Here is a 115,343-nt window from a genome sequence, read left to right as displayed (position 1 = left end):
AATCTGCGCAAACTGTTTTCTACATAATTGGTAACGGATTCTTCTGAGTATGTTGCAGGGTCATGAATATCTCCAGCACGACAAAATTTGGTTGCGATATAAATCTTATCTTCTTTTCCTTTCGTTGCTTTCGCAAGTAACTCCTCACTATGACCATCACCATATACATCAGCAGTATCAAAGAAGTTTACCCCGGCATCCATTGCTCTTGCCAATCCATTTAATGCTTCTTCATCATTTGTTTGGCCCCATGCACCACCTATTGCCCAAGTGCCAAAGCTCAACTCACTTATTTTCATATCAGTTTTGCCAAATTGACGATATTGCATAAAGTATCTCTCCTCTTATTGATTGTTTGCTTTTACATAATCACGCCAGTTATGAACAGGCTGCCAACCTAACACTTCTTTTGCTTTTTTATTACTTAGTAAAGTTTCATATCCCTCTAATGGCTCACGAAAATCGGCTACATTAGGAAAGGACTTCTCCATTAGCTCTTTGCTTGTGATATCCATACTGGAGTTGTCAGCGGCAAGGTTAAGTGTTACTGTTCCTAGCCCATCCTTTTCAACTGCTAATCGATAGGCTGCTCCAGCATCTCGCGCATCAATATAACTCCATAAAATCGGCTTACGTTCTTCAGGTTTATGTATAAACGCTGGGAAATTCTCATACATATGTGGAGCAATAACATTACCTACCCGCATCGATACAACTTGCATACCTGTACGCTGATGTATCATGTCAGCTGTTTTTTCGTTAACAATTTTAGATAGACCATAACTATCCTCTGGCTTTTGCGGATGTTCCTCATCAACAGGTACATATAAAGGTTGTAGGTCTTGTTTACTAAAGACAAGCCCATAGGATGATTCACTAGAAGTAATCACTGCTTTTTGGATTCCCAGTGTACCTGCTGCTTCTAAAATATTATAAGTTGACATCACGTTATTTTGAAATGTCACTTCATTTGGATGAGAATACGCTACCGGTATTGCTGCTAAGTGAACGACAGCATCAGCACCTTCAAGCACTCCGTACACTTCACCAAGATTAGTTAAGTCTGTAATAATTGTTTTACATTTAGGATTTTCTAGGTGTTTTTGATCGACATTAACTACCTCATAATCATGATCCAAAAATTCTTGAATAACAGAAGGTCCTAATAAACCACTCCCACCTGTAATCACTACCTTTGACATACCGGTGCCACCTTTCCCTTCTTTGTTTGCGTTTTCACAGATTATTATACGTGCTTTTTCCAAAGAATAAAAAGAATCCGCTCAACCTTGCATTTTTATCTAATTCGTCGTAGATACAAACTGCGAAGTAATGTAGTAATTAGATGTGCGGTCACCTAAGAGATAATTTTGAAATATATCATGATGATAACTACCACTCCGGCTGCCCACTTCCCTTTCCGTGAGGTTTGCCCTTCAACTAACTTTTTCGAGCAAAAACCGCTCGAAAAAGTGGATCTTCAGGTCAAACAATTCCCACAGGAGTGAAAGTGGGCGGCCTTCGTTAAGAAATGCTCCACAACACTAATCCGAAATCAACCAATCAATTACTCCACCATATGCAGCAAAATTACAGCCGATTAGAACTATAGTAAAACAAAAAAGTTTAGTTCCATAAGTTCACTTCTTTTTATAATCAGAGAACAAAAATAGCGTAGGCAGAATACGGAGACTCCTGTGGGACAGCGAAAGCTGAAGATCCACTTTGCTAAGTGGTTTCCTTTGCAAAGTTAGCTGAAGCCGAGCCCACGGAAAGCGCAGTATTCTGCCGTAGCGAATGACAACACTTCTCAAAATAACAGATCGGAAGAGAGCAAATACATGTCCAAGTTATTTCACAGTATATAAATTATACACATCACTTCTAAAGGTAAAGTTAGCTTTCTTTCTGTTTCGGTTATCGATCAATGTTTTATTGTCTGATATGATAGAAAATATAATCGTTAACTAAGTGGGTAAGATATGATCAAATCCTTACAAAAGGAGGACTCTGGCATTAATGAAAGAATTTTATAAAGTTCTGATTGTCGATGATGAAATGCTAATAAGACAAGGAATTATAAATTATATTGAATGGGAAAGTGAAGGATACAAAATTATTGGTGAAGCTTCAAATGGTGAAGAAGCGCTACATTTGATGGAATTATACCACCCCCATATTATGATTACCGATATCGTCATGCCAGGAATGGATGGCATTGAATTAGTAAAGAACGTAAAAGAAAACTACCCTGAAACAGAAGTTATTGTATTAAGCAGCTTTGAGGATTTTGATTACGTAAGACAAACGTTTCAAAGCGGAGTAGCTGATTATATTCTGAAACCAAAATTAAATACAAAAGAGTTATTAGATACCTTAAATCGTGTCACTCAAAAGCAAAAAAAGGCTGCGAATGTAAGCAATAGCCAATCATCAATGGGGGAAATATGTAAAAAGATCATAGAGGGCTATCAATCCATACGTGAAATGGATTTTGCACGACAACAATTTACTTATGATACGTTCACTCTAATCGAGGCATTTTGGAATAAAAAAGAAACTAGTACATTATCTATAACTACTATAAAAAAGCAACTAGAGAAGCAGCTCTCAAAGGTAGAAGCGCACCAAATTCCATTACAGGAGCATAGTAGCTTATTTTTAGTGAATTTCAATTCTGCTGAATTGCCACAAATAAAAGATGCTATTTATGCATGTGAGAAAGATGTTGATTCCACGAAGCTAAAATGGATTATCAGCACACCTTTTAAGACTATCGATACACTAAAAAACACGTATGAGACAAATCATTTAACCATAAAGCAATATCATTTTTATTTACCGGATCGCACGTTCCTTTTTTACGATGACTTGCCTGAAGCAGCAGAAACAAAAGCAGTGTTTGACTTGAATCATCTGATATATTTATTTAAACATAAGCAATTCCAGGAAGCTTTTATCTATCTGAATGAACATATAGGATTACTTTCCAATCAATATGAAACAGATGTTTTTGAATTTAAATCATGGCTGGAAAACATTATGTTTAATATTATCGTTCTACTCGGAAACATGAAGTATGATATCGAAGAGCTCGAGGCAGAAAAATATCACTATTTCTTAGAAATCAATGAAGCCTTCCATGTACGAAAAGCGATATCGATATTTGATACATTTTTAGCCAAAGTAGAGAGAAAAGTACGGCCAACAAGTACAGAGACAACTTCCAACATCCAGCTGTTATTAGATTATATTGAGGAGCATTATGACAGCCATTTAACATTGAGTACGTTAGCAGATCATTTTCATTTTAATCCTTCCTATTTATCGAGCTATTTTAGTAAACATCATCGCGAAGGGTTTAGTGAATACTTGAATCATGTTCGTATCAAGAATGCGAGGAAATTGTTGAAGGAAACGAATAAGCCTATATCTGTGATTAGTGAAGCAGTGGGTTATTCTGATCACAGTTATTTCACAAAAGTATTTAAAAAGCTGACGGCTAAATCGCCAAGTACTTACCGCAAAGAAAACAAACAGACGAATTGAGGCTGTTTCTAATGAGGAAGTTAATCCGAATTATACAAGCAAATAATCTATTTATGAAGATTTTCTTAGTCATGGTAATCAGTATCATCGCCGTATCGTTATCGATCACCTATAGCAGCATTCGTATGTCAAGTAACTTATTTATCGATACATTCAGCATCACCAATTCAAAAATTATGAATCAAATCACCGAAAGATTTAATTCTTTTACGGATTCGATTGTGTCAGCCTCACTGGAGGTCGATACAAACGGAACCATCAAACAATTGCTTCAGGAAGAGCAGGAAAATGCTATTGACAAATCCATCTTCTATTATCATATGACAAGGGAAATGGATCGAATTTATGCGGAAGTAGATCCTAATGATGCCAATATGATTATTATGAGCAACAATCAGGACATTTTTAATATGAAATACGTTAAATGGCAAGTTGATGGAGAGAAATTAGCTAATCATGAAATGATAGATCGTGTAGAAGCTAGTCCTAATGACATCGTGTATCAATTTGAGGAATCAGAGGTTACCAATGGTGTTCCGATGATCATTGCTTCCAAAGCCTTAAAATTACGATCAGACTATATATATGGTTATTTATTTTTTTCACTGACGGAAAGAGACTTGAAGAAATTTTATGAAAGTTATACAGGTGCCGGAAATAACGTAATGTTAGTATCTCCAAGTGGCCAAATTATCTCTAGTAACCAAGAAAAAATGATCGGGGAATCATCTCCCGAATTGTTAGACTATGCGAAGAGTTTTGAAGATAAAAATTTAGAATACCGAAGAGTAGATATTTTTGGTCAGAACTACATTCTCCTTTCCGAGTATATACCTAGCCTTGATATTTATCTTGTCAATTTGATTGATCAGGAAATCATTGCTGAAAATGTCATCGATACTAGTGAAATTGTCTTGATTAGCATTGTTATTGTCAGTTTGGCAGTTCTTGTTGCCTTCTTAATATTGCGTAAGATGACCGTATCCATTAGTCAACTTGTTCACCAAATTTCAGACATGGCCAGGTATCAATTTAATAAACCATTAAAGGAAACAGGCGGATATGAAACAAGAAAAATAGCAAAGGCTTTCAATTATATGTTAAATGAACTGCAGGATTATGTTCAAATTTTGATGAATACACAAGAGAAACAAAGAAAAGCAGAATTAGAAACTTTGCAACACCAAATTAATCCGCATTTTATCTATAATACATTAGCCTCCATTAAATTTATGATTCGACAAGAGAAAAAAGAAAAAGCAGCTGACACCATTGATTCCTTTATTGCATTAATTCAAAACTCTTTAAGCAATATCGAGGAAACGATAACAGTTGAACAGGAATTAGCGAACCTCAAAAATTATGTACAAATTAATCAAGCAAGATATGGTGATCGAATACAGGTCAATTATTTGGTAGCACCTGACTGTTTGCATCTTTATTTACCTAAGCTAGTTATTCAACCGTTTATCGAGAATGCTTTCTTTCATGCGTTTACAAAGAAAAAAACTGGTTTCATTCAAATATTAGTTGCGCAAAAAGAAAATTCGCTTATCTGTGAAATTATTGATAATGGCGATGGCATGATACCAGAGCGGTTAGACAACAAAACCATCAAATCAAAAGAGAAAAGACAACTGTTCAGTGGCATTGGAGTAAAAAATGTGCATGAACGAATTCAATTATTGTATGGAAAAGATTACGGCGTAGAAATAGAAAGTGAGCCAGCAAAGGGAACAAAAGTAAAAATCAAGCTACCAGTTAGAGAATTATAATCCAAAAACCATCTACCTAAAAAAATTACAAATTCTAAAATAAATTACAATAAAATTCGTGGAAATGGTTCATTCTAAAAATAGTTTCATTTTTTGCTAAAGATCTTTCAAGAGGTCTTTAGTCTTTTTTTGTTACACTTACATTACATCGTTGGAAGCGATTTCACGATTACAAAAATCTTGAGGGGGTTTTTAAAATGAGAGAAAAATTATCTGCAAAGTTTTGGCTGTTAATCGTGGCAATTTTAACAGCTATGGTGTTAGCAGCATGCTCTGGTGGTGATGAAGATGGCGGCGATGAAACAACAGAAGGAAATGCTGAAGGCATCACTGCATGGGCATGGGATGTAAATTTTAATATTGCGGCTTTAGAACTTGCTTTGGAACATTATGATAATGAAGATTTCGATATGGAGATTATCGAAAATGCACAAGATGATATTGTACAACGACTTAATACTGGCTTAAGTTCCGGAACGATGAATGGTATGCCAAACATCGTATTAATCGAAGACCAACGGGCACAAAGCTTTTTGCAATCTTATCCAGATGCGTTCTATCCGATAGGTGATTATTTTAATACAGATGATTTTGCTGACTACAAATTAGCTCCAACAAGCTTTGATGGCGAACAATATGGGCTTCCATTTGATACAGGCGTAACTGGTTTCTTCTATCGTACCGATTATCTTGAAGAAGCAGGATATACACATGATGATTTAGTAGATATCACTTGGAATGAATATGTGGAAATTGCTAAAGATGTAAAAGACAAAACTGGGCAAGCAATGCTTTCTCTTGACCCTAATGATTTAGGTATTCTACGTGTGATGATGCAAACAACAGGCACATGGTACACAACAGAAGATGGCACCATTCAACTGGAAGATAATGAACCATTACAAATGGCTTTAAAAAACTATAAAGAATTAATGGATAATGATGTTGTTAAATTAAACTCTGACTGGAGTCAATACTTAGCGGCATTTAACAGTGGTGATGTAGCATCTGTTCCTGCTGGTAACTGGATTGCACCTAGTGTTGAAGCTGAAGAATCACAATCAGGACTATGGCGAGTAGCACCTACACCCCGTTTAGACATGGAAGGTGCAGTAAATGCATCAAACCAAGGTGGTAGTTCATTCTATGTATTAAATATCGATGGAAAAGAAGAAGCTGCTGAATTCTTAGGTGAAACGTTTGGTTCTGACGTTGAATTTTATCAAGACTTAGTCCAAGAAATTGGAGCAATTGGTACATTCATTCCGGCTTCTGAAGGGGATGCATACCAATTCGAAAATGAATTCTTTAATAATCAACAAGTAGTATATGATTTCTCTCAATGGATGGAAGAAATTCCACAAGTTGATTACGGGATGAACACGTACGGTATTGAAGATATCTTATCAGCAGAAATTCAACAATACTTGGATGGTAAAAGTCTAGAAGACGTATTATCAGATGCACAAGCACAAGCTGAAAACCAATTTAAATAAGTAGAATAAAGCCTTGGGAATCAGCTTATCCCTTATAACCCAAGGCTTTCTTTTTCCTTATGAATAGTAGTATAAAAGACTCGTTATGAGGAGGGGGATAATCATGAGTCAAGCTTCTAGTCCAACACATCAAAGAACATTTACTCAGCGATTGAGAAAAAATTATATCGGTTGGCTTTTTATCATTTTATCTGTATTAGGAATTTCTCTTTTCTATTTTTACCCAATGGTTCAAGCATTTTTGTTGTCCTTACAATCAGGTATGGGCTCGACCTTGGAATACGTTGGTTTCGATAACTATGTAAGATTATTTAATGACCCGACTTTTATTACTGCTTTAACTAATACCATATTATACTTGTTGGTACAAGTCCCTTTAATGATTGTTTTAGCTTTAGTATTTTCCGTGTTATTAAATGACCCTACATTGAAATTCAAAGGCTTTTTTCGTACTGCGATCTTTCTACCAGCTGTTACTTCCCTTGTAGCATATGCGGTTATTTTTAAATATTTATTCGGTAATGATGGATTAGTGAACGATTTCCTCTTAAGTATGAATATAATTTCGTCTCCAATCGCATGGTTGTCTGATCCGTTTTGGGCGAAAATAACCATCATCTTAGCCATCACATGGAGATGGACTGGTTACAATATGATTTTCTATCTATCTGCACTGCAGAATGTAGATAAATCCATGTATGAAGCAGCCAAAATTGATGGTGCGTCTGCTATGCAACAGTTTTTCTTTATAACAATACCTCTATTAAAACCAATCATTTTATTTACTTCTATCGTATCAACCATTGGGACTTTACAATTGTTTGATGAGGTAATGAATATAACAAGTGGTGGACCTGGTAACTCCACTATGACGATTTCCATGTATATTTATAACTTATCTTTTGAATATACTCCAGACTTTGGGTATGCAGCTACTGTTTCATACGTCGTTTTGATCTTAGTTGTCATCCTATCCTTTATTCAATTTAGAGTGGCAGGTGATCGAGATTGAAAAAGTTAAAACGAGTTTTCACTTATCTATTTTTAAGTGTTGCAGCAATTGTGTCTATCTTCCCTTTCTTATGGATGTTAGTAAGTATGACGAACAAGTCAGTTGATGTAACAGCTGGGCGGTTAATTCCTGGTACTCATTTTATTGAGAACTTAAAAAACCTCCTTGATCAGACACAAATTGGTATAGCCTTATGGAATTCATTTGTGATCGCCATTATTACAACGGTTTTAACACTATTGATCGGCTCATTAGCTGGTTATGGTTTTGAAATTTATCGATCAAAAGGTAAAGACATCGTTTTTAATATTTTGGTTTTATCGATGATGATTCCCTTTGCTGCGATTATGATTCCATTGTACCGTTTATTTGGAAGAATTTCTGCTGATGCACCGCTGATCGGTTTAGATACGTTAGCAGCAGCTTTCCTACCGACGATTATTACAGCCTTTTTCATTTTCTTCTTTAGACAGAATACGAAAATGTTTGCGAGAGAGTTGGTAGAGGCAGGAAGAATTGATGGTTTGAGTGAATGGGGTATCTTTTTCCGAATTTATATGCCGACAATGAAAACTACGTATGCGGCGGCAGCGATTATCGCATTTATGAATAGCTGGAATAACTATCTTTGGCCATTAGTTGTGCTTCAATCTCCGAATAAGCAAACTATACCATTGTTAATCTCCAACCTTGGATCAGGGTACACACCTGACTATGGAGTAATCATGACAGCGATCGTTATTGCAACACTCCCTACGGCACTTGTATTCTTCCTTATGCAGAGACACTTTGTTGCTGGTATGATGGGGTCTGTGAAAGGATAAAAATAAATTCTAAGTTTGATAAAACCCTGTATTAATGGACTAATATAGGGTTTTTCTTTTAGCCTCTAAACCTCAGTTGTATCGTTCAAATCTTGATTAAAGAGGAAAAGCTATGAAGCAATCGAGAAGAAATCTCTAAGAAACATACGTGATAAAATTTGGCCAATAGGGGGTTTGAGCTATGAAAATCCATAGAATAGATCATGTGGGTATAATTGTAAATGATCTTCCTGCCACTAAAGCCTTTTTTCTTGACCTTGGACTTGAAGTACTAGGGGAAACAGAAGTCAATGGCGAGTGGGTGGAACGAATAATTGGGCTTAATGGCGTTAAAGAGACGGTTGTAATGTTAGGGATGCCAGAAGGACAAGCAACGGTGGAACTCGTCAAATTCCATACACCGACAGATGAAAAAGGAATTCAACAATCTTCTGCAAACACCTTGGGGATACGGCATATTGCATTTGCTGTTGAAGATATTGAAGCTGTTGTTGCCAAATTAAAAAAGAATGGTGCGGAACTTGTTGGTGAAATACAAAACTACAATAACGCTTATAAATTATGCTACGTTCGTGGGCCGGAGGGAATTATTTTAGAGTTAGCGGAACAACTCAAATAAATTTTCAAGAGCACTTTGTAAAACAAACAAGTGCAATTATGGAAAATTACAAGGGTTCAATGCAATAATATGCAGCCAGTATTGGCTGCATATTTATTTTCATTGATTATTGATCTATGCTACAACCGGTAGGATTTCAAGTTTCTGAGCCTTTCACTACATCTATTAATTCAAATTTCGTAACATCAACTAGTCCACGATTGGAGATTCTGACTTCCGGAATTACTGGTAAAGCAATCAGTGAAAAGGTCATGAATGGAGCATTGATAGTACAACCTAATTGTTGCCATGCTTTTTCTAATGCTCTCACTTGTTCGACTACGGTTTCTATTGGCTGATCAGACATCAAGCCTGCGATTGGCATTGGAACATGTGCCAGTACTTCGCCATTTTCCACAACAATCATGCCACCACCAGATTCAGCTAGTTTGTTGGCTGCGAAAGCCATATCTTCCTGATTGACTCCCATTACCAATAAATTATGGCTATCATGTGCTACTGTGGAGGCAACAGCACCAGATTTCAAGCCAAAACCTTGAGTAAAGCCTAATGAAATTTGCCCAGTCCCTTTATGACGTTCAATACATGCTAACTGTATAATATCCTGTTCTAGGTCGATTTTGACTACACCATCATCTACAGGCAAAGTTGCGGTCATTTTTTCCGTCCTTGCACTATTTTCAATTATTCGGATACCATTGACTTCTACATCCCCTTGTTGGTCTGTAGGGATCATAAAGTCTCCAGGCTGTAATACTCTGTTTAATTTTACCGTATCTTTGGCATGAGCAGGATATTCATACCCTGGGATTTTTTTGACAAGCTCTCGGTCGGAAACTATTACTTCACCATTAGTAATTACTGTAGACGATTCAACATTTGTTAGATCTTCCAACAAAATGATATCAGCTATTTTGCCTGGGGATATACTGCCATACTGCTTATCGATTTGAAAATACCGAGCAACATTGATCGTAGCCATTTGAATTGCCTCGACAGGATCAACACCTTCTTCGATTGCACGGCGAACAACATGATTCAACTGTCCTTTTTCTACTAATGTTTCTGGATAAATATCATCTGTTACTAACGAAACATTAGAAGAATCGATTCTGTCTTCTGTTATGATTTTGATTACTTCTTTCACATCTTGCCAAGCAGAACCTTCGCGGATCATAATATGCATGCCTAATCTTGCTTTCTCTAATGCCTGATCTTTTGCAACCGTTTCATGGCAGGAATCGACACCAGAGGCAATATAAGCTTGCAGCATACCACCAGTTCCATCGGGAAAGTGGCCAGTAACTGTTTTGCCTGCAGCAATCGTTGCTTCTATTTCATTAATCATTTTAGGGTCATTATAAACGACACCGGGAAAGTTCATTACTTCACCTAAACCGATAACACTATCCCATTTTAACCCATCTTCAATATCCTTTTCATTTAAATTTGCACCGGCATCTTCGAGATCATTAGTGGCAGGAACACAGGAAGGAAACGTAGTAAATACCTTTAACGGAAGTGTTTGCCCTTCTTCATGCATCAGTTTTACACCTTCTGTACCTAATACATTAGCGATTTCATGCGGATCCATAAATATTGCTGTTGTTCCTTTCTTCAAGGCAGCCTTCGCAAATTCAGTAACAGAAAGCATCGTACTTTCAACATGCATATGTCCGTCCATAAACCCTGGTGATACGTATTTGCCTGTAGCATCCACTACTTTTGTTTCCGGTCCAATTAAATGGTCCGCCTTCCCAATCGATGCAATACGTTTAGCTTTTATCGCGATATCTACATTTTGCTGTAACTCTCTTGTCATGACATTAACTAATGTCCCATTTTGAATAACTAGGTCTGCAGCTGTTTCACCTAATGCTACCTTTCTCAGTAATTCTCTACTCATCATTAATTCTCCTCTCGATATTTTTACATGCTATATGGAGGAGTTACCTCACACATAGTTTAGCGATTTACGGTCGCTAAGTAGAAACGCTTATGCCATATTCCTAAGCTTATACATGTTTTCACTATATTACGTCTGAAACCGTTTTACAGTCAATGTTTTTCTTTGCTGAACAGTATGGTAAAATATAAAGTAAGACTATGATGCTAGGGGAATAAGTATGCGCAACTCACTATTTGCAGCAACAGAATGGATCACCAGATTTGCTTATGTTAATATTTTATGGATGGCTTTTACACTAGTTGGGCTGATTATTTTTGGTATCTTTCCCGCAACTGTTGCAATGTTTACTTTAATAAGGCAATGGATCATGGGAAACACGGACAGTCCAGTTTTTAAAACTTTTTGGAATACATATAAAAAGGAATTTTTGAGAAGTAACCTGTTTGGATTAGTTTTTTATCTGATTAGCCTGTTATTCTATATAAACCTCCAATTCATGGAAATCAATCAGGGTGGTTTTTATGACATTGTAAAAATACCTTTATACATCTTTATGTTAGCGATCTCTTTAACATTGATATATGTTATCCCAACTTATGTTCACTTTGAATTACGATTTATTGATGTTTGGAAGAATGCGTTTCTAGTGATGCTAATCCATCCATTGCATAATATATCGATGGTAGTGGGATCTGCCGCTGTCTTATACGTCATGTGGACGTTTCCCGGTTCTTTATTTTTCTTTGGTGGAAGTTTAGTGGGCTACATTATGATGGGTACATGTTATCATGCCTTTAAAAGAGTTGCAGCAAAAAAAGAGAAATTAGCAGAAAACAATTGACCATTTTATCGTCAATTGTTTTTTTATAGAAATGTTTATCATGATACAGATAATCCATAAACTGCGAAGTAAAGTTTCTCTCTTCCATTCTTCCCTTGTAGAGTGCTGACAAACCGCTCCGGCAGAATACTGCGCTTTCCGTGGGCACGGCCTCAGCTAACTTGGTAAAGAAAAGCACTTTACCAAGTGGATCTTCGGCTCGCGCTGATCCCACAGGAGTCTCCGTATTCTGCCTACGCTATTTTTGTTCTCTGATTATAGAAAGAAATGAACTCATGGCTTTTAGTGCTAATCGGTTGTAAATGGCTCTTTAGCATAGTCATACCCTCTATGCTACAAATGGAGGAGAAATCGACGGTTGTTTTCACATTAGTGTTGCGGAGCATATCTTAACGAAGGCCGCCCACTTTCACTCCTGTGGGAATCGTTTGACCTGAAGATCCACTTTTTCGAGCGGTTTTTGCTCGAAAAAGTTAGCTGAAGGGCAAACCCCACGGAAAGGGAAGTGGGCAGCCGGAGTGGTAGTTATCATCACTATATATTTCATAATTATCTCTTAGGTGACCGCACATCTAACTACCACATTACTTCACAGTATTGTATCAAGTACGAATAAGACCGGTCGATTATGACCGGTCTTTAGTACGATTATTGTAATTCTGTGTGCTCTGAAATGTCTTCGAGGGCTTGTCCTGCTGCCTCGTCTGACATTTCATCTAATGATAAGTCTCCCAGTGATATAATTCCTGTTAATTGACCATTTGTTACGACAGGGAGACGTCGAATTTGATGCTCAGCCATTGTTTGGCTTGCTTCCTGAAGGCTAACATCAGGAGATATATAATACAAATGTTCACTCATTACTTCCTGTACGCTCGCTGAACCATCTTTGTTATCAGCATAGCCTCTAATAACTAAATCACGGTCTGTTACCATTCCTAATAATTCCTTATTATCACCGCAAACAGGAATAGCACCCACATTTCGTTGTTTCATCAATTCTGCCGCTTGCGCTAATGAATCATCCGCTTTACAGAATGATACATTCTGCTCCATAATGTCTCTTACTGTTTTCAATCAGAAAACCTCCTTTGTAATAAGTCATCATGGAGTAGTATTACCATCTTTTTAAAATAATTGCACAAAAAGTGTTGTAAAGTACTATACTTTATCCTTTAACAGATCCTGCAGCAATACCTTCGACAATACGATTACTTAAGATTAAGAAAGCAATCAATATTGGGATGATACTAATCATTAACGTTGCACCAATCGCACCCCAGTCTGTCAAGTATTGACCGATGAAGTTTTGGATACCAACTGTCAATGTTTTAAACTTATCAGAACTAATGAACGTGTTGACAAAAATAAATTCATTCCAGTTGTAAATCATATTAATAATAGCGGTGGTTGCCAGAACTGGTGTTGTCATCGGTAATGTAATCTGGAAAAAGATACGGTGAATCGAACAACCGTCCACTACCGCTGCTTCTTCAATTTCACGTGGTAATGTGTAATAGAAGCCTAATAAAATCATGATTGTTAACGGTAAGTTAAATGCTGTATAAGATAAAATAATCGATAACGGATGATCAATTAAGTTCAAATCTAAGAAAAAGGCGAACAACGGTATAATCGCTGAATGGATCGGTACCATTAACCCTACCATAAAAAGACCTAATACCAGCTTATTCAATTTCCAGTTCATTCTTGTGATCGCAAAGGTGACAAAGCTTGCTAATAAAATAGTTAGTAGGACCGATGCAACTGTAATCCATACACTATTAAAGAAATATAAATTGATATTACCGTCTGTCCACACTCTGACATAGTTTTCCCACTTAGGTTCCTGTGGTAAAGCGAACGGTGACATGCCAAATACTTCTGCATTACTTTTCAATGAAAACTGAAATAACCAAATGAGTGGATATATTTGAAATACAGCGACAATGATTAAACAGATATATAGAACACCCATACCAACTTTGGTTAGGATACTGTTATCTTTGTCTGCTGTGTTTTGAGTCTGAGCCATCTCTGTTCCTTCCCTCCATTAATATTGAATTTCATCTTCAGATGCTGTTAATTTACGTGTTATCCATGTAACTACAAGCGTGATTAATAGTAGGAAAAAGGCAATAGCACTACCATAGCCAAAATCGAAAGTATCAAACGCTTTCTTGTACATATAAGATGCGATAACTTCACTGGCACCGTTCGGACCTCCGCCAGTCATTACATAAATAAGGTCAAAGTATTTTAATGAACCAACAATTGCTAGTACAACTGTTACTTTAATGACACCTGAAATAAGTGGCACCTTAATTTTATAAGCAATTTGGATAGGATTAGCCCCATCAATTTTAGCTGCCTCCACTAAGGATTCCGGGATTCCTTTCAAAGCAGCATAGTAAATAATGATATAAAAACCTGCATACTGCCAAAGTATCGCTACAAAAATTGCATACAAAACTAAATTGGTGTCTGCTAGCCATGCAGGTGGATTTTCAACCCCCACCATCGTTAAAAAGCTGTTCAGCATCCCATTATTCGGGTCATAGATCTTCACCCATAGTTGCGCAATCGCAACGGAAGATAAAAGCATGGGAATTAAATATATTTTTCTTAACAAATCAGACCCTTTAATTTTTCCTGCTAATATTAAGGAAATAGCTAAATATGGCACTAAACTTAATGTCGAGAAAAAGGCTAATAAAAATGAGTGTTTAGCACTTTGCCAAAATTGCCCATCTTGAATTAATTGCGTGTAATTCTCCAAACCGACAAATGTCATTGCACCGATACCATCCCAGTCCATCAATCCATAATAACCGGTTATCAGAATCGGACCATAAATTAATGCCACGATCAATATGAACGCTGGTAATACATATAAAGCAATGACTGCTTTGTTGGACATCACTTTGTTCATGGTTATTGCTCCTTTATGTCTAAGATAAAAACATGAAATCTATCCATGTTTTCTTCTGGCTATTAGTTCGTAGTTATGAAAGTTAGAAAAAAGGACATATTTCAACTTTAAATATGCCCTTTTTCCGTTTTGTTGTTTATTCTTCAGCGGCTAACGCGTCTTCTTGCTGTTTCGCAAATTCTTCTGGTGTGATTGCTTCACCGAATAGCGCCTGAATACTGTCTAAGTGTACATCAGCTACACCCGCACTCATTTGAACGTCTGCATACAACGTTAAGTTTGACGCTTCATTTAAGTCGTTTAAGATATCAATATACATTTGTGGTAAATCTAAACCTTCTGTATCTACTACTGTTGCCGGAATTACACCAGCGTCAGTAACAGAGCGTTCTCCCCATTTCTCTACAAAGAACGTTACAAATTCTTTTGCTTCTTCTTTAACATCTGAATTCTCTGCTACGAATAAACCAACACCAGGTCCACCTACATAGCTGTTAATATCTCCTTCTCCACCTTCAACAGTTGGGAATTTTGTATATTCAACAGAACCTCTAAATTCTTGTGGATTGTCTTCGTTTGTTGTCCATTCTGGCAGATCCCATGTAGCCATTAAATACATTGCTGCTTGTTCGTTAATGAAGTAACCTTTCGCTTCATCATTACCTAATCCGTTAAAGCCATTGATAAATGCTCCCATATCAACAAGCTCTTGAATTTCTTCAGCAGCTTTAATTAGTGCTGGATCTTCAAAACTTCCTGTTCTGTCAATGGCATTGTTTAATGCTTCTGGCCCACCAATACGGTCTGCTAAATACATGTACCACATAGAACCTGTCCAGCGATCTTTGTTACCTAATGCAACGGGTGTAACACCATTATCAGCTAATGTTTGGATCGCTTCCTTTAATTCTTCAAATGTTTCGGGTACTTCTACACCATTTTCATCAAAAATTCTTTGATTATAGTAGAGTGGTGTAATGTTTAACTCTAAAGGTAAACCATATGTTACATCGTCAATTGCGTACGCTTCTGCTGTACCAGCAACAAATTTGTCTTTAAGTGGCCCTTCTATAATATCGTCAAGCGGCGCAAACATATTACCGCTTACATATGGATCCAAGAATCCTGCTGCCCATGTCATTCCTACGTCAGGTAACTCATTAGAAGTAGATAATACTTTTAATTTTTCCTTATATTGTTCGTTACCAAGAATCTCAACATCTACTGTTACGTCTGGATGATCTGATTCGAATTCGTCGATAATACTATTAACAATTTCATGGTGTTGTTTTGAGCTTCCTTCAGGCCATAAGTGCATAAACTCAATCGTCTTATCTGAATCGCTTTCATTTTCACCCGAAGCTGCGTTCTCTTCTGACTCTTCTTCATTTCCACCGCATGCTGCAAGCGCAAACATTAAAACTAAAGCAAATGAAAATAATACTTTATGCCACGCATTTTTCATTTGTGAAACCCCCTATATATATAAGTTTTTTTAGTACAGTTATAGTGTAGCACCGTGGGGCTTCGTCCGTAAGGTAACAGTGATTAGGTAAAATACCACTTATTTTAGGAATCGTTTTCATTTTGTTTTCTGAATGTATTTGGCGTCATATTCTCAAATTGCTTAAAGAGCTTGATAAAATACTTTGATGTCTGGTAACCACTCTTTTCAGCTATTTCTGCTATCGTCAAATCTGTCGATAGTAGCAGCTTTTTAGCCTCCTGGATTCGTTTTCTCGTAACATATTCACTAAATGTCACCTGCAATTCTTCCTTGAATAAAGCACTCAGATAGCTTGCATTTAAATGGACTTGTTTTGCGACTTCTTTCAGTGTCAGTTCCTCGTCATAATGCTGATCTATGTAATCCATCGCTCCTTTCACGGCCCGATTATACTTACTTAACTGTTGCATCTCTAATAATTTATCATCGACTATTTTATTGAACATACCTGTTTTTTCTCTTTGTTTTTCGATTTCAATTGCTTTTTCAATTGCTTCCATTAGTTTTTCTTTAGCAATTGGCTTAAGCAAATAATTCACAACACCTAACTCCAGTGCTTCATGTGCATATTCAAATTCCGAATAAGCAGAAATAACAATGACGACAGGGTCTTTTGCCTTTTCCTTCAGCTTTTTTAGTAATTCTAATCCCGAAACTTCAGGCATCCTAATATCAGTAATGAGAACATGAATCTTTTCATGATCAATCCGTTCTATCGCTTCTTCTGCATTTGCCGCCGTGATCACTTCATATTGTTGAGACCCTCTTTCAATTGTCTTTTTGATCCCTTGGCGACTCCTCGGTTCGTCATCAACAACAAGAATCACCTTGTTTTCCATATTACTAACCTCCCTATACTGGAATTTCAAAACTTACCATCGTTCCTTTACCTTCTTCACTTAGAATGATAATATCCCGACTCTCACCGGCTTCATAAAACATACGTAAGCGTTGCTGTACATTTTGCAGTGCCATACTTTGTTGTTTTTGTTGTCTAATGCCACCATCCATTTGTTTCTTTACTTGCGCTACTTTTTCTTTACTCATACCTGGTCCATTATCACTTACTGCGATTCGTATTCGTTGTTTATCTGGTACTTTTTCTATACGAACAGTAATTTGACTTTTCCCCACTACGTTTCCAGCACCATGTAATATTGCATTTTCTACTAATGGTTGTATCATTAACTTCGGAATTTTGACATCTAACCAATTAAATTCAACATCTTTTTCCCAGTTCAATCGTTCGCCAAATCGCATACGCATAATCTTCATATAACGTTCAATATGATCCAATTCTTCTTTAACCGTTACCCATTCATCCTCGTTTTCCTTCGTAATCGTATAACGGAATAACTCTGACATCGCGAGCACAACATTCGCCAGATCCTCTTCTTCCTTTTCATCCAACGACCAATACAGTGCATCCAAAGTGTTAAACAGAAAGTGTGGATGAATTTGGGCTTGTAATGCTTTTAATTCGGTTCTGTTTTTAATGATTTCTTTTTCATACACCATTTGAACTAAATAGTTAGTTTCCTCTGCCAGCTGGTTATATGTTTGATTTAACTCATTAATTTCGTTGGTAGAGTTCATCACAGGGTTTTGAGCTAATACTCCCTCACCAGCTTGTCTCATTGTCTTTGTCAGCCTTGTAATAGGCCGGGTAATAAAAGTTGATAAAAAGAATGAGAAAATAAAGAAAATGAATAACCCAATGAATCCAGCAATCAAAATTCCTGCTTGTACCGTGGAAATTCCTGCCGTCAATTGATTAACAGGTGTCAATATATGCATCGACCATCCTGTTACATCTGATGTATCCTTCACTAACATATATTCTTGATCATCAATTATGATCGTTTCGTCTTCCGTCTCCATAATTTCATCTAAAGCGGTTCCATCGTAATTCGTCACAATAGGATTATTTTGGTTATCAACTAAAATCGAATAGTCATTCGATTCACCTTCTTGCTGATTAGCATTTAGTTGAAAATAGTTTCGGTTCACTCTTGCTATGATATAGCCACCATTGTCAAAATCGTCATCCATTAAATTAATTTTTCTACCTACTAAGAAATAATTATAATCTAATGGATCTTCCCCCATCCATATTAATTTGCCACCCGCTTCATTGGCTCGAATAATCCCTTGAGGATCAATACGGTCTAGTAATAAAGTTGAATCAATCGGGATAATACGTTGAAAATCGTTATTATATATTTCAATCGAGTAAATACCATCTGCGTTTGCTTGAATTAAATTGATTGTGCTCATTAAAGATTGCCTGTCATTAAAAGAAGTGATATCGCCTTCAGACTCCTGTAACAAAATTCCCTGCAGCTCTTCATTGGTTAACACCTGTTTGGTTACCATATTTAATTGTTCAAACAATGAGTCATATCTACCAGATGATTCCATGGCAGTTTGTCTTATTTGCTCTTCTGCATTACTTTGCAATAAACCTTCCACTAATACATACGTAATCGTACTTACAATAAATAGCACAATAAACATCACAACCAAATAAACTACCAATAACTGATTGCGCAGCGTATTCCACTTCTTTAAATAACTCCACATACTATCCACTCCATCAAAAAATCACTAGACTTTGTTTAACCATTATACTATGAAACGGTACTTAGGGACAGGATAAATGTCCTATTTCCTATAATATTTATGTTGTATATATTTGTCATTCTGCAAATATAAAAGCACTTCGTTAATCATACCATTAACGAAGTGCTTTTATAACTTCTAAGCCAATTTCCTGTAGACTATCTATATTCTGATCTGAAGAATTACTATCTGTAATTATCCGCTCTACCTTTGTTAAAGGAGAAACGTGTGCAAACGCCTGAAAATGAAATTTATGATGATCAGCCAAAATATATGTAGTGTCTGCTATTTCAATCATTTTTTGCTTGACTCGCGCTTGTTGTTCATTTGATTCGCTAATTCCTCTTTCGAAGTGAATTCCTTTACAGGATAAAAATGCTTTATTAACATGATATAAATCAAGTGAACGTTCTGCTAAAGGACCAACATAAGAAAGGGACCTGGCAAGTAACGTGCCTCCAGTTGAAATTACCGTAACCTTACTTTTTTTACTTAATTCCAACACAACATTAACAGAATTCGTTAGAACAGTAACCGGTATATTGGGTAAGTTTTTCGCAACATACCAGGCTGTCGTACTGGCATCTAGCAGGATTTTATCGGTTTCAACAATATGTTTTACCGCTTCCTGAGCAATCTCTTTTTTCTCTTCTACATACATTACTTCTCGTTCTTGAAAAGGTATTTCCGGTCCATCCTGAGAAGCTGCAATGCTGACTGCTCCTCCGTGACTCCGGGCTAATTTCTTTTCTTTTTCTAATTTTTCTAAGTCTCGACGAATCGTTTCATCCGTCACGGAAAAAAGATTGGCGAGTTCAGAAACTCTAATACTCTTCTTCTGATTAACGACTTCTACGATTCGCTGATGTCTTTCTGCAACTAACATCTAATTCTCCTACCTTCTCGTTCTTCAAACATGTCTATTATTGACTATAGGGAAATCTTGCTTGAAATTCAACTGATTAGTCAAGATGGAAGACTTCTTGATCAATTAAATACATTTTAGGATCCCCTTTTTCATCCATTGCCAATATATCGCTCATAAATGCTTGCCATTTTCGATTGGCTGGATTGGTTTCCAACTCTTTCATTGCACGGTGGTAATCATCCACTTCCATGTAAGCATACAACTTCGTACCATCCATGAATATACTATAATTGCTAATGCCTACTTCTTTCAATGCTTCCAATAATTCTGGGTGTACAGCTTGATGTCTTTTCTTATATTCCTCTTGTGAACCTTCCTTACACTCCATGATAAACATATAACGTGCCATTCATATCCTCCTTTAGTGTAACCGTATTCAATTATTGTTTATTTTTACTTGTATTTGTTTACCATTTTATCACAGAACAAAACAAATACAAACAAAAAATAAGAGACTTCTAGTCTTATGCAGTTATTAATACGAATTTATTGAGCGGACATTGAATCCCTTATTTGGCTCATTTCGGCCCTATTAGCACTATTTTCGATGAATAGCGGAACAAATGTCCGCACCCAACCCATATTTACTTGGAAGCACACGTTTTTGCAATGAAAAACACAAGCTGATTATAGCTTGTGTTGGAAGTAGTCTTTTAAAAAGTAATAAACGCCTTCTTTATCGTTTGTAAACTCTGTGATTTCCTTTACTAACGATTTAATTTGATCGGTCGCATTGAACATGGCCACCGGATAACCTACATATTTCATCATTGGGATATCGTTATTACTATCCCCGATAGCCATGGCATCTTCCGGGCTGAGCTGATAATGTTCCAACAATGCTTCAATTCCGGTTGCTTTGTTTACCCCTTCTACCATTACTTCTACGTTATGATGAGAAGAGGATGAAGTGGTAAAATTCGTTTCACTTTTCATCTTCTTCAGCTCTTCAATCCATACTTTCATTTTTTCATGGTCTTTTGTAAAGCAGTACATTTTCGCATACTTCTGTTCTGGTAAATGGTCATGCCAATGAATATCCTGCTCGATTGCGGCTTCTCTTTCCAGCCATTCATTGATTCCTACTTCATCAGGCTTGTCTCCGCTGATCATGGACTCCATATATCCTCGATCCGCTTTTAAGGAAAGTCGCTCCCCGTCATTGGGATGTACCTCATAATAAATACGGTGAGTTCTTGCAGATTCTATAACTTTATCCACAAGTTCTGTGGATAAGCTATGTTCTAACAGTTTTTCTCCAGCAACATATGTAATCATACCATTTGCTGTAACAAAGCCGTCCAATTCTAAGTCAGATGGTGCAGAGTCAAACACTTCATTATAAGAACGACCTGTCACGATAAACACTCGTATTCCTGTTTTTCTTATCTTTTGAATAATGTCGAGTGTGTTTTCCGTTAATTGATTGTAATTATTCAGCAATGTGCCATCCATATCTAAACAAATTGCTTTTGGTGAAAATGTCATGTTACGGTCCCCCTTTAAACTAGCCGATAACTAGTATAGCACATGAGCTATAAGCTCACCATCGACTAATACCGATGAATGAGCTTAGACTCACTTATCTATTTTTGTTTCTAAAGGAAGAAGATTGGCTTCGATTTCGTCGCGCTTATCTTCCAGAAATGGTGGCAGGGCAATGCTTTCCCCTAGGTGTTCAACTTTTTCATCTGTATCAAATCCTGGCCCATCTGTCGCTAGTTCAATCAATATACCATTAGGTTCACGAAAATATAACGATTGAAAATAATATCGATCGACAAGCCCTGAGTTTGGCAATCGTTCCTTAGTAATTCTCTTATGCCAGTGTTCAAGTTCTTGATAATCGGCTACACGAAATGCGACATGATGTACACTCCCCCTTCCAGGACGCTCCTTTTGTAATTCCGGGCGAACTTCGATATGCACTTCTGCACCTGTACCACCTTCGCCTGTTTCAAACACTTGTATGTTTGCTTGGTCATCAGAACTAGTGTAGGACCCTGCATCACGGAATCCAAGTACCCCTGATAAAATTCTTTTAGTTGGTGCTAAATCTGGGACAGTAAATCGAACAGGTCCCAATCCCGTAATACCATATTCCTTTGGTACTGAACTTTTATCCCATGGTTTACCTGCTGCTACCCCTTTGTTATTTTCGTCAGATACGAGAACAAGACGCTGTCCTTCATGATCTTGAAAAGGTAATATTTTACGCCCGAATTTTTCTCCAATTCCGTCGTGGACAACATCATTATCGTCCAAGCGATCTTCCCAGTAATGTAACGCCTCATCACTAGTAACCCTTAAAGAAGTATAAGATATACTATTATTACCTGGATACGTATGACCCGCATTCGTTATTTCAAAAAAGGTTAAATCTGTTCCAGGTCGTCCGATTTCATCTGCGTAAAATAAATGATACATACTTGGATCATCCTGATTTACTGTTTTTTTAACTAAGCGCAATCCTAAAACATCTGTATAAAAATGATAATTGTCTTTAGCACTAGCTGTAATAGCTGACACATGGTGAATTCCTTTAAGTTCCATAAGATGCCTCCTTCATTATTGTTAAAATCATTATAAACCTTTTACTATCTCGATTTCAAAGTAATGACATCTTGACAATTAGCTTTTTTTTGCTACAATCTTGGTAATTACATAAGTGTTATCACTACTAGGGGTGCTTGTTTTGTACAAGCTGAGAAAAAAGCATTTACAGCTTTTTAACTCTAAGAACCTGATCTGGTTTATACCAGCGGAGGGAAGTAGCTAAACTATTTGCATGGTATAGCCAGGTTCTGATTAGGAATCTGGTTTTTTTACTTAGTGATGCACTTTCTATTTTTATAGGAGGATTTGCATGAATCGTACGTTATTATTAACCACTATGGCTGTTTTTATTGCGATCGGTACATTAGGTTCCCAATTTTTATGGTTTCCAACCGGAATTGCCAAAGCATATCCTGTACAACATGCCGTTAATGTGATGGCAGCTGTAACTCTTGGTCCTGTTCCCGCTGTTATCATAGCTGTTACTATCGGGCTTTTACGTAATTTATTAGGAATAGGAACTTTGCTTGCATTTCCAGGTGGTATGATTGGAGCATTACTTGCTGGTTATTTATATCGATGGACGAGAAAAAGAGTCATGGCAGGATTAGGAGAAATAATCGGTACTGGTGTGATAGGTGCTTTACTATCTGTTCCATTTGCCAAATTATTGATGGGAAGTTCAGTTGGCGCTCTAGCATTTTTACCAGGATTCCTTGTTAGCAGTGTAACAGGAGCTATTATCGGTCTCTTGATTTTATCTAAAATAAAACATACTACTTTGATGCAACAACCCGTTTCGAGTAAGTAAGCAAAAGTGAAAATGGTTAACCGAGCTTTAAGATTCGTTACTTATAAGGTCGATCCATTAGAAAAAAGAAAGCGACCACTTCCAAAATGGTCGCTTTCTTTAATCTTTTGCAAAAAAGGCTTCTGCTTTTTCTAAATATAATTCTTGATCTGGAGTAAGATCATACTCCTCTTCAATTGCATCTACCGGACATACTGCTTTACATGCTCCACAATCGATACAAATATCTGGATCTATATAAAATTGATCTGGTCCTTCAACAATACAGTCTACCGGACACACTGTTGTACATTCGCCAGATTTTTCTGTTTCACATGGTTCTGTTATTACAAATGCCATCTTGCATCCTCCTAGATGTTTATCTATCTGTTATTTACGATACATCATGTTCGACTAAAATTGCAAGTGTCCGATAAGAAAAGCGCAAAGCGTCCGCTTAAAACAAGAGTGAATCTAACAATTAGAATAAGAGGTTTTCCGCGTAAGAAGTTAGCCTGTGATAGTCCCGTACCTCTTTTAAAGAGATAGCTTTTTTATTATGCAGTTGTTTATTGCGAAATGGGACTTGTTTATTGCGAAACATTGCTTCTTTATTGCGAAACACTGCTTCTTTATAATCAAAAAACGTTGATCAACCATTGCATTTTAAAAAATAGAAGAGTAAGTTCTCTCGTCCTCATTAAACAAGAACCCACTTCATTTAGAAACGGGTTCTTATTTTAAAAATTATCGCTTATTAAATTCGTCCGGGTCTGGACCGACACGCTCTTCTTTATTCATATCTTGAATTAATTTCATTTCCTCTTCTGTTAATTCAAAATCAAATACATCTGCATTATCTTGAATACGATGTTGTTTTACTGATTTCGGAATAGTCACAACCTCTTGTTGTAGATCCCACCGCAAAATAACTTGAGCTGTTGATTTACCATGACGTTTCGCAATATCTGTTAATGTTGGATCATCTAATATTTTCCCTTGTTTCAGTGGAGACCACGCCTCTAGCTGAATATTATGTTGTTTACAGAATTCATGTAAACTACGTTGTTGTAAATGTGGATGATATTCAACTTGGTTTACCATTGGTGCTACTTGAGCTTCACTGATCAAATCTTCTAAATGGTGCTCCTTAAAGTTACTTACACCGATCGCGCGGATTTTTCCATCGTTATATAATTTCTCCATCGCCTTCCAGGACTCTTTATATTTATTTAGTTCTGGAACTGGCCAATGAATTAAATATAAATCTAAATATTCCAGTCCCAATTTATTTAAACTTGTTTCGAAAGCTTGAAGAGTTTCTTCGTAACCTTGATCTCCATTCCAAAGCTTAGAAGTAATAAATAATTCTTCACGAGGAATACCAGAATCTTTGATTGCTTTTCCTACACCTTCTTCATTACCATAAACGGCTGCCGTATCAATACTTTTATAGCCGTGTTCTAGTGCCCACTTAACAGAATTATAAACTTCTTCTCCTTCTTCCACTAAGAAAACACCTAGACCAAACCATGGCATCTTTACACCATTATGTAGTGTAGTAGTTGCTTGCAAACTATTTACCATCTCAAATTCCTCCTTTGTTCATTGTCTATAATATCTTGCCACAATCTACAAAAAATGAAAAATGTTGTGCTCATAAGAAAAACCGGCAAATCCCGCCGGACCATTATTACTAAGGTAGTAATGATGAAATATTTGGACAGCTTGACCACCACTCCGGCTGCCCACTTCCCTTTCCGTGGGGTTTGCCCTTCAGCTAACTTTTTTGAGCAAAGCCCGCTCAAAAAAGTGGATCTTCAGGCCAAACAATTCCCACTGGAGTGAAAGCGGGCGGCCTTCGTTAAGTGCTGCTCTTCAAAACTAGCATGAAGTAACACAACTACTTTTATACTCACGGATAGCGATTTTCACTTTGTCCATTGTAAAAAAGTCAACCTATTACTTATCACAATAGTTGTTGCATCTCTCATAGCTGAGACTAATTACGGTGACTCCTGTGGGAATAGCTCGAGCCGAAAATCCACTTTGGAAAGTGATTTTTTTGCAAAGTTAGTTGAGGCCGTGCCCACGGAAAACAAAGTAATTAGTCGGAGCTTTGCAAATATACATCAAACATTTCAAAATAACTGCTTCGTTTAACACAGTTATTACACTTATTTTATACTTTCTTTACTTACAAGAATAGAACAGGGTGAATTTCTCGTGGTTCACCCTGTCCCTTTGTCCCAAATTTGATGGACTTTATAATGGCGATATTTCTGTTTAGGGATATTTTCGATAAAGTGAGTGGGCTTGCCGATTGTAAATAAAGCTAGTTGGTGCATCGCTCGCGTACAAGCTGTATAAAATAAGTTTCGTTCTAATTCATCATAAAAATTGTTATTAGATGCATCGGCAATGATAACCGCATCGAATTCAATTCCTTTAGCCAAGTAGGCAGGAATGACGACAATACCTTTTTCAAAAATGTGTGCTTCCTGTGTCATTAAATGAAGGTCGATACGATTTTTTAATCGCTCATATATGTCCACACATTCTTGCATCGTTTTTCCGATTAATGCAATGGTTTCATGGCCTTCTTGTTCATATTCGTTTATTTGATCGAGCACTTTCTCAATTAAAACATCACGTTGCTCCAATTCCATCACGACCGGTGTCTCTCCATCACGTTCAAACGGTTCAATTAGATCACCATTTGGCATAAATGATTTAGTGAATTCAACAATCGGTGCTGTCGAACGATAGCTTCTCGTCAATACGATTCTTTCATGTTTTTCCTGCCATTTCTCGGATAACAAAGTCTCTTCTCTTAATGCATGCGCATAAATCGCTTGATTTATATCACCTAACAAAGTCATGCGACTAACCGGGAACATCTTCTTCATCAATGCAAACTGAAACGGTGTATAGTCCTGCGCTTCATCGATAAACAAGTGTTGAATCGCACGCTGCGCATCAAATCCTAACAAGCTTTTTTCAAAATAAATATAAGCAGGTGCATCTTCCCATGTTAAATATCTGTGTTTTAAATAGTCTTCCGTAATTCTACATATTTCCTGCCACTGATTTGGAAGTGTAACTTCTTTATCTGCAATTCGCCCTTTGCTTGTAAACAACTGACGAAACGATTTAAGCGGATCAACAAACGCAAGTTGCTTTACTTTTTTTCGTAGTGGACGTAATCGCCAAGCAACTACTCGTTTGCGTAACATTTCCTCTTCACGGTCATAATCATCAAATGTATCTTCTGAAAATCGGTTTTCTTCTTGTAATGTTTGATGAACATCGACATAATCAGCCTTTTCCAATAGTTCACTTTCCTCTAATACCCAATCTTTTTCTCGTTCAATCTTCTCCAGCTTTTTCAATTGGTACAGAATCCAATTGGCTACTTTTTCTAAACGTTCTGGTATGGCTAAAGAACTTTCTGTTTGATAAAAGTATTTTTCAACCATTTGTTTTGGAATGACGGTTTGCCCTCTAAATGTGATATTACGAAAAACAAGTCCTTGATTAGCCAATCGGTCTAAAAAGCGATCAATTAGCTCTTTATAGTCTAAACTTGCTTTGTAATGCATAGCTTCAACTCTTGCCTCGTAATTTTCTGCTCTTTTTTGCAGATAATATTCCATTTGTTCGAAAGGTGTTTCCAATTGAAAGCTATCATCTAATTGACGGTGTAAATATTGATAAAAGGTCATCTGCTGCATATTATCTTCACCAAGCTCCGGCAGTACGGTTGCTACATAGCTGTTGAATAATGGATTTGGTGAAAATAGTACAATTTGCTCTGACGTTAATGTTTCGCGATAACGATACAATAAATAGGCTACACGCTGTAATGCTGCTGACGTTTTACCACTACCAGCAACACCTTGCACAATTAGCACTCTTGCTTTTTCATTCCGGATAATTTGGTTCTGTTCTTTTTGAATGGTTGAGACAATACTTTTCATTTTTGTGCTTGCCTGATTTCCTAGTACAGATTGTAGTAAATGATCACCAATTGTCAGCCCCGTGTCGAACATTCCCTGTAGTTCGCCATTACGAATCATATATTGTCGTTTTATCGTTATTTCCCCGGAAATATTTCCTTGAACGGTGTCATAACTTGCCGGACCTGGTGGATAATCATAGTACATGCTCGAAATAGGTGCTCTCCAGTCATATACTAGAAAATTCTCTTCCGCTTCATCCATCACAGAAGCCAAACCTATATAAATGGACTGTTCGTCGGTTTGCCCATCTTCTTGAAAGTCAATCCGTCCAAAATAAGGTTTATCCTTTAATCGGTGCAGGATGTCTAAACGTTCACTTACCTGTCCATGGCTTCTTTCACGTTCTGAGAGAAATTCAGCTTGCTGCTTAATACTCGCTTCTGTTTCAATTTTATCGTCCATTTCTTCTATATTAACTGTTACGTCTTCCCAAAAATCACGTCTGATATCAATGACATCTTCTTTTAAACCTTTGACTCTCGATTGTAAGGTTGTGATTTTCTTATCAATTTCTTCCACTACATCTGTTACTCTTTGCTTTTCCTGTTGCCATTCTTGATCTTCTCGCTCGTCTGCTGCCACTGATTCCACCTCCGTGACGTTGATTTTGTCATCTTTTTTATCGCGTCCGTAAGACACCTCACTTCATGCTTTTATGGACGCTAACACCCTGATAAGTTTCGCTATCCATCAGTGGGTTAAAACCACCCACTGATGGAAGTCTCACTTTATTATATTCCAACTAAACTTGTATCAATCATAAACAGTTTGTGTTGTGACTAGATTAGCATAAAAACCTTTTTCTTTCATTAATGATGAATGGGTACCTTTTTCAATTATTTTTCCTTCCTTTAGAACAAGTATCATATCAGCCTTCTCGATCGTATTCAAGCGATGCGCAATCACAAAACTAGTTTTCCCTTCCATTAATGTTTCTAATGCATCTGTTATTTTTAATTCGGTTATCGTATCAATGCTACTTGTCGCCTCATCTAAAATTAAAATCGACGGGTTAGCCAATATTGCTCTTGCAATTACAATTAGTTGCCGTTGACCCTGGCTTATTCCTTGTCCATTGCCTTCAAGCACCGTATCATATTGCTTTGGCAATTGTTCAATAAAAGTATGAGCATTTGCCATTTTCGCAGCTTCTTCCACTTCCTGATCCGTAGCATTTAACTTTCCGTACCTAATATTTTCTCTAATCGTCGTATCAAATAAATAAGAATCCTGTAACACCATACCTAATTGACTTCGAATACTTTTATTGGTTAGATTCTTCATCGAATAACCATCTAATAAAATATCTCCCGCTTGTTCTTCAAAAAATCTGGCCAACAAGGAAATGATCGTTGTTTTTCCCGCTCCTGTGGGGCCAACTAATGCTACCGTTTGACCTGGCTTTACATGAAAGGAAATATCGTGCAGAACATGTTCATCTGTATGGTAAGAAAATGAAACATCACGAAAGACCACATCTCCTTTTACCCTGTCAATATCTTGCTTTTTTTGGTTTGTTTCTTCCTGCTCCTGATCGATTACTTCAAATGCTCGCTCGGCACCTGCAACTGCAGACAGAATCGTATTAAATTGATTGGCTAAATCATTCAACGGACGAGTAAATTGGCGTGCATATGTCGTAAATGTTACGATAATCCCAATTGTAATAGCAGTGGAATTGGTAGCAAGGACTATCCAGCCACCAACTCCGACGATAATGGCAAAAGCAAAATTATTTAAGCCATTCATTAACTTCGGAATGAATCCAGAATAGACTTGAGCCCAATACCCTACTTTTCTTAATTGTTCATTATGTTTTCGATACTGCTCAATTACACGGTGCTCTTGGTGAAATAGTTTTACCATCGAATGACCTGAAAAAGTTTCTTCTAAAAAACCAGTCATTTCACCAAGTTCACGCTGTTGTTCCTTAAAATAATAACCCGTTCTATTCGTAATCCATTTCATCCCAAGATACATCAATGGAACGATCGTTACGGTCATCAATGTCAGTAAGGGACTAAGTAAAAGCATTACAATTAATGTACCAACAAGTGTTAATAGGCTTGTCGTCACTTGGATAACAGCTGTATTTAGTGTTCTGCTGACATTTTCAATATCATTTGTCAGCCGACTCATCAAATCCCCACTTTGGGACTCTTGAAATTGCATGATTGGCAAACGTAGTACATGCTCAAAAAGATCTTTCCGCATTGCAAAAACGGTATTTTGTGAAATGTCAATCATCCAATAATTTTGTAATGCCAATGCTACAGATTGCAAAACAAATATTAGTGCTAGCAGAATAAGCAGCATTTCAAATGACAGAACGAATGCTGCACCTGTCATTACATCTACTGCCACTCCAATCAAATATGGACCTAGCAAGGACAATACAGCGCCTAAAAACACCATTACTAAAACAAGCCAAAACAGCAGCTTATCCACTTTCATATAGCTCCAAATTCGTGACAAAGTTGCACGCAAGTTTTTTACTTTTGGTTTTTTTCCTACCATTGGGTGATGCCTTGAGGGGGGCTGAACTTCTATCTTTTTGTTAGCCATCCAATGTCACCCCTTCCCTTCGCTGCGTACGCCACATAGTTTGATACAAAGCATTCGTTTGTAGTAATTGCTGATGTGTTCCTAGTCCGGCAATACTTCCTTTTTCTAACAAAATAATCTGATCAGCATCTTTTACAGAGCTGATTTTTTGCGAAACGATAAACGTAGTACATCGTCTCTTTCTAATCGCCTCTAAAACACGTGATTCTGTTGTGGCATCTAGTGCACTTGTACTATCATCAAGCAGTAATACACGTGGGGTATCTGCTAGTGCCCTAGCAATCGATAACCTTTGTTTTTGACCTCCTGACAGATTTACACCTCGTTGACCAATCAGTGTCTGATAAGTATTAGGCAAAGTCATGATAAAGTCATGAAGTTGGGCTTCTTTCGCTACTTTTTCGGCTTGTTCTTGCGTGAGGTGTTCATTTCCCCATGTGATATTATCGAGAATCGTCCCTGAAAATAGAAACCCTTCCTGAGGAACCAATGTTATATCGTATCTTACTTGATTGCCTAATTGTTCGATCGGTTGACCATCCAGATAAATGGTCCCTGCTGAAGGATGATACAGATATGGAACTAGATGTAATAATGTTGTCTTTCCTGATCCAGTTTCACCTAAAATACCTACCTTCTCTCCTGACTTAACATGAAAATGAATATTCCGTAGTATTTCCTGACTTGTATTGGGATAGGTAAAGGAAACATGTTCAAAGCTAATTTCCCCTTTAATACGAGCTCTTTCTTGCTGTTCGGTAACCTCATCATCTGCAGTCTGTCCAAGAATATCATCAATGCGTTTTGCGGAAGCTCGACCTCTTGACAGGTTCATAAGTAAAAAGGAGAATACACCAAAGGAAGCCAGCATTCTTGTGGCATAGTTAATTACCCCTACTACTTCACCAGCTCTAGCAGACCCGGTTTCAAGTTGTATAAAACCAAACCATAACAAGCCGATTATTGCGATATTCATAATGAGCATGACAATCGGCATGACAACTTCCATTACCCATAACGCTTGTCTATTTTTATCCTTCAGACTTTTATTCACTTTTGAGAATCGATTATTTTCAAATGTCAGACGATGAAAAGCTTTCACTAGTTTGATTGCCAACAAGTTTTCCCGGATTACATTATTAATTTGATCAATTCGTTCCTGAACATGTCGAAACAACCGCATTCCTTTTATCATCAACCAAAACATAACTACAAATAAGACCGGAATTGTAGCTAGTAAAATCAAAGCTAAAGGTATGTTTAGTGTAAAGGACATCACAATTCCAAAGATGATAAACAAAGGTGCGCGCAACATAATCCGCATAAAGGCGAATAATAAATTTTGGACTTGTATCACGTCATTCGTCATTCTAGTCAATAAAGTTGATGTGGCGAATTGCTGTATCTTCATCGCAGAAAACATTTGAATATTACGAAACATATCATTCCGCATATCATGTCCTACACCTTGACTCACTTCTGCCGCAAAGAAAGAGCTTGTAATACCGGCTGCAAATGCTAATAAGGTCATTGCCAATAGAATAGCTCCATAAAAATAAATAATAGACATATCTTCAGCAATAATGCCTTCATCAATTATTTTTGCCATAATAATCGGCTGCACAAGTTCTACGATTAACTCTACGACCATTAGGAATAGTGCTAGAATCATTGCTTTTCTATATGTATCAGCATATTTGAAAATAATTTTCATCGTTTTCCTCCATTATCTCTCTATTTCTATATTATAACGAAGATAAAGCGCTTCCTCCATTGATACTGATTAAGAAAGTGTAAATTTTGTAAAGCCATCAATAAAATTGTTATATTTCGGTAAATCATATAGATTTTTTACAGCTTTCGATAGATAATGACATTGCAAGAAATACTATGGAATACAAAGATACTGTCAGTTTTTTTACCACTATATTAGATTTTATTGGTTAATCCATAGACAATATTCTTGTAATACTAAGATTTTTAAGGGGGAATTAGAGATGAAAAAATGGCTTTTATTGTTAGTTGCATTGTTAACAATGTTTGTCATCTCTGCTTGTGGGTCTAGTGATGATACAAGTGGAAGCAGCGATGAAGACAGTGAGAACACAGAAGAGAATTCGAACGAGGATGCAGAAGAAACGGAAGGAAATGAAGCAGAAGCTAGTGAAGAAGGTGACACTCCAGATGAGCTTATTATGGGGTTTGTGCCATCTCAAGATTCTGACACTATTGCAGATACCGTTGCACCTTTAGCGGACAGGCTTTCTGAAGAACTAGGCATTCCTGTCGAAGGAAAAGTTATGACAAACTATACTGCTTTAGTAGAAGCAATGGGAACAAATGAAGTTCAAATCGGATTTATTCCTGCCTTTGCTTATGTATTAGCGAATGAAAAACATGGTGTGGAAGTTCTCTTAAAATCTGAACGTTATGGCAGCGGAACATATGTAGCACAATATCTTGTCAGCGCTGACTCTGATTACGAAGAATTAGCTGATTTAGAAGGTGCCGTTTGGGCTTATGGTGACCCAACATCTACGAGTGGATACTTATTCCCAGCAGCACAAATTATGGATGAGTTTGGTGTAGATGATCCACAAACAGAATTTTTCGCTGAAGCATATCAAACTGGTGGACACGACAACTCAGCGATTGAAGTTTACCAAGGAAATGCAGATGTAGCAACAACATTCGATGATGTTCGTACCAATTTAGAAGAAGAATATCCGGATATCATGGAAAAAACAAGAGTACTTGGGTACACAGACGAAATTCCTAACGATACTATTTCCGTAACGAAAGAATTAAGTGATGAGCTTGTACAAACGATTAAAGATTCTTTTCTTTCATTTAACGAAGATGAGGATATGATTCAAATCATGAATGAAGTGTACAGCTGGGATGCAATCATTGAAGCAGAAGACAGCGAATATGATGTTGTCCGCAGTACTTACGAGAAATTCGGTGACGATATTAGCTTAGATGAATAAGACAAGTTGAACAGGAGAGAGCTTGCTCTCTCCTGTTTCGATATGAAGGAAAGGGGCTAGACCATGATTGAGTTTAATGGTGTCTCACTTGTCTATCCAAATGGGACAGAAGGATTAAAAAATATAAATGTAAAAATCAATGAAGGAGAATTTGTTGTTATTGTCGGTCTTTCCGGTGCAGGTAAATCTACTTTTATCCGTAGTATTAACCGACTTGTAACACCTACTAGTGGTTCTTTAATAGTAGATGATGAGGATATATTAAAAGCAAAAGGCAAAGGTTTACGAAAACTCCGTACTAAAATCGGGATGATTTTCCAAAGCTATAACCTTGTTAAGCGATCGACCGTTATCAAAAATGTTATTTCAGGTCGCTTAGGTTATACAGGTACATTTAAAAGTATTATGAACCTTTTTTCTAAAGAAGATAAATTATTAGCTTATGAAAATTTGAAACGTGTCAACATAGAAGATAAATTATATAACCGTGCTGATGAATTAAGTGGCGGACAGCAACAACGTGTTAGTATCGCTCGTGTACTGACACAACAACCGAAGTTAATTTTAGCAGATGAACCGGTAGCAAGCCTTGACCCGCCAACTTCTCATCAGGTAATGAAATATTTAAAACAGATTAATCGCGAAGATAAAATCACTACGATTGTAAATCTTCACTTCATTGATATGGCAATGGAATATGCCGACCGAATTATTGGTATGCGCGCTGGTGAGGTGGTTTTTGATGGACCAGCGAGTGAAGTAACGGAACAAACATTTGAAGAAATCTATGGTCGTTCGATTCGAGATGAAGACCGTCGAGGAGGGGTGGAGGATGAGTAAAGAATCTTCCTTCGTTCCAAGAGGGTTATATCCTTTTAAAACCAAGTTGATCATTACGATCTCTTTAATCGTTGTCCTTGGCTTTTATTTACTTAGCTCGATCAAAACGGAATCATTTATTGTCCACTTTTTTGTAAAGATACCGAATGTTTTCGGGTTAATTAGTGACTTCTTTCCTCCTGATTGGGGCTATGTCAACCAAGTTTGGCCGAAACTGTTTGAAACGATACATATAGCTATTATTGCAACTACTGTTGCAGTTATTATCAGTATACCTTTCTCATTATTAACTGCTAATAATGTGACAACCAATTCCTGGATCTATCAAGGAATGCGCTTGATCTTAAACATCATCCGTACCATTCCAGATATTATTTTAGCGGTTGTGTTTGTCGGATTGTTTGGTATCGGTGCTTTTTCCGGGATTATTGCCTTAATTATTTTCGCAGTCGGGATTCTAGTAAAGCTGATGAGTGAAGTCATTGAAACAATTGATATGAACCCAACTGAGGCAATTCGGGCATCGGGTGGGAATGGGTTACAGACGATTAGTTTTGCGATTGTGCCACAAGTAATGCCACAATTCATTTCATTCAGTCTATATGTTTTTGAAATTAACATCCGTGCCTCACTCGTATTAGGATTGGTTGGTGCCGGTGGTATCGGGCAATTGTTAAACACACAGATCAATTTTATGAATTATCCGGCTGTTAGTACCATTATTATTATTGTATTTGCCGTAGTAGTTGTGATTGATATGATTAGTGGTAAGTTAAGGGAGGGACTCGTATAATGGCAGAACAGTTGACCCTTCCAGAAAAACCTAAAAGTAAGCTTACATTAGTTAAACGGATTTTCATTTTTATCATCATTGCGCTGATTTATATTTGGACATTTACAAGTATTGAAATACGATGGGATAATATATTCAGTGAACGAACAATAGACAACTTTGACAGGATCATACCTAAGTTCTTCCAACCAGCAGTTGAAGAAACCGGCAATATAATGGAGATGATGTTCGAAACATTGTTTATCGCCTATACCGGTTCCTTAGCTGCAGCCATCATTGCCATACCACTTGCGTTTTTATGTGCGTCGAATATGGTGCGCAACAAATTTCTTAATAATATCGGCATGTGGATTTTAGGTGGTGTCCGTGCCTTTCCTGAAATTGTGCTTGCGATTATTTTTGTGGCAGCTGTTGGACCGAATCCTTTTGCAGGTGTATTGGCGATTGCCATTGGCTCAACCGGGATGCTAGGAAAATTATATTCCGAAGTTATTGAATCGATTGATATGAATGTTATTGAAGCTTTGGAAGCTAGTGGTGCAAATAAATTTCAAATTTTATTTTACGGGATCTTTCCACAAGTATTACCTGAATTTATGTCTTACGCGATCTATCGATTCGAAATCGATGTTCGTGCTTCATCCGTCTTAGGGATTGTAGGTGCCGGTGGTATTGGTACATTGATTACCTTTGCCTATATGAATCGAAATTGGGAAGAAGTAGGGATGATTCTGTTAGTGATTATTATTACGGTTACCATTATTGATCAAATATCAGGATTTATTCGTAAGCGATTGGTTTAGAGTTTCTAACTTTGGTTTATTAGAGTGAGCTCAGTGGGCTCACTCTTTTTGAATTTATCAAACATTAAAAATGCGCAGTAAATACCTTCTTTCCATACGAACTAAACCGCCATCGTAATAAACAATGACGGTTTAGTTTTTATTGATCTTCACTAAATTTAATTGAATAGGCCTCTGATCGAGTCGAGAAGGTTTTGGAAGAAGTCCTTGACTGACTGCCAAAATCCTTCCGTATCGCCTCCAGTAACTTCATCTAACTTACCTTTCAAATCACCAACAATTGATTCCAGTTGGTCGGTAACTTTTCCAAAATCGATATTCAAGTCACGCATTTTCTCGAAAAGATTGGTTAGCATCTCTCTGTCTTCAGGACTCAATTCAATGTTTAATTGATCCAGTTGCTCACTGACAATACGTTCGACATCTTCTTTTGTTGCTGGGTTTTGTTCCGAAATTTCTCGTTTTATTTCACTTAAAAGCTCACTTACTTTTTCTTTATCAATGCCTGCATCTTCTGCTAAATCTGTAGCAACATCTAATTCTTCATTTGCTACTTCCATTCGGTCTTGATCTAGTGATTCACCATCGACATTAAAAGCCTTATAGATACCAGTTAAAGCTGAATGGCCTGTAACCTTTAGTGGTGACGCTACTTCAATCACTGCATTTTCCACGCCCGCTGTTAATAGGGCATTAGCGTACATTTCATTCGTTACTTCTGTAATGTTTTCCGGATTAACAACATTAACAACTACTCCGCCATCATCTTTTCGAGTAATTTTGGCAGAGGAGTACATATTAGAACTTGGATCTCCACCGATAAAATTGACAAGATCCTCAGCCGTAACAGTGTATTCATCTACTTGATCAGGATTTGTTGCATTCAATAAATTTCTGACTGTATCTTGTTGTGAATCTGACAGAGCCTCACCAAGCACTAATTTCGGTTTACCATATTTCTCATCAATGACATTATCATCGCCATCACTTGCTAAAGCAAAAGGCGCGATAGCTAGTCCAATGAAGGTCACTACAATAAGCATCCATGTTATTCTTTTCATAGATTTACCCCTTTTCACCAAAGTACTTACTCTTATATTATGATAGATTTTTATAATTATGGAAAGAAATTTATGCCTTTTTCTATACTTTTTCCTAAAACGAAAGCGGTTAAACCTATAAAGTGTGTTTTCCCTCTGTAGGGGTTAGCTAAACAATTTCTTTGTAGTTAGGGATTACAGAAGATTTAGCAACGTGTTATAAGAATAACTGAGCAAAAACCACTCGGAAAAGTGGATCTTCAGGTTAAACAATTTCCACAGGAGTTGAAGTGGGCGGCCTACGCTAAAATCTACTCGACAACATATGCCAGACCTAGCAGCTTGGGTTATTATCCAGTGGCGCTTATCATCACTTCACAATACCTTGGTATCACGGTTTCTTTCACTGGAAATAAAAAACTCCCAGCCTAATAGGAGCACTGGAAGTTTATTTCGCTTATTTTTTTGCAATAACATCCATTTCGACACCGACACCTTTAGGTAACTTGCTAACCTCTACAGTAGCTCTTGCGGGATATGGTTCCTCTAAAAATTTCGCATATGCTTCATTTATAGTAGCGAAGTCATCCATATTCGTAATATAAATCGTAAACTTTACAACATTGGCAAACGTTAAGCCTGCTTCTGTTAAAATTGCCGCTAAATTTTTCATTACTTGATTGGTCTGAGTGGCAATATCCCCCTCTACTACTTCCATTGTTTCCGGATTAAGTGGGATTTGTCCTGAAACGAAGACTAAGTCTCCCGCATCAATCGCTTGTGAATAAGGGCCAATCGCTTGTGGTGCTTTATTTGTATGTATTGCTTTAACCATTTTTACTACATCCTTTCCATACTTGTATTTACAGAAAATTTTAACATATAATTAATTTTTAGTAGAATATTTATAACACAATATTTTTTAGGAAGGATGATGATAATGGAAAAGACGTTTTCTTTAAAAACGAGTCACCATGATCAAATGGTTGATATTACATCAGAGGTTGCCCAATACCTTCGTGAGCAAAATGTTTCAGATGGTATTGTAATTGTTTCATCCTTGCATACAACAGCAGGAATTACCGTAAATGAAAATGCTGATCCAGACGTAAAAACGGACTTTTTGCGTAGGTTACGTGAAGTTTATCCATGGGAACACCCGGAGGATTTACATATGGAGGGAAATACCGCTGCACATTTGAAGGTGAGCACTGTTGGTCATAATCAAACAATGGTTGTTTCCAATGGACGGCTTGTCTTGGGAACATGGCAAGGAATTTATTTCTGTGAATTCGATGGACCGCGTCATCGGAAATTCCACGTCAAAGTGATGAAAGGATAAAGTGAAACTCCCTTAGGGTTTTTATCCCGCTAAGTTGTTCGAAAAAGTGCGAACTTGCTATCAACAAATTGTTTACATATCTGTAATTCTCGGTGGAATCCTATGGGAAAGGGAGGGTTGAAAATGTCCTTAAACATGACTGAAAATGAAATCTCATTGGCAATTATTCAAGAAATAAAAGATGGCAAGAAAGCAGTATTCCAAGAATTGATCGATGAACTACAGCCATATGATATGGCACAACAATATCACAACCTTCCGATAAAACATCGAAATAAGTTTCTTCTCTATTTGTCGATCGAACAATTAACAGACCTTTTACAGGAGCTGGATAAAGAAGAGCAGTTAGAAGTTATCTATAAATTAGGGATCGAAAAATCCTCCAAAGTATTAGACCTGATGCAAAATGATGACTTAGCCTCTCTTCTTACCGATTTAGAACCGGAAAAGATAGAAGAATTGTTATCGGAAATGCAAGAGGAAGAATCAAAAATTGTCCAAGGTCTGATGAATTATCCGCCTGAAACAGCTGGTAGACTCATGAACAACCGCTATGTGTGGATTCCGCAGCATTACACCATTCGTGAGGCCGTTGATAAATTAAAACACTTTGCAGAGTTAGCTGAATATTTGAACTATCTCTACGTCATTGATGAAGATAAAAAGCTAGTCGGTGTCGTTTCGTATAAAGATCTACTTTTAGCTGATTTACAAGATAAAGTAAAAGAGGTCATGTATCGCAGAGTGGTAAAGGCGGATGTACATACAGATCAGGAAGAGGTTGCCAAACTGATTAGCCGCTATGATTTCGTATCCTTGCCTATTGTTGAAAGTGATAATACATTAGTTGGTGTGGTTACTGTTGATGACGTCATCGATGTTGTTTTGCAGGAAGCGAATGAAGACATTGAAAAATTATCAGCTTCCGGTAAAGCGATCGGTTTCAACACAAAACCTTTTGTCGCAGCTTATAAAAGGCTTCCTTGGTTAATCTTATTACTGTTTATTGGACTTATATCAGGCAGTATTATTAGTAGTTTTGAAGAAACATTAGAGTCAGTTGTAGCCTTAGCATTTTTTATGCCTCTCATTGCCGGCATGACGGGAAATACCGGGACACAATCATTAGCAGTGGTTGTTCGTGGATTAGTATCGGAAGACTTGACTTTCAAACAAGTACTGAAGCTGATTCTCCGTGAATTATGGGTTGGCATTATTATCGGGGTAACATGTGGCCTTATGATCGCGGTGATCGCTTATTTATGGAGAGGAAATATGACGCTAGGATTAGTCGTAGGCAGCTCCTTATTGATTACCTTAATTATTGGGACATTGGCTGGTACGATCATTCCATTAATTTTATATAAATTGAAGGTAGACCCTGCAGTTGCCTCTGGTCCGCTCATTACAACCATTAACGATATTTTTTCATTATTGATTTACTTCGGCATTGCAACAGCATTTATTACAAGACTAATGTGATGTGCAGAGCTGTTGATGGGATGCTCGTTGATCCTGCCGTCTAATAAGACATATTTAATCATAAGAAAAACTTAGTGCGCCCGATTAGAAATGTAGCGAGCTGAATTTTTACGGGAAAAACTGCTAAATAAAATGTAAGGTTTCCTTGTAAAGTTAGATTAACAAGGAAATCTTACAATGAAAGTGAACAGTTTTCCCCGTAAACATATAATTACCGGGAAATCCATCAAATAGAATGAGCTGTTTCCCGCATACGATGTTAGTCTATGATTGCCCCGCTAATTAACGCTCCATTTTAAAAGTCAAAGTATTCTTTTGCGTTGTAATAGGAAATGTTTTGTACAATCTCCGCTAGTGTTTCTTCATCATTTGGATATTCACCATTTTCTACCCACTCGCCGACCAGGTTACACATAATACGGCGGAAGTATTCATGACGTGTGTAGGATAAAAAGCTACGTGAATCCGTAAGCATACCAATAAAGCGACTAAACACACCAATATCAGCGAGTGTCTCCATTTGATTGATCATGCCTAGCTTCGTATCATTAAACCACCAAGCTGTACCGAATTGCATTTTTCCTGGTATGCCTCCACCTTGGAAGCTACCAATAATTGTTGCGATTGTCACATTGTCTCTTGGATTTAATGAATACAAAATCGTTTTCGGTAAAGCATCTGCTTTATCTAATGAATCCAGTAATTTTACCAATGGTTGCGCTAATAAACTATCATTCATCGAGTCAAAACCAGTATCTGGACCAAGCTCATTAAACATGCGAGCGTTATTGTTACGGTGAGCGTTAATATGATATTGCATCGCCCAGCCTTTTTTATGATATTCTTTCCCTAAAAAGGTAAGTGTAAATGACTTATATTTTTTCTCTTCTTCTAAAGATACTTTCTCTCCTTTTAATGCTTTAGCAAAAATAGCACTAACTTCCTCTTCTGATGCTTCCTCGTACATCATTTCGTCTAATGCATGATCAGAAACTCTACCACCAATTTCATGGAAGAAGTCAATCCGTTTTTGTAGCGCTTGCAAGAAAGCATCATAAGATTCAATTGCAACACCTGAAACATCCGCTAGTTTTTCTACCCAGCTTGTAAAACCGTCGCGGTTAATCTCCAACCCTTTATCTGGACGGTAGCTTGGCAATACTTTTACATTAAAAGCAGACTCCGCTTTAATTTTTTCATGATATTCTAAAGAGTCAGTTGGATCATCTGTTGTGCAAATAACTTCTACTCCAGATTTCACGATGAAATCTCTAACATTCCATTCTCCGTTGTTAAGCAACTTATTAACTTTTTCCCAAATAGCAGGTGCTGTATTTTCATTGAGTGTTTCTTCAACACCGAAATAGCGTTTTAATTCTAAATGTGTCCAATGATAAAGTGGATTTCCGATCAGCTGAGGTACTGTTTTTGCCCATGCTAAGAATTTATCGTAATCACTCGCATCGCCTGTCACATATTTTTCTTCTATACCGTTTGCTCTCATTGCCCGCCATTTATAGTGATCTCCGTATAACCATACTTTGGTAATGTTTTCAAATTGCGTATTCTCATAAATTTCTTGCGGACTTAAATGACAGTGGTAATCGATAATAGGTAAATCTTTAGCATACTTGTGATACAATGTTTCAGCAGTCTTATTCGCCAATACAAAATTATCATCCATAAAGGACTTCATCATATCCCCACTTTCCTTAAATTTTCAGGTGCTATTATCATATTATCATAGCTTCAGAGTTTACAGATATTATAAACCTAGTAAATCCAAGTGCCTTCCGATATGTTTTACTAATCCTTGTCGATACGCGTCTTCATTCTTCATTAATGTTTCGAAGAATTCTGCTCTAAACAAATCATCACCTGCGTCATCTTTAGCAGTCAAAAGAATTCCATATGTAACATGGAATAATTGACGGGACGCGTCATGATCCATATATGTTGGAAGATCCGCATCTTTTGTTTCATTTAATGGTGCTACACTTTCTAAGTCTGGTGTAACGTGATAATACTTTAATGTCTCTTCAAAATGCTCCTCCGCATAGACATGCATACGACGATAAAGGTCTGGGTTTACCTGTGCAATGACACGGACTGCTTCTAGCCAGTTCGTACCTGCTGTTTTAATATGCAATAATCCTTCTGTATACTTTCCAATAATCGGGAAGACACTGAATTTATCACTACCAGAGTGGATACTTAACTTGTAACCAAAGTATTTAGCGATGTCCGCATGCTCCTGCAATTCTTTCTCAAATTGTGTAAGGTCACCGATGTAATCAATTCCTTTTTGGAACTCACCACAGAATCTTGGAGCTAAACTTTGAACTGTAACACCTCTTCTGCGGAGTTCTTCTGCTACGAAAAAGTGAGCTTCCGGAGCCGTAACGGTTTCTGTTTCATCAATGGAGATTTCAAAATCGATCGCTTTCTCAGCTTTGGAAATATACTCGTTATACACATGCTCCATAAAATCAATCGCTTCACCATAAACAAGTACATTCTTATGAAGACTCGCTTCATCAAATGATATATCCAACCCTTGTACGGTAAATGTTTTGTTTAGATAATGGCTATTAAAATATTCTTTACGATCTACAGGTAAACCAGCGTATTCTTTATTAATATCACCTTCTACCATACCTTCGACATCATTGCGAATCTGTTCGGAACAGTCCAATGTAATGAAAGAGAAACCTAAATCTAACGCATACTCAATATCCTTTTCTAATTTAATATGATCTGCATCCGCACCATACCCATCTTTATAGCCTTCTTGGAAAACAGCAAAAGTTGCCGCATCTAAAATATCTGTCATGGTTCGGTTTAGTAGGGTTAATTCACGAACACTTTGCTGCGCGAGAATTGGCTTTACTTTTCTCCCTTTGACTGTTTCAATATGTCCAGGTGAAGCTATACCTAAACGATCACCAAGTCCCATTGTCGCAATTTCTGTACCAAAAGCTTGTGGTTTCGTATAGTCGAAGAACTGGTTCAGTACTTTACTATTGGCGTGTGTTAAGGAACACACTTTTCCGTTTGCTACTACGTCCCCTTGTAAAGCATCATATAAAGGACCTTCCCCTGCTGCTATCAAGTATTTCGTTGTATCCGCCTTTACCATCACAACAGAAGTATTTTCATTCTTTTCAAATGACTGGTCATATACTTGTATTGCTTCCGATGACTTCGGTAATTCCCCCGCCTGCAATGCTTCCACTACTGATTGAAATTGTTCCATTATCTCCACTCCTTTTTTGTTAACGGTTCCATTGTTTAATAAAATTAATAACAACGTTGTTATTTTTATGATATACTATTTAAAAATAGAACACAACTATAAATGATAAATTTTTCAGAAAGTTAAAGGTGATTATGATGAATGTGACTATTAAAGATATTGCAAAAGAAGCGAATGTTAGCTATTCCACTGTATCCAAAGCATTAAATAACAGTCCGCTTGTGAAAGAAGTGACGAAACAAAAAATACTGCGTGTCGCAAAAGAAATGGGCTATGAACCAAATTTAGCCGCCAAACAATTAGTCCGAAAAAAGACCGAAGTGGTCGGCTTAATTTGGCCTACCATTGAAAGAATTGTACTCGCAACATTAGTAACCAATATTAGTAAAGCATTTGAATCCACTCGCTATTCGATGATTTTATCTGTCGACTCCACGGATACAGCGATGGAAACCTTTAAAAAATTCCAAGTGGATGGCATGATTGTTTTCGCCGAATCAGAGCAGATGATTCCTGAGGAAAATATTCCGCTTGTTGCCTATGGTGTATCAGGAAAACGTGAGGTAACGTATCCAATCATTGATGCCAATCATGAACAGGCAATGGAAAAAGCAGTACAATACTTATATGATTTAGGACACCGAAATATTGCTTATGTTGGGTTAATGAATACAGATGATGCCTTACAAAATGAGAAAGTAGAAGGATATCAAAAAGCCATGAAAAAAATAGGGCTTACGGAGCAAAGTATTGCAACAAATGGATTAGATTGGTTTGACGGTTACCTAGCAGTAGATGATGTATTACAATTCGAAAAGCGACCAACAGCTATCATCGGTAGCAGTTATGATATTAGTGGTGGTATATTACGATCCTTACAAGAAAAAGGGTTAGGTGTACCAGAGGACATCTCTTTAATCAGCTATGATAATATTCCGCAAATGGAAACAACAGAAATTCCGATGACATGTATCGGGGTACCAGTTGATGAGCTTGCAGAAGAAATTGTCCAGGCGGTTATTCAACGAATTGAGTCAGAAGAACAACCTGTGGTAAGGAAGTTAAATCCATCCTTAACAGAACGGCAAAGTACTGGACCAGTACTGGAAGGTTGACTTCTTGTTTTTCAAGAAAGGTCTGGTGCAAAACTAAATAGAATAAAGGAGAATCCGAACAATTTAAACTAGCGGAGGCAAAATACGCAGACTCCTGCGGGAAAAACACGAGCTGAAGATCCACTGTGTGAAGTGGTTTTCTTCACACAGTTAGCTGAAGCCGTGCCGCGGAAAGCGAAGTATTTTGACGGAGCGTTAAGTCAGCTCATGTTTAAATGTTCGGCTTTTTCCTATCTCGTTACTCTTTTGTTCCGGGCCTCAATTGCTTGGTATCGCTTACTCCAAATCAAATGCACCTGAACAAATAAAATGCATTCGTTTCTCAAGATGGTGTTTCAGTGGGATTAGGGCTTCGTTGTTGATTAATTCTACTTCATCTTGATAATATACAAACGTCTTACCAACCAATCTATCCAACACTCTAATGGAACGTTGCTGCATACCTTCCTCGAAAAAAGTTTCAATCTTATATCGTTCTTTCTTTTTGGTCATTATCATTATTGCCTCTCCTTACACCTATAATAAAAGAATTATTCACTTATAATCTTTGATTTTTCCATACACTAAGTGGGGGTCTTATGGAAATTGTTTACCATCTTCATAAAACAGAAAGGGAAGCGGGCAGCCGGAGCGATGCTTTCCGTCTACATATCATTTCAAAATGACCACCTATAATACAAAACACTATATACTTTCCTTATAAATTACAAAGAACCAGTGGAGATTCATCCCCACTGGTTCTGCAAGATTAATCGTCATATTCTACTTTCATGATCTCTCCATTATTTGCATCTATCTCTAATTCTAATTCCCCTTTATCTGTTCTCATTTCAAGTTCATACATATATCGGCCATCATCTTCATCTAATTCAAACTCTTGAATGGTTCCTTCGTATTTTCCTTTTGCAATGGAGCGCGCTTCATCTGCTGAAATCGTAACTTCTGATGAGAGTTTGTCGTCTTCATCGACTGAAATATATACTATTTCTCCTGATCGTGCATTTATTTTTAAGTCCACTTCTCCTTTATCAGTCCATATTTCCATTTCATAATAATAACTTCCATCGTCTTCATCAAGCTCCGCTTCTACAACTGTGCCATAGTATTTTTCCGTAGCGATTGTTTTTGCTTCTTCCCTTGAAATGAAAGAACTTTCTTGGTTTTCGGCATCATGTTTACTATCTGTCTGGTTATCAGAAAGTGATACTGTTGTAACTTCTTGATCCTTATCATTTTTTCGTTCTGACTCTTCCAAACTAATGATTTCACCAGTTTCAGCATCTACTTTCAATTCATATTCGCGATCTGTTTCCTCTAATTCCACTTCGTAAATTTTCTCATTATCATCCAATTCAAACTCTACAATTTCTCCTGAGAACTTAGCAGCGACTTTTTCCTTTGCCTCTTCTTTTGAAAGTTCAGCACTAGCTGAAGTTGGTGAGAACTGTAACGCTGCTAGCATCACTCCAGTTGTAATCAATCCTGATACAATAATAAAAAAAGTTTTGTTTTTCATTTTTTATTCCTCCTTGTTGTTGTTACTTCTATCATAGCCAAGGAAGATGAGGATACCCTGAGAGAAAAATGAGAAAACAGTGAGAAAAAAGTTAACTGCATTTTTACACTACTAAAAACCCGCTTCGAAATCTTTCCGAAGCGGGCTGATTTATATAATATTGTTACACCTTTATAGTAAGATCTGCTAAACGGTGTGCAGATGCTTTTACTTCTTCTATTCCTTTAGCAATGATTTCGTCCCTTTTATCTGGCATCGCGTTATGTCCTTCGATAATTACTTCATCGATTATTTCCATACCGAATATTCCTCCGAATACATTGTGCATATAGTTCACTGCCATTTCCATAGGAGCCGCCTCAGGTGTGGAGTAAACCCCTCCGCGAGCGTTTAGGAAAATAGCCTTTTTGTCTGTCATTAATGGAATTAAGTTACCTTCAGCACCATATTTAAATGAGAACCCTGCAGCATATACATAATCAATAAATGTTTGTAATTTTGCTGGAATGGTCAAATTCCATAGTGGAAAAGTGAATACAACTACATCTGCAGCAGAAAAAGCGTCCATTGCTTTTTGCTTTGCAGCTAACAGTCGTGATTCCACATCTGTTAATTCCTCATCATTTTCTACTTTACCGAAAGCATTGAACATGTCCTGCCCAAAGAACGGTGTATCTTCTTCGTACACATCATAAGTAGTTATATTTAAGTTTTTACCTTCCAATTCAGCCATAAAAGCTTCATACATTTTACTGGAAATTGCTTCTGTTGAAGGACGATTATTTGCTTTTACTACTAACACATTCATGTTATAACGCTCCTTTGTTGCTATTTTCATAGGTTGATATGCTCATTTGTGAGCATGTTAATGTTGTCCTCTCACTTCCACGCTAATTATACTCGATAATAGGTATAATCGATAGTACGCACTTTAAAGTGCCATAGTATCAAAAAGGATACTATGGCAAACTTGTATTTAGTTTAATAGTTTCCAAACCGATTGATATACATTTTTCAATGGTATGTTATGCAGCTCCGCGATCTTTTTACAATCCTCATATTCAGGAGAAGCTTTGACAACTTTACCTTCCTGTAATCCTTCTTTCACAGTGACAGGTCCCCACTCTGTTTCGATTATTCTTATGCTCCGTTCCATCCGATAAACGGTCAACGGATAATAGCGAAATCCCAAGGTGGTCGTTTCAGACAAAAGGACATCCTTCATAGCTGATAGCAAAGCTTCACTGCATAAAAGTTGTAATTGTACAGCTGGACGATTCTTTTTCATATAAATCGGTGTGTAATACACATCGTTTGCCCCTGCATCGAACAACTTGTCCATCACATAGCCAAGCCATTCACCTGGAGTATCATCCAAGTTCACTTCTATTTTCATCATATTTTGATCCGTATGTTCGTAATCTGGCGGGAGTTTGCTCATTAGCTTCACCTCAGGATTATTCTTTTACAGGGACACTTGTTCCGATAATTATGACCAAAAACTAAATAAATATACCGTGTATGTGTGGAATCATGCAATCGCAATATCCCAACACTCTATGTTGAAAAACGGAATTTAGATTTGTTTAGAAAATGAGATTGATCCCTACTTTATCACAAAACGTTTATAACCACTACTGATCATAGTCTCGCTTTACACTTCTGGTAAAATTCGTTTTAAGAATTGCTTTGTTCTCGGTTCTTGCGGTTGCTCCAGTACATCTTTAGGATTACCTTGTTCCACAATATAGCCACCGTCCATAAAAATGACATGGTCGGAAACATGCTTAGCGAATGAGACCTCATGGGTTACGACGACCATTGTCCAGCCTTCATTTGCTAAATCTTTAATAACCCCCAGCACTTCGCCAATTAACTCCGGATCTAGTGCAGATGTCGGTTCATCAAACAACATTAATTCCGGTTCGATCGCAAGGGCACGTGCAATACCAACACGCTGTTGTTGACCACCTGATAGCTGATGTGGATATAAATCCATCTTATCCTCTAATCCTACTTTTGATAGTAATTGTTTTGCATGGCTAATTGCCGATTGCTTATCTTTTTTCTGTACAATAACAGGACCTTCAATTACGTTTTCCAATGCAGTTTTATGTGGGAATAGATTATAGGATTGAAAAACCATTCCTGATTTCCTTCTTAATTGAAGCATCTCTTTCTTGCTCAGCTTCTGGTTAAAATCTAATGTAAAGCCGTCGTGAAATTGATAGTAGCCTTGATTAGGGATTTCCAGTCCATTTAAGCACCGCAATAATGTCGTCTTACCGGAACCTGATGGCCCCATAATCGTCACAACTTTACCTTTTCCTACATCTAAGTCAATATCTTTTAGAACAGCTAATTCACCAAAGCTTTTTTGAAGTCCTTGAATTGATAAAAGCATGATATCCCCCTCTACTTCGCTATATAACGTTCCAGCCTACGCTCAATGATTTCTTGTACAATCGATAATAAAAAGCAAATAATCCAATATAAGACCGCAGCTTCTGTATATAAAAGCAGAAAATCAAACGTATCTGCGGCAATTTCCTGTGCTTTTCGAAATAATTCCGTTACTAAAATCAATGAGGCTAGTGATGTATCCTTGACTAAACTAATAAACGTGTTTGATAGAGGCGGGATGGAAACCCTTGTTGCTTGTGGTAAGATAATTCGTCGCAAAGTGGTCCCATATGTCATACCAACTGTATAGCCAGCTTCCCATTGTCCTTTTGGAATCGAAGAAATCGACGCACGAATCACTTCTGATGCATATGCCCCGACGTTTAATGAGAAAGCTATGACTGCACTTGGTAATGGATCAATTGTTAATCCAATTGATGGTAACCCGTAAAACACGATAAATAATTGTACTAATAATGGTGTACCTCTAATTGCTGATACATAAAATACAGCAGGTGCACGTACAATCGCAACTGAAGACAAGCGCATAACGGCTGTAAGTAGAGCAATAATGATACCAATCAAAAAAGAAACAAGTGCAAGGGGAATCGTATATTTGATTGCCCCTTCCACCATTGGCCAGAGCGCTCGCACAATTAAATCCCAATTACCTGAACCATTTGTGACAGTAAACAGCAGGTTACTGACTAGAAACATCTTCACCAAACCATTCTTCGGAAATTTCCGCTAAAGTACCGTCTTCTTTCATATCTGCTAATGCTTCGTTAAACGCTTCTACAAGCTCTTCATTTCCTTTACGGAATGTAAATGCTGTCTCTGAAACATTATCTTCTTCTGCTGCAATTTTGACTGATTCGTCTCCCGTTTTGTTGATATATTCCAATACTGCTAACCTGTCATTCACTGTTAAGTCAACACGTCCCAATTTAATATTTTCAATCGCTTGAGCCAGTCCTTCTACACCGATAACTTCTGCTCCATTTTCTTCGGCAATATCATTAAAGTTACTTGTTAAAGATTGTGCAGATTGTTTACCTTCAATATCTTCAAATGAGGTAACTTCTTCATTATTTGCAGGAACTACTACTACTGCACCTGTATAAGTATATGGTTCTGAGAAGTCATAATTCTCTAAACGTTCTTCATTAATCCCCACCTGGTTAGCAATCACATCGAATCGTTCTGCATTTAAACCAGCAAACATGGAATCCCATTGCGTTTCATTAAATTCTACTTCTAAATCTAAACGAGAAGCCACTTCACGCATTACTTCCACATCGTAACCTGTTAAATTATCTTCTTCATTATGGAAAGTAAATGGTGCATATGTCCCTTCCGTACCTACTGTAATCACACCATCTTCTTGAATTTGTTCATATAAATTCGCGTCTGTATCTTCCTGAGTCTCCTCATTTGTTGTGTCTTGCTCATCGCCTGTATTTGGTTCTTCTTGATCAGCAGTTCCACATGCTACCAGTACAGCAAATAAACCAATGATCAGAATAAAAAGTTGTATATTTTTCATGTTGATAACCCCCAGTAATGTTGTCGGTTTTAAACTTTCTTTGCTGATTATACATGACGCCTTATTTAAAGTAAAACAAAAGAGAAGAGACGAATCAATATATTAGTCTCTTCTCTTTCCTATTAAATATGCTTAGATTTGTTGATATTTTAGATGTAGATACTGCGTTCTATCATTCAAAACTTGAACTAACGAGAATTTCTTAAACACCGTTTCATTACATTATAATACTTATTCCAATCACCACTGTCACTGTTGTTTACTTATCTTGCTAACCAGCCGCCGTCTACTACTAAGATGTGGCCGTTCATGTAGTCTGATGCTTTGCTTGCTAGATATACTATTGTACCCATCAAATCACTCGGATCTGCCCAGTAACCAGCTGGAATTCTCGATAAGATTTCTGCGTTACGCTTTTCATCAGAACGGATTGGGGCAGTATTTTTCGTTGCAAAATACCCTGGCGCAATGGCATTTACTTGTACCCCATGTTCCGCCAACTCATTCGCAAAAGATTTGGTTAACCCAGCCACAGCATGCTTACTAGCGGTATATGGCGGAATAAATTTACCACCTTGGAAGGAAAGCATGGATGCAATATTAATAATCTTTCCAGATCCTTTGTCGACCATCACTTTTGCTGCGGCTTGACTTAAGAAGTAAACAGCATCAAGATTTAATGCGGTAACATCGTCCCAATCCTGATCTTTAAATTCAAGAAGTGGATTTCGACGAATGGTACCAGCATTATTGACGAGTATATCCACTGTACCAAAAGCATCAACACAAGCTGGAACAACCTTTTGTAATTGTTCACGGTCTGACAGATCAGCTTGGAAGAATTCAGCATTTCCTTCCATATGATTCAGAAATCCTTTTGTTTCATCCCAATTGGTACCATGTGTTACCACAAACACATCGGCACCAGCCTTAGCCAACGCAACGGTATATGCCTGGCCAAGACCAGTGTTTCCACCGGTGATAATCGCAGTTTTACCTTTCAATGAAAAATAATCTAGTGAAAAACCTTGTAAACCTTCGCCCATGAGGCTTCCTCCTAGCGTAATTGATCCATGCTGATATGATCCATATCACTATACGTAATATTCTCGCCGCACATACCCCAAATAAAAGTATAGTTACTTGTAGCCGTTCCAGAGTGAATCGACCAACTTGGAAAAATAACAGCTTGTTCATTCTTTAATACTAAATGTCTTGTTTCACTTGGCTCACCCATAAAGTGAAAGATTCGAGTATCTTCTTCCATATCAAAATACAGATACACTTCACTACGGCGATCATGAGTATGTGCTGGCATTGTATTCCATACACTACCAGGTTGCAACATGGTTAAGCCCATTTGTAGCTGACAGCTTTCACATACATTAGGGTGAATGTATTGATGGATTTTTCTTTCATTTAAAGTCTCTAATTGACCAAGCTCTAATGGCTTAATGTCTTCCATATCAATTTTTACTATTGGATAAGTATTGTGTGCTGGTGAGGATAACGTATAAAATTTCGCTGGGTTGGCTGGATTATTGGAACCGAACCAGACCTCCTTCGTACCACGGCTCACATATAATCCGTCATGACGTTTCATGTCATAACGCTCACCATCTAATACGACATAGCCGTCATTACCGATATTGATTATTCCTAGTTCACGACGCTCTAGGAAATAGCTAACACCTAATTGCTTATCGAGTGTAATTGTTAACTCTTCAGATGCAGGTGTTACACCACCAAAGATCATTCTGTCCACATGTGTATAGGTTAAGTGAACTTTTCCTGGTTCGAATAATTTTTCTACTAAAAACTTTTCGCGTAACTCGTCGGTATTATATCTTCTAATTTCATCCGGGTGGTTGGCATAACGTACTTCCATTTGTATTCCCCCTCGTAATGTTATCAGCATGTTTTTAAATACACACATGTACTAAATAAGTTCCAATTACTCAGCAGATAGACTAAGTTCTGATTTCACATAAGAAGCTAATGGATGATTTAAACTGATTAATGCCTTTACAAACAAAAGACAATGCTGGTGGGCACCTCTTTCATGCAAATGAGTATCATCTTTTAGACCATCAGGATAAGTCGAATATTCACCAGGTTCTAGCCTCATAAACCATTTTTTTGTTTGTTCATTTCCCAGTTCTTGCAACGCTTCTCTAGTCAGAGCGAGCATATCGACACAAACAACCTCTTCTTTTTCTGCCAGTTCTCTTACAGCTTGCGGATATTCACCATGCGTTTCTTTTAATCCACCATAATCATCAAAATGCCTACGAGCTATCGATGTTAAAAGAATTGAGGTAACACCGAAAGCATGTGAACGCTGAATGAAAAATCGTAAATTATCCTGGTAACTTGTAAATGGTTTCGTCGCTCGTTCTTCGTCAGGTTTTTGATCATTATGACCGAACTGAATAAGAACATAATCTCCCGCTTGAAATTCCTTTTCGATCGCATCCCATCGGCCTTCCGATATAAAGGACTTGGTACTCCTTCCTGATGCCGCATGATTATGAATGATTAACTCATCATTGAAATAATGTTCAAGGGTTTGACCCCAGCCCATCTGTGGATATTTAGATGTTTCAGCAGTGGCCATCGTTGAATCACCTGCTAAAAATAAATGTTTTGGCATTAGCTTACCTCTTTTCCTGTTTCAAGTTGTACACCGCCACCAACCAGTTCACTCCTCTAATCCGTGATATTCAAACCAATCAAAATCTGCATAATTATCGGTTCGCTTTCCATTTCCGGAGCAATACATACCAATATAAGCACCGACAAACCCGTCAGCAACGTCCGTACTTAAAATTCTGCCATCCACATTTTCAGCTAAAATTCGCCAATCAAACGGCTTAGTTGTATAGAAGAATGAGTAGTCTTGACCATAAGCTTCTACTTTTAAATACACCGTATGCTTATCAACCTGTTCTTTTGCAATGACTTTATCTTCACCTGCTTCTCTTCTTACTAAGCGTACAAAGGTTTGACTTCCTTCTAACAACACTTCTACACGGAATTGATAATTATGATTTTGTAACAGAACCAACCCTGCCATTTCATGTTCCGTTTTCGCTTCAAACTCCATAACTGTCTGAGCGAAGAAGTTAATGTGCTGCTGTCTTCTGCCGACAAATGCAGGATTTTCTTCTTCCATGATTGTTTCCGGTTTTGCCTTGATCCTTAAGTAGCCAGGGCGGTCGCTTAAAGACCAGAAATCCCCCCGAGGTGTCCTGATAAAGTTCCATCTATCATCTAATTGCTCAGCTTCAAACGAATCGGCATGTGGTAGTGCAGGCCATTTATGCTCTGGCAAATAGGGAAATTCCATTTCTGGTTCGATGATACCTTTTCCAGGATTAACAATCGGCCATCCATCTTCCCATATAAATGGCACAAGGAATGTTTCACGACCAAGGTTACGGTAATAGCCCCCATATGGACGTGAAGCCAGTGCAACCATCCACCATTCACCATTTTGCGTTTCTACGATATCAGCATGGCCTACGTTTACGACCGGGTGGTTGTTACCTAAATGGCGATGGGTTAGGATCGGATTTGTTTCCGTCATTTCGTATGGACCTGTTACTTCTTTACTTCTAGCAATAGTAACGGCATGTGTATGGCCGGTTCCACCTTCAGCTATGATTAAGTAATACCAGCCATCGATTTTATACAAATGTGGAGCTTCTTGTGCATGGGCATTCTTTAACGCTCCATCCCACAAGCTGTACTTCGGACCAACTAATTGTTTCTTCTCTAAATCTAATTCTTGTAGCCAAATTTCATTATGCTTTTTATACTGTTGGCCTGACGGTGGCTTCCGATTCCCTGTGTAATAGACTTTGCCATCATCATCAAATAATAAGGATGGATCAATTCCTGGTGCATCTTCTAACCAATTGGGATCAGACCATGGTCCTCTTGGATCTGTAGCGGTCACATAAAAATTAAGCCTTGCCCCAGTCTTGCTTACCACAAAGGTCGTAATCATATAAAAGACACCCTCATGATAACGAATAGTCGGTGCATATATACCTCTTGAATTTGGTGTTTGATCTAAGTTAAGTTGTTCCGGTCGATCGAGTACATGACCGATTTGCTTCCAATTGACAAGGTCTTTACTATGAAAAATCGGAACACCTGGAAAATATTCGAAACTTGATGTGACAAGGTAATAATCTTCTCCTACACGACAGATAGAAGGGTCCGGGTAGAACCCAGGGATAATTGGATTTTTAAATGTTTTCACTATCTTTCACCTACTTTTTTTAGATTACTTTCATGTCCAATAATGTGCAGTTCTTCTATATCTTTGTATACAAGAACCGATTCATGTTCACTTAGATTCGTAGAGGTTAACTCCTCAACCTTAATTTGCTTTGCATTATATAATTGAAGTGCTGGTCCTTTTCTCGCCTTCACTTCTACATGGTGAAAACGCAGATCCTCGACATACTTTGTATAAATACCTTCACCAGCCATTTCAATCACTTCACGGACCATATCAGGCTCCCCACCTGGAACTGTTTCGTCCTGAGTCATCTCTAACGTGACATGTTCTAAGCTTACCTTTCTAACAGGCATTTCAGGTAATCCATAGATAAACCCAGCTGCAGCACGACAGTTTCTTGCAGTAATATGTCTGATGTTAATCTGTTCCACTACAGGGGTTTTTTCTGTCACAGCTACCGGTGCAGGATCGAGTAACTCTGGATTGCTTTTACTTACACCATGACGATAAAACGAATTGATTGCTACTGGACAAAGGACGTTATCCATCATAATGTTTTGCACCAAAATATTGCGAATATAACTTCCTCGCTCACGATTCGTTTTAATCCTGATTCCACGATCTGTACCATCAAATATACAATTAGAAACAGTAATATTTTCAATTCCGCCAGAATTTTCACTACCAAATACAACACCGCCATGTCCATGATGCATCGTACAATTAGCTACTGTCACATTTTTAGTAGGCACATCATAATTACGACCATCTTGATTAATCCCTGACTTTAAAACGACACAATCATCGCCGACATCAAAATGAGAATCCGTTATTCTGACGTTCTGACAGGAATCAATATCTAAACCATCGCCATTCGGTGTATCGGACGGATTGTGGAATGTCACATTGTGAATGGAAACATTATTACAAAAGACAAGGTGCGTGTTCCAGAATGGTGAGTTTTTCACAGTAACTCCTGATATCGTGACATGCTCCGCTTCAAAAAATTGAATAAGTGGTGGTCGTAAGAATTGTGATGACCATTCTACTAAATTGGTATCTGCCGGTTCTGTGAAATCTTTGTTTGCTTCGGCTATTTCTGCTGTTCTAGGAGATTGATATGGTTCTCCGTTTCTTAGTTGCTTATTTACCTGCCACCATGCACTACCATTTCCATCGATTATTCCGTCACCTTTAATGGCTACATTTGTTACCTTTGAAGCAAAAATTAGTGGCATAAAGCCATTGCATACATAGCCCGACCAACGGGTTTTCACGACTGGATAACGTTCAAAATCATCGGTGAAATTTAGAACTGTACCAGCATCAAGGTACAATGTCATGTTACTTTTTAATGCAATGGGTCCTGTATTATATGTTCCTGATGGAAGATATACAGTTCCACCACCAGCTCTTTCACAATCATCAATGGCTTGTTGAATTGCTTTCGTACTATCGGTATCTTCTTGTAGTTGATAATCTATCACATTGAATAAACTCATTGTCTCACACCTCTAATCTAGTAAATCTTCTCTTAATGGAGTAAATACATCTAATAGTTTACTTTTCGTTAATGCCTTAACACCATGTACTGCATCTGAAGGAATCCTTAACGAATCTCCTTGTTCCACGATGACTTCTTTTCCATCGACGTGAAAAGCTAGTTTACCTGCTAAACAATAAGTTAATTGTTCATGTGGATGACTGTGGGCTGAACCTTCTGCCCCCTCTTCAAATGAAACTTCCATCATCATTAACTGATCACCTGGTTCATGTATTTTCCTTGTTACTCCTGGTTCTGCTTGTTCCCACTTATTTACTGCCATTACGACTCCTCCTTTAATTTGGTTATGATTGGTAAAATAAATTGAATTGCCATTGCTAACATAATGACATAGGCAACCGTGTTCGTATCAATTTCATTAGAAAATAGCATAAACACCACAATTCCCAGTCCTCTACCAATATTAATAATGGTTTCTCTCAAAACTACTGATTCTACACGGAACTCTGCTCCTAATGGAATCCGATCAATCCATTGAAAATAATAGGCGGCATAAGCATTTGCTTGTAGCGGTTTAAACATATTTTGCGTTACCATAAACAAGATGACACTCCACATCGCAATTTCCCATGTTAAAAAGGAGCTAGATACAAAGAAGCCAATAGCAGCTACCCATAGGTATTTTTTCGTTTGTTCAATATTGGCAAATCGGGAAATGACATAACTTGCTAGTATCGATACAGCGAGAAAACCTGCATTTAAGTATCCGACAACACCTTCATCTTCAAAAATGCTATAGATTAAAATCGGCGGGAGATACATCAAAATTCCCTGTGGAAAACCAATAATAAACCATCCTGCTAAAGCATTTCGGAATGCTTTTCTCCGCTCGATAATCTGACCTAAATATTTCATATAATAATTGCGGTGACGAATTGATTCTTTCTTGATTCGAAAACTACCAACCGTCGCAGCTAAAAACATTAGAAAAGCGATTGAGAATACAATTAGATATCCCGACAACCCTGTAAATGAGCCAATGATAAAACCTGCTAAAGCTGGTGCTATAAGGTTAGCAGACCCCATCACGATCTGATTCCAACCTAAATAACGATGTCGGTTTTGATCTGATGATACTTCATGGACTATGGTAAAATAAGCTACCCAATAAAGTCCCTGTGCTATTCCACGCAAAAGCGCAAATAAATAAAAGTAATGAACAATCTCTTCTTGCACGATAACAATGAGTAAATAAAAAATAGCAGTCATCAATATCCCGTAACGATATATTGTTGTTCTGCCTTTTTTCTTTGATATTTTTCCAATAAAGAAGGTTGTTGCCGCTTGTGATAGAATAGCAACTAAATTATACAGGCCATTTACCCACAGACTGTTGGTCAGCCTCCATAAATATAAGTTCACAAAGATAATCGATAGTGATCCACCAAATTGAAAGATCGCATGATTAATTAAAATATTGATAGCATGTGATGATAAATGCTTTTCTTTGTTAAGTTTCATCGATCGAATCAAGTTTTACACTTCTTTCTGTTTGCATATTTTGCCTTCTGTCTCACCTTCCCAGAAATTAGTTGGAATAGGTTTGGGTTTTATTTGCCAAAGGTGGTGTAGCTGTTTTCGAATAAGTGTTGCTTGTGTCGTTGCATTCATATCGCCTTCTTTTAATCCAAGTCCTAGTTCCACTGCCACAGGCATATTCGGATAATATTCTCCTTGCTTAACCTGAGCGACATTTGGTGCCTTCGGTGAAGTAGTTAATTCTCGCGAAAAGGCACCGTCTTCTTGTTTTAATCTCCTCATATTGTTAATAGTTATTTCTGATATTTCTCTCAACTCTGTCTCTAAAAGATCTGGTTCGATATAACTTAACAGGTCAATCGGATTGCGGATATAGCACATATCTACCGCTTCTTCTGTTCTTAAGCACTTTAATATAGTCTGGTAAATACGGTCTTGATTCGGCATCGAGATTTGATATCTCCGGTAAAAGGTATGTAATTTAAACGTACCCGATATTTGAACATATAAAGATCCCTCGCCCCATAAACCTGTGTCCGGATCTTGTTTTTCTGCTAGATACTTAGTGAAAGCATCAACATATTTCCATTGTGTTACTTCATCCATTTGTGCAAAATATACGGTCGAGGAAACAAGCAAGTCACAGCCCCTCCAGCTGTTACGTAAGTCAATGCTATCCCATTTTTCCCAGTAGGAAGATAGGGATTTAGTGTAATCAGGAGCCAACTGATTTTCTACAGGCAATGGATATAACGGTGATGTTCCCAATCGTTTGAGGCTATTCCATGAATAATAGAGTGCTCTGTGCACCATCACTTCATCTTGTTTCATTTTGGGATCATGATCATAAAAATAACCTGTGGTAGGATCCTGCCTCATTTGATAAAAAGCAATCATTTTTTCTTTCATCGTTTGCGGCATATCATCTAAGAGCTGATGTCTGCGTAAAATATTGATCGCTTGGGAAGTAGACTCGATGTCCGGTGTAAACCGATCATCGAGCACAGAACTTCTTGCATAATAAAATCCGCCTGTAAGTGGATCAAATTGTTCTAATAACCAGGAGAATACACCATCAAATAAATTATCCAGCCTATTGCTTTCTGTCTCACGCCAATTCTTCATGAAAAACTACCCCTCTTGAATAGAATTATCCCTTTACAGAACCTAACAGCGCACCCTTAGCAAAGTACTTCTGTAAGAATGGGTATACTAATAGAACTGGAACCGTTGCAACGACAATCGTTGCCATTTTCACCGTTACTTCTGGCGGTGGAACATCTGTGTATGATTCGGCATCATAGTTCATACCACTAGCTAATACTACAATTTGTCGCAGCAGGACTTGTACCGGCCATTTATCTGCATCTGCTAAATAAAGAATTGCATGCATATAAGTATTCCAGTATGTTACCGCATAGAATAGGGAAATTGTCGCAATTGCTGGTAACGAAATTGGAATGACGATACGAAACAGAATACTAAAATCATTGGCACCATCAATTTTGGCCGATTCTTCTAGACCTTGCGGTAAATTTAGGAAAAAGCTTCGTAAAATGATCATGTTAAAAGCATTAATCGTTACCGGAACAATAAGTGCCCATAAAGAATCTAATAAACCAGTTTGTTGAACAACTAAGAATGTCGGGATCATCCCACCATTGAACAGAAGAGTAAATACGATTAAGAAGTTAATCACCCGACGTCCAACAAGATCTCTACGTGATAAACCGTATGCTGTTAAAGTGGAGAAGAACATACTCCACAATGTTCCTCCTACCGTTACAATGACAGATACTCCTAAAGCTCTAAAAATGGTATCGGTGGAGAAAATATATTTATACGCTTGTAATGAAAACTCAGTTGGAAAAAGTAAAAATTTCGTTCTTGCAATTTCCGCACTTGTGGCGAAGGAACTACCGACCACGTGAATAAATGGAAGTACGGTAATTAATGCTAAAAGCGCTAATAAGAAATAATTAAAGAAATCAAAGACCCTGCTGCCTGCAGAAATTCGTTGTTGTGCCATTTTTTTCACCTCACCTATTGTTGTCTGTCTTAATAAATACCTTCTTCATTGAACCTTTTTGCTAACCAGTTAGCAAAGACAACCATCACAAGTCCGACCGCCCCTTTAAAGAAACCGACTGCGGTACTGTAACTAAATTGTCCTTGTTGCAGACCGGCAACATATACATACGTATCAAAAATTTCAGCTACATTACGGTTTGATGAGTTCAGTAATAGATAAACATGTTCAAAACCTAACTCTAAAACATCCCCGATTTTCAAAATTAACAGGACGATAATTACATTACGAATCGCCGGCAACGTAATATGCCACATTTGACGGAATCGGTTAGCACCATCCATTCTGGCAGCTTCATATAATTGCGGATCAACTGCTGTGATCGCTGCTAAGAAGATAATCGTTCCCCAACCAGCTTCCCGCCAGATTACTTGTAAAATATACATTGGGCGGAACCAGTCATCATTTAGAAGGAAATTAACCTTCTGAAAACCTAACGTTTCTAAGATAGCGTTTACAATACCGCCGTCTAAAGTTAACATTACATAACTAATCGATACGATAACTACCCACGACATAAAGTGTGGAATATAGATGAGCGTTTGAACGCCTCGTTTAAAGAAGCTATGTCTTACTTCATTAAGCATAAGCGAAATTATAATCGGAATCGGAAAATAAATAAATATTTGTAATCCAAATAAAATGAGGGTATTCTTAAAAATCATCCAGAATTCTGAACTCGTAAATAATCGATTGAAGTGTTCGAGCCCGACCCATTCACTACCAAGAATCCCTAGGTATGGCTTATAGTCTTGAAAGGAAATAATTAATCCATACATCGGTAAATACTTATAAATAAGAAAGTAAATTAAACCTGGCAGAATCATTAAATAGATCATCTTGTTCCGTTTGACTCTTCGCCACGTTTCGGAACGTTTCATTTTTTTAACTTGTTTCGCTTCTTCTTTTGCAGTTAGTGTCGTCGTTTCCATAAGCAGAATCCTTTCTATTAAAATTCAATTATGAATAATTGCCTCTAACAAAAGACTACGTTATAGGTTATATAACGTAAATAATCATTATCTTACGAGTTACTATCTATAATGATGAACAGATCTTTTCCCATATATATGTTTCACATAAGCAGCTAACATAACATAATGATCATCTCCTATTCCTATAACCTAATAGATAAGGTCGGGCTCTTAAATGTTTTACTTTAAGAGCCCCTATACTACGATTACTCAGATGCATTAAATTCTTCGATAATCGCATCTCCACCTTGCGATTTCCAGTTTTCTATTGCATCAGCAAAACCTGCTTCATCAATTTGGCCAATAATATAATTATAGGTTGCGTCAGTAATAATCTCCTGAAGTCTAGCACCATCATCAACATATGTCTCTGAATATAGTGGCACCGTAGGGTCTTCAATTAAATATTCTTCATTTCCTTTAGTTAACTCTTCTGCTTTTTCTTTAATATCATAATCAAATTTAGATTCAAAACGACCATTTGTTTCTGGCTCACCTATTCCGATAGACATATATGGTTTCACTTCTCTATCTGTTAATGTTTTGTCATCTGACGGCAAGGCACGATCATCTTCTACTTCATAATGTTCTCCTTCAATGCCCCAATACGATAGATTTGCTATTTCAGGTGTCATCATTTGATCGAAGAAGTCTAAAATATTTAATAATTCTTCTTCTGTTTCGACAGCGCTTTTCGGGAACATTACTAAACTTCCATAACCAGGAATCGACCAAACTCCAAATTCCCCATCAGGTCCTTTAATTTTGTTTTGTACATCAAACTCCACATCTGGATTAATCGCTACAGCGTCATTGTTAATACTAACTACATCACCCATAGAACCGACATACATACCAGCTGTACCATTTTTAAAGAACTCTTGCTGGTCTGTTTTACTTGTTACCGGAAAATCCTGATTAATATAACCGTTGTCATACATTTCCTTAAAGAAATCCATGGTTTGTTTATATTCATCAAACATAAACTCTGGCTGCAGTTGGCCATCTTTTTCTCCCCAGTTATTCGGCGTACCAAACCAGGAAGAAACTGTTTTAAAGGCACCGTAAATCAAATCACTACGGTCTGTTAAACCAAAAGTATCGTTTTCTCCATTTCCATCTGGATCATCTTCTGTAAACGCTCTCGCCATTTCCATAAATTCATCTGTTGTAGTAGGTGCCTCTAACCCGAGATTATCTGCCCAATCCTTACGATAAATCAGACCTTGACTTGATAAAGGGCGACCTTGGTATAACGTATACAGTTTTCCATTTATCCGCGTATTATCTAAGACAGTGTCCTTTAATTTCGACAAGTTTTCAAATTCATCTAAATACTGTCCAACTTCCCAGAACTGTTCATCTTCAATTGCATCCCGGAATTGAATAAATGATGATTGATTTTTTAAGAAAACTGCTTCAGGTAATGAGTTAGTAGCAAACGCAGTATTTAACCGATCTTCGTAGTTGTTATCTGGTACCCATTGAATTTCAATATCCTTATTTGTTTCCTCTTCTATTTTCTCTAAGATTTTGTCATTTGGTACTTCCGGTGTATGCAAGTTAGCCATAATGGTAAATGAGTCACCTGCCCCCGAACCACCAGTCCCTTCACTTGATGCACCGTCACCACTACAACCAACAAATACTAAAAGCGATAAAAGTAATATCGTAGTTAGCTCCCATTTTTTCCGATTTAGCAAGTAAACCACCCTTTACTATGATTCTTGTTGTACAACAATGCCTTGATAAGTAACAGTAGTCTTGTCTTTTTTCTGTTTGACCAAGCATTGTTGCCTTGAAAAAATCTTACTTCAATGATTCTATAACGTAAATAATCATTATCTTACGAGTTACTTCCCACACTAATAGAAAGGGCTTTCTTATTTTACTTGTTTAGTTTAAGCAACTAACATAACATAATGATCATCTCCGTGTTATGCGTCGATGAGATATAGGTTGGGCTCTTAAAATGATCCATTTTAAGAGCCCATTACTATGCTTACTCTGATGCGTTAAATTCTTCGATAATCGCATCTCCACCTTGCGATTTCCAATTTTCTACCGCATCATCAAAACCTGCTTCATCAATTTGACCAATGATATAGTTATATGTTGCATCTGTAATAATCTCTTGAAGTCTAGCACCATCATCAACATATGTTTCAGAATAAAGTGGTACCGTAGGATTTTCGATTAAATAATTTTCATTATCCTTAAACAATTCTTCCGATTTAGCTTTTACTTCATAATCGAAATAACCTTCATAACGACCGTTTGTTTCCGGCTCACCAATTTCAATAGCTTGGTAAGGTTTTACTTCTCGATCAAACAAGGATTGATCATCTGTTGGTAACGCACGATCCTCTACTACTTCATAATGCTCACCTTCGATACCCCAGTAAGCATAGTTCATTACTTCTGGTGTCATTAATTGATCAAAGAAACCTAAAATTTTAAGTAGATCTTCTTCTGTTTCAACAGAACTTTTCGGGAACATTACTAAACTACCATAACCTGGAATCGCCCATACACCAAATTCTCCATCCGGGCCTTCAATATGGTTATGCACATCAAATTCTACATCTGGATTAATTGCTTCTGCATCATTATAAAGACTACCAACATCACCCATAGAACCTACGTACATACCTGCAGTACCATTCTTAAAGAATTCTTGTTGATCCGGTTTACTTGTTACAGGGAAATCTTGATTGATGTATCCGTTTTCATGCATTTCCTTAAAGAAATCCATCGTTTGTTTATATTCGTCAAACATAAATTCAGGTAATAGCTGACCATCTTGTTCGCCCCATTCATTCGGAGTTCCGAACCAAGACGATACTGTTTTAAATGCGCCATAAACTAAGTCACTACGGTCTGTAACACCAAATGTATCATCTTCACCATTGCCATTTGGATCATCTTCAGTAAAGGCTCTAGCCATTTCCATAAATTCATCTGTTGTAGTCGGCGCTTCTAACCCAAGATTATCTGCCCAATCTTTACGATATATCAAACCTTGCCTTGATAGTGGACGACCTTGATACAATGTGTATAAATTTCCATTAACTTTCGTATTATCAAGAACATTGTCTTTCAAGTTAGACAAATTCTCAAATTGATCTAAATACTGTCCCACTTCCCAGAATTGCTCATCTTCCATCGCATCACGGAATTGAATGAATGTTGTCTGGTTTTTCAAGAATACTGCCTCAGGTAAAGAATTAGTTGCAAATGCTGTGTTCAAACGATCCTCATAGTTATTATCCGGTACCCATTGAATTTCAATATCCGTATTAGTTGCTTCCTCAATTTGCTCTAATACTTTTTCATTAGGTACTTCTGGTGTGTGTAAGTTTGCCATCATTGTGAAGGCATACGGTTCATCTGACTCTGCCCCTTCTTCTTCATTTGTTTCTTCAGAAGAGTCATCATCTCCACCGCTATTGTCTCCACTTTCTGTTGTGCTATCACTACTACATGCTGCTAATAAAACAAATAATAGTAATAACATGATGCCCATAAGTTTTTTCCAATTACTCAAATTAACCACCCTCCAAAATCTAATTTTTGTACAGCAATGCTTTCCGTGTACAATCTAATAGTAAGAAACAAATAAGCAATTGTATATAATCACTTCTTCACAGCTATTGGAAACGCTTACTGTAAAAAGAAAAAAATATTGATTTTTTTGAAAAATGATCATCTTTTCGTGCCGAGTAAAATAATATTAAGAAATGATTATTTTACTCATTGTAACCTTCCAAACCCCTTTATGGACGTAGGTTTACGCCTCCTTACAAGATGATTATAAGTTGAAAGCGCTTCACAATACCTATTTACGGCACATCAATTACAAGGTATTCTATATATAGTATTATTTAATTTACAGATTAGGTGGGTTTTTATGATGGAACTTTCAGGAATATGGGCTGGATTTTACCGCATAAGTGTATGGGTTACCCGATTTGCATGGTTGAATATGCTATGGATTGCCTTTACTTTATTAGGTTTAATTTTCTTCGGGATCATGCCAGCAACAATCGCGATGTTTGCTGTCGTTCGAAAATGGGTTTTAAAAGAATATGATATCCCTGTTTTTGAAACCTTCTTCAAACAATATAAGTCTAATTTCCTTCGTGCTAACTTATTCGGCTTAGTCATTTACATTATCGGTTATTTTTTATCTGTCTTTTTAAAGTATACAGGACTAATGAATCATTCGAGTTTATACCCGGTATTGCTCGGTATTTTTGTTATAGCAGCATTCCTTTACGTAATGCTAGTATTGTATATTGCGCCAGTTTATGTTCACTATCAACTTCGTTTTTGGCAATATATTCGTTATGCGGTATCAATTGGTGCAGTGAACTTGCACTACTCTATATGTGCTATTACAGTTTTAGCCGGGATATATTTTGCATCTTTGAAGTTCCCTGGTATTACACTTTTTTTTAGCTTTAGTGTTAGCGCTTACTTAGCGATGTTTATTATTCACATCGGTTTTAGTCAATTGCTAAAAAAACAACAAGAACAACTGGAACAAGCACCTATATCCACTTCCTAGCGCTATACATTTTTTTAAAATATAACGATTAAGGAAGTATGTCTATGAAAAAATTATCTACTCAACACTATTTTAAACTGATCGCATTTTTAGTTATTTTAAGCACCGTTCCTGTTATTATTACTGGTGGATTATCTTATTGGCAATCGTCTAATGCAATTGTGGATTATTCCAATGATGAAAAAAAGCAAAATATTTATCAGATACAAACAAACGTAGAACAAGTATTAAGGTACATTGATTTATCTACAACTTATTTTGTACGCTCAGCTCAAACGCAAGAATTTTTAAAAGGAGATATGAATGGGAGATCTTTTAATGATTTTCATAAATTAAGAAAAGATTTAAACCATTTACAAACCATTGAGACTGGCATTGAAGATGTGATATTAGTAAGTTTCGATAAAAGGTGGCTAATTAATAACGATGGTTTAGTACACCTTGATAATCAAGCCTATGAGCAAATAAACACCAATTATTTAAGAATACCTGAGAAATCTGTTTGGTTGATGGAAGAGGCAAGCCAGATAAATTTACCGAATGCGACGAAAAAGAGCTGTTCTCATTATATTAATTTAGTGAAGAAATTGCCGCTCTTATCGTCTCAACCGGATGGTCTTATATCTGTTATCGTTCCTACTTGTGAATTAACTGAAATCATGGCACAGAGTAATGATAGTGAGTCATTTATTATTTTAGATGAGAATAATCAAACAATTGCCCACAGTAATACGGAATACACAGGTGAAGATGGGTATATCCCAAATAATTTATTTGAGAGGATTGACCGGGATGAATTAGAGGGTCAATTCGAGTATCAAATTAATAATACGGATTTCAAAGTTTCCTATCAAACGTCAGAATATAATGACTGGACTTATCTTTCATTAGTGAAATTAAGTGACTTGCATATGAAATCAAGCTCTATCGGTTGGTTAACTGTCTTAATTGTTTCGATATTATTAATTCTTTCATTATGTATTGCTTTTATCGGTAGCAAGATCTTATATAAACCTGTCAAAAAGTTAAAAAGTGTGATAGCTTCTTCGGATGACGGTAAGTCTGTAGCGGAAAAAGCAACAAATGAATTCGATTTAATCGAGACACATATCGAAAAATTGTTAAATCAAAATCATCTGTTGGAAAAACGGGTTCAAAGCCAAGTTACACAGTTAAAACAACTTTTCATGATTCGATTATTACAGGGGAAAGTAACAAGCAGCGAACTACCACTAAAAGTGAAGTCGTTCAATTATAATCAGGATTGGACCGGATTAACGGTTTTTTCATTAAAATTAGATGAAATAGACCAAGAGAAATTTAATAAAAATGATCAAGATCTGATTCTTTTTGCAATCAACAATTTAATTGAGGATCTTATTCCAAGCGAAGAGCGATTTACTCCAGTAGTGATTAATGATGCACAATCCACTTTAGTTATTACGAAGTGCGATAATCAATCAGATTATACACATATCATAAATCAGAAGGTAAAACTAATCCAAACCAAAGTAATGGAGTTATTTCACTTATCAGTCAGTATCGGTATCAGTAACCCTTACTATGAATTAGAAGATTCTAATATAGCTTTTAAAGAAAGTAAGGAAGCACTAAAATATCGTCTAAAAATGGGCGAGTCTTCGATCATTTTTTACGAAAACTTAAACAGACGCTACTCTAGTGTTGCTCCTTACCCGACAGCGATTAAGAATAAGATTTTCGATGCAATTAAATTAAGTGATAAGGAACAAGCGTTATCTGAGCTCTCGAAGTTTTTTGATTATTTGGATAGAAACGATATTCATCATCAACAGCTGGAAATTATCTTATCAAGGTTCTTATATGAATTATATGAATTAAAAGAATTGCTTGGGGCAAATGTAGAAGATTTTCAATCAACGGATATGATTACTTATTATCAAAACTTGAACTCGATTGAAGCGATCCATGATTGGGTAAGCCATCAAATTATCATTCCATTAATCGATAGTATCGATGCCAAGGACGATTCAAAGAATAAGAAAATCTCTGATAAAATGATTCGGATTATCCATGAGGATTATGATAAAGACATTTCACTCGATGTGATCGCTGCCGAGTTACACTATAATCCAAATTATTTAAGCAGTATATTTCAAAAGGAAACGGGATACTCTTTTAGTGAATATTTACTTCGTTACCGTCTCAACAAGGCAAAAGAATGGCTCACGACAACTAATATGTCTGTAAAGGAGATTGCTGAAAAGCTGCAATATAACAATTCTCAAAACTTTATAAGGTCATTTAGAAAAATGGAAGAAATCACCCCAGGTAAATACCGGACACAATATAAAAGTAAAGAAGCATGAGGGACTGTCCCATAAGTTATTGCAAAGCACTTATGGGACAGTATTTTTCTATGTCACTTTTTAACGGAGAGCTACCCTCTCTACAGTTTTGCAAGTTCTATGAGTTAGATGATCGGGGGGACTGTTCACTTTCACCGATGATAACTCTTAATACATTTGGGTGATTTTCAAATGTTTTCGTACCAGCACCATAGCCAATTGTATTTACTATGATGTTTGGCATCGCCGAGAACTCCGTTACTAATGTCTTGATGATGGCTGCTCCTGTAGGGGTTGTTAACTCCCCTTTTACAGCGCTTTCTTTTAGCGGAACACCCTTTAGTACTTCTAATGTAGCTGGGGCAGGCACTGGATAAACTCCATGATCAATATGGATGTGACCAGATCCAACTGGTATTGGAGAAGATATAATTCGTTCAATCTCTAATTCATCTATTAATATTGCAGTACCAACAATATCAATAATTGAATCTATTGCACCAACTTCATGAAAATGGACATTCTCCAGATTCAATCCATGTATTTTTGCTTCCGCTTCCCCTATTACACGGAACATTTCTAAAGACATTTTTTTGGCTGATGCGTTTAGTTCACTATTCTCAATAAGATCGACGATATCTTTATAGTCTCGATGATGATGGGAATGACCGTGTTGATGACTATGGTCATGGTGATGGTGGTGATGATGCTCCTCTTGATAAATTACATCAAACTTATTACTATGTATACCGTTCTTCACAGTTTTACTAAGCTGTAATTGATACTCTTTTTCTAAATGTAAGGCTTTAAGCTGTTTCTCCAACCACTCTAAAGATATACCTGTATCCAATAATGAGGCGATGGTCATATCCCCACTTATCCCGGAAAAACAATCAAAATACAACGTTTTGGTCATTCTTTTTCTCCTCCATTTTTTGTCTTCTTATTTGCATTTTATCCTACGTATATTAATTAACACAACACATAATCATTTATTATGAAAAACTGAGCAAAATCCGCTCAGTCCTTATGACTAAAACGCTAAAGGTTTACCATTTCTCTAGCATCCATTTTGAAATATTTGAACAGCCTTCGTTAAGATCTTCTCTACAACACTAGCAAGAAGTAACACAGTTGCTTTTATACTCACGGATAGTGGTCCAATTAAGAAAAACCGGGAAAGGCCACCCGGTCCTTTTCATTGGCCAAAATAATATATCGATGGTATAAAGTAATTATTTTGAGATAGATATTGGACGTAACAACCGCTACGGCTTGCCCACTTCGCTTTCCGTGGGGTGTGTCTTCAGCTAACTTTTGTAAAGAAGATCGCTTTACAAAAGTGGATCTTCAGATCACGCTGATCCCACAGGAGTCGAAGTGGACGCCTACGCTCATTCATGGTCTACAATGAATGTACTCGCTGACATTCCAATTTTATTACTCAGGTTAAGAAAGCTCGAGAAGTTAGCAGTCACAAACGTTGTAGAACAGTTTCATAGCGGAGGCCGTCCACTTCCACTCCTACGGGATGATTTTCGACTAAGATCCACTTTGGTAAGCTAACTTTGCTTATCAAAGTTAGCTTAGGCGAAAATCCCGTGGAAAGGGAAGTGGACAGCCGCAGCGATGGTTTCCTGTACAAGGTATTTCAAAATGGCTACTATGCTTACAAATGCGTTGATACCGCGGATTATATACTTTCCTATATTAGTAAAAAAGGGCAACCTAGACTAATACCCAAGTTTTATTCTCTCTCAAAAAAAAGCCGATAAGGTTAACCTTACCGACTTTAATAGTTCTATTATTTAATTGTAATACTTAAAACTGATTTCGATGGTAATGTTAGTGTTAGTTCACTGCCACTTGTCTGAAAGTCATCAAACACAACTGGTTTTACATTGTCTGGATTCTCAAACGTATTATGAGCATCCATTTCATCCGCAGTAATGATACGACCGGACACATTGGCAAGATCTTTACCACGTAAATCTACTGCTAAATCTGCAGTTTTCGCTTTATCTAAGTTACATAAAGTAATGGTAACAGAGCCATCTGCCGCTTTAGAAGCAGAAGCGGAAACCTGTGGAATCTCTTTATCTCCGACTTTAATAGCATCACTTTCGATGTTAAGATCTAAACGCTCTGCATCTTGGTGTGCTTTATACATTTCAAACACATGATAAGTAGGAGTTAAGATCATTTTTTCCTTATCTGTTAAGATCATTGATTGAATAACGTTGATCGTTTGCGCAATATTTGCCATTTGAACACGATCATTGTGTTCATTAAAGATATTAAGTGAAACGCCTGCAACTAATGCATCACGAATCGTGTTTTGCTGATATAAGAAACCTGGATTTGTACCCGGTTCTACATCATACCACGCACCCCACTCATCAAAAATGATCGCAATACGTTTTTCAGGATCGTATTTATCCATAATTGTACTATGCTTTTCAATAAGCTCTTCAGTGTGTACCGTTTTTTGCATCGTAATATCCCAGACCTCTTCGGAAAAACCAGTTGCTGGCCCTTTGTTCCAGAAACCGCCTGGATGTACGTAATAGTGAAGACTTAAACCGTCCATAAATGGAGCAGCTTCACGCATCAACACTTCTGTCCAATTATAGTCATCTACATTGGCACCACCAGCGATACGGAAGATTTTATTATCTCCGTAATCCCTTACATATGTCTGGAAGCGTCGGTATAAATCAGCATAATATTGTGGGCGCATGTTACCGCCACAACCCCAATTTTCATTACCTACCCCAAAGTATTTTAACTTCCAAGGCTCCTCTTTGCCATTTTCTTTACGCCAGTTAGCCATTGGAGACTCACCGTCGAAAGTCATATATTCTACCCATTCTGACATCTCTTGAACAGTACCACTTCCGACATTTCCATTAATGTATGGTTCTGTATCGAGCATATCACATAGCATATAAAATTCATGTGTACCGAAATGGTTATTTTCGATTACACCACCCCAGTGTGTATTAACCATACGCTTCCGATTTTCTCTCGGACCAATACCATCTTTCCAATGGTATTCATCAGCAAAACAACCACCTGGCCAACGAAGTACTGGAATATTTAGATTACGCAATGCTTCGACAACATCATTGCGAATCCCGTTTGTGTTTGGGATATCAGAATCTTCACCAACCCAGAAACCTTCATAAATACATCGACCTAAATGTTCTGCAAAATGTCCATAAATATTTTTGTTAATTGTCCCTTTTCCGACATCAGCGTTGACAATTACTTTTTTTGTCATACTTATCACCTCATTATAAATTTAATCGTGTTTCTTCATGACGGTGCTCCTCGTCCGTAAAATCCCCACTTCAAGGTTCAACTAACTCACAACAGGGAAGGATGTCACAGCTCTGTTAAGCTTTCTTCTGTAGACGAATCATGTTCCATGAGAATTTAGGGAAAATAGCTGTCAGTTTTCCATCATCCACATAAGACTCTCCATTCGCATGTGGTTTGACATTCTCTTGACCAGCAAGGTTTACAGCTTTCGCATCTTCATTTTCAAGTACCACATGTTCTACTACATCAAAACCTTCAAATGAACGAACATCGATATCCACTTCTAATGGCTTTTCTAAGTGGCGATTTGTAGCAAATACAACTAACTCTTCTTTTTCCTCATTATATACAACAGATGAATCGAGATATGGAACATCTGTAAAGTCTTTACTATCATATTTAGGTGAGCTTACTACTGGATTAAGTGCTACACCACGACCATATACTGACGTATAGAAATATGGATAGAAAATCGTCTGTTTCCATGCAGCTCCACCATTTTCTGTCATTATTGGTGCTATAACGTTTACAAGTTGGGCCATACAAGCAATTTTCACACGGTCAGAATGACGAAGCATTGTATTCAACATACTACCAACTAATAAAGCATCTTCAAAAGTATACACATCTTCTAGTTGAGGTGGTGCTACTGTCCATGGCTCAATTTCTTTATCCTGCTCATTGGAATGGAACCAGACATTCCATTCATCAAAGCTTAAGTACATATTCTTTTTGCTTCGTTTTTTCGCTTTAATATAATCACATGTAGCGATTACAGTTTGAATAAAATCTTCCATATCCATCGATTTCGCTAAGTAATTAGCCGTATCACCACTACGATTACCATAGTATTGGTGTAACGAAATATAATCAGCTACTTCATAGGTATGCTCAAGTGTTTCTGCTTCCCAACTAGGGAACGTTGGCATATTAGAATTAGAACTTCCACAACTCACCAATTCGATTTCCGGATCTACTAGTCTCATAGCTTTAGCTGTTTCTGAAGCTAAACGACCGTATTCGTAAGCTGTTTTTTGGCCAACTTGCCATGGCCCGTCCATTTCATTACCAAGACACCATGTTTTAATATTGTGAGGATTTTCATACCCATGAGATTTACGTAAGTCACTCCAGTATGTTCCACCAGGGTGATTACAGTACTCTAATAGATTTCTAGCAGCATCAATTCCTCGTGTACCCAAGTTAACTGCCATCATCACATCTGTGTTAGCTGCTTTTGCCCAATCCACAAACTCATTCGTACCCACCTGATTTGTTTCTGTCACTCTCCATGCTAGCTCCAGACGTTTTGGACGGTCTTCTTTTGGACCAACTCCATCTTCCCAGTTGTAGGCAGATACCATATTTCCCCCTGGGTATCTGACAATGGGTACTTGTAATTCCTTAACTAAATTAATAACGTCTTGACGGAAACCATTTTCGTCTGCCGTAGGATGTTCAGGTTCATAGATTCCACCATACACCGCTCTTCCTAGGTGCTCGATGAATGATCCATAGACTCTAGGGTCAATCTCTGAGATTTGAAACTCTTTGTCTATAACCATTTTTGCTTTTACTGTTTCATTTACCATCTCTTTCATCCTTTCTTATACAATTTCTATATTCTCTTTAATTAATACGCTTACACAAAATATTGCACGTACATAATTAAGATTTCTCTTTAAACATGTACGTACATTTAGATTATGGTATATTTAATGGTTTGTCAAGTTAATAACAAGCAGAATGAATCAATATTTTAAATAGGGAAAACTAAGCTATCCCATCAAGGTAATATCTTCTATTCAACTTACTGTGACACTTCCACTTCCCTTTCTTCTTATGCGATCTATAATTGATTTGTAACCGCTGATGGGTAATTCGTGAAAAGTGAAATTCTTTGGTTTTTACTGTTTCTTTTAGCATCTCTTTCATCGACTTATGTATGATGAGGCATGTTTAAATAAGTACGATTTTAACTGTTAAAATCTTTGTAGTAACTAATATATTTTCTTTAATTGCTTATTGCTTCTTCGACGTTGGGATTAGAAAGTCTAATAGCTTTATTTTTTGCCACATAAATAATAAAGGCAATCATATATACTAGAAATCCGAGTATATCCATGGATAAGAGCTGTATAACAGTCCAAATCCCAACCCATATCATCACTTTCTTCTGAATCTCGTTATCTCTTAACTTTACAGCAACCAAAAAACTTATTAAGGCACCTATTAATGTAAACAAACCAAAGATAAAAATAATGCTAGAAATATTATTAACCATCTGTGAACCGGCTATCATCGTTTCCGTATCAGCGTTTTTTAATTGTTGTTCACCTTGACGATTAAACCAGGAATTATAGCTGAAAATGGTTAGCAATGCTGTAATTAGATTCCAAATAGCACCTGTTATTAACAACTTTCTTTCTAATCCTCTTTTCATTTTCTCGCCTCATTTCTATCTTGGTTTTTTGTTTACCCTTTGATACCGGAATTTAAGTTAATTGCTGAAACAAAATATTTCTGCGCAAAGAAAAATAATAACAAGGTTGGTATGATCGCCAAGATGGCCGACCCCATTAATTGCCCAATCATACGATAGTTGCCATATACATCCTGTAATAACAATAAACCAGCTGTAACCGGCATCTTATTAACATCTGTATATACAATTACAGGCCACAAGAAATCGTTCCATGAACCAGTGAAAGAAAACAAACCACAAACAATTAGCACTGGTCGAATTAATGGTAAGATAATTCTGGAAAAGATTTTAAAATCACTTGCTCCATCCACTCTGGCTGATTCATCCAATTCCATTGGAATCCCTTTCATAAATTGTCTGACTAGAAAGATATTCCCCATACCTGCTAGTCCAGGGACAATCATTGCCCAAGGAGTATTTACCCATCCTAGTATATCAATAATTTTATACGAAGGGATTAAATTTACAACATTAGGAAAGAAAGAAATTCCTAACAATGTGAAAAATAACAAATCTCTTCCCTTAAATTTCATACGAGAATAACCATATCCTGTAATGGAAATAACAACAACCACAAGCAGAGTATGCATCGTCGCAATAAATATAGAATTCCAAAGCCATTGCATAATTGGAGCTGTGGATGTATTTTCTAATATATTTACATAATTCTCAACAATCCAGTTTACAGGTAATAATCTAAACCCTTCATTAACCACTTCTGTCTGCGATCTAAAGGAAGTTACAACACCAAATAATACAGGTATTGCCCAAATAGCACTGACAATGATTAAAAAAAGGTACGCTAAATATTTCGAAACTTTTATCTTCTCAAACATATTATCACCCCTACCCTTTAAATTCCATTAATCCTTTATTATGTCGTTGCATTTTTATTCATGATGTAATATTGAATAGCCGAAATAACCAGAAGTACCAGCCCTAGCATTACCGCCATTGCAGAAGCAACACCTGCAATTGATTCACCATGACTAAATGCTAAATCACGTATATACATCATTAACACTGTAGTACTTTGACGCGGTCCACCTTCTGTCATCATTAATGGTTGGGCAAAGACATTGAAAGCGCCCGCAGTAGTCATGACCATTGTATAAATTAATGGGAATTTAATGGATGGTAACGTAACATTCCAAAACTTACGGATTGGCCCAGCGCCATCAATTTCAGCAGATTCATATAGATCCTTAGAGACACCATTAATACCAGCTCGATAAATAATCATATTTCCACCAATACCAGCCCAAACAGTAATAATAATGATTGTTATCCAAGCATATGGTTGAGTTGCCGTCCATACTTGCTCCGAGCCGAACATATTATTAACTACTCCTAGTTGCTTATTAAAGATTAATGACCATATTAAGGCAGCTGCCGAGATAGAAACTAATCCCGGAATATAAATCAATGTTTGGAATAGACTTGTAAATTTCACTTCCTTATGTTCTAAAGCTACAGCTATCATTAAAGGTATAACAATCATTAATGGAACACTTAATCCAACAAAAATTAAGGTATTCTTCATCCCATTAAAAAATTGACTGTAAAAAGTAGAATCACTGTTCGCTAATATTGTTTTATAGTTATCCAGTCCTACCCATTCTGGACTGCCAACCAAATTCCAATTCGTAAATGAAGCATATATACCATAGATGGATGGTATTAAAATAAATACGATAAACAAGATAATGTGTGGCCCAACAAAGAACAACGGAGCAAATTTGCCATGTTCTTTCAATCATATGACCTCCTTTGTTAAAAGTAATGTGTCAAAAAAGCTGACACATTACTTATTTAGATTATTCTTCAGATAATTCCTCTTCTAGTTCATCTTCGTCTAAGAGTTCTGTATTCTCCATATCTAACGAACCTTCAGCTACTTTGTCCTCTACAAATTTTTGCATTTCTTCTAGTCCTGTATCAATATCAATTTCGCCATGTACAAGGTCTGCTACATAATTATCCATTGCTTCTTGTACATATGGATAGTGCTCGTACGTATAAATGTACAGTGATTCCTCTTGTTCCTGACTTGAGGTAAAGAAAGATTGCATGTAATTTTCATATTCAGGACTTTCAATAACATCTTGACTAGCAACAATCTGTCCTGCTTCTGCCCATTCAATTGAATTTTCACGGACAAACTCTAAAAAGTCTGCAATCCCCTGCTCTTTCTCTTCTGACCTCTCTTCATTACTTAACATGGCAAACAAGTGAGCTGAAGATCGATTATGGAAAGTACCCGGTTCAAAAGCATATATATTTGTTACACCAAAGTTGAGATCTTCTACTTGTGCATGACCTGTTGAGCTCCAAGTACCGTCAGTGGAGAATAAGACATTACCTGATTGAAACATTAAATACCCATCTTCCCCGTATGGTGTCATTAATCCTGCATCATTTAGCTCTTTCACCGCTTCTATAGATTCCCGCATTGCATCCGTATTAACTGCCGGCTCACCGTTCTCTTGAATGTCTCCACCTAAATTTTGTATTTGAGCTAATAAAACCCAGCTTAATAGTGCATCATTTAATACATAGTCACCTTCCTCTAATTGACCTTGTAAGGAAAGCATTTCCTCAAATGTTACAACATCGTCATCCAACCAATGCTCAACACCATACTTTTCTAATAAGTCTTGATTATAATACATTGCACTACCGTGAATATCTAACGGGATAGTATATTGTGTACCGTCGACTTCTCCAGCAGACCAAGCTTCTTCAATATAATTATCCGCCGTCAATCCTGATTGCGCTTCCATTACAGCGGTCATAGGTTCTAACAAATCTTGTTTCACAAAGCTTGGTACACGATCCGCATGAATAATAGCTAAATCCGGAATACCATTTCCTGAGTTCAATACAGTATACATCTTCGTGTACATGTCTGATGTGATAATGTGTTTCACTTCTTTTTCAGGTTCTGTTGCATTATAATCTTCAACGAGTTGGTCCATATATGCACCATCATCCCCTGTTAATGGTGTCCAAAATTGAATAGTATTTTCATCATTTTCTCCACATGCCGCTAACAATACTGCCATTAAAGTTAACATCACCATTAATACTTTCTTCATATTTACCCCTCCATTTATTAAATCATTAACAAAAATATTCATCTCTTAAACCACTTTATCAAGCGCTTACATTATTCGCCCCCTTTTTAATATTCAGAAAAAAACACCAGTTAAACTCGCTCATACCAACAGTTTTATTGCCGGATACGCGAACACATTTGGCACTTTTAAAAAATTGTACGTATGAGATAACTTGACTTCAGTATATCCGATGCCTATTGTTTTTTCAATACTTTTTTATTAATCTAAATAAATATTTTTTGTTGTTATTCAACATAATTGTTAAATAAAATGAATAAATTAGATGCTTATGACAAGGTAAGAAATTTATTTAGCATATACAGTTTATACCGGAGAACTGATGATATGAAAAAGGTAGGATTTTAGATCGATGTTCATCACTGAACGTGGCTAACCTTAGGGACGCTCCTTGAAAAGCGAGGTAATTAGTCGGAGCGTTGCAAATACATCAAACATTTCAAAATAACTACCTCGCTTAGCGCAGTCATTGCACTGATTTCATGAATTTTCAACTTATTAAAAAGGCAATAACCAGTACAGGTTCATTGCCTTTTGCTCCTTGACAGCTTCTATTCATTTTATTTTTTTCGCTATTGAAACGATACCTTCTTTGTTTTTACCCATGAAAACAACCGTTTCATTCCAATTTTCCCAATCCCAAGCTTTCATTACCAGACCATTAACGGCTTCATCTTTAAACTGTACAGTATAATTATCTTCACTTAAAGAAGTCCAATGTTCCCTTGTTAATAAGAAAAGAGACGCATGATCTTGACCATCATTGTAAGGATCGATAGTAATCCATTCCCATTCTCCCTCAAGGTCTACTACATCAGGTTGATCATACCCTTCACCTGCAAACCTTTCCGGAGAGACAAGTGGCCAACCATCATTAGTCCAACCAATTTTTCTAATGTGTAAATAATGCCAGCGTTTATCTTTTGCTGCGCGAATATGGTGACAAATATAATGTTGACCTTCGTCTGTTAACACCGAATTATGTCCTGGAGCAATCCAACCATCATCCCCAAGAAATTGGTACCCTCCTAAAACCTTCATCCCTATCTCGTACTGAGGAGATTCAAGATCTGTCATCTTATTCCCAATAAAGTCATAGTAAGGACCTTCTATTGATTTCGAACGGGCGACACGAATATTGTAATTAGAAAACAACGAATCATATGATACAAATAAATAATAATATTGAAACAAAGGGTGATATAAAATATACGGGCCTTCTAGAGCCCTATCGACACTTTTATTGCGCTGGGCAATTAATCTACCTCGACCAGAGTGTTTTAGTTTACCCGTTTTAGGATTGACTTCTGCAACATATAATCCTCCAAAGAAAGAACCATAAACCATCCATGGTGTACCGTCCTCATCAAATGTAATATTAGGATCAATCGCATTAGGACCGCCGGTACCCTGTTCTGATTTATATACTTCTCCCAAATATTGGTAAGGACCCTCGATATCCTTACTTGTTGCAACGCCGATAAAAGATTGCGTCTTGCCAAACTGACTTGCAGCATAATACATAAAATATTTATCGTCATATTTGACAACTTCTGGCGCCCATAAACCTTTAGCACCTGTCCATTGTTTGGCTTCTTCCGGGACCCCTTCTGAGAAAGCCCTGCCGACCCATTGCCAATTAATTAAGTCTTTCGATTTCCGTATTTGAATGCCAGCTTTGAATTCACCACCAAATTGAGCATCTGTTGAAAAAACATAGTACCAATCACCCACTCTAATAATGGCAGGGTCATGAACATTATTTGTCGTCCATTTTGATTCATCATTAAGAACTGATTCATTGTATAAGGAATCTTTTGGTATATTAGTGGCGTTAATCATGCTAATACTCCTATCTATCAACATATTGATTGTACATTAGTGCAAACGTTTATCTCCGTACTTAAGTCGTTATCTTTGGATTTGTAGTAGACTGCCTTACAACCAACTCAGGCTCATATAGTTTGGATACTGGATCATAGGTTTGATTCACTTCTTTCTCCTTAATCATTTGGATAATTGCTTGTGCAGCATCTAGACCTAATTGATTTTTGGGATGCTTAACAGACGTCAGTTTAACCTCTGAAATTTCAACTAGCAAAGAATCATCGAATCCAATTAAGGATAACTGTTCAGGAATTTTAATACCTGCTTGTCTTACTTCATCCATTAATTGCAGTACTAATTGGTCATTGTAACAGACAATTGCCGTTGGTTTTTCTTCTTTTAACTTAAACAATCGTTGTAATTCCTTTTTCGGTTTTGTTAATTGGTCTTCTGAGTTATACGTCACAATATTTCTGGTATCCAAAGGAATATTTAATTCTCTATGGGCCTTAATAAAACCTTTTAATCGTTTTTGACCTTGTGCATCATCAGTCTTGTACATGCAAGCTATCTTCTGATGACCTAAATCCATTAAATGTCGAGCTTGTAAATAGCCACCTATTACATCATCCACCATAAAGTAAACGGGTTCTAACTCTTCATAAATGGCGTTAATCATCACATATGGAATATTAGCTCTTTCCAAATTCAAATAATATTTTAAATTAGGAGTTGCCGACGCACTATGTGTTGGCTCAATAATTACTCCATCATAATTACCTGTTAACAATTTAATTAATATCTTTTGTTCTTGTTCATACTTGTTATTTGTATTAAAAATACTAACGTGATACCCTTGTTCACTTAAATAGGCTTCAGCTCCGCGAATGATCGAAGGGAAGATATAATCAGAAATATATGTTGTTACAATAGCAATATTTTTGTTTGGTAGTATAGTTGAAGAACTTTTTTCTCTCTGCGAACGATCAGCACAGAAAGTACCTGCTCCTTGCTCACGATATAACCATCCGTCATTCACCAATTCCCCTATCGCCACTCTGACTGTATGTCTACTAACATCAAACTGACGCATAAGTTCACTTTCAGAGCTGATTTTTTCATGCGGCAGAATAAGCCCTTCCAAGATCTTTGATTTTATAGATTGTTTAATCTGTTTATATTTAGCCTCCATATTTTCGGATCCCCCTAATCTTCTGTACACAAACAACCACTTACTTCTCCCAACAGTGGAAGTTTTGCGGATGGTAGCACCGGATAAAAATTCTTATATCATAGAAATCAATTATTCTTGGTTAGCAAACGGTTACAGTTCAGTTTTTAACATATACACACGCACCAGCTTCTTAAAATGCGTGTATACATTCGGTAATAATCCAATATAACAAGGTCATTTACTTCTCTTTTGTAAGTGGCTTGGTTGAGTTACGGATAATCAACTCAGGATCAAAACGGATAAGATCGTTTTCCATGTTTTGTTGTTTCTTGGAACTTTTATTTCTCTTCACCATGTCTAGAATAACTTTTGCTGCTAATTCACCCATTTCACTTTTTGGATGGCTTACAGTAGTTAATTTCACTTCCGTTATTTCAGCCATAAATGAATCATCAAATCCTACAATGGAAATATCTTCTGGTACTTTTAATTGTGATTCTCTTAAAACATCCAATAAATTAATAGCCAACTCATCGTTATAACATACAATTGCTGTTGGACGTTTTTCTTCTGGTTCACTTAATACCTGTTTTAACATCTCAACTGGTTTGGACGACTTTTCCTCGGTATTATAAGTCACAATATTGTGAGGAAATATTTCGATATGATGCTTACGATGTGCTTTTAAATACCCTTTCATTCGTTTCGTTCCTTGGATATCATCATTCTTAAAAAAGCCAACAATATTCTGGTGACCAAGTTCAATTAAGTGCTCTGTCTGCATAAACCCACCCTTTTCATCATCCACTACAATATGAAAAGGCTCTAATTCGTCATAGTATGCATTGATCATTAAATAAGGAATGTTTTCTCGTTCAAGATTTAAGTAATAATTAATATTAGGATTGCTTATCGCACTTCGGGTTGGTTCTATAATAACACCATCGAAATGTTGCATGAGAATTTTTTCCAAAAACTTCCGTTCATTATCATGATCATTATTCGTACTAAACAGACTTACTTGATAGCCATGTTTACTTAAATATGATTCAGCTCCCCTGATAATTGATGGGAAAATATAATCGGATAAATACGTTGTGATAAGTGCAATATTTTTCTGATCAACCATCGATTGTGAATTATTCTTCGAACGATCAGCACAAAAAGTACCCGCTCCCTGTTCCCGGTACAGCCACCCTTGGTTAACGAGATCGCCAATTGCTAATCGTACTGTATGTCTGCTTACACCAAATTCCTTCATTAGTTCACTTTCAGAACTGATTTTTTGATGTGGTTGATATGTACCATCCAATATTCGGGACTTAATTGCTTCTTTTACTATACTGTATTTTGTCTGCATTGCTCGCACCTCATTTTTTACCTTATCTACTATAAGGATAAAGGTTTAACTAACTGTGTCAAGTTCTTTCGGAATAAGAGTATGATCATCAGTTCGATCAAATAGACCTATATTCACATAAAAAGCAAATTGGCAGGCAGTTGATACAAACTGCGAAGTAGCTTAGTTGTAAAGTTAACAGGACTTCTCTTCTAGGGATATCTCTTTCTGTTCCGAGGATACCTCTTTCCCTTCCCTGGATATCCTTAGCTGTTCCGGGGATATGCCCTTCTCTTCCCTGGATATAGTCATTTATCCTCGGAAGAGAAGATCTTTTCCCTGGAAGAGAAGCCTTTTTCCTCGGAACAGATCGGCGCTTCCGAGGATATCTCTTTTCCATATCTACGTTACTTCGCAGTTTATGTAAACTATGGTAATACAAAAACTAAAACTATACACGCGTTTCACTTAATGGTGATGGAAACGCGTGTATATTTTCAAGCTATCTCATATGATCTTAACGATAAACTGCTTCATTCCATTTTAATTCATTACGGAATTGGCGAAGTTTCGTATCTTTATCAATGACTACACATTCGATTTTTGCCATGTTAGCAAAATCATATAATTGTTCGGTTGTCACATCAAACGAGAATACGGTATGGTGTGCTCCACCTGCGTAAATCCATGCTTCCGTTGCCTCACTTAGTGATGGTTCAGGCTTCCACAACACTTTCGCAACAGGTAAGTTTGGTGTTTCAATCTCAGGTTGTTCTGCTTTCACTTCATTAATTACTAGACGGTAACGACCTCCCATTTCAATAAGAGATGCGTTTACAGCATCGCCACCACGTCCATCAAATACAAGACGGGCTGGATCCTCTTTACCACCTATACCTAATGGGTTAACAACGATTTTAGGTCTTGTTGCAGATACAGTCGGGCAGATCTCCAACATATGAGAACCTAGAATCATCTCATTACCTGGTTCAAGGTGATACGTATAATCCTCCATGAATGATGTACCTTCATTACCAGCAATAATTTTCATGAAACGAAGTAAAGCTGCTGTTCTCCAGTCACCTTCCCCAGCAAAGCCGTAACCTTCTGCCATTAAACGTTGTGCTGCAAGACCAGGTAATTGTTTCATACCATGTAAGTCTTCAAAGTTTGTTGTGAATGCTGTATAATTCCCTTTTTTCAAGAACGATTTTAATCCTAACTCAATTTTTCCTTGGTATAAAATAGAGTCACGGATTGGACCTGGTTCACTTGCTTCTGCAGGTAATTCATAAAGCTCTTCGTATTCTTTGAATAATGCATTTAGTTCTTCATCTGTTACTTGATCCATTTCTTCAACTAGGTCACCAATACCATAGTAGTCAACGGTCCAGCCAAATTTGATTTGAGCTTCGATTTTATCCCCGTCTGTTACAGCAACATTACGCATATTGTCACCAAAGCGAGCAACACGTATATTGCTTCCTTCCGCAACAGCAACAGCTGTCTTCATCCAGTCTGAAACTTTTGATGTCACATCTTTGCTTTGCCAATGACCTACTACTACTTTTCGAGAAACATCCATTCTAGTACCAATAAAGCCATATTCTCTATCACCATGTGCTGCCTGGTTTAAATTCATGAAATCCATGTCAATGCTTTCCCATGGAATATCGCGATTAAACTGTGTATGCAAGTGCAATAATGGTTTTTGCAATGCTTTCAGACCTGAAATCCACATTTTTGCTGGAGAGAATGTGTGCATCCATGTAATGACACCGGCACAATTTTCATCTGCATTTGCTTTCTGCATTAAGCTGTGAATATCTGGTGCTGTTGTAAGTACCTCTTTAAATTCTACTTCAAAAGGTAAGTTACCTTCTTTATTTAATCCAGCTACTACCTCTTTTGAATTATTTGCTACTTCTTGCAGAGTTTCTTCCCCATATAAATGTTGACTGCCTGTTACAAACCAAAATGTATAAGGACGTACTTCTAACATGATATTTCCTCCTCTATTATGTTCATTAATTATTATTTATTCTGGAATAGTTTTTACTTTTTATCCTGACCATAGTACGCATTGGCACCATGTTTCCTTAAATAATGTTTATCTAACAAAAATTGGTCCATGTCTTGCGCATTCGGATTAATTTGATACGTATGCAAGGCCATCTTGGCAACTTCTTCTAACACTACTGCATTATGCAGTGCCTCATGTGGGTCTTTTCCCCAATTAAATGGTGCATGACTGTGTACCAACACACTTGGGATTTGCAACGGGTCGATGTCCTTGAATGTTTCTACAATCACATTACCTGTTTCCCACTCATAGTCACCAGTTACTTCTTCTTTGGTCATACGACGTGTACACGGGACAGTGCCATAAAAGTAATCTGCTTGCGTTGTACCAAGTGCCGGGATGCCTTTACCTGCCTGAGCCCAACTTGTCGCCCATGGTGAATGTGTATGCACAACACCACCTATTCCCGGGAATTTTTGATACAACAAACGATGTGTTGGAGTATCTGAAGATGGCTTCAAATCACCTTCGACAATATTTCCCTCTAAATCTAATACAACTAAGTCATCAGCCTTTAGTTCTTCATATGGTACACCACTAGGCTTAATAACCATCAAACCAGATTCTTTATCGTATCCGCTTACATTCCCCCAAGTAAATGTAACTAAACCATACTTGGGTAGATCCAGGTTTGCTTCCAATACTTGCTGTTTTAATTCTTCAAGCATGCTTACATCCACCCTTTTCTTAATATTCTTTCCTTGTACGTATGTGTAAAAGTAATTAATTCTATCATAATACAATTCGTACGTACATTCAATATAAAACTTTTAATTTTATCTATTTTAGTATAAAGTACTTACTTTTCCATTTCTGAGACTATTGCGAATTAACTATATCACTTGGGTTATACAAAGTCACCTGATTTCTTACAAGCAAATAAAAGACATCAGGATCGGCATTTTTCCTGATGTCATGTACAGATTATATATTCATCTGAATCATTGAATGATTCCACGAATGCAACTTGTTTTTTTATATCGTATTACAGCATTTATGTTTCTTTAGGTATCAATCAAAAACTTGACGTCCTGATGCTGATACACCAACTCAAAATCCTGATTTTCCAACAACTGATGGTATAAATCCTCTGGTGAGAACCATAAATGGTCATTTTCAAAAGTATAATCTGCTCCAAAATGATAACAAAGCCATACTAATTTCGAACAATAGATTTTTTCCCATGGCTCATCTAATTTCTGAGAAAGGTCAAAGGAAAAGGTAGGCTTGTGAATACCTTTTTCCAAATTACTTTTGTATTCCTGATAATAATCTATTGCATATTGTGCTGCCTTTTCCCCTAATTCAGTTTTTACCGGGCGAAATTGAGCGTGTACTGGATGCTTATCAAGAAACTGCTGGATTGATTTACGTACAATCGCAGGCTCCAAGCCCGGTGATTCAATTAATTCATTCTGATTAATGGCAAGTGCGGAGTGTCCCATGTATCCAGTTAATTCTGCTTTCACATTATCACTGGCCACTAAAATGTCGCCAGCTTGATAGTTACGCTCTCTAGTTGCATAATAAGTTTTTAATGGATATTGTTCTTTTGCTAATTTATTTTCAAACAAGTACTCTATCGTTATTATCGTATTGGGCTTCCGATCACGTAATTGAATTAATACACCACCATCATCAAGACCGCTAGCCAGCAATATATCATTTTCATACACCTTAAACCGGACACTTTCTAATCGCGGTTTCACGTACAATAAACCATTACGAATCCATACATCAAAAAACCCCATTACAAACCACCTCATCATAGGATATGACAAAACTAGGTCAAGGGCACAGCAGAAAGCGCCCATTTTGTTAGGAAGTGCTATCAACTTCGGGGACTTCTCTATCAACTTTTGGGATTTTACTATCAACTAGCACAAAATAAAAGCACCCCTACCGCTCTGCACGATAAGAATGCTTTGTTCAACTAAAATACTATTGTTTTATTTCCATACACGATAATACGGTCTTCGAGGTGCCATTTAATTGCTCTTGCTAGCACACTACGCTCTACAGATTGACCAATTTTTTTCATTGCCTCGACATTGTCGCGATGATCAACTCGACTGATGTCCTGCTCGATAATCGGCCCTTCATCGAGATCATTGGTAACGTAATGGGAGGTGGCACCGATCAATTTTACCCCACGGTGGTAAGCACGTTCATATGGCTTCGCACCAATAAATGCTGGCAAAAAGGAATGGTGAATATTGATAATTTTATTTTTGAATGTCTCCACAAAATGAGGTGTCAGAATTTGCATATAGCGTGCTAACACAATTACATCTATTTCATGTTCGTGTAGTAATTGAATTTGCTTTTCCTCTACCTGTTTACGGATATCCTTATTGGCTGGGATATAATAATAAGGAATACCAAGCCGTTCGACAAACTCACGTGATGTTTCATGATTACTGATCACAAGACTGATATCTGCCATTAAGTCTCCGCTTTGCCACTCCCAAAGCAACTCTAACAAGCAATGAGGCTCCTTGGAAACAAAGATCGCCATTTTCTTTATTTGATCGACATATTTAAATGTTGCTTCCATATTAAACGCTTCTTTAACCTGTTGAAAATCCGCCTCTAATTTTTCAGCTTGAACTTTTAGATCATCCATTTCAAATTCAATACGAATAAAGAACTCACCACCATGCGGGTCAGTAGAGTATTGATTGGATTCGATGATATTAGCGTTATGCTCATATAAACACTGAGACACAGCCGCCACAATACCAGGTTGATCGGCACAGTTTATTAATAAACGCGCTCTGTTTTTATTTGTTTTCTTAAATGCTTCTATCTTTTCATCTATATAACTTTTCATCTTGATCCCTCTTTACTATAATCGTTCTTTACTACTTTACCACGTTACAGATGATGGTCAAGAGTCTTATGAAAAAATTTTATTTATAATGGTCATAAACTGTTTTACTTCTTCTTGTTTTGCCGTTAAAGGTGGCAGTAAACGAACGATCTGCGGTCCTGCAACTACCATTAATAATTGATGTTCCTCTCTAGCTTTGTTGACATAGTCAATCGCATTACCTTCGACTTCAAGACCGATTAACAAGCCTTTACCTCTAACAGACTTTACTTGCTTCTTATTTTCTACTAATTGTTGCAATCCATTCCATAAATCGTCTGCTATTTGATTAGCATGCGCTAATATATCTGTTTGGGTAAGGTGGTTAATGGTTGCCAGCCCTGCTGTTGTCACCATTGGGTTCCCCCCAAATGTACTTCCGTGTGTACCTGGGGAAAATACTTTTGCGACATGTTCTTTAGCGATGATAGCACCAATCGGAAAACCAGATCCCAGACCTTTCGCCACACTAATTACATCTGGCTCAATACCATAATGTTGATAGGCAAAAAGTTTACCTGTCCGTCCCATACCTGTCTGAATTTCATCAATCATCAATAAAATATGATGTTCTTTACAGATTGCAGACAGTTTGCTTAACCATGCCGGATCAGCTGGGATGACCCCACCTTCACCTTGAACAAGTTCTAATAATACCGCAGCTGGTTTCTGTTTTGCTAGCTCATCAAGTAACAGATCGTCATTAAAAGGTAAATACGCAAAACCGGGTGTTAAAGGGGTAAATCCGTCTTGGATTTTCTTTTGCCCTGTTGCCGATAAGGTAGCCATCGTCCGGCCATGAAACGAATTGTTAAAAGTGATGATGAGTGGATTATCCTGTTCTAGTACATCATGCCCGTATTTTTTGGCAATTTTGATTGCTGCTTCATTCGCTTCAGCACCACTATTACAGAAAAATACTTGATCACCACAACTATTTTCGGTTAAGGCCTGTGCTAATTTTTCTTGAGAAGGTATATGATAAAGGTTGGAACAATGCCATAGCTTCGACAGTTGTTCCTGGACAGCACGCTCCACCACATCTGGCACATGCCCTAAGTTACACGTCGCAATACCAGAAGAAAAATCTAAATATTTTGTCCCTTGATCATCCCATACGTAACTTCCTTTCCCTTCAACTAATGTAATCGGAAAACGTCCGTATGTAGACATAACAGGACTTACAGTTTGTTTATACATGCGGCACCTCCTGTTCTAAAGCAATTCTCGTTCCAACTTGTTTCCCTTGCATAAACTCTTCCAGACCATGGTCTGCTGTACCATCCACAATTGATACTTCTCGTACATTTTTACGCAAAGCAGATAATGCAGATTTTACTTTAGGAATCATTCCACCAAAAATTACTTCTTGTTGAATCAGTTCATCAATTTTCGTTTCATTTAACTGATGGAATACTTGCTTCTCCCCATTTACTTCATGATAAATCCCGGGAATATCACTAATAAAACATAACTTTGCTTCTAATGCTTGCGCAACTGCTGATGCCGCCATATCAGCATTTATATTATAGCGTTGTCCTGTTTTATCCTTACCGATTGGTGAAACTACAGGGATGAGACCTTGCTCGACAAAGCTTTTTACTAAATTTGTATTAACTTGTATCACTTCTCCTACATAACCAAGAGTGGTATCATCCTTCACCGGCTTTGCTTCTAATAAGTTTCCATCAATTCCACTTACACCAATGGCCTTACCTTCCGCTTCTGCAATTTTACGGACAATGGCTTTATTCATAGAACCACTAAGGGCCATTTCGACGACATCTAATACTTCATTTGTGGTTACACGCAATCCGTTAATAAACGTAGTTTTCACACCTGTTTGCTCTAACAATTGTGAAATTAACGGTCCACCACCATGAACAATGATTGGCTGCCATTCTCCTTTTTGTTGAATCGTCACAATATCTTGATAAAAAGAAGGAGGCAGCTGTTCAAATACACTACCACCACATTTAATCACTACATAGTTCACATTCGTTCCTCCTTACGTTCGATAAGAAGCGTTTATTCTGACATATTCATAGGAGAGGTCACAACCCCATGCGGTTGCCCTTCCATTTGCATCACCCAATTTGGCAAGTATTGTTATTTCATCTTCTAATAAGTATTCTTTTGCCGCATCCTCATCAAATGTATATGGCACTCCATTTTCTACTACTAAAATATCTCCTAAATAAATGCTAACTTTATCAGGATCTAAAGATTCGCCGCTATAGCCAATGGCCGTAATAATACGTCCCCAATTCGCATCAGCACCATGAATAGCTGTTTTTACTAGGTTAGAAGAAATGATTGATTTAGCAATTGCTGTTGCCGACTCATCAGTGAACGCGCCTTCCACTTGCACTTCTACTAATCTGGTAGCACCTTCCCCGTCACGAGCAATTTCTTTTGCTAAGTATTCACAAACAAATTGTAAAGCGTCATAAAACTTTTGCCACTCTCTATGTTCTGGTGTTAACGCTTGATTTCCTGCTTTTCCATTTGCTAAAACTAAAACCATATCATTCGTACTAGTATCTCCGTCAACCGTGATCATATTGAACGACTGGTTCGTAATCGACTTTAATATATCAGATAAATAGGAAGAAGAAATATTAGCATCTGTTGTAACAAAACCAAGCATTGTTGCCATATTCGGATGAATCATGCCAGAACCTTTGGCAGCTCCGCCGATCGTAACGGTTTGGCCATCTATTTCTAATTCGATTGCAATTCCTTTTTCTTTTGTATCTGTTGTTAAAATGGCTGATTCAAATTTGCCAGCACCAATATGTTGATGGTCAGGAATTTGACTAATACCTTTTTGCAGTTTATCCATTGGTAACAATTCACCAATAAGACCTGTTGAAGCTACTGCCGCCAAATGTTCTTCAACACCGACTGTTTCGGCGAATAATTTGCGCATATCATAAGCATCTTGCAGCCCTTGTTGACCTGTACATGCATTGGCAATAGCCGAATTGACAATAATTGCTTGTAATTGATGTTCCTTCTCGATACTTTCTTGAGTTACTTTAAGTGGTGCCGCTTGAAAGGCATTCGTCGTATATACTCCTGCTGCTTGTGCTGGCACTTCTGAATACACCCAGCCTAAATCCATTTTCTTTTTACGTAGTCCACAATGTAAACCGCCTGCTTGAAACCCCTTTGCAGAGGAAATATTTCCATCTTTCATTAACTTGAATTGTTCTAACTGAACTTCCATGTCTGTTTTTCACTCCTTAAGGATAAATAGGTAATTGGTCCAAACCTGTTGTCTCTTCCCATCCGTACATAATATTCATATTTTGAACTGCTTGACCAGATGCTCCTTTAACTAAATTGTCAATGACAGAAACAATAATAAGCTTTCCTGTCCTTTCATCTGCATACAATCCGATATCACAATAGTTACTGCCATATACCTCTTTCGTTGAAGGGAATACCCCTTCTTTACGTACACGCACGAAAGGATGGTCTTGATAGTAAGTTTGATAGGTGTCAATCAGTTGTTTCGTAGAATAGTTGTCTTTCATATCAACATAAATCGTGCTCATGATTCCTCTTGTCATCGGTACAATATGCGGGGTGAAAATGACTTGCATACCTTCATTTGCTCGTTCTGATAGCAATTGTTCGATTTCCGGAATATGTTTATGCACCCCAATTTTGTATGCTTTGAAGTTTTCGTTCATTTCTGAAAAATGAACATTCAATGATAAACTTCGCCCAGCTCCAGATACTCCTGTTTTCGCGTCAATAATGATCGATGATCGATCAACCAACTCTTTTTCGATTGCTGGTATTAACCCTAAAGTCGTTGCTGTTGGATAACAGCCTGGATTTGCAAGAATACTAGCTTGCTTGATAGCTTCTTTATTTACCTCTGGCAAGCCATAAACTGCTTTTTCAATATATTCCTGTGATGCGATTTCCTCTCCGTAATACGTCTGGTATTTCTCCCCATCTCGCAAACGGAAATCCCCTGACAAATCAATACATCGCACTCCTTTATCAACTAATGCTGGAATAACGTTTTTGCTAACATTAGACGGTGTTGCAAAGAAGACGAGTTCTACCTCTTGTGCTAATGCATCTACATTTAGCTCTGCCATTTTGATATCGATAATTTCGACAACATGCGGATATACTTCTGCTAATTCCGTTCCACTATTTGAATGTGAGATAACTTTTTTCACTTGAACATATGGATGGTTATGCAAAAATCGTAATAACTCAACCGCACCATAACCCGTTCCACCTATAATTGCTACATTCACCATGTTTCCCCCTAAAATTAAATTCCGTGTATGATTAATTTATAATTATACTGCATTTTGTATTTTCATGCAATAATGTTTATAAAAAATTTTAAAATAGACTGTTTATGTATACATGTTTATAGATCCCCTTACAAATAATTTACATTAGTTAGACTGTTTTTGTTCCTCATTAATCTTCTATAATTGGTGATTAATCACTCCTGTTGTCAGCATGCATTCGTATGTATAAATATCCAAAGACATGTACAATTTCGTTTCCTTATTCTATTATTCATATAAAGAAAAGAGGTAAGGATAATAGTAAAATAGATAGAACAACCATTCTTGCTTTGCAACTTTTCTACCTAATGAACATGACTGAAAGTATGTTTATGCTTCTAAAATAAGTCCTTATGACTTATTACTTTTATTACTTCTTAGATTAAAGTAATTACTCACGTTACCTTCTCAAAAGATAATCTCTTCGATATGATTAATTCATCCTAGTAATACTGAATGGAAAAGGTGGATGACAAGTGATATCAAACAATCAACAACAATTAGATCCAGAATGGTTACGATTAATTTATTTAGCAAAAGAAACGGGTTCTACCAAAAAAGAGGTGAAGCGACTATTAGGTTATTTACCTGAATCAAAAATTATCAAATATTCATAAATTCTTTAACAACAAAATTGCCTCTGTTCTCCCAGAGGCACCCAATTTACGATAAACTTTACTTACATAGTTTTTCACAGTCCCTATCGATAGGTGCAGCGAATCAGCAATCTGCTGATTTGAATACCCTTCCAACAACCCTTTAATAACATGTTGCTCTGTTTTTGTTACGTGAATATTCCGTTCCTTTAACGCATCCACAACAGCTTCAAAAGAGGATTTTACTTCATCGTCACTCGTTTTTAATTGTTGTATTAACATTGGTTGTATAGACTCAGGAATTAATATTTGTCCTTTTATGGATTGATAGATCACTTCAATTAAATGATCTACATCTGTATCCTTCAATAGATAACCACTTGCCCCATTTTTTAATGCCTTTAAGATGTAATCATCATTCGAAAATGTCGTAAGCATCAATACCTTCACTTTAGGATTTTTTTCTTTTAATATTTTCGTTGCTGTAATACCACTGATATTCGGCATCTTAATATCCATTAAGATGACATCTGGCTGGTATTCCATTGCTTTCTCAATCGCTTCTTCACCTGTATATGCTTTTGCTACAACTTCCAATTCATGATGTTGATTTAGCATCACCGTAAGCCCGTCGCAAACAATCTTTTGATCGTCTGCTATCATTACTTTTATCTTATTCATCACCTTCACCCTATACTTTGCACTTTATTAAAGTTACTATCCATTCTCGGTAATTCTATTATAATATCTACTCCACCTAAATATGATTTGTTTGAATGCAAGGTCAATTTTCCATTTAACTCTTTTACTCTTTCCTTCATCGCAATCAAACCAAATCCAAGAGTACTATCGCTACTTTTGAAACCCTTGCCATTATCACTCAAATAAAATACTAATGAATTTCCTACAATAAATAACCGAAACACAAACATTGTTGCTTCTCCATGCCTCAGCCCATTAGTTAACCCTTCTTGCAACGCGCGATAAACGACAATTTCCTGAAGGGAATTCATCCACTTCTCTTCCACATTGATTTTGACATCTATTTTGACATCTGTTTGCTGGATAGTTTCCTCTAACAATGCCTCTACAGCATTTTGAAAGTCAACAAAAAAATGGCTATCTTGTAATTCACGCACAGATTTTCGCACCCTGTACAAACCGATTTCCAAGTTTTCATGTATGTGTTTCAATAATTTCATTGCTTCTTTAGGTTCTTTTTCAATCAACTTTTGAACAGCATTTAATCCGATTAATGAGGTTGAAAAGGAATGACCAATTGAATCGTGCATCTCACGGGCAAAGCGCTTCCGTTCCTGGATAATGATTTTTTCTTCTAGTTTCAATGATGTTGTCTTCATTTTTTCATATGCATTTTCCAGCTGCTGCTTTTGACTAATAGATACTTTCACTAGATAACTAAAGGCCATAATCACTAAAAATTCTGTTATACGAGGGATGATGAATGACATTGTTGAGATAGGAGGAAAGTCAAAGGCAATCCATTTTCCAGTCACGAAAGCAACGTACGAAGTAAGCGCAAACGGAATACTATAGTATAATGATTGGTGAAATACCATCTCACCGATTAAAATTAATAAATATACTTGTGAAATAAAGGATTGGTCAATAGTCATGATCACACTTAGTAATATCAATTGACCTATTAAGAAAAATAAACCTTTTCTACTGTATAAGTTAACTTGCATGACAAAATCTCTGAAATATTGTATAACGACATAAATCATTACAAGGATGTATAATTCCCAGAGCTTCAATTGATTATCAACGGAAAATAAAGGGATCATTATCAAAAGCGTACACAGGATAGCTCGAGGCATTTTCTTATCCATAAAGTCATTCATAACCATAACCTCTTCTCTCCTTAATAATCTCTTAGCACGACAATTTATTCAATTTTATTTTATCAGACTAACAGGAATTGACAACCTTCGCCATTATTACCTATATGAGTCAAGTGAACTATTGAACATTATTTGACATAACTTTTTATGTTTTTAAATTAGCAAAGATATTTTTTGCGCCAAATCCGTTCAGCTAACCAAATTACATAATATCATACTCCGCCTTTGAGCACCTTACTTTTATTCATACTTTTACAACATATGATGTATAGAAAGACAGGGATCAAAAAATCCCTGCCTCTTTTTATACTATGTTTACTCAGATACCACTACTCTATTAATCTGGAACCTCTCTTCATAACGTTCGCTATACTTGTTCATTCCTTCAACATCTTTTGAATTTGGTCACAGTCTTCATGATTTCATCGCAAATATCCTTTCACACAAAAGATGTCTATTTACAGTTGAAAAGACACAAAGAATACGTTTAAAGAAGGAGCAAGTTCTTGTTTAACTTTTTCGGTTAATATTTCCCCTAAATGATTGTGTTGATGTGCTAAGTGCCTTTTTGATTTTATCAGTTGCCCTTTCTCCCAGTCGTACCATTTCTCTAGATCCAATACCCAAACAATCAGTTCCTGCTTAAGGCTGTCTGAGAGAGGTAAAAATTCAATATCTAAATTATAGCCACATTGGTAACACCAAATCGGATCAGCCCCAAAATCCGCCTCTATTTTTAGATGTGAAAGTTCTTTGCATCGACATAACATCAAGCATCACACTCCTTCATTAACATGGGCATTGTGCTGATTTTATACTTTTCTTATAAACTAAAAAGATAGGAGATGGCGATCCCCTACCTTCATATCTCTTATCTAAGATTATCTACTGCAGCTCTTTCAATTGCAAGCCCATTCTTATAACGTTCCATAAACTGTTCGAAACCTTCTACATCATTAGCATTTGGTGACACAGTCTTCACGTCTTGACCAGCAAATACCTTTTCATTTAAATAAGCTTCCAAGGTTTCGTTCGTTTCTTTATTCAACATATAAGAACCGAGTAATGCGATGCCCCATGCTCCACCTTCTCCTGCTGTTTCCATAACAGAAACAGGAACATTAAAAGCAGCTGCTAACATGCTTTGCGCCACGCCTTCGGTCTTGAAAATTCCACCATGCCCTAAAACTTCATCTAGCTTTACACCTTCTTCTTTGGTTAGAATGTCCATTCCGATTTTCATTGCTCCAAATGATGTATATAAATGCGTACGCATGAAATTAGCAAGGTTGAAATTACTTTCAGAAGAACGAGTAAACAACGGACGCCCTTCTTCAAAATGGGTCATATGTTCACCAGAAAGATAGCCGTAGGATAATAACCCTCCTCCATCAGCATCTCCTTCTAACGCCTTTGTAAATAGGGTTTCAAACAACTTATTTTTATCCACTTCAAAACCAATAGCTTGCGTAAATTCTTCAAATAAACCAACCCACGCATTTAAGTCAGATGTACAATTATTAGAGTGTGCCATTGCTACAAGGTTACCTGATGGTGTTGTCACCAGGTCAATCTCCGGATGTACCTTCGATAAATCCTTCTCCAATACCACCATTGCAAATGCAGAAGTACCGGCGGAAACGTTACCCGTACGCTGTGCCACACTGTTTGTTGCAACCATGCCAGTCCCCGCATCGCCTTCTGGCGGACAAAGCGGAATACCTGCCTCCAACTCGCCGCTAACATCTAACAATTTCGCACCCTCTTCTGTAAGCGTTCCTGCGTTTTCACCAGCCACTAAAACCTCAGGTAAAATGTCTTCCAGCTTCCATGAGAGATTTTGTGGGACAATCAATTGATTGAACTGATCAACCATTTTTTGATTATAGCTTTTGGTTTCTAGATCGATCGGAAAGACACCAGATGCTTCCCCAACACCAAGCACTTTCTTCCCCGTTAGCTTCCAATGAACATACCCGGCCAATGTTGTTAGAAAGTGGATATCCTGAATATGACCTTCCTGATTTAAGATAGCTTGATATAAATGGGCAATACTCCATCTCTGTGGAATATTATAATTAAACTGTTTGGTCAGTTCTGTTGCAGCCTGTTCTGTAATATTGTTTCGCCAAGTACGGAAAGGAACAAGTAATTGTTGTTCTTTATCGAAAACCATGTAGCCATGCATCATCGCACTAAAGCCGATAGCACCTACTTTTTTGAGCGTAATGCCGTACTGCCTTTTCACGTCAGCCGCCATCTTCTGATAACTGTCTTGGAGCCCTTCCCATACTTCATCAATACTATAAGTCCAAATATTGTCTATATAACTGTTTTCCCAGTCATGACTACCAGATGCAATTACTTCATTATTTTCTCCAACTAGAACTGCTTTAATCCGGGTTGAGCCAAGTTCAATACCAAGTATTGTCTTACCATTTTGTATTGCATTATTCACATCATTCATATCATTTTCCTCCCATATTTTAATAAATCATTCATGGTATTAGCGCTTTCATTGGAATTCGTATTAGGAAGAGGACTTTCCTTCTTTACAACTAGTTACCCTTTATCTAAAAACGACTTCAACTTATCTGTACAAATAATTAATGTTATCAATCTCTTTAAACATCATACCATCTAGCCTATGTAATCGTCAATTTAAATTTGTCCGTACGTGTATAGGCGTTGAAATGAGATATAGCTTTGTTAACATGTGGACTGACGTACCAAAAATTGTCCACAGAGCGTTGATCTGTGGACAACTTTCAGCTCTACTTCTTGATGACTGTGTTCTCTAATGTACCAATTTGATCAATTTCCAGTGTAACAACATCCCCTGATTGAAGCAGTTTAGGCGGATTCATCGCGAACCCTACTCCATCTGGTGTTCCTGTTAAAATGATATCTCCCGAATCTAATGTTATTAAATTGGAAATAAAACTAATTAAATATGGGATATCAAATATTAAATGTTCTGTATTAGAAGATTGGCGTAATTCACCATTTACATAGGATTTGATTGCTAAACGGCTTGGATCGTTTAATTCAGAAGTCGTTACTAGCCAAGGTCCTACTGGTGTAGTATGGTCTAATGATTTACCTTGCAACCATTGTGGTGTACGCTTCTGTAAGTCACGTGCTGAAATATCGTTACCAATTGTATACCCTGCTACATAATTGAATGCTTCTTCCTTTGCTACTTTTGTTGCCTTTTCACCAATAACAACGGCAAGTTCCACTTCATAATCTAGTTTATCTGTAGCTTCTGACTTATGAATCTTATCTTCAGGACCAATTAAGGCGTTGTTAAATTTAGAGAATAAAACTGGGTACTCCGGCAATTCACCGCCCATTTCTTTTACATGATCTCTATAATTTGTTCCGATGCATATAATTTTTGACGGGTTAGGGTGTGGTGTATGCAAGACAACTTCATCGCGTTCAAAAACATGTGTTGTAGAATAGTGCTTTATTTGTTTCAAAAGATTCTCAGCATGTTTAATATGTATATTTGCCTGTTGATAAAATGCACTTGAATCTGCTGGGATAATAATATCTGCCAAAATTTTATGTTGGTCGATCAGCTCTTGTTGTGCAGCATGTAAATCAATAACCTTATTATCTTCGACTACGCCAATTCGGCTTTGCGCATAAGGATGTTTTAACTGATAATGAACAAGTTTCATACTGTATCCCTCCTCTAGTTTAAGATCATTTTATCACAGAATAAGCTTTATTTGCTCAAAAGGAAGCAAAAGCGCACTTCGAGGCATGAACAATTCTTGAGTAGAAGCTGCGCTTGGGGGAAAGAAAGTGTTTTTACATGGGAACCAACCTTTGCCTATCTTATTTGCTTATAAAGTTGTGATACCTATGGTTATATGCTTTCCTACCGTAACGACCCGATTTCACTAAAACAAAAACCCGTTTCATAAGTTAGCGAAACGGGTTTTTATATTAAAGCTTTATGGTTATAACACTTTACTCAAGAATGCTTTTGTTCGTTCATGTTGCGGATAATCAAATAGTTGTTTTGGTACGTTTTCTTCTACCACATAACCCTCATCCATGAAAATGACACGGTCACCAACTTCTTTGGCAAAGCCCATTTCATGGGTAACAACGACCATCGTCATTCCTTCTTCGGCAAGTTGCTTCATAACGCCTAGCACTTCTCCAACCATTTCTGGGTCTAATGCTGAAGTAGGCTCATCAAATAACATCACTTTCGGCTCCATACCTAAAGCTCTTGCAATCGCAACACGTTGTTTCTGACCACCTGAAAGTGATTCTGGATATACATTCGCTTTATCTAAGAGGCCGACTTTCTGAAGTAAATCTTTTGCCTTTTTTTCTGCATCTTGTTTACTCCATTTTTTTACTGTGACAATAGGTAACGTGATGTTTTCCAAAACGCTTTTATGAGGAAAAAGGTTGAACTGTTGAAATACCATTCCAACCTCTGCTCTTAGTTTATTGATGTCTACTTTTTTGTCTGTTAATTCCTCACCATCAATCGTTACTGTTCCATCAGTTACCGATTCTATTAAGTTAAGACAGCGTAGAAATGTTGACTTACCTGAACCAGAAGGCCCAATTACAACAACAACTTCCTTTTGCTTGATATCTACATTAATATCCTTCAGCACTTCTAAGTCGCCAAAGGATTTTTTTAAGTGCCTGACAGAGATCATTTTACATCTAACCTTCTTTCTAGATAATTTAATAAGTATGTTAGGCTAAGTGTTAACACTAAGTAGATTAATGCAACCATTAAGTACGGTTCCCATACTCTTAAATATTGTCCGGATGCTGCTCTTCCCCAATATAATATATCTTGTGCTGCGATCATTGCACCTAGTGATGAATCTTTTAATAAAACGATAAATTCATTCCCTAATGGTGGAATGGAACGTTTAAATGCTTGTGGTAGGAGAACATGACGCATCACTTGGAACTTATTCATACCTAAAGAATGTGCCGCTTCTGCCTGTCCTTTGTCAATTGACTGTAATCCTGCACGGAATATCTCTGCTACATATGCGGAAGAATTCAGTGATAATGTCACCATGACGGAGATGACAGGGGTTGTAGACCCTAGTATTGCTGGTAAAGCAGCATAATGAAATAAAAATAATTGCACAAGAAGAGGGGTCCCTCTTAAAAAGTTAATATACCAAACAAATGGCAATCGAACGATCAGAATAGGTGACATTTTCCCTAAGGCAATAAAAAAACCGAGTATACAACCCATTAAAACACCGACTACTGACATAAGGATGGTTAACCCCATACCTTCCATAAAAAACGGGAAGTACTCGACAATAATATCAAACCTAAAATCCATGTTGTTAGCTCCTTTCTCTCTTATTACTTTGCTTTTTGTTTCCCTTTTTTATTCCTGGTAAAACAGATCCGCTCTTATTCCTCTACACAAAGGAAAAGCGTAACGGGGTCGCTACGCTTTTTGGTTAATGAATTAATTATTGGGTTAGCGCTTCTGTGTTTGGTTCTACTCCAAACCATTCCTCATAGATTTCTGCATATGTCCCATTATCGATTACAGTTTGAAGAGCTTCATTAACATCTTCCTGAATTTCGCTTCCTTTCGGGAACATGATACCGTAGAATTCTGATTCAAACGTATCAGGATCTGTGATCATTTCAACGTTTGCATCTGGATTATTCGCAACATATTCATCCGCTACTACATTGTCTGTAACAACTGCATCCACATCACCTGATTGTAGTGACATTAATGCTAATGTATTGGAATCATACTTTGAAATGTTTTCATGATTTTTTCCTAAAATCTTTTCAACGGCTTCTGCACCAGTTGTCCCTGATTGGACTCCTACTTTTAATTCATTAATATCTTCCCCACTCGTAATACCTTCTCCTTCACGGAATACTACCTTATGTGTAGATTCAAAATAAGGTGCGGAGAAATCATATGTTTGTTCACGCTCTTCATTTACCGTGATTCCCGCAATAGCAAGGTCAGCGTCGCCTTCTTCTACAGAAAGTAACATAGCATCCCAGCCTACATTCTCTAATTCATAATCATAGCCTGCCTCTTCCATAACGGCAGCTAGTAAATCTATATCAAAGCCAACTACTTCCCCTTTATCTAAATAAGAAAAAGGCATAAATCCGGCTTCCGTTACAATAGACAAGGTTTGTTTATCATCCGAACCATTCGTTCCGTCTGTTTGATCTGAACTGTCATCTGTACCACAAGCTACAAGAATTGCTAACAATAAAACAGCGAATCCCTTGATCATCCATTTATTCATAAATATTCACTCCGTTTTTTATTTATACATTTTATAACGATTATCATATAGTATTCGGGTGTTAAATTCAATACTTTTGTCAGAAATTCTAATGTTAAAACATTTCTGAATATTGGCATAATTAAATGTTACATTTCTATTATTTTTAAACTAATTAAGAAATATTAAGTATAAGATCAAAGTTTTGTAAAGAGTATTTTAGTACCAAATTAGTGCTTATGAGGAGGCATTTTGGTACTAAAACCTATTTTAAGTACCATATTGACTTCATGCGTGTGATTTTTGGTACTTAAATTCAAGCTTAGAAAGCGAATATTGCTGAATGTGGACTTAGTAGCCCAATTTCCCATTATAAACAATGAAAAAAACACGAACATCACTTCCTTTATGTTCGTGTTTTTCACAAATCACATACTATTTTTTAATAAAAAGCTGCGTCCAATAGTTCCCATCTGTAGCAAATCCCACTCCGATATGTGTGACTTCTGGGTCCAACAAATTTTGGCGATGCCCTTCACTATCGAGCCAGGCTTGTACCACCTCTTCTGCTGATTCTTGGCCTGCCGCAATATTCTCAGAAGCCTTTGTATAATCAACGCCAAACTCCTTCAACATATCAAAAGGAGAACCATACTGTGGTGATGTATGAGAAAAATAATCTCTTTCTGCCATATCTTCTGATTTGGTCTGTGCTACATTTGCCAATTCATGATCAAATTTTAAGGAATCTGCACCATTTTCATTACGTGCTTGATTGGTTAGCTCGACCACTTGTTGAATGGCTCCATCTAAAGACTCTCTGTCAAAAGACTCTGGCTCTTCATTTTGATCTATATAGTCATCATCTTGCTGTTCAGTTTGTTGGTTTTGCTCCGTTGTTTGCTGTTTTTCTTGTGTTGTTTGCCTTTGTTTACTATCTGCGCCATAATTACGATCTTCTTGGTAGTACCACTCATTTGGATTAGCATTTTCGAAAATATTTTGCTCTCTTCCCGGGTTTACCGGTATTTCTCCTTGATTCCCACCGTCATTTTGACCACCAAAACCTACATTCTCTGGTTGAATATTTTGATCTTCCGGTTCTAAGGAAGACTCGTTACAGCCAACCATGAAACTAACCATTAAAAACATGAATACATAAATTATATGTTTGTACATAGATATCACCTCAAGGAATTTTTTTGCCCTGTAAGTTTACTATGTACGAAACAAATTTATTTATTCATCCCATTCATCGAGATTAACGAGCCTTTTTTCACGAACAGATTTTTGTGCTGCCAACGCGACTTTAAAGGAATGCCAACCATCCTCATAATTGGACAGAATTTTAGAACGATCCCCTGTTTTTACAGCATGGAGAAAGGCTTCATTTTCTCGTTTATAAGGATTTTGTCTTGCGATATATTTCTCTAGCTTTTCAGGCATTTTCTTTTCTATATGACCCATTTGCCACTCGATAATCCCTTGGTCTGTATAAGCTGTAATGTCAACATCACCTGTCCCCCCGGGTAAAACAGATGTATTAGCTATTTGCACTAGTAAACCATTTTCTAATGTTAATGTAAATAACCCGACATCTGCTACGGTTACAGACGAATCTTGTTTTGTTGTGACTGCATTGGTTTCTTGGGCATAAACAGACTTCACTTCACCAAATAAGAAGCGAATTAAATCGACGATATGTGTCGTCTGTTCATTAAATTGCCCTCCTGATTGTTCTTGGTTTTTCCACCAGTAAGCTCCAGGAATAGAGCCCATCCATTTCCCCAATATCGTACCAACATTCGCTTCTTCTAGCATTTCTTGAAATCTCATTACCGTATCCGCGTAACGAAAATGGTAACCAACCGCTGTAAGATGATTATTTTCTATCACTTTTCGCCTTACTTGACGTACTTTATCTTCATTGACTCCTAATGGCTTTTCTACTAAAAAAGGGATTCTGTGTTCAATTAGAATTTCCTCATAATTTTCGTGTGCCATCGGAGGGACACAAATATACACTGCATCTAATTGTTCATGAGCAATCATGGTTTCCAAATCTTGATAGCCTGTTGTTTGATAATACCTCTCAGCAAAATCCTCTGCTTTTTCCTGGCTGGATCCTACAAATCCTACGACTTTCACATTTTCGATTTCCTGTAAAATCTCGACATGATGCCTTGTAAATCCTCCTGTACCGATAAAACCAACTCGAATCATTGACATCCACTCCCTCTCTTGAATTAAGCGATTACATTTTATACACAACCTCCACAATGGAGGAGGGTCAGGAAAAGATACGTTTTTCACGCCACTTTCCAAAACGATAATATAAAAAGGCAATGACACTACTTAACATAAAGCTTACACCAATTCCATAAGCAATGCCATCTTCCCCTATTATTTCAGAGAAAAGATAAGCTAATGGGTAACGAAGTGCCCAGAAAGAAAGCAGGTTCAAAATTAAAACCTGATACATCGCCCCAGAAGCCCTGACAATCCCGTTCAGGACGAAATTAATACCTAAAAATGGATAAAAGAAAGCAATAATCATTAAGTATGTAGCACCAAACTGAACAGCTGCTTGTTCCTGGATAAACAAGCTAATACCAAATTCGGCAAATAATACTATGATACCGGCAAACAGAAGCATAATTACGGTATTATAGACAACACCATACGTTGCGATTTGTTTGACACGCTCCCATTTACCAACACCAATATTCTGACCAGCCATACTATTGACAGTAGCACCAAGCGCATGTGCCGGTAATAAAAACAGACTATCTAAACGTTGTGCTGCACTGTAACCAGCAACAGCCGCTTCTCCGTGCGATGTAACAACACTCATAATAGCTGCAGCACCAGCAGAAATAACCGCCATTTGTAAACCAGATGGAATTCCGAGATTAAGAATCAACTTTACTTCTGACCATAATGGTAATGTCGGCCATTTCAACGGTATAATTTTCTTTCTGATTACAAAAATAACACCATAAATGAAAGAAAAACCTTGTGATAAAATCGTCGCTACTGCCGCACCTTGTACACCTAGATCAAGCACTGAGATAAATAGGGGATCAAGTACGATATTTAGCAGAACGGCGATCGCTACAAATAGGAGTGGTGTTTTACTATCACCTACAGCACGTAAAGCAGTACTAATGAAGTTATAACCTACTAAGAAAAGAATTCCTATCGCATTAATACGCAAGTAAGTCATTGCCTCGGCCATCATTGTTTCAGGTGTCCCTAGCAATAGTAATATTGGCCGCGCAAATAGAAAACCCAATATTCCCATCACAATTGCTAAAGCTGACAATGTCACAACGAAAGCATTGACATATGTCTGAACTCCTTCTTCATTTCCCTTTCCTTTTTGTTGGGAAAGTACAGTTAACGTTGTATTATTAATTCCGATAATAAACGATAGTACAGTAAAAATAACAGTACCTGATATATTGACAGCACCTAACGCATTGGCTCCAATCAGATTCCCTACCCACAAGCTGTCAATAAATTGGTAAGAGACTTGCAAGAGTTGGGCCAACATAATTGGAGAAGAGAAATAAAATAAGTCAATCCATATATTCCCATTGGTGAAATCACGGTGTCTACTCAAGAAAAATCCTCCTACATTCTTAAACAAACTAAGCTCAGCACATTATATTTATAATCTTGATTGGGGCATTGTCACACCGTCCCAAATCCGATCACTTGATGCTTCTCTATTCTTCACATCAGGTTCTTCCAATAGTAAATAAAAATTTTTGGTAGGTAAATTGCCTAATTGATGTTTAGTAATAAGCCGATCCAAATAATAACGCATGTTTTCTAGTTTTTTTGATTGATTGTTTCCTGACTCGGAAAACTCGTATAAGACACTTGCTACTGGAACTCTTTTAATACGGTGTTTTTCCGCTACCCGCAGAAAGAAATCCCAATCCCAGTAATTACGTACACTTTCATCAAAAAGACCAATCTCATCATGTATCGATTTGCGATAAACACTGCCGGATGGTACATAAGTGGAAAACTTTCTCATGGCATCGACATCAAAATGATAAGCAAATAAATGATGATTAATAGGAGTTCTTTTCTCATTAGCTTCCTGGTAATTTACAATCTCTACATCTGAATAAACGAGATCAGCGCCTCCCATTTGCTCAATCATTGTTTCTAAATGTGTGGGTAACGGCAAATCATCATCATCCATTAACATAATTAGCTCGCCCGTCGCCTTCTCTATTCCTTTATTTCTTGCATACACGTGATAACGATTTTCAGGTAAATCGATGATGGTTATATCTAATTCAGTATATAATGCCGCCACATCGTTGACCTTTTCTCCATTATCATTAATAATAATCACTTCAAAGTCTTGATACGCTTGCTCGACAAGTGCTGCTAATAACTCTGCTAGTGCTACTCTACGATTAAAAGTTGTAATGATAATTGACACATATGGTTTAGGCATTTGTAAACTCCTCAATAAAATTGATTAAAAGTATGTAAACTTTGTTGACATTAGCCATGACAAAGTTAAAATTATGGCATATAGTAAAGGCATATCCTACTATTCCTTCTACTATTTACTCAATTATATATCAATTTATTATCCTAGCGAAATCATTCATCTTATCTTAAATATTTCAAACTTTTTACAATTCAAACAAAATGACATGAAGTATTTCTGTATAACATATAACAAAAAGGGCAATACTTTTCTTAAAATGCAAGACTTCGTGACATAAATAAAATAGGAGGCTAGTCAAATGGCTTTTTTACGGGAAGCAGTTGAAAAACAAAAAGTGTACTTGATTCAACAGTTGATGGCCAATGGAATTGTGGATAAGAATGATCAAGAGCTCTATAACAAACCTATTAGTGAAATTGTCAATGATTACGAGAAATTCTGCCTGGAATTTGAGAGACAAAACTCCATAAAGTTCACTCGGTATAACCCCGAAAGAAAAGAAGAGAAGCACGGTTTTCACTAAGCTTCTCTTCTTTTTATATTTTCCAACCATTAAAAAGGGAGGCGCCTGTATTATACGTAAGTAGTTCTCTTTCGGTGAAGAAAAAACTAAATAGCTAACTAAGCAGCATACCAAATCGCATAGTGATTTGGTATGCTGTTTTTTTGTTGATATATCAGGATTTTCTGAGATTGATACTTTGCAAAATCTCTCAGAGTACACCGAAAAAGAAATTCTAAAAATTCATGGTATTGGACCAGCTTCCCTACCATTATAAGAGCTTCATTAGAAAAAGAAGGTTTATCATTTAAAAGATAATAGTGTATTCTCCTTTAAAGTATCGTTAAACAAGGCAAAAATAGTTGTTAAACATACTGTGAAAACGTATGCTATTTATTATATGATTTAAAGTTTTCTCCACGGTAAGTGAACTACTTCTATTATACGCCCGCCCTTTTTTCGTTATCGTTCTTTTTGGATACCAAATCGTGCGTTAATTTCACCACGTAATAGTTGTTTGCGCATTCTCTTTTCTTTCTTCTTCTCTTCTCGAATCATATCTTGCCTTATTTCATAAGTTTGAACGCCCTCTTCGCGCTTGTTCGCAATATCAATTAATAATTCCACATCAGCAAAAGAGTATTTACGATTTCCTTTTGGAGAGCGTTCAGGAAATACTAGCTTTCTTTCTTCATAATAACGAATTTGCCGTTCTGATAACCCGGTTAATTCACTTACGACACCAATAGTTATAACTTTTCGTTCTTTATAGGAAGGACTTTCCGCCATGTAATACACCACCTCATTACGTATACCGTTATAAGCTGACCTTTATAAAAGTATACAATGCTAACCGCTTGTTGCACAAAGTTTTGTCAGATAATCTGACAGTAAATAATCTGACAATTGCTACTACTAGCGTCATAGCTATATTTTCGATAGTATATAGATGATAAGGAGGCTGAACACAATGGAAATGTCCATTACAAAACCAGCAGCAAAATGGTTTATCAAAGAATTAGATTTAGAAGAAGGAGATGCTATCCGTTTCTTGGCCAGATATGGCGGCTTCGGTGGTGTACATAAAGGTTTTTCTTTGGCACTGGAAAAAAATGTGCCAAACAACCCTGGAGCAGAAGTGATGGAAGAAGGTATTCGTTTTTTTGTCGAAGAATCCGACATCTGGTACTTCGATAATAAGAACTTCCATATCAAATACTCAAGAAAATACGACGAAATCGAATACGTCATCGAGTAAAGTATATTCGAAAAAGTTTCTATTCCCAAAGTACAAAGCGTAGAGCGCTCGAAGCTGGATGTGGCTAGACAGGTTGTCTACATGTTATCCACATCCGAAAAATATATCATTTCCTGGTGTATGAAATAATATATTCAAACACAAAAAGTCCCAATGACTATGCATGGAGCCTATTTTATAATAAACTTGGTTAAACGCTACTTGTAAAAATTTTCAAATTGCGGTAGGTGTATTAGAGTTACTCAAAAACTTGAAAAAAGTATTTGACATTGTACGCTAGACAATAAAAAACCGAGTGCTCATTTTTCATCGCACTCGGTTTTCCTTCTATTTCAACGTAATTTTCGCTTTTGCTTTCTGGTTAGAAAGATCTAATTGATAGCCTGGTTCACCGAAGTACGGAAAGCCGTCTTTTGTCCAGAACAGACGTTGAATACGCGCATGTCGGTTATGGTCATATAAAGGATTCTCTGTATTAAACCCTTTATATGGACGAGCATGGTAAATGAGTAACTCATAGCCATCTTCATCAACACTAAAACTATTATGTCCTGGCCCATATTCACTCGTGTTATCACTGGAAACCAACACTGGTTCTTTTTCTTTTGTCCAAGCTTTTGGATCTAATAAATCACTATCTACATCAGCATGTAATAATCCCATGGCATAATTTTCATCTGTTGCGCTCGCTGAAAAAGCGATGAAAATTTTCTCATCATTTTTTATCATCGCAGGGCCTTCGTTTACATCAAATCCAATAACTTCCCAATCATATTCTGGAGTCGATAGGAGAACTTGTTTCTTAATTGTCCAAGGATTCTCCATTTCAGCAATATAAAGGTTTGCGATAGTATCATTATCTACCTTCTGTGACCACACGAGATAACGTTTACCTTGATGTTCAAAAGTTGTTGCGTCTAATGAAAAACTTTGAAACTCCGTATTGATTTGGCCTTTCTCTATCCATTCACCCTCTAATGGGTTTTCTGCATCACATTCTAAGACATACGGACGAATTGCCCAAACATCATCTTTGTCACCAGCTGCGTAATGAACATACCATTTTCCATCAATGAAATGAATCTCTGGTGCCCAAATATGTTTAGACATGATTCCGGATTCATGCTTCCACCAAATCACTTTTTCTTCTGCTTGTGGTAGTTCATCAATTGATTTAGCTCTTCTTAAGACAACCCGGTCATATAATGGGTATGATCCAGTAAAATAATAGTAACCATCGCTATGCTTATATAAATATGGATCAGCTCTCTGTTCAATAAAAGGCTTAGGATAATCTTTATGTTCTACTTTACCCTCTACCTCAATTGCTCCTTTATCTATAAGTTCATTTTCATCAACAGAATCCCAATTTACATTAAACTCGGCCGTAATATTATCATCTAATTCTACAAGTACTCGTTCAGGTAATCGAATGTCTTCACCTCTAGAAACATCGATCTCCACATCATGTATACGCTTAATATCCATTTATGACATCCTTTCCATTCTCATTAACTACTATTATAAACGAGTCAACTTGTACTTACAACTATTTAGTTTATTTTATTAGAACAAAACTTATACAAACAAACAAAAACCAACAGTATATTAAACTGTTGGTTTTTGTATTTTACTATTTTGTTTAATAAATCGATTCATTCTTTTCATAGCTTCATCTAATTGTTTAATGGATGTAGCATAGGAACAACGGATATATCCCTCTCCACTTTCACCGAAAACATGTCCCGGTACAACGGCTACTCTTTCTTCTTCTAATAATTTTTGCGCAAATTCCTCTGAGCTATAACCAGTTTCTTTGATCGACGGGAATACATAAAATGCACCTCCCGGCAAATGACAGGATAAGCCCATCTCATTCAATGCCTTTACAACAAAATTCCGCCGTTGTCGATAGCTTGTTTTCATTTCTCTGACACTTTCATTTCCATGGCGTAATGCTTCTAACGCACCATGTTGCGCCATAGTTGGTGCACACATCATCGTGTATTGATGAATTTTTGTCATAGCTTGCATGATAGCCACAGGTCCCGCAGCATAACCAAGTCGCCAGCCTGTCATAGCAAAAGATTTCGAAAAACCAGAAATTAAAATGGTACGTTCCTTCATTCCATCAACAGATGCGATACTAGTTGCTGTTTCATCATAAGCCAGCTCTGCGTAAATTTCATCAGACAACACAATTAAATCATGCTTTCGTACTACTTGTGCTATGCCGTGCAATTCTTCCTTACTTAATACCGCACCAGTCGGATTATTTGGGCTGCACAGAACAATTGCTTTTGTACGTGGAGTGATCGCTGCTTCGATTTGCTCCGGTGTCACTTTAAACTCATTATCCGCTGTAGCACTTACGGATACCGGCACACCTCCTGCCAGCGAAATAGCAGGACTATAGGAAACAAAGCACGGCTCCACAACAATTACTTCATCGCCAGCATCTACAATCGCTCGTAGTGCTAGATCAATTGCTTGACTTGCACCTACCGTTACTAGGAGTTGATCTTCAGGATTATATGAGATAGAAAATGTATCTTGCAAATACTTACTAATCTCTTCTCTTAATTCGAATAAACCTGCGTTTGCAGTATATGCAGTATATCCTTGTTCCAAGGAATGATAACTCGCTTCGATGACATTCCAAGGAGTAACAAAATCTGGCTCACCAACTCCTAGTGAGATAACATTCTCCATTTGAGAAGCAAGATCAAAAAACTTCCGAATTCCAGACGGCTGCAATTCTTTCACGTGGTTTGCTAAATATGATTTACTCATGGTGTCACCATGATTCGTTTGTCATCATCGTCACCTTCATCAAAAATAATACCATCATGCTTATATTTCTTTAGGATGAAATGGGTCGTGGTGGACAGTACAGTATCCAAGGTAGACAATTTATCCGATACAAAACGACTCACTTCCATCATTGTTTTTCCTTCGACAGAAACACTTAAATCATAGGAACCCGACATTAAATAGACAGCCTTCACTTCTGGGAACCGATAGATTCTGGAAGCAATTTTATCAAAGCCAACACCCCTCACTGGCGTTACCTTTACATCTATTAACGCCGCCACTCCTTCATACTCATAAACATTAGACCAATCTACAAGTGTAGAATAACCAAGGATGGCGTGTTCCTTTTCTAATTTTTTTATCATTTCTTCCACTTCAGCAGGGACTACATCTAACATTTTACTAATGGTATCATTATCCATTCGACCGTTTTTTTCTAATAATTTCAATAATTCAATCTCTTTTTGTTCCAATCCATTCACCTTCTTTAGATGTTGTGTATACACTATTTACAACTTGTTAATTATTCTTACTAATATTCAATCATACTACAATTAATCCCAAATATAAAGTGCGATTATTCCCCGCGTAGCCTCTTCAATTTATTCGAACCTGGAAGGGGGATTGTATCGACAATTAGCACCGCGATAAACACTCACAATAGAAAAACTTCGAATCTGAGGAAGGAAGGAATGTTTCAAAGTGGTGAGCTATCAGGAACTGATAACACAAATCGGCATGGACTACACACATCCTGGAGGAAGAGCGGCAACGGATAAGTGGTTAAAGCAAATACCGGAAAATTTGAAGAACGTATTAGAAATTGGCTGTGGAACAGGAGAGACTCTTAGGCAATTGCGGGACCATACAGCTGCATTTTTATATGGTATCGACAGCTCTTCAAAAATGGTTACAAAGGCAAAAAACAAAATGGGGCATCTCCAACATATTGAGATTATGCAACAAAATATAGAAGATCTTTCGTTCACACATCATTTCTTTGATCTAATTATTTCTGAATCTGTGTTAGCTTTTACCCCTATCCATTACAGCCTACCGAAACTTACAAATCTGCTTAAGCCAAATGGACAAATCGTCCTCCTAGAAATGGCAACATCCAGCCTCTTAACCCATTCAGATGAAGAAATAATTAAAACATTTTATCAATTGCCGCAATTATTATCCAAGGAAGACTGGTTAAAGCAGTTACTAGACTATGGGTATGAAACTGTCTATCTAGAGAAAATCGAGAAAGAAACCAAAACACCCATCACTCTTCCTCAACATCTATCAATGGAAATGTTACAAACATTAAATGAACATTATCAATTAAATACATTATATGCTAATGATCTTCATACTTACTTATTTATAGCTAAAAAGCGAGGAAAGAACGATGACCATACATCCAACTGATAAGTGGATCAAGAAATTTACGGATAAAAAAAATGGCAAAAGCAGAAAAGAACAGTATCTATTACATCAATCGATTATTTGCGAACCACTAGCCAATTTTTTTGAAGATATTCAACCAGAGTTCATTCAAGAACACTTATTACGCCATGGGCTTTTTTCACCAAATTTTAATAAAGAAGACTCGGAGCAATGGATTGAACAAAATTATTTATCTAAGGTAAACAAGATCTACCAAAAATGCAAAAAGGCATGGAATGGACCTGATCCTGCTATATTTGTCTTTCCCTCTAACGAAGAAATTAGGGAACTGAAAGAATGGTATAACGGTAATACAGGCTTAAGTTACCCTGACAAACTGTTCTTATTCTTACAAAAGAAAGCTGGAAATCGAGAAATAATTGCTTTGTTCCTTCATGAATACAGTCATATTTGCAGACTGAATTATTTTCCAAAGAAAGAAATGGAATATACACTGTTGGACGCAATTATACTAGAAGGCATTGCCGAATGGATTGTGCGGAAAAAGGTTGGAAGCACGTACGGAAACAAAAGAATAGAAAAGATATCCGACGAATTGTTAGCAGATTTATGGAAAACATGGATTGCCTCCCAGCAGCAGATGACTAGAGATCACCCTAAGCACGACATGATTATGTACGGATTTAACGGGGTCCCTAAAAATGTCGGCTATATTATCGGTTACAATATCATTCAACGTTACATGACTAAACAACCTTGCTCGATCACCACATTATTACAGACCACCAATCAGCACATTTTGGCAACTGTTGATTCATTACCTAGGAAATAAATAGTGCAATTGCCGATGAACAGGTGACCACAATTTTATCTCTTTCTTGCATAGTCTACTAGTAGTTATCCAATGAACTGCTTGGATATGGAGGAAGGAGGGTATTGATGTCACATTATAATTTTTGTCGAAAAAACGTAGGTCGCCCTGTAAAAATTGTAACTCACGATGGGATAGTCCACAGAGGAATCATTAGAAGGGTTAACCCCTCAAAAGTATTTATAGATCCATTTGATGCACGACGAGGAGTTGGAGGCTACGGCTATGGCTTCTTTGGATACGGGAGAGGTCTAGGGATTGGCATTGCGCTCGGCGCAATCGCAACAATAGCATTTCTACCATTTTTCTTTTGGTAATTATTACCCCATTACAGTAATTGCTTAACCAAAGTACTAAACAACCAAAATGTCTTATCAGGTCTATATATTTAGTCTTCTCCTATCATACAACTGGCATAAGAAATCTAAGGCTATCACTTAACATGATAGCCTTAGATTTCTATACTCCGTCACCTAATTAATGATTTCTTCTAGCAAAGTCCACAAAGCGAAATTTATCTGGTCGGTGCCTTGATTCCGTATACTGAAACAGACTGGCATCATCTAAATATACATAGTTCTTGATTACAACGATATTATGGAATCCTTCCAAATCTAATAAATCCCGATCTTCTTTTGTTGGCTCTTCCACAACAATTTCTTTCTTAGCAAAACTGATCACTAAACCTAATTCATCCTCAAGGTAGGCATATATCGATTCCTTTGCAATTTCTTCTGACATGCAGGGAACGTAACTATCCACCAGATAATCTTTATCTAGGATGATACGCTGTCCAGAGAATTCTCGGGAACGAATCACTTCCCACACCTGATTCTTCCCCCTCAGCTTTAATTGCTCTTTTAGATAGCGTTCAGGTTTGATAAGCTGACAATTGTGAACCGTAGTTACTGGTTTTTCTCCCATTTTATCAGCTAACTCTTTAAAGCTGACAAGCCCTGAAACAGGGAAATCAAATTTACTACGATCAATGACCATCGAACCTTTTCCCCTGATTTTCTGTATATAGCCATTTTGAGCTAACAGGTTCAATGCTTTTCTAATCGTTTCTCTGGATGTTTCGTATTGATCTGTCAGTTCGTTCTCTGAAGGCAAGAATTGGTTGGCCTTAAATTTCCCTTGTTCAATTTGCTGTACCATTTCCTGATAGATCACTAAATATTTATTACGCATTTCATTATCCCCATCTATTACTTAATATAAAAAACGAATGATTCATAAGGACGCAACGTAACGTTCTCCAATTGAGTTGGTGGCTGCTGATAATTAGAAAGAATAGCCTCTCCTCTTTCAAATTGTTCTATCACTTCTCTTGGTAAATCTAACGTTACTTCCTTAGCATAAAAATTGTTTACTACTAACATGCTTTCTTGATCATTCTCTCTTAAATAAGCAAAAATGGCAAGATCATCTGGTAAAATTAGTCGATAGCTTCCATCCGTTATGACCTGATATTCTTTCCTCATTTGAATTAATCGTTGGTAATGATAAAAAATTGATTCTTTATCCTCAATAGCTCGTTCAGCATTAATAGTGGTAACATTATTTGCTAGACCTATCCATGGTTCTACCTCTGAAAACCCTGCATTCTCTGTATCATTCCATTGTACCGGCGTCCGAGCATTATCACGTGATTTTTCTTTTAAAATTGCCATAATCTCTTCTTCCGGTATACCTTCTTCTTTTTTGATGTTATAGATATTAATGGACTCTACATCACGGTATTGATCAATGCTTTCAAAGTCGGGATTTGTCATACCAAACTCTTCCCCTTGATAAATATATGGAGTCCCTTGCATCAGATGTATGGTTGTTGCTAACATTTTTGCTGATTCATTGTGATAGTGTTTATCATCCCCAAACCGCGACACTACCCTTGGCTGGTCATGATTACACCAGAACAATGCATTCCAACCTCCACCTTGCTGCATTCCTATTTGCCATTTGGACAGAATTTGCTTTAACTCTAGGAAATCAAACGGCGCTTTAGTCCATTTCTCACCATTGGGATAATCGACTTTTAAATGGTGAAAATTAAAAGTCATATCTAACTCTTCACTTTTAGGATTAGAATATTGAATACAATCATCCATCGTTGTTGATGACATTTCACCAACGGTCATCGTTTCACGGTTCTTAAATACTTGTTGATTCATTTCATGTAAAAACTCATGTACTCTCGGTCCATCCGTATAAAACTTTCTTCCGTCTCCTGGTGGTACACTCCCATCATCATTAGGGAAGCGTTGATCTTTGGATATAAGGTTGATAACATCTAAGCGGAATCCGTCCACTCCCTTATCGAGCCAAAAATTCATCATTTGATAAACATCGTCCCGTACCGCTTCATTTTCCCAATTTAAGTCTGCTTGCGTTACATCAAATAGATGTAAGTAATATTCACTAGTTTTTTCGTCATACTGCCATGCAGAACCGCCGAACTTGGATTGCCAATTGGTTGGTGGGTTACCAGCTTCTCCTTCTTTCCAAATGTAATAATCTCGATACCGACTATCCTTGGACCGACTCGCTTCTTTGAACCATTGGTGTTCCGTTGATGTATGGTTTACGACAATATCCATAATAATTTTGATATCACGATGGTGTGCTTCATCTAATAATTTTTCAAAGTCCTCCATTGTGCCATATTCAGGGTGAATAGAATAGTAGTCAGATATGTCGTATCCATTATCCTTTTGTGGTGATGCATAAATAGGTGTAAGCCAGATTACATCGATGCCTAACTTTCTCAAGTAATCTAATTTTTCAATAATACCTGGGATATCTCCAACACCGTTCCCTGTAGTATCATTGAAGCTTTTCGGATATATCTGATAGACAACAGATTTTTGCCACCATTTCTCGTCCATACATTTACCCTCCTGTTGATCTGTGATGAAATTTTTATTGTATCAGCTTTTGATTTCCGAATATGAATAGAGATCGCGACCAATCCTGATGCAAAGTAGCGAAGATTCTATTTAGACAGAACGGTACTTCCGGGGATATCTCCTTCTCTTCCCTGGATATAGTCATTTATCCCCGGAAGAGATGGCCTTTTCCCCGGAACAGAGCGGCGCTTCCAGGGATATCCTTTGCTGTTCCAGGGATATCTCCTCCTCTTCCATGGATATAGTCATTTATCCCTGGAAGAGATGACCTTTTCCCCGGAACAGAGCGGCGCTTCCGGGGATATCCTTTGCTGTTCCGGGGATATCTCCTCCTCTTCCATGGATATAGTCATTTATCCCTGGAAGAGATGACCTTTTCCCCGGAACAGAGCGGCGCTTCCGGGGATATCCTTTGCTGTTCCGGGGATATCTCCTCCTCTTCCATGGATATAGTCATTTATCCCTGGAAGAGATGACCTTTTCCCCGGAACAGAGCGGCGCTTCCGGGGATATCCTTTGCTGTTCCGGGGATATCTCCTCCTCTTCCATGGATATAGTCATTTATCCCTGGAAGAGATGACCTTTTCCCCGGAACAGAGCGGCGCTTCCGGGGATATCCTTTGCTGTTCCGGGGATATCTCCTCCTCTTCCATGGATATAGTCATTTATCCCTGGAAGAGATGGCCTTTTCCCCGGAACAGAGCGGCGCTTCCGGGGATATCCTTTGCTGTTCCGGGGATATCTCCTCCTCTTCCATGGATATAGTCATTTATCCCTGGAAGAGATGGCCTTTTCCCCGGAACAGAGCGGCGCTTCCGGGGATATCCTTTGCTGTTCCGGGGATATCTCCTCCTCTTCCATGGATATAGTCATTTATCCCTGGAAGAGATGACCTTTTCCCCGGAACAGAGCGACGCTTCCAGGGATTAGAGAGGTGTTCATATCTACTTTACTTCGCAGTTTATGTTTTATATTCACTCTTTTTTTATGATCTTGTTTTTCCTAGGCGATCGTATGCGTCTTTACCCATTTTTGTTCTTGCCAGAATAACGGTAAGAATAAATGGCACTACAATCGCTATCAGCATGGCCACGGTAAACATAAGCATATGTGGCACTTGAATCGATAAAATTCCAGGTATACCACCTACACCGATGGAATTTGCCATAACACCAGACCCAACTGATACTACTGCTGCAACCGCTGAACCCGTCATACCTGCAATAAATGGGAAGAGGTAACGTAAGTTAATACCAAATAATGCTGGTTCGGTTACACCTAAATAACAGGAGATTGCCGCAGGAACAGATACTTGTTGTTCCTTCTTATCTTTACGGTTCAAGTAGATCATGGCAACAACCGCTGAACCTTGTGCAATATTTGATAATGCAATCATTGGCCAAAGGTTCGTTCCATCAAATTCACTCATCAATTGTAAATCAATCGCATTCGTCATATGATGTAAACCAGTGATTACTAATGGTGCATACGCAAAACCAAATATAGCAGCAAACAACCAGCCAAATGCTGAAGTTAAACCGTTATATACAATATTGGAGATCCATGAACCAATTTCCCATCCGATTGGTCCTAATACGACATGAGCTACTAGAACAGCCGGGATTAATGCAAAGAATGGTACAAAAATCATTGAAACTACTTGCGGAATTACTTTACGCAACCAAATCTCTAAATACGCTAATACGAAGCCAGCTAAAATCGCCGGAATAACTTGTGCTTGATAACCAATCATATCAATCTGTGCAAAGCCGAAGTCCCATACCGGAATCTCTTCGGCACCAGCGACTCCATAAGCATTTAACAGCTGCGGAGAAACTAGTGTAATACCTAAAACAATACCTAGTACTTGGGTTGTACCCATTTTTCTTGAAATAGACCAAGTGATGGCGACCGGTAAGAAGTGGAATATCGCTTCCCCAATTAACCATAAGAAGTCATATAATCCAGTCCAAAACTGAGAGGATTCTGCCAACGTCTGTGTACCGTTGTTAACCATTTCAATATCCCCAATAACATTACGAAAACCTAAAATAAGACCACCAACAACTAATGCAGGGATAATAGGTGTAAAGATATCAGCTAAATGTGCTACTAAACGTTGGATAATATTCATATTTTGCTTTGCTGCTTCTTTGGCATCTTCTTTGGAAGTATCTCCTACTCCCGCTATTTTGGTAAACTCATTATAAAAAGAAGCCACTTCATTTCCAACAATAACTTGAAATTGACCTGCCTGTGTAAAAGTTCCTTTGACTATATCAATATCCTCTATTGCATCCACATCTGCTTTGCTTGGATCATTTAAAACAAAACGCATTCTCGTCGCACAATGTGTAACAACAGAGATATTCTCACTACCACCGATTTTATCCAACAATTCTTTTGCAGGATCTGTAAACTTGCTCACTATTCTTCCTCCTCGATGAAAAAATATTCTTGTATATACAAGTGGTTACGTTTTCATGATAACTTGTATATACAAGATTGTCAACGAAAATATTTGCTAAATACTAAATAGAAAGAGAGACTAACTATATCGAGTCAATAGTTAGTCTCTTTGCTTATCTTATCCTTCAAATGTATTTTTATCCACGTGTCCATCATTTTCCATGATTATTTTTAAGGCTTCGGGGTAATCATCTTCTGATACTTCACATTCAACCGTATGTTCTCTTGGAGCATCATCACCAACTTCGTCTTTCGCTATAAACCCAGGAACAATACTGCCACCTGCACCCATACCTGTAGAATAATTACCTGAGAATGTTATGGGAGCTAGTAATATAGTTTGATCTTGATCTTGTAATTGGTCGACTATAATATCATTCGTTTTCAACTTATTGAGCTCGGCTCGTACGGTTTCCGCATCATCTTCCGTCTTAAAAAACGCTTGAATTGTTTTATACATGATCATCATCCTTTCGTTCTTAATATATTGTTGTTCTTAATGTTCCCGTTTTCATCAATATTAAACTTCTGTAAATTTTGACCAATATTCATGTGTCTTTCTTTGTAGAATCTAGTAAAATAAAGTGAGACCTCCATCAGCGGACTAAAAACCCACTGATGTTTAGTCATCAGCCAATTATTGTCCGTTAGTCCGTTACAAAGGAAAAGGATGGGTGAGCTTATGAAAAAGTTTACAAAGCAAGAGAATAGTTGGATGTTTTACGATTGGGGAAGCTCCGCATTTTCCATTATCATTACCACGGCTATTTTTCCTATTTATTACAAAGCACAAGCAACCGATGCAGGTATTTCTGGAGCAGATTCTACTGCATATCTAGGTTATACCATTTCTGTGTTTACATTTATTTTGGCTATGCTTGGACCAATTCTGGGAACAATAGCGGATTACAAAGGATTGAAAAAGAAATTCTTTTTAAGCTTTATGGGGCTAGGTATTTTTTCGACCTTCGCACTTATTTTCGTACCAGAAGGCCAATGGTTACTTCTA

102 protein-coding genes, 2 pseudogenes and 2 riboswitches (2 of these 106 cut by a window edge) are annotated in these 115,343 nt (G+C 37.2%); of the genes and pseudogenes, 25 read left to right on the top strand and 79 right to left on the bottom strand.

Going from position 1 to position 115,343, the window contains the following annotated elements:
- Together GHT08_RS05040 and GHT08_RS05035 are read right to left on the bottom strand one after the other, a co-directional pair.
- Window positions 1–329: pseudogene (locus tag GHT08_RS05040) on the bottom strand (aldo/keto reductase); it reaches 655 nt to the left of the window's first position.
- Between the two features lie 15 nt (window positions 330–344).
- Complete coding sequence (locus tag GHT08_RS05035; RefSeq protein ID WP_163580350.1) at window positions 345–1,202, bottom strand: NAD-dependent epimerase/dehydratase family protein; 858 nt, start codon at window positions 1,200–1,202, stop codon at window positions 345–347.
- 817 nt (window positions 1,203–2,019) lie between these two features.
- On the opposite strand from GHT08_RS05035, the gene GHT08_RS05030 reads away from it, so the two are divergent.
- The 6 genes from GHT08_RS05030 (at window position 2,020) to GHT08_RS05005 (ending at window position 9,275) form a co-directional block, all read left to right on the top strand.
- Complete coding sequence (locus tag GHT08_RS05030) at window positions 2,020–3,549, top strand: response regulator transcription factor (RefSeq protein ID WP_163580349.1); 1,530 nt, start codon at window positions 2,020–2,022, stop codon at window positions 3,547–3,549.
- Between the two features lie 11 nt (window positions 3,550–3,560).
- A complete protein-coding gene (locus GHT08_RS05025) occupies window positions 3,561–5,324 on the top strand; it encodes a cache domain-containing sensor histidine kinase (protein ID WP_163580348.1) in 1,764 nt (587 codons plus the stop codon).
- A 197-nt stretch (window positions 5,325–5,521) separates the two neighbouring features.
- On the top strand, window positions 5,522–6,820 hold the full coding sequence (locus GHT08_RS05020; RefSeq protein WP_163580347.1) for an ABC transporter substrate-binding protein: 1,299 nt from the start codon (window positions 5,522–5,524) through the stop codon (window positions 6,818–6,820).
- A gap of 103 nt (window positions 6,821–6,923) precedes the next feature.
- A complete protein-coding gene (locus tag GHT08_RS05015; RefSeq protein ID WP_018931705.1) occupies window positions 6,924–7,832 on the top strand; it encodes a carbohydrate ABC transporter permease in 909 nt (302 codons plus the stop codon).
- Window positions 7,829–8,656, top strand: coding sequence for a carbohydrate ABC transporter permease (locus tag GHT08_RS05010; protein ID WP_163580346.1), 828 nt, complete (start codon window positions 7,829–7,831; stop codon window positions 8,654–8,656). The genes GHT08_RS05015 and GHT08_RS05010 overlap by 4 nt, the downstream gene beginning before the upstream one ends.
- A 181-nt stretch (window positions 8,657–8,837) precedes the next feature.
- The gene (locus GHT08_RS05005; RefSeq protein WP_163580345.1) at window positions 8,838–9,275 is read left to right on the top strand and encodes a VOC family protein; all 438 of its coding nucleotides are present in this window, start codon (window positions 8,838–8,840) and stop codon (window positions 9,273–9,275) included.
- Window positions 9,276–9,411: 136 nt separating this feature from the next.
- Here the strand turns inward: GHT08_RS05005 and ade are convergent, their stop codons facing one another.
- The gene (gene ade / locus GHT08_RS05000; RefSeq protein WP_163580344.1) at window positions 9,412–11,181 is read right to left on the bottom strand and encodes an adenine deaminase; all 1,770 of its coding nucleotides are present in this window, start codon (window positions 11,179–11,181) and stop codon (window positions 9,412–9,414) included.
- Between the two features lie 35 nt (window positions 11,182–11,216).
- Window positions 11,217–11,318: riboswitch (purine riboswitch) on the bottom strand.
- A gap of 83 nt (window positions 11,319–11,401) precedes the next feature.
- On the opposite strand from ade, the gene GHT08_RS04995 reads away from it, so the two are divergent.
- Entirely contained in the window at window positions 11,402–12,025 is a 624-nt protein-coding gene (locus tag GHT08_RS04995) for a YesL family protein (protein ID WP_163580343.1), read from the top strand.
- A 648-nt stretch (window positions 12,026–12,673) separates the two neighbouring features.
- On the opposite strand, the gene GHT08_RS04990 is transcribed toward GHT08_RS04995, so the two are convergent.
- The 10 genes from GHT08_RS04990 to GHT08_RS04945 all read right to left on the bottom strand — a co-directional run bounded on the left by GHT08_RS04990 (window position 12,674) and on the right by GHT08_RS04945 (window position 22,567).
- Window positions 12,674–13,102, bottom strand: coding sequence for a CBS domain-containing protein (locus GHT08_RS04990; protein WP_163580342.1), 429 nt, complete (start codon window positions 13,100–13,102; stop codon window positions 12,674–12,676).
- A 91-nt stretch (window positions 13,103–13,193) separates the two neighbouring features.
- Window positions 13,194–14,060: a carbohydrate ABC transporter permease gene (locus GHT08_RS04985; protein ID WP_163580341.1), complete on the bottom strand. Its 867-nt coding sequence runs from the start codon at window positions 14,058–14,060 to the stop codon at window positions 13,194–13,196.
- Between the two features lie 18 nt (window positions 14,061–14,078).
- Window positions 14,079–14,957: a carbohydrate ABC transporter permease gene (locus GHT08_RS04980; RefSeq protein ID WP_163580340.1), complete on the bottom strand. Its 879-nt coding sequence runs from the start codon at window positions 14,955–14,957 to the stop codon at window positions 14,079–14,081.
- A gap of 136 nt (window positions 14,958–15,093) precedes the next feature.
- Window positions 15,094–16,422 (bottom strand): extracellular solute-binding protein, encoded by a 1,329-nt coding sequence (locus GHT08_RS04975; protein WP_163580339.1) that lies wholly within the window; start codon window positions 16,420–16,422, stop codon window positions 15,094–15,096.
- A gap of 104 nt (window positions 16,423–16,526) precedes the next feature.
- Window positions 16,527–17,303 (bottom strand): response regulator transcription factor, encoded by a 777-nt coding sequence (locus GHT08_RS04970; RefSeq protein ID WP_163580338.1) that lies wholly within the window; start codon window positions 17,301–17,303, stop codon window positions 16,527–16,529.
- A 13-nt stretch (window positions 17,304–17,316) separates the two neighbouring features.
- Window positions 17,317–19,047: a sensor histidine kinase gene (locus GHT08_RS04965; RefSeq protein ID WP_163580337.1), complete on the bottom strand. Its 1,731-nt coding sequence runs from the start codon at window positions 19,045–19,047 to the stop codon at window positions 17,317–17,319.
- 154 nt (window positions 19,048–19,201) lie between these two features.
- Window positions 19,202–19,972, bottom strand: a complete 771-nt coding sequence (locus GHT08_RS04960) for a DeoR/GlpR family DNA-binding transcription regulator (protein ID WP_153833834.1) — start codon at window positions 19,970–19,972, stop codon at window positions 19,202–19,204.
- 76 nt (window positions 19,973–20,048) lie between these two features.
- A complete protein-coding gene (locus GHT08_RS04955; RefSeq protein ID WP_153833833.1) occupies window positions 20,049–20,363 on the bottom strand; it encodes an L-rhamnose mutarotase in 315 nt (104 codons plus the stop codon).
- Between the two features lie 278 nt (window positions 20,364–20,641).
- Window positions 20,642–21,502, bottom strand: coding sequence for a Cof-type HAD-IIB family hydrolase (locus GHT08_RS04950; protein ID WP_163580336.1), 861 nt, complete (start codon window positions 21,500–21,502; stop codon window positions 20,642–20,644).
- Between the two features lie 90 nt (window positions 21,503–21,592).
- Complete coding sequence (locus GHT08_RS04945) at window positions 21,593–22,567, bottom strand: ring-cleaving dioxygenase (RefSeq protein ID WP_163580335.1); 975 nt, start codon at window positions 22,565–22,567, stop codon at window positions 21,593–21,595.
- A gap of 119 nt (window positions 22,568–22,686) precedes the next feature.
- Window positions 22,687–22,801: riboswitch (TPP riboswitch) on the top strand.
- 79 nt (window positions 22,802–22,880) lie between these two features.
- Between GHT08_RS04945 and thiW the strand changes: the two genes are divergently transcribed.
- Window positions 22,881–23,381, top strand: coding sequence for an energy coupling factor transporter S component ThiW (gene thiW / locus GHT08_RS04940; protein ID WP_163580334.1), 501 nt, complete (start codon window positions 22,881–22,883; stop codon window positions 23,379–23,381).
- 99 nt (window positions 23,382–23,480) lie between these two features.
- Here thiW and GHT08_RS04935 read toward each other — a convergent pair whose 3' ends face one another.
- From GHT08_RS04935 to GHT08_RS04915, 5 genes are all read right to left on the bottom strand, one after another.
- The gene (locus GHT08_RS04935; RefSeq protein ID WP_018931721.1) at window positions 23,481–23,720 is read right to left on the bottom strand and encodes an indolepyruvate ferredoxin oxidoreductase subunit alpha; all 240 of its coding nucleotides are present in this window, start codon (window positions 23,718–23,720) and stop codon (window positions 23,481–23,483) included.
- Between the two features lie 387 nt (window positions 23,721–24,107).
- Window positions 24,108–24,947 (bottom strand): aldo/keto reductase, encoded by an 840-nt coding sequence (locus GHT08_RS04930; RefSeq protein WP_163580333.1) that lies wholly within the window; start codon window positions 24,945–24,947, stop codon window positions 24,108–24,110.
- Between the two features lie 644 nt (window positions 24,948–25,591).
- Window positions 25,592–27,964: an RNA polymerase recycling motor HelD gene (helD, locus tag GHT08_RS04925; protein WP_163580332.1), complete on the bottom strand. Its 2,373-nt coding sequence runs from the start codon at window positions 27,962–27,964 to the stop codon at window positions 25,592–25,594.
- 171 nt (window positions 27,965–28,135) lie between these two features.
- On the bottom strand, window positions 28,136–29,947 hold the full coding sequence (locus tag GHT08_RS04920; protein ID WP_163580331.1) for an ABC transporter ATP-binding protein: 1,812 nt from the start codon (window positions 29,945–29,947) through the stop codon (window positions 28,136–28,138).
- On the bottom strand, window positions 29,940–31,661 hold the full coding sequence (locus GHT08_RS04915; protein WP_163580330.1) for an ABC transporter ATP-binding protein: 1,722 nt from the start codon (window positions 31,659–31,661) through the stop codon (window positions 29,940–29,942). The genes GHT08_RS04920 and GHT08_RS04915 overlap by 8 nt, the downstream gene beginning before the upstream one ends.
- Window positions 31,662–31,944: 283 nt before the next feature.
- Here GHT08_RS04915 and GHT08_RS04910 point away from each other — a divergent pair, with 283 nt between their 5' ends.
- From GHT08_RS04910 to phnE (GHT08_RS04895), 4 genes are all read left to right on the top strand, one after another.
- Complete coding sequence (locus GHT08_RS04910; protein ID WP_163580329.1) at window positions 31,945–32,937, top strand: phosphate/phosphite/phosphonate ABC transporter substrate-binding protein; 993 nt, start codon at window positions 31,945–31,947, stop codon at window positions 32,935–32,937.
- 63 nt (window positions 32,938–33,000) lie between these two features.
- Window positions 33,001–33,777: a phosphonate ABC transporter ATP-binding protein gene (gene phnC, locus GHT08_RS04905; RefSeq protein ID WP_163580328.1), complete on the top strand. Its 777-nt coding sequence runs from the start codon at window positions 33,001–33,003 to the stop codon at window positions 33,775–33,777.
- Window positions 33,770–34,570, top strand: coding sequence for a phosphonate ABC transporter, permease protein PhnE (gene phnE / locus GHT08_RS04900; protein WP_163580327.1), 801 nt, complete (start codon window positions 33,770–33,772; stop codon window positions 34,568–34,570). Before phnC ends, phnE (GHT08_RS04900) begins: the two co-directional genes overlap by 8 nt.
- Window positions 34,570–35,373, top strand: coding sequence for a phosphonate ABC transporter, permease protein PhnE (phnE, locus tag GHT08_RS04895; RefSeq protein ID WP_163580326.1), 804 nt, complete (start codon window positions 34,570–34,572; stop codon window positions 35,371–35,373). Before phnE (GHT08_RS04900) ends, phnE (GHT08_RS04895) begins: the two co-directional genes overlap by 1 nt.
- A gap of 158 nt (window positions 35,374–35,531) precedes the next feature.
- Here the strand turns inward: phnE (GHT08_RS04895) and GHT08_RS04890 are convergent, their stop codons facing one another.
- Both GHT08_RS04890 and GHT08_RS04885 read right to left on the bottom strand, forming a co-directional pair.
- Window positions 35,532–36,434, bottom strand: coding sequence for a DUF1002 domain-containing protein (locus tag GHT08_RS04890; RefSeq protein ID WP_163580325.1), 903 nt, complete (start codon window positions 36,432–36,434; stop codon window positions 35,532–35,534).
- 436 nt (window positions 36,435–36,870) lie between these two features.
- Window positions 36,871–37,248 (bottom strand): RidA family protein, encoded by a 378-nt coding sequence (locus GHT08_RS04885; protein ID WP_163580324.1) that lies wholly within the window; start codon window positions 37,246–37,248, stop codon window positions 36,871–36,873.
- Between the two features lie 105 nt (window positions 37,249–37,353).
- Here GHT08_RS04885 and GHT08_RS04880 point away from each other — a divergent pair, with 105 nt between their 5' ends.
- Window positions 37,354–37,755, top strand: a complete 402-nt coding sequence (locus GHT08_RS04880; protein WP_163580323.1) for a secondary thiamine-phosphate synthase enzyme YjbQ — start codon at window positions 37,354–37,356, stop codon at window positions 37,753–37,755.
- Window positions 37,756–37,878: 123 nt separating this feature from the next.
- Complete coding sequence (mgtE, locus tag GHT08_RS04875; protein ID WP_163580322.1) at window positions 37,879–39,237, top strand: magnesium transporter; 1,359 nt, start codon at window positions 37,879–37,881, stop codon at window positions 39,235–39,237.
- Window positions 39,238–39,532: 295 nt separating this feature from the next.
- Here the strand turns inward: mgtE and uxaC are convergent, their stop codons facing one another.
- Window positions 39,533–40,933 carry a glucuronate isomerase gene (gene uxaC / locus GHT08_RS04870; protein ID WP_163580321.1) on the bottom strand — a complete coding sequence of 467 codons (1,401 nt, stop codon included), beginning with the start codon at window positions 40,931–40,933 and terminating at the stop codon, window positions 39,533–39,535.
- A gap of 69 nt (window positions 40,934–41,002) precedes the next feature.
- Complete coding sequence (locus GHT08_RS04865; RefSeq protein WP_163580320.1) at window positions 41,003–42,493, bottom strand: tagaturonate epimerase family protein; 1,491 nt, start codon at window positions 42,491–42,493, stop codon at window positions 41,003–41,005.
- 137 nt (window positions 42,494–42,630) lie between these two features.
- On the opposite strand from GHT08_RS04865, the gene GHT08_RS04860 reads away from it, so the two are divergent.
- The gene (locus tag GHT08_RS04860; RefSeq protein ID WP_163580319.1) at window positions 42,631–43,608 is read left to right on the top strand and encodes a LacI family DNA-binding transcriptional regulator; all 978 of its coding nucleotides are present in this window, start codon (window positions 42,631–42,633) and stop codon (window positions 43,606–43,608) included.
- Window positions 43,609–43,884: 276 nt separating this feature from the next.
- On the opposite strand, the gene GHT08_RS04855 is transcribed toward GHT08_RS04860, so the two are convergent.
- From GHT08_RS04855 to GHT08_RS04765, 19 genes are all read right to left on the bottom strand, one after another.
- Complete coding sequence (locus GHT08_RS04855) at window positions 43,885–44,106, bottom strand: hypothetical protein (protein WP_163580318.1); 222 nt, start codon at window positions 44,104–44,106, stop codon at window positions 43,885–43,887.
- 250 nt (window positions 44,107–44,356) lie between these two features.
- The gene (locus tag GHT08_RS04850) at window positions 44,357–45,124 is read right to left on the bottom strand and encodes a PepSY domain-containing protein (RefSeq protein WP_163580317.1); all 768 of its coding nucleotides are present in this window, start codon (window positions 45,122–45,124) and stop codon (window positions 44,357–44,359) included.
- A gap of 163 nt (window positions 45,125–45,287) precedes the next feature.
- Window positions 45,288–45,932, bottom strand: coding sequence for an FMN-dependent NADH-azoreductase (locus GHT08_RS04845; protein WP_163580316.1), 645 nt, complete (start codon window positions 45,930–45,932; stop codon window positions 45,288–45,290).
- Window positions 45,933–46,100: 168 nt separating this feature from the next.
- Window positions 46,101–46,565: a nickel pincer cofactor biosynthesis protein LarC2 gene (gene larC2, locus GHT08_RS04840; RefSeq protein ID WP_163580314.1), complete on the bottom strand. Its 465-nt coding sequence runs from the start codon at window positions 46,563–46,565 to the stop codon at window positions 46,101–46,103.
- A 213-nt stretch (window positions 46,566–46,778) separates the two neighbouring features.
- Window positions 46,779–47,528, bottom strand: a complete 750-nt coding sequence (locus tag GHT08_RS04835; RefSeq protein WP_163580312.1) for an amino acid ABC transporter ATP-binding protein — start codon at window positions 47,526–47,528, stop codon at window positions 46,779–46,781.
- 11 nt (window positions 47,529–47,539) lie between these two features.
- A complete protein-coding gene (locus tag GHT08_RS04830; RefSeq protein WP_163580569.1) occupies window positions 47,540–48,244 on the bottom strand; it encodes an amino acid ABC transporter permease in 705 nt (234 codons plus the stop codon).
- Complete coding sequence (locus tag GHT08_RS04825; RefSeq protein ID WP_163580310.1) at window positions 48,228–49,073, bottom strand: amino acid ABC transporter substrate-binding protein; 846 nt, start codon at window positions 49,071–49,073, stop codon at window positions 48,228–48,230. Before GHT08_RS04825 ends, GHT08_RS04830 begins: the two co-directional genes overlap by 17 nt.
- 263 nt (window positions 49,074–49,336) lie before the next feature.
- Entirely contained in the window at window positions 49,337–50,119 is a 783-nt protein-coding gene (gene kduD / locus GHT08_RS04820; protein ID WP_163580308.1) for a 2-dehydro-3-deoxy-D-gluconate 5-dehydrogenase KduD, read from the bottom strand.
- Between the two features lie 11 nt (window positions 50,120–50,130).
- Window positions 50,131–50,961 carry a 5-dehydro-4-deoxy-D-glucuronate isomerase gene (gene kduI / locus GHT08_RS04815; RefSeq protein ID WP_163580306.1) on the bottom strand — a complete coding sequence of 277 codons (831 nt, stop codon included), beginning with the start codon at window positions 50,959–50,961 and terminating at the stop codon, window positions 50,131–50,133.
- 66 nt (window positions 50,962–51,027) lie between these two features.
- Window positions 51,028–51,726 carry a rhamnogalacturonan acetylesterase gene (locus tag GHT08_RS04810; RefSeq protein WP_163580304.1) on the bottom strand — a complete coding sequence of 233 codons (699 nt, stop codon included), beginning with the start codon at window positions 51,724–51,726 and terminating at the stop codon, window positions 51,028–51,030.
- A gap of 48 nt (window positions 51,727–51,774) precedes the next feature.
- Window positions 51,775–53,343, bottom strand: a complete 1,569-nt coding sequence (locus GHT08_RS04805) for a glycoside hydrolase family 43 protein (protein ID WP_163580301.1) — start codon at window positions 53,341–53,343, stop codon at window positions 51,775–51,777.
- Complete coding sequence (locus GHT08_RS04800; RefSeq protein ID WP_163580299.1) at window positions 53,343–54,827, bottom strand: glycoside hydrolase family 28 protein; 1,485 nt, start codon at window positions 54,825–54,827, stop codon at window positions 53,343–53,345. The genes GHT08_RS04805 and GHT08_RS04800 overlap by 1 nt, the downstream gene beginning before the upstream one ends.
- A 12-nt stretch (window positions 54,828–54,839) precedes the next feature.
- Window positions 54,840–55,151: a cupin domain-containing protein gene (locus tag GHT08_RS04795; RefSeq protein ID WP_163580296.1), complete on the bottom strand. Its 312-nt coding sequence runs from the start codon at window positions 55,149–55,151 to the stop codon at window positions 54,840–54,842.
- Window positions 55,151–56,362 carry an MFS transporter gene (locus GHT08_RS04790; RefSeq protein WP_163580294.1) on the bottom strand — a complete coding sequence of 404 codons (1,212 nt, stop codon included), beginning with the start codon at window positions 56,360–56,362 and terminating at the stop codon, window positions 55,151–55,153. Before GHT08_RS04790 ends, GHT08_RS04795 begins: the two co-directional genes overlap by 1 nt.
- A 3-nt stretch (window positions 56,363–56,365) precedes the next feature.
- Complete coding sequence (locus GHT08_RS04785) at window positions 56,366–57,493, bottom strand: hypothetical protein (RefSeq protein WP_163580292.1); 1,128 nt, start codon at window positions 57,491–57,493, stop codon at window positions 56,366–56,368.
- Between the two features lie 25 nt (window positions 57,494–57,518).
- Window positions 57,519–58,397, bottom strand: a complete 879-nt coding sequence (locus GHT08_RS04780) for a carbohydrate ABC transporter permease (protein WP_163580290.1) — start codon at window positions 58,395–58,397, stop codon at window positions 57,519–57,521.
- Between the two features lie 29 nt (window positions 58,398–58,426).
- On the bottom strand, window positions 58,427–59,389 hold the full coding sequence (locus GHT08_RS04775; RefSeq protein WP_163580288.1) for an ABC transporter permease: 963 nt from the start codon (window positions 59,387–59,389) through the stop codon (window positions 58,427–58,429).
- 248 nt (window positions 59,390–59,637) lie between these two features.
- Window positions 59,638–61,134, bottom strand: coding sequence for an extracellular solute-binding protein (locus tag GHT08_RS04770; protein ID WP_163580286.1), 1,497 nt, complete (start codon window positions 61,132–61,134; stop codon window positions 59,638–59,640).
- 299 nt (window positions 61,135–61,433) lie between these two features.
- Complete coding sequence (locus tag GHT08_RS04765; RefSeq protein ID WP_163580568.1) at window positions 61,434–62,957, bottom strand: extracellular solute-binding protein; 1,524 nt, start codon at window positions 62,955–62,957, stop codon at window positions 61,434–61,436.
- A gap of 384 nt (window positions 62,958–63,341) precedes the next feature.
- Between GHT08_RS04765 and GHT08_RS04760 the strand changes: the two genes are divergently transcribed.
- Window positions 63,342–64,001 (top strand): YesL family protein, encoded by a 660-nt coding sequence (locus GHT08_RS04760; protein ID WP_238343503.1) that lies wholly within the window; start codon window positions 63,342–63,344, stop codon window positions 63,999–64,001.
- A gap of 44 nt (window positions 64,002–64,045) precedes the next feature.
- Window positions 64,046–66,349 carry an AraC family transcriptional regulator gene (locus GHT08_RS04755; RefSeq protein ID WP_163580285.1) on the top strand — a complete coding sequence of 768 codons (2,304 nt, stop codon included), beginning with the start codon at window positions 64,046–64,048 and terminating at the stop codon, window positions 66,347–66,349.
- Between the two features lie 97 nt (window positions 66,350–66,446).
- On the opposite strand, the gene larC is transcribed toward GHT08_RS04755, so the two are convergent.
- The 18 genes from larC to argC form a co-directional block, all read right to left on the bottom strand.
- Window positions 66,447–67,244, bottom strand: coding sequence for a nickel pincer cofactor biosynthesis protein LarC (gene larC, locus GHT08_RS04750; RefSeq protein ID WP_163580282.1), 798 nt, complete (start codon window positions 67,242–67,244; stop codon window positions 66,447–66,449).
- Between the two features lie 888 nt (window positions 67,245–68,132).
- Complete coding sequence (locus tag GHT08_RS04745) at window positions 68,133–69,611, bottom strand: alpha-N-arabinofuranosidase (protein WP_163580280.1); 1,479 nt, start codon at window positions 69,609–69,611, stop codon at window positions 68,133–68,135.
- 115 nt (window positions 69,612–69,726) lie between these two features.
- On the bottom strand, window positions 69,727–71,244 hold the full coding sequence (gene arfA / locus GHT08_RS04740; RefSeq protein WP_163580278.1) for an arabinosylfuranosidase ArfA: 1,518 nt from the start codon (window positions 71,242–71,244) through the stop codon (window positions 69,727–69,729).
- 422 nt (window positions 71,245–71,666) lie between these two features.
- Window positions 71,667–72,095 (bottom strand): hypothetical protein, encoded by a 429-nt coding sequence (locus tag GHT08_RS04735; RefSeq protein WP_163580276.1) that lies wholly within the window; start codon window positions 72,093–72,095, stop codon window positions 71,667–71,669.
- A 32-nt stretch (window positions 72,096–72,127) separates the two neighbouring features.
- Entirely contained in the window at window positions 72,128–72,973 is an 846-nt protein-coding gene (locus tag GHT08_RS04730) for a carbohydrate ABC transporter permease (RefSeq protein WP_163580274.1), read from the bottom strand.
- A 38-nt stretch (window positions 72,974–73,011) separates the two neighbouring features.
- Complete coding sequence (locus GHT08_RS04725) at window positions 73,012–73,893, bottom strand: carbohydrate ABC transporter permease (RefSeq protein ID WP_163580272.1); 882 nt, start codon at window positions 73,891–73,893, stop codon at window positions 73,012–73,014.
- Between the two features lie 61 nt (window positions 73,894–73,954).
- Window positions 73,955–75,235: an extracellular solute-binding protein gene (locus GHT08_RS04720; RefSeq protein ID WP_163580270.1), complete on the bottom strand. Its 1,281-nt coding sequence runs from the start codon at window positions 75,233–75,235 to the stop codon at window positions 73,955–73,957.
- A 594-nt stretch (window positions 75,236–75,829) separates the two neighbouring features.
- Complete coding sequence (locus GHT08_RS04715; RefSeq protein ID WP_163580268.1) at window positions 75,830–77,116, bottom strand: arabinan endo-1,5-alpha-L-arabinosidase; 1,287 nt, start codon at window positions 77,114–77,116, stop codon at window positions 75,830–75,832.
- A 61-nt stretch (window positions 77,117–77,177) separates the two neighbouring features.
- Window positions 77,178–78,293, bottom strand: coding sequence for a GntR family transcriptional regulator (locus tag GHT08_RS04710; protein ID WP_163580266.1), 1,116 nt, complete (start codon window positions 78,291–78,293; stop codon window positions 77,178–77,180).
- A gap of 220 nt (window positions 78,294–78,513) precedes the next feature.
- Entirely contained in the window at window positions 78,514–79,635 is a 1,122-nt protein-coding gene (locus GHT08_RS04705) for a GntR family transcriptional regulator (protein WP_163580264.1), read from the bottom strand.
- Between the two features lie 496 nt (window positions 79,636–80,131).
- Window positions 80,132–81,616 carry an L-arabinose isomerase gene (gene araA, locus GHT08_RS04700; RefSeq protein WP_163580262.1) on the bottom strand — a complete coding sequence of 495 codons (1,485 nt, stop codon included), beginning with the start codon at window positions 81,614–81,616 and terminating at the stop codon, window positions 80,132–80,134.
- Between the two features lie 53 nt (window positions 81,617–81,669).
- Window positions 81,670–82,365 (bottom strand): L-ribulose-5-phosphate 4-epimerase, encoded by a 696-nt coding sequence (gene araD, locus GHT08_RS04695; protein WP_163580260.1) that lies wholly within the window; start codon window positions 82,363–82,365, stop codon window positions 81,670–81,672.
- Between the two features lie 336 nt (window positions 82,366–82,701).
- Window positions 82,702–83,448, bottom strand: coding sequence for a C40 family peptidase (locus tag GHT08_RS04690; protein WP_163580258.1), 747 nt, complete (start codon window positions 83,446–83,448; stop codon window positions 82,702–82,704).
- 182 nt (window positions 83,449–83,630) lie between these two features.
- Window positions 83,631–84,530 carry a formyltetrahydrofolate deformylase gene (gene purU / locus GHT08_RS04685; RefSeq protein WP_163580256.1) on the bottom strand — a complete coding sequence of 300 codons (900 nt, stop codon included), beginning with the start codon at window positions 84,528–84,530 and terminating at the stop codon, window positions 83,631–83,633.
- A 66-nt stretch (window positions 84,531–84,596) separates the two neighbouring features.
- Window positions 84,597–85,769 (bottom strand): aspartate aminotransferase family protein, encoded by a 1,173-nt coding sequence (locus GHT08_RS04680; RefSeq protein WP_163580253.1) that lies wholly within the window; start codon window positions 85,767–85,769, stop codon window positions 84,597–84,599.
- Window positions 85,762–86,565 carry an acetylglutamate kinase gene (argB, locus tag GHT08_RS04675; protein ID WP_163580251.1) on the bottom strand — a complete coding sequence of 268 codons (804 nt, stop codon included), beginning with the start codon at window positions 86,563–86,565 and terminating at the stop codon, window positions 85,762–85,764. The genes GHT08_RS04680 and argB overlap by 8 nt, the downstream gene beginning before the upstream one ends.
- 12 nt (window positions 86,566–86,577) lie before the next feature.
- On the bottom strand, window positions 86,578–87,801 hold the full coding sequence (argJ, locus tag GHT08_RS04670) for a bifunctional ornithine acetyltransferase/N-acetylglutamate synthase (protein ID WP_163580248.1): 1,224 nt from the start codon (window positions 87,799–87,801) through the stop codon (window positions 86,578–86,580).
- Between the two features lie 16 nt (window positions 87,802–87,817).
- Complete coding sequence (argC, locus tag GHT08_RS04665; RefSeq protein WP_163580246.1) at window positions 87,818–88,858, bottom strand: N-acetyl-gamma-glutamyl-phosphate reductase; 1,041 nt, start codon at window positions 88,856–88,858, stop codon at window positions 87,818–87,820.
- Window positions 88,859–89,373: 515 nt separating this feature from the next.
- Between argC and GHT08_RS04660 the strand changes: the two genes are divergently transcribed.
- Window positions 89,374–89,514 (top strand): hypothetical protein, encoded by a 141-nt coding sequence (locus GHT08_RS04660; protein WP_163580244.1) that lies wholly within the window; start codon window positions 89,374–89,376, stop codon window positions 89,512–89,514.
- Here the strand turns inward: GHT08_RS04660 and GHT08_RS04655 are convergent.
- From GHT08_RS04655 to GHT08_RS04600, 12 genes are all read right to left on the bottom strand, one after another.
- The gene (locus GHT08_RS04655) at window positions 89,509–90,174 is read right to left on the bottom strand and encodes a response regulator transcription factor (RefSeq protein ID WP_163580242.1); all 666 of its coding nucleotides are present in this window, start codon (window positions 90,172–90,174) and stop codon (window positions 89,509–89,511) included. The genes GHT08_RS04660 and GHT08_RS04655 overlap by 6 nt on opposite strands.
- A 5-nt stretch (window positions 90,175–90,179) precedes the next feature.
- Window positions 90,180–91,364 carry a sensor histidine kinase gene (locus GHT08_RS04650; protein WP_163580240.1) on the bottom strand — a complete coding sequence of 395 codons (1,185 nt, stop codon included), beginning with the start codon at window positions 91,362–91,364 and terminating at the stop codon, window positions 90,180–90,182.
- A gap of 452 nt (window positions 91,365–91,816) precedes the next feature.
- Window positions 91,817–92,131 carry a hypothetical protein gene (locus tag GHT08_RS04645; RefSeq protein ID WP_163580238.1) on the bottom strand — a complete coding sequence of 105 codons (315 nt, stop codon included), beginning with the start codon at window positions 92,129–92,131 and terminating at the stop codon, window positions 91,817–91,819.
- A gap of 98 nt (window positions 92,132–92,229) precedes the next feature.
- Complete coding sequence (locus tag GHT08_RS04640) at window positions 92,230–93,825, bottom strand: xylulokinase (protein WP_163580236.1); 1,596 nt, start codon at window positions 93,823–93,825, stop codon at window positions 92,230–92,232.
- Between the two features lie 307 nt (window positions 93,826–94,132).
- Entirely contained in the window at window positions 94,133–95,047 is a 915-nt protein-coding gene (locus tag GHT08_RS04635) for a fumarylacetoacetate hydrolase family protein (protein ID WP_163580234.1), read from the bottom strand.
- A 285-nt stretch (window positions 95,048–95,332) separates the two neighbouring features.
- On the bottom strand, window positions 95,333–96,055 hold the full coding sequence (locus tag GHT08_RS04630) for an amino acid ABC transporter ATP-binding protein (protein WP_163580232.1): 723 nt from the start codon (window positions 96,053–96,055) through the stop codon (window positions 95,333–95,335).
- On the bottom strand, window positions 96,052–96,708 hold the full coding sequence (locus tag GHT08_RS04625) for an amino acid ABC transporter permease (RefSeq protein WP_018931783.1): 657 nt from the start codon (window positions 96,706–96,708) through the stop codon (window positions 96,052–96,054). Before GHT08_RS04625 ends, GHT08_RS04630 begins: the two co-directional genes overlap by 4 nt.
- A 136-nt stretch (window positions 96,709–96,844) precedes the next feature.
- Entirely contained in the window at window positions 96,845–97,657 is an 813-nt protein-coding gene (locus GHT08_RS04620; protein ID WP_163580230.1) for a basic amino acid ABC transporter substrate-binding protein, read from the bottom strand.
- Between the two features lie 414 nt (window positions 97,658–98,071).
- On the bottom strand, window positions 98,072–98,815 hold the full coding sequence (locus GHT08_RS04615; protein ID WP_163580228.1) for a CAP domain-containing protein: 744 nt from the start codon (window positions 98,813–98,815) through the stop codon (window positions 98,072–98,074).
- A 60-nt stretch (window positions 98,816–98,875) separates the two neighbouring features.
- A complete protein-coding gene (locus GHT08_RS04610) occupies window positions 98,876–99,865 on the bottom strand; it encodes a Gfo/Idh/MocA family protein (RefSeq protein WP_163580226.1) in 990 nt (329 codons plus the stop codon).
- Between the two features lie 61 nt (window positions 99,866–99,926).
- Window positions 99,927–101,261, bottom strand: a complete 1,335-nt coding sequence (locus GHT08_RS04605; protein ID WP_163580224.1) for an MATE family efflux transporter — start codon at window positions 101,259–101,261, stop codon at window positions 99,927–99,929.
- A gap of 48 nt (window positions 101,262–101,309) precedes the next feature.
- Window positions 101,310–102,116 (bottom strand): glycosyltransferase family 2 protein, encoded by an 807-nt coding sequence (locus GHT08_RS04600; protein ID WP_163580222.1) that lies wholly within the window; start codon window positions 102,114–102,116, stop codon window positions 101,310–101,312.
- Window positions 102,117–102,414: 298 nt separating this feature from the next.
- Here GHT08_RS04600 and fbpA point away from each other — a divergent pair, with 298 nt between their 5' ends.
- Together fbpA and GHT08_RS22655 are read left to right on the top strand one after the other, a co-directional pair.
- Complete coding sequence (fbpA, locus tag GHT08_RS04595; RefSeq protein WP_163580221.1) at window positions 102,415–102,639, top strand: Fur-regulated basic protein FbpA; 225 nt, start codon at window positions 102,415–102,417, stop codon at window positions 102,637–102,639.
- Between the two features lie 169 nt (window positions 102,640–102,808).
- Window positions 102,809–102,936, top strand: a pseudogene (locus tag GHT08_RS22655) (helix-hairpin-helix domain-containing protein); the annotation flags it as partial.
- Between the two features lie 144 nt (window positions 102,937–103,080).
- Here GHT08_RS22655 and GHT08_RS04590 read toward each other — a convergent pair.
- A complete protein-coding gene (locus GHT08_RS04590; RefSeq protein ID WP_153833767.1) occupies window positions 103,081–103,407 on the bottom strand; it encodes a MerR family transcriptional regulator in 327 nt (108 codons plus the stop codon).
- Between the two features lie 181 nt (window positions 103,408–103,588).
- Between GHT08_RS04590 and GHT08_RS04585 the strand changes: the two genes are divergently transcribed.
- Window positions 103,589–103,876, top strand: coding sequence for a HesB/YadR/YfhF family protein (locus GHT08_RS04585; protein ID WP_163580219.1), 288 nt, complete (start codon window positions 103,589–103,591; stop codon window positions 103,874–103,876).
- A 327-nt stretch (window positions 103,877–104,203) separates the two neighbouring features.
- On the opposite strand, the gene GHT08_RS04580 is transcribed toward GHT08_RS04585, so the two are convergent.
- The 3 genes from GHT08_RS04580 to GHT08_RS04570 form a co-directional block, all read right to left on the bottom strand.
- Window positions 104,204–105,364, bottom strand: a complete 1,161-nt coding sequence (locus GHT08_RS04580) for a family 43 glycosylhydrolase (RefSeq protein WP_163580217.1) — start codon at window positions 105,362–105,364, stop codon at window positions 104,204–104,206.
- Between the two features lie 120 nt (window positions 105,365–105,484).
- Entirely contained in the window at window positions 105,485–106,669 is a 1,185-nt protein-coding gene (locus tag GHT08_RS04575; RefSeq protein ID WP_163580215.1) for an aminotransferase, read from the bottom strand.
- On the bottom strand, window positions 106,666–107,163 hold the full coding sequence (locus tag GHT08_RS04570; protein ID WP_163580213.1) for an Lrp/AsnC family transcriptional regulator: 498 nt from the start codon (window positions 107,161–107,163) through the stop codon (window positions 106,666–106,668). Before GHT08_RS04570 ends, GHT08_RS04575 begins: the two co-directional genes overlap by 4 nt.
- A gap of 229 nt (window positions 107,164–107,392) precedes the next feature.
- Between GHT08_RS04570 and GHT08_RS04565 the strand changes: the two genes are divergently transcribed.
- From GHT08_RS04565 to GHT08_RS04555, 3 genes are all read left to right on the top strand, one after another.
- The gene (locus GHT08_RS04565; protein WP_163580211.1) at window positions 107,393–108,106 is read left to right on the top strand and encodes a class I SAM-dependent methyltransferase; all 714 of its coding nucleotides are present in this window, start codon (window positions 107,393–107,395) and stop codon (window positions 108,104–108,106) included.
- Window positions 108,087–108,917 carry a DUF2268 domain-containing putative Zn-dependent protease gene (locus GHT08_RS04560; protein ID WP_163580209.1) on the top strand — a complete coding sequence of 277 codons (831 nt, stop codon included), beginning with the start codon at window positions 108,087–108,089 and terminating at the stop codon, window positions 108,915–108,917. Before GHT08_RS04565 ends, GHT08_RS04560 begins: the two co-directional genes overlap by 20 nt.
- Window positions 108,918–109,024: 107 nt before the next feature.
- On the top strand, window positions 109,025–109,273 hold the full coding sequence (locus GHT08_RS04555; protein WP_163580207.1) for a hypothetical protein: 249 nt from the start codon (window positions 109,025–109,027) through the stop codon (window positions 109,271–109,273).
- Between the two features lie 160 nt (window positions 109,274–109,433).
- Here GHT08_RS04555 and treR read toward each other — a convergent pair whose 3' ends face one another.
- From treR to GHT08_RS04535, 4 genes are all read right to left on the bottom strand, one after another.
- A complete protein-coding gene (gene treR, locus GHT08_RS04550; RefSeq protein ID WP_163580205.1) occupies window positions 109,434–110,147 on the bottom strand; it encodes a trehalose operon repressor in 714 nt (237 codons plus the stop codon).
- Between the two features lie 17 nt (window positions 110,148–110,164).
- On the bottom strand, window positions 110,165–111,844 hold the full coding sequence (gene treC / locus GHT08_RS04545; protein ID WP_163580203.1) for an alpha,alpha-phosphotrehalase: 1,680 nt from the start codon (window positions 111,842–111,844) through the stop codon (window positions 110,165–110,167).
- 1,006 nt (window positions 111,845–112,850) lie between these two features.
- Window positions 112,851–114,293, bottom strand: coding sequence for a PTS system trehalose-specific EIIBC component (treP, locus tag GHT08_RS04540; protein WP_163580201.1), 1,443 nt, complete (start codon window positions 114,291–114,293; stop codon window positions 112,851–112,853).
- Between the two features lie 159 nt (window positions 114,294–114,452).
- Complete coding sequence (locus GHT08_RS04535) at window positions 114,453–114,794, bottom strand: hypothetical protein (protein WP_163580199.1); 342 nt, start codon at window positions 114,792–114,794, stop codon at window positions 114,453–114,455.
- A gap of 222 nt (window positions 114,795–115,016) precedes the next feature.
- Here GHT08_RS04535 and GHT08_RS04530 point away from each other — a divergent pair, with 222 nt between their 5' ends.
- Window positions 115,017–115,343, top strand: partial view of an MFS transporter gene (locus tag GHT08_RS04530; protein ID WP_163580196.1) — the start only. It continues 951 nt past the right edge of the window; the window shows 327 of its 1,278 coding nt (coding positions 1–327); its start codon is at window positions 115,017–115,019; the stop codon falls past the right edge of the window.

The organism is Gracilibacillus saliphilus, from assembly GCF_010994085.1.
GTDB lineage: Bacteria > Bacillota > Bacilli > Bacillales > Amphibacillaceae > Gracilibacillus > Gracilibacillus lacisalsi.
This window is presented reverse-complemented; position numbering and strand designations above follow the sequence as displayed.

Excerpts from the sequence above, each read along its gene's own strand:
- GHT08_RS04625 (WP_018931783.1), bottom strand. The coding sequence starts at position 96,708 with ATGGATTTTAGGTTTGATATTATTGTCGAGTACTTCCCGTTTTTTATG.
- thiW (WP_163580334.1), top strand. The coding sequence starts at position 22,881 with ATGAATCGTACGTTATTATTAACCACTATGGCTGTTTTTATTGCGATC.
- phnC (WP_163580328.1), top strand. The coding sequence starts at position 33,001 with ATGATTGAGTTTAATGGTGTCTCACTTGTCTATCCAAATGGGACAGAA.
- GHT08_RS04640 (WP_163580236.1), bottom strand. The coding sequence starts at position 93,825 with ATGAATGATGTGAATAATGCAATACAAAATGGTAAGACAATACTTGGT.
- GHT08_RS04830 (WP_163580569.1), bottom strand. The coding sequence starts at position 48,244 with ATGTTTCTAGTCAGTAACCTGCTGTTTACTGTCACAAATGGTTCAGGT.
- fbpA (WP_163580221.1), top strand. The coding sequence starts at position 102,415 with ATGGCTTTTTTACGGGAAGCAGTTGAAAAACAAAAAGTGTACTTGATT.
- GHT08_RS04980 (WP_163580340.1), bottom strand. The coding sequence starts at position 14,957 with ATGAACAAAGTGATGTCCAACAAAGCAGTCATTGCTTTATATGTATTA.
- GHT08_RS04705 (WP_163580264.1), bottom strand. The coding sequence starts at position 79,635 with ATGCAGACAAAATACAGTATAGTAAAAGAAGCAATTAAGTCCCGAATA.
- GHT08_RS04730 (WP_163580274.1), bottom strand. The coding sequence starts at position 72,973 with ATGTTTGAGAAGATAAAAGTTTCGAAATATTTAGCGTACCTTTTTTTA.
- GHT08_RS04930 (WP_163580333.1), bottom strand. The coding sequence starts at position 24,947 with ATGGTAAATAGTTTGCAAGCAACTACTACACTACATAATGGTGTAAAG.
- treC (WP_163580203.1), bottom strand. The coding sequence starts at position 111,844 with ATGGACGAGAAATGGTGGCAAAAATCTGTTGTCTATCAGATATATCCG.
- phnE (WP_163580326.1), top strand. The coding sequence starts at position 34,570 with ATGGCAGAACAGTTGACCCTTCCAGAAAAACCTAAAAGTAAGCTTACA.
- GHT08_RS04600 (WP_163580222.1), bottom strand. The coding sequence starts at position 102,116 with ATGCCTAAACCATATGTGTCAATTATCATTACAACTTTTAATCGTAGA.
- arfA (WP_163580278.1), bottom strand. The coding sequence starts at position 71,244 with ATGGTAAATGAAACAGTAAAAGCAAAAATGGTTATAGACAAAGAGTTT.
- GHT08_RS04535 (WP_163580199.1), bottom strand. The coding sequence starts at position 114,794 with ATGTATAAAACAATTCAAGCGTTTTTTAAGACGGAAGATGATGCGGAA.
- GHT08_RS04890 (WP_163580325.1), bottom strand. The coding sequence starts at position 36,434 with ATGAAAAGAATAACATGGATGCTTATTGTAGTGACCTTCATTGGACTA.
- GHT08_RS05035 (WP_163580350.1), bottom strand. The coding sequence starts at position 1,202 with ATGTCAAAGGTAGTGATTACAGGTGGGAGTGGTTTATTAGGACCTTCT.
- GHT08_RS04760 (WP_238343503.1), top strand. The coding sequence starts at position 63,342 with ATGATGGAACTTTCAGGAATATGGGCTGGATTTTACCGCATAAGTGTA.
- GHT08_RS04755 (WP_163580285.1), top strand. The coding sequence starts at position 64,046 with ATGAAAAAATTATCTACTCAACACTATTTTAAACTGATCGCATTTTTA.
- GHT08_RS04800 (WP_163580299.1), bottom strand. The coding sequence starts at position 54,827 with ATGAGTTTATTCAATGTGATAGATTATCAACTACAAGAAGATACCGAT.
- GHT08_RS04590 (WP_153833767.1), bottom strand. The coding sequence starts at position 103,407 with ATGGCGGAAAGTCCTTCCTATAAAGAACGAAAAGTTATAACTATTGGT.
- ade (WP_163580344.1), bottom strand. The coding sequence starts at position 11,181 with ATGAGTAGAGAATTACTGAGAAAGGTAGCATTAGGTGAAACAGCTGCA.
- treR (WP_163580205.1), bottom strand. The coding sequence starts at position 110,147 with ATGCGTAATAAATATTTAGTGATCTATCAGGAAATGGTACAGCAAATT.
- GHT08_RS04710 (WP_163580266.1), bottom strand. The coding sequence starts at position 78,293 with ATGGAGGCTAAATATAAACAGATTAAACAATCTATAAAATCAAAGATC.
- GHT08_RS04650 (WP_163580240.1), bottom strand. The coding sequence starts at position 91,364 with ATGGTTATGAATGACTTTATGGATAAGAAAATGCCTCGAGCTATCCTG.
- uxaC (WP_163580321.1), bottom strand. The coding sequence starts at position 40,933 with ATGAAGTCCTTTATGGATGATAATTTTGTATTGGCGAATAAGACTGCT.
- GHT08_RS04945 (WP_163580335.1), bottom strand. The coding sequence starts at position 22,567 with ATGGAACTTAAAGGAATTCACCATGTGTCAGCTATTACAGCTAGTGCT.
- GHT08_RS04855 (WP_163580318.1), bottom strand. The coding sequence starts at position 44,106 with ATGATAATGACCAAAAAGAAAGAACGATATAAGATTGAAACTTTTTTC.
- GHT08_RS04655 (WP_163580242.1), bottom strand. The coding sequence starts at position 90,174 with ATGAATAAGATAAAAGTAATGATAGCAGACGATCAAAAGATTGTTTGC.
- GHT08_RS04960 (WP_153833834.1), bottom strand. The coding sequence starts at position 19,972 with ATGTTAGTTGCAGAAAGACATCAGCGAATCGTAGAAGTCGTTAATCAG.
- GHT08_RS04995 (WP_163580343.1), top strand. The coding sequence starts at position 11,402 with ATGCGCAACTCACTATTTGCAGCAACAGAATGGATCACCAGATTTGCT.
- GHT08_RS04560 (WP_163580209.1), top strand. The coding sequence starts at position 108,087 with ATGACCATACATCCAACTGATAAGTGGATCAAGAAATTTACGGATAAA.
- GHT08_RS04720 (WP_163580270.1), bottom strand. The coding sequence starts at position 75,235 with ATGAAGAAAGTATTAATGGTGATGTTAACTTTAATGGCAGTATTGTTA.
- phnE (WP_163580327.1), top strand. The coding sequence starts at position 33,770 with ATGAGTAAAGAATCTTCCTTCGTTCCAAGAGGGTTATATCCTTTTAAA.
- GHT08_RS04810 (WP_163580304.1), bottom strand. The coding sequence starts at position 51,726 with ATGCCAAAACATTTATTTTTAGCAGGTGATTCAACGATGGCCACTGCT.
- GHT08_RS04690 (WP_163580258.1), bottom strand. The coding sequence starts at position 83,448 with ATGGGGTTTTTTGATGTATGGATTCGTAATGGTTTATTGTACGTGAAA.
- GHT08_RS04745 (WP_163580280.1), bottom strand. The coding sequence starts at position 69,611 with ATGACAAAAAAAGTAATTGTCAACGCTGATGTCGGAAAAGGGACAATT.
- kduI (WP_163580306.1), bottom strand. The coding sequence starts at position 50,961 with ATGGAAGTACGTTATGCCAACCACCCGGATGAAATTAGAAGATATAAT.
- larC (WP_163580282.1), bottom strand. The coding sequence starts at position 67,244 with ATGACCAAAACGTTGTATTTTGATTGTTTTTCCGGGATAAGTGGGGAT.
- GHT08_RS04985 (WP_163580341.1), bottom strand. The coding sequence starts at position 14,060 with ATGGCTCAGACTCAAAACACAGCAGACAAAGATAACAGTATCCTAACC.
- GHT08_RS04735 (WP_163580276.1), bottom strand. The coding sequence starts at position 72,095 with ATGAAAAGAGGATTAGAAAGAAAGTTGTTAATAACAGGTGCTATTTGG.
- GHT08_RS04635 (WP_163580234.1), bottom strand. The coding sequence starts at position 95,047 with ATGAAACTTGTTCATTATCAGTTAAAACATCCTTATGCGCAAAGCCGA.
- GHT08_RS04785 (WP_163580292.1), bottom strand. The coding sequence starts at position 57,493 with ATGAAGAATTGGCGTGAGACAGAAAGCAATAGGCTGGATAATTTATTT.
- GHT08_RS04955 (WP_153833833.1), bottom strand. The coding sequence starts at position 20,363 with ATGGCACGTTATATGTTTATCATGGAGTGTAAGGAAGGTTCACAAGAG.
- argC (WP_163580246.1), bottom strand. The coding sequence starts at position 88,858 with ATGGTGAATGTAGCAATTATAGGTGGAACGGGTTATGGTGCGGTTGAG.
- GHT08_RS04615 (WP_163580228.1), bottom strand. The coding sequence starts at position 98,815 with ATGTACAAACATATAATTTATGTATTCATGTTTTTAATGGTTAGTTTC.
- GHT08_RS04775 (WP_163580288.1), bottom strand. The coding sequence starts at position 59,389 with ATGGAAACGACGACACTAACTGCAAAAGAAGAAGCGAAACAAGTTAAA.
- GHT08_RS04920 (WP_163580331.1), bottom strand. The coding sequence starts at position 29,947 with ATGGCTAACAAAAAGATAGAAGTTCAGCCCCCCTCAAGGCATCACCCA.
- GHT08_RS04680 (WP_163580253.1), bottom strand. The coding sequence starts at position 85,769 with ATGTATAAACAAACTGTAAGTCCTGTTATGTCTACATACGGACGTTTT.
- GHT08_RS04935 (WP_018931721.1), bottom strand. The coding sequence starts at position 23,720 with ATGGCATTTGTAATAACAGAACCATGTGAAACAGAAAAATCTGGCGAA.
- GHT08_RS04620 (WP_163580230.1), bottom strand. The coding sequence starts at position 97,657 with ATGAATAAATGGATGATCAAGGGATTCGCTGTTTTATTGTTAGCAATT.
- GHT08_RS05030 (WP_163580349.1), top strand. The coding sequence starts at position 2,020 with ATGAAAGAATTTTATAAAGTTCTGATTGTCGATGATGAAATGCTAATA.
- GHT08_RS04585 (WP_163580219.1), top strand. The coding sequence starts at position 103,589 with ATGGAAATGTCCATTACAAAACCAGCAGCAAAATGGTTTATCAAAGAA.
- GHT08_RS04950 (WP_163580336.1), bottom strand. The coding sequence starts at position 21,502 with ATGACATTTTCACCAAAAGCAATTTGTTTAGATATGGATGGCACATTG.
- GHT08_RS05020 (WP_163580347.1), top strand. The coding sequence starts at position 5,522 with ATGAGAGAAAAATTATCTGCAAAGTTTTGGCTGTTAATCGTGGCAATT.
- GHT08_RS05005 (WP_163580345.1), top strand. The coding sequence starts at position 8,838 with ATGAAAATCCATAGAATAGATCATGTGGGTATAATTGTAAATGATCTT.
- araD (WP_163580260.1), bottom strand. The coding sequence starts at position 82,365 with ATGCTTGAAGAATTAAAACAGCAAGTATTGGAAGCAAACCTGGATCTA.
- GHT08_RS04580 (WP_163580217.1), bottom strand. The coding sequence starts at position 105,364 with ATGGATATTAAGCGTATACATGATGTGGAGATCGATGTTTCTAGAGGT.
- GHT08_RS04845 (WP_163580316.1), bottom strand. The coding sequence starts at position 45,932 with ATGAATGTGTTAGTAGTAAAAGCAAATAATCGTCCTTCAACAGAAGCA.
- GHT08_RS04865 (WP_163580320.1), bottom strand. The coding sequence starts at position 42,493 with ATGGAACAATTTCAATCAGTAGTGGAAGCATTGCAGGCGGGGGAATTA.
- GHT08_RS04765 (WP_163580568.1), bottom strand. The coding sequence starts at position 62,957 with ATGGGCATCATGTTATTACTATTATTTGTTTTATTAGCAGCATGTAGT.
- GHT08_RS04630 (WP_163580232.1), bottom strand. The coding sequence starts at position 96,055 with ATGATCTCTGTCAGGCACTTAAAAAAATCCTTTGGCGACTTAGAAGTG.
- GHT08_RS05025 (WP_163580348.1), top strand. The coding sequence starts at position 3,561 with ATGAGGAAGTTAATCCGAATTATACAAGCAAATAATCTATTTATGAAG.
- GHT08_RS04975 (WP_163580339.1), bottom strand. The coding sequence starts at position 16,422 with ATGAAAAATGCGTGGCATAAAGTATTATTTTCATTTGCTTTAGTTTTA.
- purU (WP_163580256.1), bottom strand. The coding sequence starts at position 84,530 with ATGAAAAGTTATATAGATGAAAAGATAGAAGCATTTAAGAAAACAAAT.
- mgtE (WP_163580322.1), top strand. The coding sequence starts at position 37,879 with ATGTCCTTAAACATGACTGAAAATGAAATCTCATTGGCAATTATTCAA.
- GHT08_RS04795 (WP_163580296.1), bottom strand. The coding sequence starts at position 55,151 with ATGGCAGTAAATAAGTGGGAACAAGCAGAACCAGGAGTAACAAGGAAA.
- GHT08_RS04780 (WP_163580290.1), bottom strand. The coding sequence starts at position 58,397 with ATGGCACAACAACGAATTTCTGCAGGCAGCAGGGTCTTTGATTTCTTT.
- GHT08_RS04965 (WP_163580337.1), bottom strand. The coding sequence starts at position 19,047 with ATGTGGAGTTATTTAAAGAAGTGGAATACGCTGCGCAATCAGTTATTG.
- GHT08_RS05015 (WP_018931705.1), top strand. The coding sequence starts at position 6,924 with ATGAGTCAAGCTTCTAGTCCAACACATCAAAGAACATTTACTCAGCGA.
- GHT08_RS04860 (WP_163580319.1), top strand. The coding sequence starts at position 42,631 with ATGAATGTGACTATTAAAGATATTGCAAAAGAAGCGAATGTTAGCTAT.
- larC2 (WP_163580314.1), bottom strand. The coding sequence starts at position 46,565 with ATGAGCAAACTCCCGCCAGATTACGAACATACGGATCAAAATATGATG.
- GHT08_RS04880 (WP_163580323.1), top strand. The coding sequence starts at position 37,354 with ATGGAAAAGACGTTTTCTTTAAAAACGAGTCACCATGATCAAATGGTT.
- argJ (WP_163580248.1), bottom strand. The coding sequence starts at position 87,801 with ATGGAAGTTCAGTTAGAACAATTCAAGTTAATGAAAGATGGAAATATT.
- GHT08_RS04970 (WP_163580338.1), bottom strand. The coding sequence starts at position 17,303 with ATGGAAAACAAGGTGATTCTTGTTGTTGATGACGAACCGAGGAGTCGC.
- GHT08_RS04610 (WP_163580226.1), bottom strand. The coding sequence starts at position 99,865 with ATGTCAATGATTCGAGTTGGTTTTATCGGTACAGGAGGATTTACAAGG.
- GHT08_RS04715 (WP_163580268.1), bottom strand. The coding sequence starts at position 77,116 with ATGATTAACGCCACTAATATACCAAAAGATTCCTTATACAATGAATCA.
- GHT08_RS04575 (WP_163580215.1), bottom strand. The coding sequence starts at position 106,669 with ATGAGTAAATCATATTTAGCAAACCACGTGAAAGAATTGCAGCCGTCT.
- GHT08_RS04910 (WP_163580329.1), top strand. The coding sequence starts at position 31,945 with ATGAAAAAATGGCTTTTATTGTTAGTTGCATTGTTAACAATGTTTGTC.
- GHT08_RS04885 (WP_163580324.1), bottom strand. The coding sequence starts at position 37,248 with ATGGTTAAAGCAATACATACAAATAAAGCACCACAAGCGATTGGCCCT.
- araA (WP_163580262.1), bottom strand. The coding sequence starts at position 81,616 with ATGTTAGAAGTACGTCCTTATACATTTTGGTTTGTAACAGGCAGTCAA.
- GHT08_RS04555 (WP_163580207.1), top strand. The coding sequence starts at position 109,025 with ATGTCACATTATAATTTTTGTCGAAAAAACGTAGGTCGCCCTGTAAAA.
- GHT08_RS04835 (WP_163580312.1), bottom strand. The coding sequence starts at position 47,528 with ATGCTTTTATCAATTCAAGGACTTCAAAAAAGCTTTGGTGAATTAGCT.
- GHT08_RS04915 (WP_163580330.1), bottom strand. The coding sequence starts at position 31,661 with ATGAAAATTATTTTCAAATATGCTGATACATATAGAAAAGCAATGATT.
- GHT08_RS04850 (WP_163580317.1), bottom strand. The coding sequence starts at position 45,124 with ATGAAAAACAAAACTTTTTTTATTATTGTATCAGGATTGATTACAACT.
- GHT08_RS04825 (WP_163580310.1), bottom strand. The coding sequence starts at position 49,073 with ATGAAAAATATACAACTTTTTATTCTGATCATTGGTTTATTTGCTGTA.
- kduD (WP_163580308.1), bottom strand. The coding sequence starts at position 50,119 with ATGGGCGAAGGTTTACAAGGTTTTTCACTAGATTATTTTTCATTGAAA.